This is a genomic window from Flavobacterium sp. 22659 (assembly GCF_052044235.1).
GTDB classification, from domain to species: Bacteria; Bacteroidota; Bacteroidia; order Flavobacteriales; family Flavobacteriaceae; genus Flavobacterium; species Flavobacterium johnsoniae.
In genome coordinates this window covers 1-81,959 of record NZ_JBQEMU010000028.1, presented here as the reverse complement: position 1 = coordinate 81,959, position 81,959 = coordinate 1, and the positions used below count along the sequence as shown (strand labels likewise).

At 34.0% G+C, this 81,959-nt stretch carries 71 protein-coding genes and 1 pseudogene; 33 read left to right on the top strand and 39 right to left on the bottom strand.

Translation table 11 applies throughout. The annotated features are described in order from the left end of the window. Nucleotides 1-188 (top strand): annotated as a pseudogene (locus tag ACTJIW_RS21870) (transcriptional regulator); the annotation flags it as partial. 180 nt (nt 189-368) lie between these two features. Then, on the top strand, nt 369-818 hold the full coding sequence (locus ACTJIW_RS21865) for a GNAT family N-acetyltransferase (RefSeq protein ID WP_274251054.1): 450 nt from the start codon (nt 369-371) through the stop codon (nt 816-818). Between the two features lie 153 nt (nt 819-971). Here the strand turns inward: ACTJIW_RS21865 and ACTJIW_RS21860 are convergent, their stop codons facing one another. Together ACTJIW_RS21860 and ACTJIW_RS21855 are read right to left on the bottom strand one after the other, a co-directional pair. Then, entirely contained in the window at nt 972-1,757 is a 786-nt protein-coding gene (locus ACTJIW_RS21860) for a sulfite exporter TauE/SafE family protein (protein ID WP_440715159.1), read from the bottom strand. Between the two features lie 310 nt (nt 1,758-2,067). Then, on the bottom strand, nt 2,068-2,694 hold the full coding sequence (locus tag ACTJIW_RS21855; RefSeq protein ID WP_440715158.1) for a Crp/Fnr family transcriptional regulator: 627 nt from the start codon (nt 2,692-2,694) through the stop codon (nt 2,068-2,070). Between the two features lie 401 nt (nt 2,695-3,095). On the opposite strand from ACTJIW_RS21855, the gene ACTJIW_RS21850 reads away from it, so the two are divergent. The 10 genes from ACTJIW_RS21850 to ACTJIW_RS21805 all read left to right on the top strand — a co-directional run bounded on the left by ACTJIW_RS21850 (nt 3,096) and on the right by ACTJIW_RS21805 (nt 15,295). Beyond that, nucleotides 3,096-3,407, top strand: a complete 312-nt coding sequence (locus ACTJIW_RS21850) for a rhodanese-like domain-containing protein (protein ID WP_012026835.1) — start codon at nt 3,096-3,098, stop codon at nt 3,405-3,407. A 73-nt stretch (nt 3,408-3,480) separates the two neighbouring features. Beyond that, nucleotides 3,481-5,061 carry an NADP-dependent glyceraldehyde-3-phosphate dehydrogenase gene (locus ACTJIW_RS21845; protein WP_440715157.1) on the top strand — a complete coding sequence of 527 codons (1,581 nt, stop codon included), beginning with the start codon at nt 3,481-3,483 and terminating at the stop codon, nt 5,059-5,061. A 215-nt stretch (nt 5,062-5,276) separates the two neighbouring features. Then, nucleotides 5,277-7,148 carry a M1 family metallopeptidase gene (locus ACTJIW_RS21840; RefSeq protein ID WP_440715156.1) on the top strand — a complete coding sequence of 624 codons (1,872 nt, stop codon included), beginning with the start codon at nt 5,277-5,279 and terminating at the stop codon, nt 7,146-7,148. 17 nt (nt 7,149-7,165) lie between these two features. After that, nucleotides 7,166-7,558, top strand: a complete 393-nt coding sequence (locus ACTJIW_RS21835) for an ACT domain-containing protein (protein WP_121360421.1) — start codon at nt 7,166-7,168, stop codon at nt 7,556-7,558. Nucleotides 7,559-7,715: 157 nt separating this feature from the next. Beyond that, nucleotides 7,716-8,333 (top strand): hypothetical protein, encoded by a 618-nt coding sequence (locus ACTJIW_RS21830; RefSeq protein ID WP_012026831.1) that lies wholly within the window; start codon nt 7,716-7,718, stop codon nt 8,331-8,333. Between the two features lie 118 nt (nt 8,334-8,451). After that, nucleotides 8,452-8,859 carry a GNAT family N-acetyltransferase gene (locus tag ACTJIW_RS21825; RefSeq protein WP_073408663.1) on the top strand — a complete coding sequence of 136 codons (408 nt, stop codon included), beginning with the start codon at nt 8,452-8,454 and terminating at the stop codon, nt 8,857-8,859. A 168-nt stretch (nt 8,860-9,027) separates the two neighbouring features. Further along, nucleotides 9,028-9,405 carry a hypothetical protein gene (locus ACTJIW_RS21820; protein ID WP_149206496.1) on the top strand — a complete coding sequence of 126 codons (378 nt, stop codon included), beginning with the start codon at nt 9,028-9,030 and terminating at the stop codon, nt 9,403-9,405. A 173-nt stretch (nt 9,406-9,578) separates the two neighbouring features. Continuing rightward, nucleotides 9,579-10,661, top strand: coding sequence for an efflux RND transporter periplasmic adaptor subunit (locus tag ACTJIW_RS21815; RefSeq protein ID WP_012026828.1), 1,083 nt, complete (start codon nt 9,579-9,581; stop codon nt 10,659-10,661). A gap of 34 nt (nt 10,662-10,695) precedes the next feature. Next, on the top strand, nt 10,696-13,863 hold the full coding sequence (locus tag ACTJIW_RS21810; RefSeq protein ID WP_012026827.1) for an efflux RND transporter permease subunit: 3,168 nt from the start codon (nt 10,696-10,698) through the stop codon (nt 13,861-13,863). After that, a complete protein-coding gene (locus ACTJIW_RS21805) occupies nt 13,856-15,295 on the top strand; it encodes a TolC family protein (RefSeq protein WP_012026826.1) in 1,440 nt (479 codons plus the stop codon). The genes ACTJIW_RS21810 and ACTJIW_RS21805 overlap by 8 nt, the downstream gene beginning before the upstream one ends. Nucleotides 15,296-15,368: 73 nt before the next feature. Here the strand turns inward: ACTJIW_RS21805 and ACTJIW_RS21800 are convergent, their stop codons facing one another. Then, entirely contained in the window at nt 15,369-16,118 is a 750-nt protein-coding gene (locus ACTJIW_RS21800) for a DeoR/GlpR family DNA-binding transcription regulator (protein WP_183044560.1), read from the bottom strand. A gap of 88 nt (nt 16,119-16,206) precedes the next feature. On the opposite strand from ACTJIW_RS21800, the gene ACTJIW_RS21795 reads away from it, so the two are divergent. After that, entirely contained in the window at nt 16,207-16,740 is a 534-nt protein-coding gene (locus tag ACTJIW_RS21795; RefSeq protein ID WP_012026824.1) for a 5' nucleotidase, NT5C type, read from the top strand. A 73-nt stretch (nt 16,741-16,813) separates the two neighbouring features. Here ACTJIW_RS21795 and ACTJIW_RS21790 read toward each other — a convergent pair whose 3' ends face one another. From ACTJIW_RS21790 to ACTJIW_RS21690, 21 genes are all read right to left on the bottom strand, one after another. Beyond that, complete coding sequence (locus ACTJIW_RS21790) at nt 16,814-18,577, bottom strand: tetratricopeptide repeat-containing sensor histidine kinase (protein ID WP_440715155.1); 1,764 nt, start codon at nt 18,575-18,577, stop codon at nt 16,814-16,816. Nucleotides 18,578-18,633: 56 nt separating this feature from the next. After that, nucleotides 18,634-18,804: a hypothetical protein gene (locus ACTJIW_RS21785; protein ID WP_183044561.1), complete on the bottom strand. Its 171-nt coding sequence runs from the start codon at nt 18,802-18,804 to the stop codon at nt 18,634-18,636. A 965-nt stretch (nt 18,805-19,769) separates the two neighbouring features. After that, nucleotides 19,770-20,717, bottom strand: coding sequence for a DUF2931 family protein (locus ACTJIW_RS21780; RefSeq protein ID WP_440715154.1), 948 nt, complete (start codon nt 20,715-20,717; stop codon nt 19,770-19,772). A gap of 81 nt (nt 20,718-20,798) precedes the next feature. Next, nucleotides 20,799-21,755 (bottom strand): DUF2931 family protein, encoded by a 957-nt coding sequence (locus tag ACTJIW_RS21775; protein WP_440715153.1) that lies wholly within the window; start codon nt 21,753-21,755, stop codon nt 20,799-20,801. Between the two features lie 85 nt (nt 21,756-21,840). Then, entirely contained in the window at nt 21,841-24,630 is a 2,790-nt protein-coding gene (locus ACTJIW_RS21770) for a T6SS phospholipase effector Tle1-like catalytic domain-containing protein (protein ID WP_440715152.1), read from the bottom strand. Beyond that, the gene (locus ACTJIW_RS21765; RefSeq protein WP_440715151.1) at nt 24,623-25,117 is read right to left on the bottom strand and encodes a DUF4280 domain-containing protein; all 495 of its coding nucleotides are present in this window, start codon (nt 25,115-25,117) and stop codon (nt 24,623-24,625) included. Before ACTJIW_RS21765 ends, ACTJIW_RS21770 begins: the two co-directional genes overlap by 8 nt. A 24-nt stretch (nt 25,118-25,141) precedes the next feature. Beyond that, entirely contained in the window at nt 25,142-26,266 is a 1,125-nt protein-coding gene (locus ACTJIW_RS21760; RefSeq protein ID WP_440715150.1) for a hypothetical protein, read from the bottom strand. 305 nt (nt 26,267-26,571) lie between these two features. Continuing rightward, nucleotides 26,572-27,924: a GH1 family beta-glucosidase gene (locus ACTJIW_RS21755; RefSeq protein WP_440715149.1), complete on the bottom strand. Its 1,353-nt coding sequence runs from the start codon at nt 27,922-27,924 to the stop codon at nt 26,572-26,574. A 211-nt stretch (nt 27,925-28,135) separates the two neighbouring features. Next, nucleotides 28,136-28,345, bottom strand: coding sequence for a hypothetical protein (locus tag ACTJIW_RS21750; RefSeq protein WP_012026821.1), 210 nt, complete (start codon nt 28,343-28,345; stop codon nt 28,136-28,138). A gap of 10 nt (nt 28,346-28,355) precedes the next feature. Next, nucleotides 28,356-28,766, bottom strand: coding sequence for a hypothetical protein (locus ACTJIW_RS21745; protein ID WP_440715148.1), 411 nt, complete (start codon nt 28,764-28,766; stop codon nt 28,356-28,358). 91 nt (nt 28,767-28,857) lie between these two features. Next, the gene (yidD, locus tag ACTJIW_RS21740; protein ID WP_440715147.1) at nt 28,858-29,136 is read right to left on the bottom strand and encodes a membrane protein insertion efficiency factor YidD; all 279 of its coding nucleotides are present in this window, start codon (nt 29,134-29,136) and stop codon (nt 28,858-28,860) included. Next, a complete protein-coding gene (locus ACTJIW_RS21735; protein ID WP_274251037.1) occupies nt 29,133-29,363 on the bottom strand; it encodes a hypothetical protein in 231 nt (76 codons plus the stop codon). The genes yidD and ACTJIW_RS21735 overlap by 4 nt, the downstream gene beginning before the upstream one ends. Before the next feature lie 169 nt (nt 29,364-29,532). Further along, entirely contained in the window at nt 29,533-30,432 is a 900-nt protein-coding gene (locus ACTJIW_RS21730; protein WP_440715146.1) for a hypothetical protein, read from the bottom strand. Between the two features lie 4 nt (nt 30,433-30,436). After that, complete coding sequence (locus ACTJIW_RS21725) at nt 30,437-31,705, bottom strand: ABC transporter permease (RefSeq protein ID WP_440715145.1); 1,269 nt, start codon at nt 31,703-31,705, stop codon at nt 30,437-30,439. 3 nt (nt 31,706-31,708) lie between these two features. Next, a complete protein-coding gene (locus ACTJIW_RS21720; protein ID WP_274251034.1) occupies nt 31,709-32,104 on the bottom strand; it encodes a hypothetical protein in 396 nt (131 codons plus the stop codon). A 15-nt stretch (nt 32,105-32,119) separates the two neighbouring features. Beyond that, nucleotides 32,120-32,344, bottom strand: coding sequence for an excalibur calcium-binding domain-containing protein (locus ACTJIW_RS21715; protein ID WP_440715144.1), 225 nt, complete (start codon nt 32,342-32,344; stop codon nt 32,120-32,122). Nucleotides 32,345-32,352: 8 nt separating this feature from the next. Then, nucleotides 32,353-32,577 (bottom strand): DUF4236 domain-containing protein, encoded by a 225-nt coding sequence (locus ACTJIW_RS21710; RefSeq protein WP_440715143.1) that lies wholly within the window; start codon nt 32,575-32,577, stop codon nt 32,353-32,355. 91 nt (nt 32,578-32,668) lie between these two features. Continuing rightward, on the bottom strand, nt 32,669-32,827 hold the full coding sequence (locus ACTJIW_RS21705; protein WP_187775497.1) for a hypothetical protein: 159 nt from the start codon (nt 32,825-32,827) through the stop codon (nt 32,669-32,671). A gap of 142 nt (nt 32,828-32,969) precedes the next feature. After that, a complete protein-coding gene (locus tag ACTJIW_RS21700; protein ID WP_440715142.1) occupies nt 32,970-33,638 on the bottom strand; it encodes a response regulator in 669 nt (222 codons plus the stop codon). 6 nt (nt 33,639-33,644) lie between these two features. Further along, nucleotides 33,645-35,240, bottom strand: a complete 1,596-nt coding sequence (locus ACTJIW_RS21695) for a tetratricopeptide repeat-containing sensor histidine kinase (protein WP_440715141.1) — start codon at nt 35,238-35,240, stop codon at nt 33,645-33,647. Between the two features lie 174 nt (nt 35,241-35,414). Beyond that, complete coding sequence (locus ACTJIW_RS21690; protein ID WP_044048132.1) at nt 35,415-35,612, bottom strand: hypothetical protein; 198 nt, start codon at nt 35,610-35,612, stop codon at nt 35,415-35,417. 342 nt (nt 35,613-35,954) lie between these two features. On the opposite strand from ACTJIW_RS21690, the gene ACTJIW_RS21685 reads away from it, so the two are divergent. Both ACTJIW_RS21685 and ACTJIW_RS21680 read left to right on the top strand, forming a co-directional pair. Further along, a complete protein-coding gene (locus tag ACTJIW_RS21685) occupies nt 35,955-36,833 on the top strand; it encodes a hypothetical protein (protein ID WP_121360435.1) in 879 nt (292 codons plus the stop codon). A 112-nt stretch (nt 36,834-36,945) separates the two neighbouring features. After that, nucleotides 36,946-37,362, top strand: a complete 417-nt coding sequence (locus ACTJIW_RS21680; RefSeq protein ID WP_012026808.1) for a lipocalin family protein — start codon at nt 36,946-36,948, stop codon at nt 37,360-37,362. A gap of 80 nt (nt 37,363-37,442) precedes the next feature. Here the strand turns inward: ACTJIW_RS21680 and ACTJIW_RS21675 are convergent, their stop codons facing one another. Both ACTJIW_RS21675 and ACTJIW_RS21670 read right to left on the bottom strand, forming a co-directional pair. Then, nucleotides 37,443-41,462 carry a PAS domain S-box protein gene (locus ACTJIW_RS21675; protein WP_440715140.1) on the bottom strand — a complete coding sequence of 1,340 codons (4,020 nt, stop codon included), beginning with the start codon at nt 41,460-41,462 and terminating at the stop codon, nt 37,443-37,445. A gap of 11 nt (nt 41,463-41,473) precedes the next feature. Then, on the bottom strand, nt 41,474-41,923 hold the full coding sequence (locus ACTJIW_RS21670) for a response regulator (RefSeq protein WP_012026806.1): 450 nt from the start codon (nt 41,921-41,923) through the stop codon (nt 41,474-41,476). Nucleotides 41,924-42,473: 550 nt separating this feature from the next. Between ACTJIW_RS21670 and ACTJIW_RS21665 the strand changes: the two genes are divergently transcribed. Further along, the gene (locus tag ACTJIW_RS21665) at nt 42,474-43,910 is read left to right on the top strand and encodes a glycosyltransferase (protein ID WP_073408638.1); all 1,437 of its coding nucleotides are present in this window, start codon (nt 42,474-42,476) and stop codon (nt 43,908-43,910) included. Nucleotides 43,911-43,987: 77 nt separating this feature from the next. Here ACTJIW_RS21665 and ACTJIW_RS21660 read toward each other — a convergent pair whose 3' ends face one another. Continuing rightward, complete coding sequence (locus tag ACTJIW_RS21660) at nt 43,988-44,731, bottom strand: hypothetical protein (RefSeq protein ID WP_440715139.1); 744 nt, start codon at nt 44,729-44,731, stop codon at nt 43,988-43,990. A gap of 300 nt (nt 44,732-45,031) precedes the next feature. Here ACTJIW_RS21660 and ACTJIW_RS21655 point away from each other — a divergent pair, with 300 nt between their 5' ends. The 12 genes from ACTJIW_RS21655 to ACTJIW_RS21600 all read left to right on the top strand — a co-directional run bounded on the left by ACTJIW_RS21655 (nt 45,032) and on the right by ACTJIW_RS21600 (nt 56,111). Beyond that, nucleotides 45,032-45,421, top strand: coding sequence for a hypothetical protein (locus ACTJIW_RS21655; RefSeq protein ID WP_440715138.1), 390 nt, complete (start codon nt 45,032-45,034; stop codon nt 45,419-45,421). 192 nt (nt 45,422-45,613) lie between these two features. Next, nucleotides 45,614-45,916 carry an urease subunit gamma gene (gene ureA / locus ACTJIW_RS21650; protein WP_012026802.1) on the top strand — a complete coding sequence of 101 codons (303 nt, stop codon included), beginning with the start codon at nt 45,614-45,616 and terminating at the stop codon, nt 45,914-45,916. 18 nt (nt 45,917-45,934) lie between these two features. Further along, nucleotides 45,935-46,303 (top strand): urease subunit beta, encoded by a 369-nt coding sequence (gene ureB, locus ACTJIW_RS21645; protein WP_012026801.1) that lies wholly within the window; start codon nt 45,935-45,937, stop codon nt 46,301-46,303. A 2-nt stretch (nt 46,304-46,305) separates the two neighbouring features. After that, on the top strand, nt 46,306-48,027 hold the full coding sequence (gene ureC / locus ACTJIW_RS21640) for an urease subunit alpha (RefSeq protein WP_073408634.1): 1,722 nt from the start codon (nt 46,306-46,308) through the stop codon (nt 48,025-48,027). A 149-nt stretch (nt 48,028-48,176) separates the two neighbouring features. Continuing rightward, nucleotides 48,177-48,674: an urease accessory protein UreE gene (ureE, locus tag ACTJIW_RS21635; RefSeq protein WP_149206513.1), complete on the top strand. Its 498-nt coding sequence runs from the start codon at nt 48,177-48,179 to the stop codon at nt 48,672-48,674. Between the two features lie 29 nt (nt 48,675-48,703). Continuing rightward, complete coding sequence (locus ACTJIW_RS21630) at nt 48,704-49,390, top strand: urease accessory protein UreF (protein WP_440715137.1); 687 nt, start codon at nt 48,704-48,706, stop codon at nt 49,388-49,390. A 71-nt stretch (nt 49,391-49,461) separates the two neighbouring features. Next, nucleotides 49,462-50,100, top strand: coding sequence for an urease accessory protein UreG (gene ureG / locus ACTJIW_RS21625; protein ID WP_012026797.1), 639 nt, complete (start codon nt 49,462-49,464; stop codon nt 50,098-50,100). A 33-nt stretch (nt 50,101-50,133) separates the two neighbouring features. Next, a complete protein-coding gene (locus tag ACTJIW_RS21620; protein WP_440715136.1) occupies nt 50,134-50,967 on the top strand; it encodes an urease accessory protein UreD in 834 nt (277 codons plus the stop codon). Next, nucleotides 50,967-51,668: a membrane protein gene (locus ACTJIW_RS21615; RefSeq protein ID WP_012026795.1), complete on the top strand. Its 702-nt coding sequence runs from the start codon at nt 50,967-50,969 to the stop codon at nt 51,666-51,668. The genes ACTJIW_RS21620 and ACTJIW_RS21615 overlap by 1 nt, the downstream gene beginning before the upstream one ends. 12 nt (nt 51,669-51,680) lie before the next feature. Beyond that, a complete protein-coding gene (locus tag ACTJIW_RS21610; RefSeq protein WP_440715135.1) occupies nt 51,681-52,541 on the top strand; it encodes an urea transporter in 861 nt (286 codons plus the stop codon). 34 nt (nt 52,542-52,575) lie between these two features. Continuing rightward, nucleotides 52,576-53,838 carry a hypothetical protein gene (locus tag ACTJIW_RS21605; RefSeq protein ID WP_440715134.1) on the top strand — a complete coding sequence of 421 codons (1,263 nt, stop codon included), beginning with the start codon at nt 52,576-52,578 and terminating at the stop codon, nt 53,836-53,838. A gap of 116 nt (nt 53,839-53,954) precedes the next feature. Beyond that, nucleotides 53,955-56,111 (top strand): TonB-dependent receptor, encoded by a 2,157-nt coding sequence (locus ACTJIW_RS21600; RefSeq protein WP_440718482.1) that lies wholly within the window; start codon nt 53,955-53,957, stop codon nt 56,109-56,111. 68 nt (nt 56,112-56,179) lie between these two features. On the opposite strand, the gene ACTJIW_RS21595 is transcribed toward ACTJIW_RS21600, so the two are convergent. From ACTJIW_RS21595 to ACTJIW_RS21580, 4 genes are all read right to left on the bottom strand, one after another. Beyond that, nucleotides 56,180-57,070 (bottom strand): helix-turn-helix domain-containing protein, encoded by an 891-nt coding sequence (locus ACTJIW_RS21595; protein WP_121360445.1) that lies wholly within the window; start codon nt 57,068-57,070, stop codon nt 56,180-56,182. A gap of 324 nt (nt 57,071-57,394) precedes the next feature. Then, a complete protein-coding gene (locus tag ACTJIW_RS21590; RefSeq protein ID WP_440715132.1) occupies nt 57,395-57,790 on the bottom strand; it encodes a DUF5367 family protein in 396 nt (131 codons plus the stop codon). A 5-nt stretch (nt 57,791-57,795) separates the two neighbouring features. Beyond that, nucleotides 57,796-58,626, bottom strand: a complete 831-nt coding sequence (locus ACTJIW_RS21585) for an NmrA family transcriptional regulator (protein ID WP_440715131.1) — start codon at nt 58,624-58,626, stop codon at nt 57,796-57,798. A 74-nt stretch (nt 58,627-58,700) separates the two neighbouring features. Next, nucleotides 58,701-59,579: a helix-turn-helix domain-containing protein gene (locus tag ACTJIW_RS21580; RefSeq protein WP_012026788.1), complete on the bottom strand. Its 879-nt coding sequence runs from the start codon at nt 59,577-59,579 to the stop codon at nt 58,701-58,703. Between the two features lie 203 nt (nt 59,580-59,782). Between ACTJIW_RS21580 and ACTJIW_RS21575 the strand changes: the two genes are divergently transcribed. Both ACTJIW_RS21575 and ACTJIW_RS21570 read left to right on the top strand, forming a co-directional pair. After that, nucleotides 59,783-60,364, top strand: coding sequence for a TetR/AcrR family transcriptional regulator (locus tag ACTJIW_RS21575; protein WP_274251015.1), 582 nt, complete (start codon nt 59,783-59,785; stop codon nt 60,362-60,364). Nucleotides 60,365-60,426: 62 nt separating this feature from the next. Next, on the top strand, nt 60,427-61,626 hold the full coding sequence (locus ACTJIW_RS21570; RefSeq protein ID WP_440715130.1) for an MFS transporter: 1,200 nt from the start codon (nt 60,427-60,429) through the stop codon (nt 61,624-61,626). 62 nt (nt 61,627-61,688) lie between these two features. Here ACTJIW_RS21570 and ACTJIW_RS21565 read toward each other — a convergent pair whose 3' ends face one another. After that, nucleotides 61,689-63,176: a PLP-dependent aminotransferase family protein gene (locus ACTJIW_RS21565; protein WP_440715129.1), complete on the bottom strand. Its 1,488-nt coding sequence runs from the start codon at nt 63,174-63,176 to the stop codon at nt 61,689-61,691. Between the two features lie 66 nt (nt 63,177-63,242). Here ACTJIW_RS21565 and ACTJIW_RS21560 point away from each other — a divergent pair, with 66 nt between their 5' ends. Then, nucleotides 63,243-65,108 carry a TonB-dependent receptor domain-containing protein gene (locus ACTJIW_RS21560; RefSeq protein WP_121360449.1) on the top strand — a complete coding sequence of 622 codons (1,866 nt, stop codon included), beginning with the start codon at nt 63,243-63,245 and terminating at the stop codon, nt 65,106-65,108. 107 nt (nt 65,109-65,215) lie between these two features. Here ACTJIW_RS21560 and ACTJIW_RS21555 read toward each other — a convergent pair whose 3' ends face one another. The 7 genes from ACTJIW_RS21555 to ACTJIW_RS21525 all read right to left on the bottom strand — a co-directional run bounded on the left by ACTJIW_RS21555 (nt 65,216) and on the right by ACTJIW_RS21525 (nt 78,925). Then, nucleotides 65,216-66,487, bottom strand: a complete 1,272-nt coding sequence (locus ACTJIW_RS21555; RefSeq protein WP_440715128.1) for an acyltransferase family protein — start codon at nt 66,485-66,487, stop codon at nt 65,216-65,218. Nucleotides 66,488-66,556: 69 nt separating this feature from the next. After that, entirely contained in the window at nt 66,557-69,550 is a 2,994-nt protein-coding gene (locus ACTJIW_RS21550) for a glycoside hydrolase family 3 N-terminal domain-containing protein (protein WP_440715127.1), read from the bottom strand. A gap of 78 nt (nt 69,551-69,628) precedes the next feature. Next, nucleotides 69,629-71,134, bottom strand: coding sequence for a sodium:solute symporter (locus ACTJIW_RS21545; protein ID WP_440715126.1), 1,506 nt, complete (start codon nt 71,132-71,134; stop codon nt 69,629-69,631). Between the two features lie 329 nt (nt 71,135-71,463). Further along, entirely contained in the window at nt 71,464-72,291 is an 828-nt protein-coding gene (murQ, locus tag ACTJIW_RS21540) for an N-acetylmuramic acid 6-phosphate etherase (protein ID WP_012026782.1), read from the bottom strand. Between the two features lie 131 nt (nt 72,292-72,422). Continuing rightward, a complete protein-coding gene (locus ACTJIW_RS21535) occupies nt 72,423-73,622 on the bottom strand; it encodes an exo-beta-N-acetylmuramidase NamZ family protein (RefSeq protein ID WP_440715125.1) in 1,200 nt (399 codons plus the stop codon). A gap of 257 nt (nt 73,623-73,879) precedes the next feature. Next, entirely contained in the window at nt 73,880-75,613 is a 1,734-nt protein-coding gene (locus ACTJIW_RS21530) for a RagB/SusD family nutrient uptake outer membrane protein (RefSeq protein ID WP_121360454.1), read from the bottom strand. 24 nt (nt 75,614-75,637) lie between these two features. Beyond that, the gene (locus ACTJIW_RS21525) at nt 75,638-78,925 is read right to left on the bottom strand and encodes a SusC/RagA family TonB-linked outer membrane protein (protein ID WP_440715124.1); all 3,288 of its coding nucleotides are present in this window, start codon (nt 78,923-78,925) and stop codon (nt 75,638-75,640) included. Nucleotides 78,926-79,169: 244 nt separating this feature from the next. On the opposite strand from ACTJIW_RS21525, the gene ACTJIW_RS21520 reads away from it, so the two are divergent. Together ACTJIW_RS21520 and nagB are read left to right on the top strand one after the other, a co-directional pair. Further along, complete coding sequence (locus ACTJIW_RS21520; protein ID WP_121360456.1) at nt 79,170-79,919, top strand: DeoR/GlpR family DNA-binding transcription regulator; 750 nt, start codon at nt 79,170-79,172, stop codon at nt 79,917-79,919. A 139-nt stretch (nt 79,920-80,058) separates the two neighbouring features. Next, on the top strand, nt 80,059-81,959 hold a 1,901-nt coding region (nagB, locus tag ACTJIW_RS21515; protein WP_440718481.1), incomplete at its 3' end, for a glucosamine-6-phosphate deaminase.

Genomic DNA, 81,959 nt, shown 5'->3' with positions numbered 1-81,959 from the left:
AAGAATCTGTTTTTAATTTCTTTAATAACTTTTACGATAACAGCTCAAGTCAGGGAAATAGTTTTAATCAAGGTATGTATGCTACTTTTAATCCTTTAGATAAAGTTATCGAACTTTATGAGCGATTGGTTCAGGCAGAAAAAGAAAAAGTAGATTATCTAGAAAAACTATTAAATAAAGAAAAATAAAAACTTTCAGTTTTAATTAAAAAATACAAATCCGTTTATTTTTAGAAATAAACGGATTTTTAGTTTTATTGAGGTTAAATACTTTGGCAGAATGCTGGATGACCTTGTTTTCTGTAAACTGGACTATAAGTAAGCTGGTGGTTTGCCATACTTTCGCTTTTTTAACTAAAGCATTTAACAATGGATTACAAAATCAAAAAAGCAAGTATTGAAGATCTTAATGAAACAGCAGAACTTTTTAATCTTTATCGTGTTTTTTATCGTCAGGAATCTGATGTAGAAAAAGGAAAAGCATTTCTTAAAGAACGATTATTGAATAATGAGTCGGATATTTTTTTAGTAACGATTAACGAAAAAGCGGTTGGGTTCGTGCAGCTCTACAAATTATTTCATTACACAAAACTGCAAAAACAATGGCTTTTGAGCGATCTTTTTGTACATCCGGATTATCGAGGCAAAGGATTATCTGTGGCTTTAATTGACCGCAGTAAATTATGGTGTGAAGAAACTGGAGCCTGCGGTTTAATGCTTGAAACTGAAAAAACAAATGATATTGGAAATACATTATATCCTCGATGCGGTTTTGAATATGATGGACTTCACAATTATTATCATTGGTGGAGAAACTGATAAATAATTGACTGCAATTTAAAATATTAGAAAAAACTTAATTTAAATACAAATCCGTTTATTCCCCAAAATAAACGGATTTTTTAGTTTTCATCTTTGCCAAAATTAAAAACCTTGACAAAGACTACTTTACAAGTGCAAACTAAATTCGAATTAAAATAAAACTTCTTTTGTAATAATATAAAATCCCATTACGAGAACAAACCAGCCAAAAAGAGGTTTTAATTTCGCGCCGTCGATTTTTTTAGAAAGCTGGCTTCCGATAAACATTCCCAAAAGCGCCATTCCTGAAACGCCTAATAAAAAAGTATAATCAATTGGAGTTCCGATGTATAAATCGCCCCCAAAACCTATTGAAGAATTAATGGTGATGATTAGCAGTGAAGTCCCAACAGCTTGTTTCATAGGTAATTTGGCGAAAAATAAAAGGGCGGGAATAATTAGGAATCCTCCTCCGGCGCCAAGAAATCCTGTTACGATTCCAACCAAAAAACCAATTATGCTTAGTTGAGTGTAATTGGTTTCGGTGCTTTTTATTTCGGACTGATTTTTCTTGATCATCGAAATCGCCGCGGTTATCATCAAAATAGAAAAGACAATCATAATTAGAAAATCTTTTGAAACTGAATAAGAAGCAATTGAGAAAATAGTCGAAGCAATCTGCGGGAAAATAACTTCGCGGATAATCAATATTGAAATTACAGACGGAACAGCAAAATACAATGCTGATTTTAGCTTTAGATTTCCCATTTTGTAATGGCTGTAACTTCCAAATAATGCCGTCAGCCCAACAATAAATAAAGAATAAGAAGTTGCCTGATCCGGATTTACTCTAAATAAATAGACTAAAATAGGAATAGTAAGAATAGAACCGCCTCCGCCAATTAAGCCAAGAGAAATCCCGATTATGATTGAAGCAAAATATCCTAAATATTCCATTGCATTTGTTTTTATGCAAAGTTGCTTCGGAAATTAGAAACCTACAGTAACATTTATCACATACAGATATTTTTTTGCAGGTGGATTTTTGCCCACTGATTTTACGGATGAAACGGGTTGTCGCGGAATGTTAAGATTCTATGTGTTTAAAAATTTAAGATAAAGTGTGTCAGTTCGAGCGAAGTCGAGAACCCGCAAAGCATTTCGATTTCGCTCAATGTGACAAAACAATCTGTGTAAATCTTTTAATGTGTGGCAAAAAGAAAAAACAGCGTGAACCCGTTTCATCCGTAAAATCCGTGAGCCAATATTATTTTAATAATTCAATTTGGTTTCGGTTGAGTTTTACCAAACCGCGCTGTTCCATTTTTTTTAGTAATCTCGAAATAACTTCTCTGGAGGTATTTAATTCGGTTGCGATTTCCTGATGCGAGAGATTTACTTCAGAACAGCCGCAGGCATCAGAATGTCTTTTTAGGTAAAACTCCAAACGCTCATCCATAGAACGGAAAGCAATATTATCGACAACTTCCAGAACTTCTTCAAAACGGCTTCTATAGGTTTCAATTACAAATTCGTACCACGATCTGTGTTCCATCATCCATTTATCCATCATTTGCAGCGGAATCATCATGACCGAAACATCTTCGACAACCTTTGCCATAATCTGGCTTTTTTCGCTTTTGGCGGTGCAGATCATCGAAATAGCGCAGGCTTGTCCAGGTTGCAGATAATACATTAAAAATTCGCCTCCATCTTCGCCTTCACGGTAAATTTTGATTTTTCCTTTGGTTATCAAAACCGTGTTTTTAATGTACTGTCCGGTACGCATTAAAATAGTTCCGGCTTCAAAATCCTGAAGACTTCCGTTTTCTTCAATAGTAGCAATAAGTTCGCTGGAAAAATTAGGAAAGATGGTTTTTAATGAATTTTGCATTAGAGAGATTTAAAAATGGAAACAACATTTAACCATTAAGCGATTAAGTTTCATTAAGCTTAATTTACCTTCATTTTTTAATGGTTGGAAATAAAAAACTTTAATGTTTGTGTCTTGTTTGTTTTGTCAAAAAGAGATTAAAAATTATAATTTTTTACAAAGATAATCGATTCAGGTTATATTAATTGTCAGAAAACTAGATTTAGGTTGAATTTTATGTAAATGAAAAAATCCTATTTTCTATCGATTTTGCAGACTATAATTTTAAAAATAGTAAGTAAATTTGTAAATCACTGATTATAATACTTTCTCTAAAACGTTTTCTGAGAATAATAATCGAAATCGCATTTGGTACGTTTTTTATAAATAGAAACGTCGTAATTTTACAAAAAACACATATTATGAATTTATCACAAGAAGATTGGGTTAATCAGCTTGCTGCTGACGAGAATGCAGTTATACTGGACGTAAGAACTGAAGACGAATTTAATGACGGCTATATTGAAAATGCTTTAAACATTGATATCAATAAAGGTCAGGCTTTTATTTATGAAATCGAAGAATTAGATAAAAATAAAAACTACTATGTGTATTGTCGTTCTGGAGCCAGAAGTGCTAAAGCATGTCAGATTATGAACGAGTTAGGTATAGAAAATGCCTACAATCTGCTTGGTGGTATACTGGACTGGGAAGGCGAAACCGTACAACCATAAAAAGAAGAAGAGGCACAAAAAGCCTCTTTTTTCATTAAAAAACTATTAATAACCAAACAAAAATTACCAGATTATGAGTTTAATACCCGAAGAGTTTGAGATTAAAACCCTTATAAATCAAGATACTTATCTTGTAAATGGTGAATTAAAACAATGGACAGGACAAACCACTCCTGTGTTTTCTACCATTTCTTCTACAGAAAAATACACACCTACATTATTAGGATCGATTCCTTTTATGGCCGAAGCCGAAGCAGCAGAAGTTGTTGAAGCAGCAAATGCAGCCTATGATAAAGGACAAGGTTTATGGCCAACCATGAAAGTGGCTGACCGTATTAAATGCATGGAGAATTTCGTTAAACAAATGAAAGAAACCCGCGAAGAAGTGGTTAAGCTTTTGATGTGGGAAATTGGGAAAAACCTTGGTGATTCTCAAAAAGAGTTTGACAGAACTGTTGAATATATTTATGATACCATTGCCAGCTATAAAGAATTAAACGGACGCAGTTCGCATTTTGAAAAAGTGCAAGGTGTAAACGCTATGATTCGCCGCGGACCTCTTGGAGTAGTTTTATGTCTTGGGCCGTACAATTATCCTTTAAATGAAACTTTCTCATTGTTGATTCCGGCTTTGATTATGGGGAATACTGTGATTTTTAAACCTGCTAAACATGGTGTTTTATGTATTTCGCCATTATTAGAAGCTTTTAGAAGCAGTTTTCCAAAAGGAGTTATCAATATTGTTTACGGAAGAGGCCGTGAAGTTGCTTCGCCAATTATGAAATCTGGTAAAATTGATGTTTTGGCATTAATTGGAAACAGTAAATCGGCGATTGCTTTGCAGGATCAGCATCCAAATAAAAACAGACTTCGTTTAATTTTAGGTCTTGAAGCTAAAAACCCGGCAATTATTCTTCCGGATGCCGATTTAGATTTGGCAATTCAGGAATGTATTACGGGAACTTTGTCTTTTAACGGACAGCGTTGTACGGCTTTAAAAGTTCTTTACGTTCACGAATCAATCAGAGAAGAATTCAATAAAAGATTCTCTGAAAAAGTAGATGCCCTGCAATTTGGAAATCCGTGGGAAAAAGGAGTGTCTTTAACACCGCTTCCAGAAACTGAAAAACCAAATTACATTCAGGGATTAATTGACGATGCTGTAAGCAAAGGAGCAAAAATCCTGAACGAAAAAGGAGGAAAACATTCAGATAATTATATTTTTCCAGCCGTATTATATCCGGTAAACAGTAAAATGCGTGTGTATCACGAAGAACAGTTTGGTCCAGTAGTTCCAATTATTTCTTTCAAAGATATTCAGGAACCTTTAGAAGATATGGCCGAATCTAATTACGGACAGCAGGTAAGTTTGTTCGGAAAAGATATTAAAACCCTTGCACCGCTTATCGATGCTTTGGTAAACTTAGTATGCCGTGTAAACTTAAACAGTTCTTGCCAAAGAGGTCCGGATGCTTTCCCATTTACAGGTCGTAAAGATTCTGCAGTAGGGACATTAAGTATTCCAGATGCTTTGCGCTCTTTCTCAATTCGTACGTTTGTCGCTTCAAAAGATATCGCTTATAACAATGAAATTCTGCAGGAATTGTTAAACAGCAAAGAGTCGAATTTTATTAATACCGACTATATCTTGTAAGCATCAAGGTTATATATTAATTGTAGCAGGCCGTCTTTTTCTTTATAAGAATCAGACGGTTTTTCTTTTTTTAAAGATGCGAAATACTAAGGTTCTAAACTGCTAAGTTTTTTGATTTTGTAACTTTGAAGATAAATTTTATCAATTTTGTAACTTTATTTTAAAAATACGGTCTTATATAAAAACTTAAATTTTATAAAACCAAAAACCAGCTTATGAAAAAACTATCAATTCATCTTGCATTCACTGCTTTTTTAATTCTGGCACAAACAGGATTTGCACAAGAGCTTTATATGCCAAGAAATATTAAGGCAGCTTATGCCAAAGGCACTCGTTCTGCAGACGGAAAACCGGGAAAAAATTATTGGCAGAATCATGGTAAATATACTATGGATATTACGGTTGATGCCAAAACCAAAATGGTTTCGGGAACAGAAACCATTATTTACGAAAACAACAGCAATGACAGTTTAAAAAATCTGGTTATTCGTTTTGTAAACAATCTTCATAAACCATCTGCACCAAGAAGCGGCGATGTGAGCGAGGATTTTTTAAGTAATGGCTTAACGCTTACGTCTCTTAAAGTAGCTGGAGAAACCTATAATGAAAATGCCAGAAGTTGGGGAACTGTTGGAAACGTAAAGCTAAAAAAAGCACTTGCACCGCATTCTAAAACAACTATTAATATCGACTGGAATTATCCTTTATCAAAAGAAAGCGGCAGAGAAGGGCAAATAGACGAAAGTACTTTTTTTGTGGCCTACAGTTATCCAAGAGTTTCTGTTTTTGACGATTACAATGGCTGGGACAGAATACCTCATACAGATCGTCAGGAATTTTATAACGACTTTAATGATTATGTTTATTCTGTAAAAGCACCAAAAAACTTTGTGGTTTATGCGACTGGTGATTTCTTAAATCCAGATGAGGTTTTACAGCCGGAGTTTGCTGCACGTCTAAAAAAATCATATTCAACAGATGAAATTCTGCATATTGCAAACGAACAGGAAATGAAAAGCGGTATCGTAACCAAACAAAACGAATGGAATATCTGGAAATTTGAAGCCAAAAATATTACTGATGTCTGCTTTGGTTTAAGCGATCATTATTTATGGGATGCCAGCAGTGTTTTGGTAGATAAAAAAACAAACCGCCGCGCGAGCGTTCAGGCAGCGTATGATATTAAAGGAACCGACTTTGTAAACTCTGTTAAAAACAATCAGTTTGCCTTAGACTGGTTTTCAAATAACTGGCCTGGAATTCCATATCCATATTCTAAAATGACTGCTTTTCAGGGATTTGCTGATATGGAATATCCAATGATGTGTAACGATTCGCAGATGAATGATCCAAAATTTGCTCAATTAGTTCAGGATCATGAAGTAGCACATACTTATTTTCCGTTTTATATGGGAATCAACGAAACCCGTTATGCATACATGGATGAAGGCTGGGCAACAACTTTTGAATACTTAATTGGAATTGCTGAGCATGGAAAAGAAGCGGCGGATAAATTCTACAAAGAATTTAGAGTTGAATACTACATTAACGATAAATCTACAGAAGAAGATCAGCCTATAATTTCAATGTCTACACAGGTTTCTGGTCCGGGTTATGGAAATAACTCTTACGGAAAAGCTTCTCTGTCTTATTTAGCACTAAAAGATATGCTTGGAGATGATTTGTTTAAAAAAGCGCTTCACCATTATATGGATACCTGGAACGGAAAACATCCAATTCCTTGGGATTATTTCAATTCGATGAATACAGGTTCAGGCAAAAACTTAAATTGGTTTTTCAATAACTGGTTTTTTACCAATAATTATATTGATATATCTGTTAAAAGTGTTTCCAAAAACATTGTTTCAATCCAAAACAAAGGCGGTTTTGCCATTCCGTTTGATGTGATTGTGGTTTATGCTGATAATTCAACAGAAACAATTCATGAAACACCTTCTGTTTGGGAGAAAAATCAAAAAACGGCGCAGGTAGCAGTTAATACTAAAAAACAAATTAAAAAAGTGACTGTTGACGGCGGAATATTTTTAGATGCAACGCCGGATGATAACATTTGGAACAATAAATAACAATCAAAATAAATAAAATGTCTGGAGAAAAGGATTTACAAACGTTACTAAAAAGCATGAAACCCGAACATAAGTCTGGGGATTATGTTTTTTGTAAAGTCCAAAAATTAGAGAATCTGAATTTAGATGAAATTGCAATGATCTTTAGAGAAGATGAAGCCATAACGCTGATTTTAAAAAAAGAAACTGCCGATAAATTAAATTTAGAATATTCTGTTGTAATGTCCTGGATTACACTTTCTGTACATTCTTCTTTAGAAGCAGTTGGTTTAACTGCCGCTTTTTCAAAAGCACTTTCAGATCATGAAATAAGCTGCAATGTTGTAGCCGCGTTTTATCACGATCATATTTTTGTAAATAAGAAAGATATTACACAATCGATGAAAATTTTAAATTCATTTTCAAATTAAATTTACATCAAGTAATCTCTTTTGATTGTAATAGAAGGAAAAAGCCAAATCTTAAAAAAAGATTTGGCTTTTTTTGATACTTTATTACGGGAAACCGTATTTGTAAGAAATTTTTATTCACTACGTTTGCAAAAAATAAAAAAACACCCCTAAACCAATGAAAAATTATTTAATTCTTATCATTTTGTTGTTTTCAATGAAAATTGCTGCACAAAATGATGCTAAGGCTAAATTCCAGAAAAATAAATACGAATTGGCCGTTTCTTATTACAAAAAATCAGATTTTGTAAATGCTTTAGACCAATTTTCAATCGCATCTAAAATTAGACCTGAAAATGAAATAGGTCAGGAATCAATCAAAAAAGTAGATACCTTAAAAGAAATTTTAAGAAAAGAAATTTTAGAGAAAGTAAACGGAACCTGGCTCATGACTGGCGATAAACCAAGCTGGACTGTAAATGCGAATGATAATTTTAAGAACAAATTAGTTGACGAATTAGTAGAAATTGGTAATAATAAAATTTTGTTTTATGAAGTAGATCGTAAAACAAAAGCAAAAAAACTTATAAAAACTGAAGATTTGGTGTATTACAACATGGATAAATCAGACGCTTTATTTTCAGCATTTATTTTATCAGATGGTACAATTTGGAACTGTACAGTTGATGATAAATCAAAAGTTCTTCATGTAATTAATATTGCAAAAAAAGGAGAAAACGGAGTTGAAAAAATTACAGAAAACAACGATGAGATATTTTATAAAAAAGCTATTTAAGCTTTATTGTAAATAAATAAACAAAAAAGGAATCTAATTTTAGATTCCTTTTTTGTTTTTGAATCATATAAAGTATTTTTTAGTCCATAAATTTGTAATCAGTTAATAGACTTTAAAAATGGAAATAAAAGAAATTCAAGCTTCACAAACCTGGCAGATTAGACATGAAGTAATGTGGCCGGATCAGCCTTTTGAATTTGTACAATTAGAAGAAGACAATTCAGGGTTTCATTTTGGAGTTTTTGAAGAAGATAAATTAGTTTCTATAGTTTCTTGTTTTATTGAAGGAAAAGAAATGCAGTTTAGAAAATTAGCCACTTTAGAAGAATATCAGGGAAAAGGAATTGCATCATGTCTTTTAAAATACATTTTCGAATTTGCAAAAAGCAGAGACTTAAAAAGGGTATGGTGTAACGCAAGAAGTAACAAAAAATTGTTCTATGAAAAATTTGGAATGAAAGATACTTTTAAAACCTTTGTAAAAGCAGATCAGGAATTTACGATAATGGAAATTATGCTTTTTTAAGTTTATTTGTAAATTATTGATTTTTAGACATATGTCAATAAATGTAAGATAATGAATAAGATTTTTGCTGAATATTAAATAAAAGAAAACGTTTTCGTTTTAAGTAACTGTTAAACCTTGTTAAAAATTCTTTTTTTGTTTTAATTCTTTTATTACTTTCGCACCGAAATGAGAAAGTTAATAGTATTTTTAGTATTCATGAATATGCTTCTGTTTGGCGGAGGCCAATACTTGAATGCCAATACTTTTGGTGCTCATAATCACCATCATCTGCAAAAACACCGAGTTAAATTTACCAATCAGGATCGAGGCAGTTCAATAATTGAAGATGCTGATGTTGATATTGAAGAAGATCTTCTTGGCGGTGATGATACTAATTTACTAACGAACAAGTATTTTACTGCTTCGTATAGTTTGGTAGACGCTTTATATCTGGCACTTTCAGATCAGTCTGCAGCGAATGATTCTAATCGTTTAAAAATTTCTGTCCCTTTCTTTGGGCATTCAAATCCTATCTATATTACTCAACGAGTATTACGAATTTGATTTTACAATATACATCGGTTACCTGAGTTGGATCTCTGCGTATCTTGCTGTTGTATATTTTCTACTTCTGCTTATATCAAAGTTAAGGTCTGGACTAAGGCTGACTGATGCATTTTAACATCCAAAAGGAATTTTCATTCCAAAGCTTCAATCGCTTAATTTCCAAACTAATCATGAAAAAAATCATTGTTTTCACAGGCTTAATGGCCTTGGTGTGCTTAACGAGCTGTACATCTAAAAAAGAAGAAAAAGAAGAAGTTGAAAAATTTACCGTTACTAATCCGGTTAAAATCGATACTTCGTTTACAAAAGAATATGTTTCACAAATAAAATCAGTTCGAAATATCGAATTGCGTGCCCAGGAAAAAGGGTTTTTACAAAATATATACGTTGATGAAGGACAGTTTGTAAAAAAAGGACAACTGTTGTTTAAAATTATGCCAAATATGTATGAGGCTGAACTGCTTAAAGCACAGTCTGAACAAAAATCTGCAGAAATTGAATTGCAGAACTCTAAATTACTGGCAGATAAAAATATCGTTTCTAAAAACGAATTGAGCGTTGCTCAGGCAAAACTACAATCTGCAAAAGCAGAAGTATCATTAGCAAGACTTCATTTATCATTTACAGAAATCAGAGCTCCGTTTGACGGAACAATCGACCGTATTCCTTTAAAATTAGGAAGTTTAATCGACGAAGGCGAATTGCTGACAAGTCTTTCAGACAACAGCCAGATGTTTGCTTACTTCAACGTTTCGGAGCCAGAATATCTTCAGTATGAAACCAATATTAAAGATCGTGCTGATAACAAAGTAGCTTTAGTATTAGCAAACGGAGATATTTTTAAAGATAAAGGGAATGTTGAAGTTATAGAAAGTGAATTCAATAACGAAACAGGAAATATCGCTTTCAGAGCAAGATTCCCAAATTCTGGAAAATTACTTAGAAATGGCGAAACAGGACAGGTTCAAATGAATGTTCCTCTTAAAAATGCTATTGTAATTCCACAAAAAGCAACTTACGAAATTCAGGATAAAAAATATGTTTTTGTAGTAGGCAAGGACGACAAAGTTAGTTCAAGAGAAATTACAATTACTGGTGAAATCCCTGATTTGTACGTGATTAAAAGCGGTATTTCAGAAAATGACAGAATCTTACTTGAAGGTGTTCAGAAAGTAAAAGAAAACGACAAAATTAAATATGATTACCAATCGCCTAAAGAGGTAATGAATCATTTACGTTTAAAAGCAGAATAGGTTTACTGGGTTTTAATCATTAAAAAATACAAAAATGTTTAATAAATTTATTCAAAGACCTGTTCTGTCGATAGTAATATCGTTGATTATTGTCTTCTTAGGGGTATTGTCGGTATTGAATTTACCAATTACCCAATTCCCTACAATTTCACCGCCAATGGTGAACGTTACTGCAGATTATCCTGGATCTAACGGTGAGCTGATGATTAAGGCGGTTGTTATTCCGCTGGAAAGAGCTCTAAACGGGGTTCCGGGAATGAAATATATGGCTTCTGATGCCGGAAACGATGGTGAGGCTACAATTAAAGTAGTTTTTAATTTAGGTACAGATCCAAATCAGGCAGCTATTAACGTGCAAAACCGTGTAGCTTCTGTTACAAATAAACTTCCTCCTTTGGTAATTCGTGAAGGTATTAAAATTACCAGAGAAGTACCGAGTATGTTGATGTACGTGAACCTTTACAGTACAGACAAAAATACCGACATGAAGTTCTTATACAACTATGCCGATATCAACGTACTTTCTGAATTAAAAAGGGTAAATGGTATTGGTTCTGGAGATATCTTAGGAACACGTGAATATGCAATGCGTATCTGGCTGAAACCAGACCGTATGTTAGCATATAAAATTTCTGCTGATGAAATAATGGAAGCATTATCTAGTCAGAGTTTGGAGGCTTCTCCGGGTAAAACAGGAGAGAGTTCTGGTAAACGTTCTCAGGCATTCGAATATGTATTAAAATATTCTGGACGTTTTACGACAAAAGAGCAATATGAGAATATTGTAGTAAAAGCAAATCCAAACGGAGAGCTTTTGAGATTGAAAGATGTTGCTAAAGTTGAATTTGGAAGCTCGATGTATGATATCTATTCTAATTTGAATGGAAGACCATCTGCAGCGATCGTATTAAAACAATCTTTTGGTAGTAACGCAAATCAGGTTATTGAAGAAGTTAAGGCCAAACTGGAAAAAATCAAACAAAGATTTCCAAAAGGAATGGATTATGAAATTTCGTATGACGTTTCTAAATTCCTTGATGCTTCTATCGAAAAAGTAATTCACACGCTTGTTGAAGCCTTTATTCTGGTAGGTTTAGTAGTATTCCTTTTCTTAGGAGACTGGCGTTCGACAGTAATTCCTGCGATTGCAGTACCTGTATCGCTTGTGGGAACTTTTGTGTTCATGACATTTTTTGATATTTCATTGAACTTGATTACGTTATTTGCTTTAGTATTGGCAATTGGAGTCGTCGTCGATGATGCGATTGTGGTTATCGAAGCCGTTCACGCCAAGATGGAAGAAGAACACCTGTCGCCGTTTAAGGCAACTAAAAAAGCTATGCATGAAATTGCGGGGGCAATTATTGCGATTACGTTCTTAATGGCGGCAGTATTTATTCCAGTTGCATTTATGTCTGGTCCTGTTGGGGTATTCTACAGACAGTTTTCTGTAACTATGGCAACTGCAATTATTCTTTCGGGTATTGTGGCATTGACATTGACACCGGCGCTTTGTGCGATGATGTTAAAAAACAATCACGGACAGCCTAAAAAGAAAACACCTGCAAATAGATTTATTGATGCTTTCAACGAAAAGTTCAACTTAGCACAAGGAAAATATCAAAATTTATTAGGGAAAATTGTTAACAGACGAGTGGTTACTATCGTAGCACTTCTGGTTTTCTGTGCTGGAACATGGTTAATAAGCAGCACAGTTCCTTCAGGATTTATCCCAAATGAGGATCAGGGAATGTTTTACGCTGTAATTCAGACACCGCCGGGTTCATCTTTAGAAAGAACTAACAATATTGCGGAAAGAGTTCAAAAAATTGCAGAAGATATCGACGGAGTAAAATCAGTTTCTTCATTAGCAGGTTATGAAATCCTTTCTGAAGGTACAGGAGCAAACTCAGGAACTTGTTTGGTGAACTTGAAAGACTGGAATGACAGAAAAGAATCTGTAGTTGAGATTATGCATGAAATGGAGGAAAAATGTAAAGACATTACAGGTGCTAATATCGAATTTTTCCAACCGCCTGCTGTACCTGGTTATGGTGCTGCCGGAGGTTTTGAGCTTCGTTTGTTAGATAAAACAGGTTCTGTAGATTATAAGAGAATGGAGCAAGTAAACAATGATTTTGTGGCAGAATTAAACAAACAGCCAGAATTATCAAACGTATTTAGTTTCTACAGCTCTAGTTTCCCTCAATACATGATGAAAGTCGACAATGATTTGGCACAGCAAAAAGGAGTTTCTATTGAAAACGCCATGAATACTTTGTCAACACTTGTAGGAAGTAACTACGAAATTAGTTTTATAAAATTTGGTATCAACTATAAAGTAATCGTTCAGGCTTCGCCGGAATATCGTGCACAGCCAGATGATATCTTAAAATTGTATGTAAAAAACGATCGTGATGAAATGGTTCCTTTTTCTGCTTTTATGAAATTAGAAAAAGTATACGGACTTTCAGAAATTACACGTCATAATATGTATACCTCAACACAAATTAGTGGTTCACCGGCTGCAGGTTACAGTTCTGGTACAGCGATTAAAGTTATTCAGAAAATCGCTGCTGAAAAATTACCGAGAGGATATGACATTGACTGGGCAGGTATTTCTGCCGATGAGGTAGCACAGGGTAATCAGGCTATTTGGGTATTCCTGATCTGTTTAGGATTCGTTTACTTAGTATTAGCAGCACAATATGAGAGTTTTATTCTGCCATTATCAGTAATCTTTTCATTACCTGCAGGTATTTTTGGAGCATTCCTTTTATTAAAATTAACAGGATTAGAAAACAATATTTATGCTCAGGTTGCCATGGTAATGCTTATTGGTTTATTAGGTAAAAATGCCGTACTGATCGTAGAGTTTGCGATTCAGAGACATGCTGCAGGATTATCTGTTTTACAAGCTGCAATGGAAGGAGCAAAAGCAAGGTTCCGTCCAATTTTGATGACTTCATTTGCATTTATCGCGGGATTATTGCCGCTTACGTTTGCAACTGGTCCGGGTAAAATTGGTAACAGAACCATTGGTACTGCTGCTGCCGGAGGTATGCTTATAGGAACAATCTGCGGGGTATTTGTAATTCCGGGCTTGTATTTCATTTTTGCCAAAATTGCTGAAAAACACAAACTGGTAAAACATGAAGAAGAAAATCCATTAACAGAAGAAATTGATAACAATCATGTATAAAGTTAAAACATATCAATACAGTATTGCATTGGGCTTATGTCTTGCCGTGGCAGGATGTAAAGCTCCTGCAGCTGAAACAGCAAGTACAAGTGCTCCGGTTCCTGAAGCATTTGGAAACGTTAAATCTCAGGATACAACTAATACTGCAGCCTTAAAATGGAAAGATTTCTTTAAGGATCAAAATTTAGTTGAACTAATCGATATTGCGCTGAAAAACAATCAGGAACTGAATATGACTTTGCAGGAAATTGAAATTGCAAAGAATGATATCAGAGTTCGTAAAGGCGCTTTACTGCCAACAGTTGGTGTTCGTGCCGGTGCAGGAATCGAAAAAGTGGGACGTTACACAAGTCAGGGAGCAGGTGATGCTACAACAGAAATAAAACCCGGAGTAGAAACACCAGATCCATTACCAGATTATACCATTGCTGCTTATGCAAATTGGGAAGTAGATATCTGGAAAAAACTGCGTAATTCTAAAAAGGCAGCTGTAAACCGTTATTTAGCTACAGTTGAAGGTAAAAACTTTGTAATTACAAATCTAATTGCCGAAATCGCTGATTCTTATTATGAATTATTAGCTTTAGACAGCCAATTGGAAATTGTAAAGCAGACAATTGAATTACAGAGCAATGCTTTGGAAATTGTAAAAGTTCAGAAACAAGCAGCTAGAGCTACAGAACTTGGAGTTCAGAAGTTTCAGGCTGAGGTTTTAACTTCAAAAAGTTTAGAGTTTGATATTCTTCAGAAAATTAAAGAAAACGAAAACAAAATCAACTTTTTGTTAGGACGTTATCCACAGGAAATAAAAAGAGAGAAAACCAATTTTACAGACTTGCTTCCGGCAGTTGTAAACTCTGGAATTCCATCTCAGTTACTTGCAAATCGTCCAGATGTTAAACAAGCTGAATTAGAGTTAGTAGCTGCAAAACTAGATGTAAAAGTGGCAAAAGCTGAATTTTATCCTTCATTGGATATTTCTGCTGCTTTTGGAGTTCAGGCTTTTAAACCTTCTTATTTGTTTACATTCCCTGAGTCAATTTTGTATTCATTAGCAGGAGATCTTGCTGCGCCGCTTATTAACAGAAATGCTATTAAAGCAGAATTTTCAAGCGCTAACGCAAGACAGCTTCAGGCTTTGTACAATTACGATAAAACAATTTTGAATGCATATTTAGAAGTTTCAACACAACTTTCTAAAATCGAAAATCTTCAAAAAGGTTACGATTTAAAATCACAGCAGGTTGATGCTTTAAATAGATCAATTGATGTTTCAAATGATTTGTTTAAATCTGCGAGAGTAGATTATTTTGAAGTTTTAATGACGCAGAGAGATGCATTAGAAGCTAAACTTGAATTAATCGACACTAAAAAAGAACAATTAAATGCTGCGGTTCATGTTTACAGAGACCTGGGCGGCGGATGGAAATAATTTTGCCAATTAATTTGTAGAAAAAAAAGCCTTTCGGAAGTAAAGTTCTGAAAGGCTTTTTTGTTTTATGAATTTACAGAATAGTCAAACCAGTATTTTGATACACTTTTAAAATTTCATCTTCTGGTGAAACATTCGTTACCAAAACATTAATATCTTTTATTGGGCAGACAAAATAAGATTCTGCAGTTTCTACTTTTTCGATAGAACTTAATGCGATCACAAAATTAGAATTCTGAACCATGTTTTTTTTCAGCATTGAATCATCATATAAAATTCCGGTAACACCGCGTTCATGATGAATGCTGCAGATTCCTAAAATACACACATCGGCCCTAAAACTTCTAAAAAAGTCTACTGTTTCAATACTCGAAGTTGTGAAGGAAGTTTTGCACATTTTACCGCCTGCAAAAATTAAATCAATATTGGGTAAATCTTCAACCAATGTCGCAACCGGAAAACTGTTGGTAATTACGGTTAATTTTAAATCATAAGGAAAACTGGCAACTAAAGCCAGAGAAGTAGTTCCACCGTCAATAAAAACAACTTGTCCGTCTTTTAAATAAGAAATCGCTTTCTGCGCAATAATCTTTTTGTTTTCAATATCATGCTTTTCTCTCTTTCTGTAATGTAATGGAATAGGGGAAGGAGCAACCGCGCCGCCGCGAACAGCTTTTAAAAGTCCCTGATCCGAAAGTTCTTTTAAATCACGTCTGATAGTATCTTCAGAAACACTTAGGTATTCGCTTAATTCTATGGAGGTTACACGATGTTCTTTAGATAAATATTCTAAAATTGCCTTTTGTCGTTCTTCCTTTTTCATTTTATTTGCGGTTTTATATTGCAAAAATAAGTTAAAAATTGCAATAATTTGCAATTTTTGCATAATTTTACCGCAAAATAGAATTACAATGAAAAAGAAAACAATTGCAATAGATATGGATGGTGTTCTCGCTGATGTCGAATCGCAGATAATAGACCATTACAATAAAGCCTACGGAACCAATTTAACAAAAGAAGGTATTCAGGGATTAAGTGAAGAGGAAGCTTTTAAGGAAAGAGAATTGTTATTTGAAATTCTAAACAAGGATAATTTTTTCAGAACACTGCCTGTAATGCCAGATGCTGTTGAAAGTGTGCGTGAACTGCAAAAGAATTTTGAGATTTTTATAGTTTCTGCTGCAACAGAATTCCCAATTTCATTAGCTGAAAAAGTAGCCTGGCTTGGCGAACATTTTCCTTTTATTAAATGGGAAAACATTGTTTTATGCGGCAGTAAAAGAATCATCAATACTGATTATTTAATAGACGATCATTGCAAAAACCTAGATTACTGTATGGGTAAACCTATTATGTTTACTGCATTTCACAATATAAACCAAACGCATCATTTAAGGGTAAACAACTGGAAAGAAGCGGTTGCGGTTTTAAACGAAACATTATAAACTGAAAGGTTATAATAGTTGTTTTTTGAAGATAAAAGCCTTTCGGGAATTCCTGAAAGGCTTTTTTAATTTGCTAAGAGGCAAACTTTTCTTTTACTTTAATATGAGTTTGCTGAGGCATGGATATTTTGACTTTAAATCCTTTACCAGGTTCTGTGTCAATATCAATAGTTCCATTAGCAGACAGGATGCGGTTTGTCATGTTTTGAAGACCGTTTTGCACGATCATGTTTTTATCACAGCCTTTGCCATTGTCCTTATAATTTATTGAAATTGATTTATGATCACTTTCAAATTTTATGACTACAATTTTTGCTTCACTGTGTTTTTTCATATTTACCATTAATTCCTGTAGAATTCGGCTGATGGTAATCTTTTTAATATCGTCAATGTTTTCCCAGTGTATGTTTTCTAAATTGGTTACCATGATATTTCTTTCACGAGTATTATAAGCAGAAAGCATTTCTTTTATACTGCGTGTAAAATTTATGCCGGTATCAATACTATTGTTCTCTCTGGAAATTCCTCTTACGCGGCTGTAAATGTCATCTAATTTTTGCAGCAGATTTTCTTTGGTATTTTCTGCAGTTAAGGGCTGAGATTCAGTAAAAGCAATCACCTGAAAAACATCGTTTGCCAATTCATCGTGGATTTTTTTAGCAATTCGGGTTTCTGTGTTGTACGAAGTTTTAAATTCGATAGCTTTGTTTTTATTTTTATAATAGCGTATTAAGATCACTATTAGAATGACTAAAAAAACAAAAACAATCGCAAATACAATTCTCAGATACTTGGCTCTTTGAAGTGACAATTGATTTTCTGCTTTTTCTAACCGAAGTTTTTCGTTTTCATCTTTTTCTTTTTGGGCATCGTATTTAATTTTCGCAGACTTGTTTTTAAAATTATTTCGAACTTTAATGATACTGTCATTTAATGTAAAGTACTTCTGAGTATACTTTGGAGTATTAGAAGTATTATCATTTGAAATTATTATTTGCAGTGCTTCTAGTCTTTCATCAATGCTGTTCAGTTTTGTAGCAGCTTTGTAAGCCAAAAGTGCATTTTCATCCGATTTCTTCAGGTCTTTTTTAGAATAATAATCGGCAAGGTGCAGATAACTTTCAATACTTCCATAAGTGTCCTTAGTGTCAATTCTAATTTGCAGTCCTTCATTCATTAATTGCAGTCCTTTTTCTTCGGTACCATTTTTAAAATAAGCATAGCCCAAATTATCCAGCAGTATAGATTTATCTTCTGGTTTAGCTTTTTCTTTTAAATCTTTATTTGAGAGAGATTGTAAAAGAGAATCTAAAATAGGGATTGCTTTGTCATATTTTTTTTGTAGAGTATAAACAACGGCAATATTTTGTAGAGGACCTTGTTGAAAAAGTGGATCTGTAAATTCATTTGCTGCTTTTTTATAATAAAAAATAGCATCATCATAAAGAGAAAGTTCTTTATCAGCGATACCCAGATAATTATTTATACTGGCAGGATAAGCTCCATTTTTTTTAATAAATGGCATTGCTTGCAATGCTTCGGTTAAAATCTCTTTACTGCCATAATAATCTCCATTTTTCTGATGGATTTCTGCAATTCTGATAAGTGTGTAAGAGATATTGGTACTGTCTTTTATAGCATTATAAAGTAAATTTGATTTATTAAACTGATAAAAAGCTGTGTTGAAATTTTGTTTATCATAATTTTCAATTGCTTTATTGCGCAAAGCGAGAGCCTCTTTTTGTATAGACTCAATTTTAAGAGGAATAGGCTTTTTCTCTTCGCAGGAAAAAAGGAAAAGCAAGATAATACAATAAAAAAACGGGGATCGTAACATTTAAATTTACTTTCCCCGAAAATAGTAATTAATTAGACACTAAAATTGTTTTTTTATCATGGCGCTGGTGGTGGTGGTATTCCTTTGTCACCAGGACCATTAGGATCGTAAGCCGATGGCGTACTGCCTTTTTCAATTTTCTTTGGTGTAGTCTCATACTCATCAGGAGTACAAGAAAATATCGTGAACAATAACGCAAAAGCGATAAATAGTATTAGTTTTTTCATTTTGATTTATTTTAAGAAATTAGACATAGGTATTGCTGTCCGGAATGACCCAGAGGCTTTTGTGACAATACCAAATTGATTTTGGGAAGTGCAGTGTGCAGAACAGTAAGACGTTATTTATACTTCCCGAATAAACTCGGTCTTACAGTTTTTACACTCTTAATTAGAACTAGTTTTAACGATTGTTTTAGTCTGCAGACAAAACTTGAATTAATTTCTTGGTGCAAAGTAAAGACGGTTTCAGGCCTTTACAGGCAAGGGATTCCCAGAATTCCCGCGTTTTCCCGGGATTCCCGGAAATTCCCGCAAAAAAGGATACAAAGTCTAGTTTAAATTATTAAAAGGTATTTAAGCTTAAATAAATCTCTATATTATATAGATGAAATAAGTCCGCTAAAAGTTGGGTGCGAACGATTAAAAAATGCAGAAATAATACAGAATTGAAGTAAAATTTGGAGAGGACGATAAGAAGTTAATTTTAGAAACTGTAAATATTGGCATATAGAAAAAATGTTTTGGTGAAAAATGAAAATGAAGACTCGAAAGAGATTCCTAAAAAAGGAAGTCTTTGAGGGAAATTTTAAAATCTGTTTTCTAAAAAAGCTCAGAAAATAGATTTCCGTAAAATAATTACAATTGCGGACAGAGTTTGTCCCGATGTTTTCTGCGTGATTGTATTTTACGCAGACGAAAGATTAGAAGAAATAATTTCGAAATGAAATTCGAAGGTATTTTAAAAAATAAAATGCTTGAAGAGATAAAAAGAATAATTTTTTGAAGTGAAATTTTGGCATGTATTTGTTGTTATTTACATAATAAAGATAAGAAAAAAACACCGAAAAACCTAATAAAACCGGTAGTTTTTACTGGTTTTATTAGGCTTTTTTTCTCATTTAGATTTACTTCAAAAAACAAAAAAAGAAAAAACTTATAATAGCTAAGTATAAAAACTTTTTCATTTAAAACTAATTCTTCCACATTCTAACCACTACATTGTGTAATGGAATTTCTTCTCTTTCACATTTTACGATAAAATCAACAGTTTTGTACATAAAAGCCACTTTGGCTTCTATATCAATATTTTTATCTGGATGATTTTTGCTTATTTTTTTAAAGGCTTTTACTATTTCTTCGCCGTCAAATTCTGCTTCTGCATTATATTGGCTAAACCAAAATCGGCAATAGGAAGGCAGGGCTTTAGTTTGATAGGAATTTAAATCTTCGATTTTTACTATTTCTTTTTCACCGTTTACATATTCTGATTCTCTATCGTTACTTTCTTTGTCTGTTTTGTGGAATTGTAAATCGAAACGATAGTTGTATTTTGTTCTGTATTCTTCCCATAAGGTAACAGGAACACCATTATTTTTAATATACTCTTGAGTTTCTTTAGGAACTTCGCTATTGTAAAAAACATCATAAAATTCTTGTTGGTTGCGTTCATGTGGGTTTCTATAAAATTCATTTGCACTAACAAGAGTTTCTTTTGCTTGATAATGTGCTACTTCTACAGAGTGATTTTTTCCTGTAAGCCATATAACAACTAAGCCTCCAGGAGCTAAACCTACAGTGATGTCGTTATAAGTAATATGTTTCCATTTGCCATCAAAGTCTTTATTCATATAACCTTCTTTAAATAAAGCAAGTATTTTATCATCTGGTAATACGGCTTGTATTTTATAAAACTTTTTTTCAGCATAACTAATCCAGACAAGTGATAAATTGGTAGGAATTGTTTTTCCTCCTGCATAAGCATTATTTCCAAATCCCCAATCCCCAGTACTTGTACCTGTATTGACATATGGAGTTATCATCTCTTTATCATTTGCAAGGTAACCTTTATGAATTTCTACAGGATATTTATGAGGTGCTGTAATAGTTGATCCCCAGCTGAAATTTTCTTTGTTTTCCATTTTTTGCTTATTCGTATTATTACAGGAAACAATACCAAATAAGATGAATAGAAAAATGCTGTTATATTTTTTAATCATGGTTTAATTCTTCCACATTCTAACAACTACATTTTGTAATGGAATTTCTTCTCCTTCGCATTTTACGATAAAATCAACAGTTTTGTACATAAAAGCGACTTTGGCTTCTATATCAATATTTTTATCGGGGTGGTTTTTGCTTATTTTTTTAAAGGCATTTAATATTTCTTCGCCGTCAAATTCTGCTTCCGCATTATATTGGCTAAACCAAAATCGGCAATAAGAAGGCAGGGCTTTAGTTTGATAAGAGTTTAAATCTTCTATTTTTACTATTTCCTTTTCACCGTTTACATATTCTGATTCTCTATCGTTACTTTCTTTGTCTGTTTTGTGGAATTGTAAATCAAAACGGTATTTGTATTTTGTTCTGAATTCTTCATATAAGGTTACAGGAACACCATTTTTTTTAATATATTCTTGTGTTTCTTTAGAAATAGTTGCATCATAGTAATAATCATAAAATTCTTGCTGTGTGTATTCATGAGGATTTCTATAGAATTCATTTGCACTTACAAAAGTTTCTGCAGCTTGATACTTTGCAATTTCTGTCCTTTTATTTTGGCCTGTTAACCAGAGAACCACAGTTCCTGCAGGTGCCAATCCAATTGTTATTTTTTTGTAAGTTATACGAGACCATATTCCATTTAAGTCTTTATTCATGTAACCTTCTTTAAATAATTGTTGTATTTTTTCCTGAGTAGTTTTATTTATAGCGGTGTCAATTTTCCAAAACTTTTTCTCAGCATAACTTATCCATATTAAAGATAATTGTGTTGGCATTTCGTTACTCCCAGAGAGTGCATCTCCATCATAACACCATCCATCTTCTGTTAGCCCAGTATTTATAAATGGTGCGATCATTTTTTTATCACTGCCTAAATAACCTTTATGTATTTCTATAGGATAATTAAATGGAGCTGTCACGGTGACTGACCAATTAAATTTCTCTTCTGTTTTCATGTTTTTTTTATTTGAATTATTGCAGGATAGGAACATTATTGTTCCTAAAGCAAATAATAATTGATGTATTATTTTCATATTACTGTTATCCGTTTACAACTCTTTTTCGTTTATTATTTTCAAAGTTGGGCTTATTAGGCTGTACTAAAGTATTGGTTATGCCTTCTCCATAGACGGCATTCCAGTGCAGGTAGTCATGGCGTAGTTTTTTTAATACAGCATTTCGCTCGTCTTCTTCTTTAGCCCTTCTTTCTTCTTCTTTAGTAACAGCTGTATGATCATCAGCATTGTATACAATTGTTCGCATTGGCACAATTTCGTATACAAAAGGCTGACCATCATGAAAAGCATACTCTTTTAAACGCGTTTTTACTTTTTTTAGAAAATCTACATTTGAGAATTTGGTATTTTTGAAATCATATGCATCCATTATTCCACTCGAAAATATTGGTAATCCTTTATCCAAACAAAATTGAGCCATTATATGAAGTGGAATATAACTGTACTGGTTACTTATCGCTTTTCTATTTGAAGACAATACACGTGCCATACCGTTTAAGATTGTTCTTTGTGCGTTGTCCCAGTGAATTGTTAGTTCGCCGTCATGAAACCAGCCTTCGGTTATGAGTCGTTCCTGCTCTTTTTCTAGCATATCACTAAACATAGATTTGTTTACTAATAATCGCCCGTTTACTTCGCCTCTGCCTTCTACATAACTGCCTCCTACATCGCAGTGTACCCCTGGTAAATAAAGTTCTATGCCTCTGTCTGTTTTTCCGCCTCCCTTTTGTCCGGTAATACACGAAATATCTACCAAGTTAAAATTAGCACGATGTTCGTCTGCAGCGACCATGTGTACTGTATATTTGGCTTTGCTTACAGAATTAAGACCTAAATCTTTTACATCATTCCATTGTACGAAACCATGATGCGGCACAGTATCGTATAATCCGGCAAATCGAATAATTAATTTATCAAAAGTAATTTGTTCTTCTGTTAGAATATATCCTAATCTGCCATTACTAGGAAGTCTTTCTCGACTGTATTTTTCATTTACTTCATAACCATTGGCGTCTTTACAGTAGACATTTCCGTCGTCGTCATATGTGGTCTTTGCCATATAAGACTGTCTGGTTATTTCATGTACAAAACAACGGGCAGAGGCAGCGCCGCGGCTAAAACCAAAAACATCAACTGTAATAGTGCCTATTTCTTTTTGATTAGCCTCTTTTATTTTATCTGACATTAATTCTATTGCTCTTTTTACCCGGTCTAGTATTCCTGCATTTCCCTGCCCAAATCCGGTTCCTTGTGCTATATCATCAGTAACATAATTTTCAAGAGGTAAAATTCCAGTTTCTGCATTTTCATCATTATAATTTTTATTATCATCCTTACTATTATTTAGGGTATTGGTTCCCATTCCTTCTGTATAAATTTTAAACACAGGATGTAATTTATTTTTATTATTTTTTAAATAATTTTTAAACAAAATAGCGGGATTACTCAAATCGTTTTCAAAGCTGCTTTCGTCTGAATATTTATAACGGCTTTCTTTTGCTTTTCCTATTTGTTTCTGGTTCGATGCGGCTACTTTTAAACGTTCTTCTGGATCTTCAATATAATCTCGCTGCTGCTGATATGAAACGTCTGAATGTTTTTTCTTAATCTGGTCATCTTCCCAGGTTCTTCTGGCGATAGTATTGTACATATTATTTAATGTCCCGTCTATAAAAACACCAAACGTAAAATCGATTTTCTTTTGTTCTTCGGGAATTCCTCCTTTTTCGGCTTCACCAATTACTAAAGGGTTATTGCCAGAGAGTTCGCCCGGCATCCAAATTCCATCTTTAGATACTTTTAGAACACAATCATCCAAATCAATCTTTCCTTTCTTTATTTTGTCATGATACACAATAGGATTAATAGAAAGTTTACTGCCGTCATCCCAAAATCCTGCTCCCTGAACCTGCCATGCCTGTTCTATAAACACTGGAAAAACACATTTTTGTACATTAGGGCTGGAAGTTTGTTTTTTGCCTTTTTCGGCAGTAATCATTGCATCTGTAATAGATCCGGCAGGTGGTCTAGTCATTTTTGTATACGGATGTACTTTTACAGGGCGTACAAATTTAGTTAAAGCATTTTTTGGATCTAATTTTTGTATCGGATCTCCGTCGGCATCACTTGGAGTTGGAGTTAAATCTCCATTAACTAATTTTGTATCTCTCAGCTGTATTTGAATGTTTTGTCCGTATAGGGCTTCTGTATAAATATGAAGGTAAACCGTAGAGCCAAACGCAATTTCTTCTTTTATTAAAGCTTCTGTATAATCGCGCCACTCTGCCGCAATTACTTTTGGCGTGCCAACAGCGCGTATAAATATACCATGAGGAGGCACACCCATTGGAGGATTTTTTTTATTGAAAATCTCAAGCCAGGTCATACCGCCGCCTTCGAGTAATTTTGGAAATGTGATCTGCTTAGAGTTTGTACTGGCAATTCCTAAAGTAATTGTATTATTGTGTGTAATTTTATCCGGATCAACTCCTTTTCCCGCAATCTGCCAGCACCATTCTAAACTTGCACGTTCCTGGTCTGTATTTTTTTCGTAGCTATCCTGAGACTCGTTGTATTTTTCGAATTTACGTTTGTATTCATTTTGACTTTCACGGCTCATTTTATCGTAAACTTCTTTTTTTACGGGCGTAAAAGATTTTGGTTTAGGATAAATAGAATTTATGTATCGGTCAAAATCAGCAATAATTATTTTAAATACTCCGGCTTTAGAAAGCGTGAGGCAGCTTTTTGCTTTGTCCCATTTTTGGCCCGGCTCCAAAGGTTCTACAGGCTTAATATGCAGGTCTCTACTCATTTTCTGTGTTATTAATTATTAAGGCAGAATCGTCTAAATCGCTTAAGTTTAATCCGGGAAGTAATTCGGCTATTACTTCTGGAGAACTGTTTTTTGTATTTTTTTCAGTGAGTTCTGCAGTTTGTCCGTGGTCTTTAATCGTTATGCAGTCTTTGCTTCCTTTTGGGCAGGTTGCTTTACTGTCTTCCAGTAAAGGATTACCATTGTTAGAAAATGTTATTTTTTCATAAGGATTACTCCATTCTGTAATTGTGGTCTGGCAAGGTAGGAAACTGCTTCCGGAAGGTTGTTTTTTACAATTTCCAAAAGTGTTTTTTTTCATTGTCTGACCAATTTCTTTATTGGTGGCAATTAACTTTTCTTTCCCCTCAGCATCATTTGCATAATGCTTAGAGTGCGTTTTAACCACTAATTCATCTGTCTGCGGGGTTTCGCTAAACTGACATTGACAGACTGCTCCTTGTACTACAAAATGTTTTTCAGCCATTACTGCATATATTAAGTTTATAACTTATTTCTTTTTTCTGAAAAGGGATTTTAATCTTTCTGTAAAGCCGCTTTTCTTAATTTCAACAGGTTCTTCATGAATATAGAAGTAACTTTTTTCTTTTGGAGATCCCAATACCCTTTCTGTTTTTGGAGTTTCGGATTGTATTTTTTTTATTCTTTCGGCGATATTAATAATATCCTCGTCTTCTTTGTTTTGATAAGATTGAAATATTCTTGAACTTTCTTTAAAAGCGGCATCGCTCCAGGGTCTAAATGAGCTGGTTTTTGCAAGGTGATAGATTTCGATCTGAATTTTTTTGTTTAGATTTTCATTGATTTTGGTTTCAAAAGTTCCGCTTATCGAAAAAATACTGCGATCTTCCTGATAAAGTTTATATTCAACATTCATTTTTGAATCTACAGGTTCTTCGGGTTCTTCTGAATAGTGGCTTTTAGGAAAACTGTAGCCTTCCATTATTTCATCGACAGTTCTGTCGTCTATGGCATTTCCATCAGCATTAATCGTTATTTTATCATTTTCATCGTATTGATCTTTAACGGTTTGAATAACGCCGTATTCAATAAACTGATTTCCAAATACAGGAGATTCCCAAATAGATTTAAACCGCAGTCTTGAAGTATATTCGATATAAATGGGTTTAAAATACAAATGGAAAAACCAGTTTTGACTAATTGATTTTTTTAATGTATTGTCATTTAAAAAAATGCCATCAATTTTATGAATAATTTTAGCGGTTACACCGCCTTTGTAATACTGTTTTATTTCATTTTTGGTCTGCAGCCATTTTCTTTTTATGGCTTCTCCATTAAGGATTTCCTGAATTTCGCCCGTCTTTTTTATTTTTATATGAAGCGGAAAAAAAGCCTGAGAAGCTTTTTCAGTAATCTGTTCTATTTTTAGCTGAGGCAGTTTGTTGTTTAGGTAAAATTGTTTACGGTCAATTTCAAAAATACAAGTATCAGCATATTGGTCACTCATAATATTGACTTCAACTTCATAATGAATTTGATTTTTTAAAGTATCATTTTCATAATTTTCATAACAAAAACCGTAAGTTCTTTTTTGATCAGATGAACCAAAATTTAAACCAAAATTTGAATCAAAAACAACATTTTTTGAATCCATAATCATTCATTTTAATTTTTATAATATTTTAGGATATTTCTTAATATATATTTAGAATTACTAAAACTTATAAGAATGTATGTATTTGTAGCATCTTCAAATATAGAAAAAAATCTTACAAAATTATGGTTGATTGAAAATAATGTTATGGTGTTGAAGGTCAGTTTTTTAAAGCCTTAAAAGAGGTTAATTATTGACGAATTGTTAAAAATATGCAGAAGGATATTTTCTTAAATCAAAAAATCCCGCCTATTAACAGCGGGATTTTTGATTTTCGATAAAATGAAATATTTTATTGACAGAGTTTAAGATAAAAAATCTTTAAACCATAATCCTGAGTTTTTAATGGTTCTTTTCTGAGTTTCGAAATCGACATGAATTAGTCCGAAGCGGGCGTTGTAGCCTTCAGCCCATTCGAAGTTATCTGTTAAACTCCACACAAAATAGCCTTCTACATTTAAACCATTTTTTTTGGCCTTTAAGATTTGTTCTAAATGGTCCTGAATGTAATGTGTTCGTTTAATGTCGAATACTTTTCCGTTTGTAACCGTATCAGGAAAAGCTGCGCCATTTTCGGTAATAATGATTTTTTTGATTTTGTCGTATTTGTTGAATTTCTCCAGAACATGGTACAATGCCGGAGGATAAACTTCCCAGCCCATTTCGGTAGAAATTACATTTCTTTTTTCGGCGCTTACTAATTCGGCACCAATGTAGGGAGTCAGGATAGAAGATTTTACAACTTCGCGGGTATAACACTGTAATCCGATAAAATCAAAGTCGAAATCGAGATTGTTTAAATCGTCTTCTAAAATATAATTGTTGAGTTTTTTAAGTACCGGAAGATCTTTTTGCGGATATCCTAATCCTAAAATAGGTTCGATAAATGTTCTATTGAGTAAAGTATCGACACGTTTTGCGGCTTCAACATCTTTTGCGTTTTCTGTTGCCGGTTCAATATGCGTACATGAAAACGTCGTTCCTATGTTTGCTTCTGGAACCTTGTTTCGTAATATCCTGGCGCCGGCAGCTGTCGCTAAAGTAACGTGATGCATCGCCTTTAGATAGTTTGTGATTCCTTTTTTTCCAGGAGCGTGAATTCCTAAGAAATAACCTGCTCCGGTAAAAACAGATGGTTCATTAATTACCATCCAGTTTTTGACACGATCGCCAAAATACTGCGCACAAACTTCTACATATTCTGAAAACCAGTTAACCGATTCACGGTTAGTCCAGCCTCCTTTTACCTCTAGAGCGTGCGGTAAATCCCAGTGGTAAAGCGTTATCCAGGGTTCGATTCCAGATGCCAGCAGAGAGTCTATAATTTTATTGTAATAATCAATTCCTGCCTGATTTACCGGATGAACCCCAGTTGGCATAATTCGGGGCCAGCTGATAGAGAACCTAAAATTTGGAATATTCAATTCCCGAATCAAGTCTATATCATTTTGGTACGAGTTATAGAAATCGCAGGCAGTCAGGGCATGATGTCCGTTTTTTATTTTTCCTTTTTGAGAAGTAAAAACGTCCCAAATAGAAGAACCTTTTCCATCAGAATCATGTGCTCCTTCAATTTGGAAAGCGGCGGTAGAAACACCCCACAAGAAATCTTCCCCAAATTGGTTTTTGCTCAAAAATGAGTTTTCAATTTTATTCATTCAATAGTACTTTCCTTTATTTTTAATGGCTTATTAGTGTAGGAAAGAAGATTGCATAGCTCTTAAAAAAAGCCATTCTTTGAATGATACCAGGAATTTTAGATTAAAGAATTTCATAACGATTAGTTTTATATCAAATTAATAAAACCAATGTGAATTTATTGTAAAGTCATTATTATCAAATAATTAAATATAAAAAATGGGAAGATAATTAATCTTCCCACCCGCATAATGTTAAACCAAGCCCCTGAGCTTGTTTAAGCGATGTTTTTACTATTTCGCTGCGACAGCTCGATAAACCCCGGCAGTTTTCTTTTAGATGATATTTTTTTGCACCGGTCGATCCGCAGATAAATACGCTGGCTGGCGGCGGTGTAAAAGATACTGTAAAAACAAAAAGTAAGAGTAAAGTGTATTTCATGAGATCGTTTTTATTTTACGATTAAATTGTATTCGTTTCCCTTTTTATCGAGCGCTTTTAATTTTCCGTATGAAATCCATTCGGTATTAATTTCAATCTCGGCAACGGTGTCGCCAATTAAAATTCCGGCACCGTATTTTCCCTGAACATTTATATTGCCAAAAACCGAATCGCCATTGATGTTTATTCCTTTTACATCATAATTGTATTTATAATTTCCGGGATTTCCGGTTCGGTATTCGTACTTGTAAGTGTTATTTACATGATACGTTTTGGCTTCTTCCGGCGTAATCGTTTTACGGTCATCTGCTGTAATTGCTGATTGGTAAAAAGTATTTACCTGGGCTGGAGGAGGAGCAGATGCTTTTTCGCAGGAATAAAATATAAAAAGCAGCAGTAAGATGAAGTAGTTTTTTTTCATAGGCGCTTGTGGTATTTGGTTAGCTGCGATAAATCTAATTAGAATTAAGTTCTTTAAAATGAGTACTTATACGGGATTTCTATACCTTTTATTAAATTAATCTTTCAGCAATTTCTTCCCTATCAATAATTACTTGAGAGGGAAGAATCATTTGAATATTATTATCAATTGGGTTTTTAAAGACTTGAAAACCAGTTCTGCAATTTTGGTATCGGAACCAGAATGCTTTAAATCCACATATGAAACCTTCTTTCTCAGCTGTTTCAAAAACGTAATTAGAGCAAGATTTTCTAAAAATGCATTTTCTTCTTTTTGAAGGAGGAATAGTTTTCCAATACATTTTTATTAATAATAATATTAAATATTTCATTTTCTTTGAAAAACAACCATTTGTCTAACTGTAGTATAACCAGGCTTGTTTCCTCCAAAACATCCGGTTTGAGGATAAACATAAGTGGATACTCCTTCTAAACGAACATATTCCCATCCTTGATTTGTGTAATTTTTTATTAAACTTTCAAGCTGTTCTGCTACATGATCTGATGTTCCCTTCTTGGGATCGATTGAAGCCACAAATGGCACTACTTTGTATTCCATGATTTTTTATTTAGTTAAATTATTTTTTCAAATGTAAAACCAATAAAAACCAGTGTATTATGGAAAACCGTAATGTGTGAAAGTTTTGAAGTAAGTTTTTTTAGGAATGTATTAAACGGAAAAAAGAGGACAACGAAGTTCCTCTTTAAAACCAATAGGTTTTGTTTTTTTATTCTTTTTCTAAGATGAAATCATTTATTATTTTATCCATATTAGAAGGCAGATCGGCATTTTTAATTTCAAAATGTTTAATATTCATTTCAGAAAGCCATTTGGTCCAATATGCTTTTATAATTTTTTCTTCAAACGGATTATTTTTACTTGGATTTATTCCTAAAACTAAAACTTCAAGATTCGATAAATCTGCATTGATTTTTGTGAAACCAAAATTTTCTTTATCAAATTTTTTCTGCCATTCGTTCGTATTTAAGCCATTCTGCTTAATTAATTGCGGAGTCAAATAGTTGGATAAATTTCCTTCTTTGATTTGGTTTCCATCATAAAATATATATCCATCGGTCAAAATTACGAGAATATTTCTGTAATCTTTATCTATGCATTGATCTTGAACTTTGCTGTCAAAAAAGTTCCAGATATCTGAACCAATATATTTATCATCTTTAATTGCTGATTCATAAATTGATGCCGTTTTTGAAGAATAGGTATCGTTTATAGAATTCAATAATTTTTTAGAAGCATTTTCTTTATCAACTGAAATTCTTAATTCTTTTGAAATAGAATTAATTTGAGAGTTTTCTGGTTCAGGATTAAAGAATAACTGCATTTTGTCGTCAATCTGCCTCATTCTTTTTGATTTTAAATGCTTTGTAAAAGCTTCTGAAACCGATTTGATATATCCTAAATCTCTCTGATAGATTTCCATAGTTGAATTTGGATTTTTTTTGAGACTTATTCGATCCGATAAATCGATTAGAATGCTGATATTATAGTTTTCTGAAACGGAGCTTTTAACGGTTGTTTCTTTTTCTTCGTTCTTAGGATCTTCTTTGCACGAAAAAAATAAAATCAATAATAAAGACATTGAGATTCTTAGTATAATTTTTTTCATAGCACTAGTTTTTAGAATATACTAAATGTTGGAAATCCGGATCAACTAAGTTTAGTTTACTTAAATGTTCTTCTGAGTAAAGTTCACAGCTTTGTAAAAGTTCTTCTTTCTCTTTGTATGGTAAAGCTAATTCGGTGCCAATTGCCTGAAACCAACCTTCTTTATACTGATGATGATAGTGTAAATACTCTTTTACAGGAAAAACAAAACCATCAATTTTAGATTGAAGCTCAGAGATTTTTCCGTTTATAGTAACAATCTGCTGTTTAAAATCATTGATTTTATTGGCGTATTCTGTTTTCAGTTTTTCCAGATTTAGTAAATTTTCTTTTTTGCCTCTGATGAATGCTCGTATTTTATCGATATTTTCGAATTCTTTCATTACAAAATCAAATACAAGTCCCCAGATTATATACACGACAAAACCGGCAAATATGATCATCCAGAATTCTGGTTCGCCAAGAGCGATGTTTAAATTATACGGTGAAGATTCGGTTGTTTTATTAAACTCATATATTTTTTTCTCGATGATGTAAGCCAAAAGAGAATCGAATAAGAATGTAATAGCAAAAAGTGAAATGAGTCTAAAAATGTTTTTAAGTCCTTTTCCTTTTTGAACCATATGAATAACATAGCCTAACCCCATAAAAACAAACGGAATAGTGGTAACCAAAACTCCCTCCAGCCAGCTAGCTTTAAAAGCATTTGTAAAAGCATCGGCATCAAAAATGGCTGCGGTTAAACTGTCATTTGAAAATTCTTTGAAAAAAGCAGAGTAAGAAGCCGAAATATAAAACACCAAAACATAAAGTGTAATGGGCAGCAAAAGAATCAAACCAATATAAAACTGTGCTTTTAGACCTTTTCCTTCTTCGATTCCATATTTGTCTGGATTTCGTTTTACTTCGATAATTTCGTTTTTTATCTGATCGATGTTATCATTGATATCCTGCTCTTTTTTCTCATAAATGCCAATGGCAGCTTCAGATTTTTTAAGCTCGGTTCTGTTTTTTTCCTGTTCTTCGCGATAAGGCTGTTTCAATTTGTCCTGTTCCATTTTTTGTTTTCGGCATTGGTCTTCAAAACTCATATATAAATTTTGCAGGCATGCTTTTAAAACAATTGGTTTTCCGGTTGCTTTGACAGATGCGGCGAAACCGCTTTGATAATACGTAATTCTGATTTGTTCTCTGTCTTCTTCATTTTCTTCTAAAACTTTAATAGAAGAATCTTCAGATTTTTTTAAACTAAATAATTGGGCAAGTGGTTTCATAAATTAAGTGTTTAGTTGACTAATAATTTCTTCTTTACCAATGTTTTTCTGAACACAATCAATAAGATAATCAGATAAATCATTGATGTTTTCTTCGACAAAATCAAATTTTCGGCAATACTTTCTCAGCATATTTAATTCGTCGTCTGTTATTTTTCCATCAGCCCAAATAATTCTGGTAAGATCATACAGATATTCGATTTTTGTATGTAAAGCTTCGGGAACGATGAATTCTGTATTTATTGGATTCTGAAAAAGTTTATCAAGTTCCTCTTTAGGAATTCCTCTTTCGTCTGCAAAGTGATACAGCATTTGAAGTTCTAATACATCAAATTGATCATCAGATAATGCCATTTGATATAATCTTAAAAAATGACTTTTTAATTCTAGTGTTATCATGTTTTTTTGGTTTGTTTATTTTAAAGATTCGCAGGCTTTTCCATCTCCATTTGCATCCAGATTTTTGTAGCACTCTTTGTTACTATTATAGGTGGCTTGTGCATCAGCTTGGGTTTTAAAATCGCCACATGTTTTTGTTGGACAATCTGATTTTGTGTCTGCTGAATCTGAGCAAGAAATAGCAAGTGCAATAATGACAATAAGTGAAAATAGAAGTGTTGTAATTTTTTTATGTTTCATGGTTGATATTATTTTAGATGATAAATTAAAAATGTTATAAGTCCTAAAAAGACAAAAAATACAAGGCATCCGCTGTTTTGATATCGAACGCCAGGAATACCTGTTTTTGTTGAATAGCCATTTTTGCTAAATGTGCCCATTTTGGTTCTATAACTTGGAGAAATTCCAGATTTGCTGATATTTAAACCAAGTCCTCCTCCAAGTTTTATTCTTTTTTGAAATCGAAAGCCCATGATCTTTAGGTTTAGTTAATTAAAGTTTTTTATTACTCAGAAACTTCTTTTGACCTTTCCCTTTGTTTCATGTCAATTGAAGTCAGAAAGATTATTTTCTTTTTTTATAGTGGTTTTTGGTAGTTGAATTTTTATATTTTCCTCCTTTATGAGAACTACCTTTTCCTCCTTTGTAATGACCACTTTGGGCTTCAATACTTCCTCCAAGAACAAGGAAGAATAAACTACATAAAACGATTAATTTTTTCATAATTTTAATTTTAAATGATTAATAATTCAAAAGTAAAACCAATCAAAACCAGTATATTACGGAAAACCATAATCTGAAAATTTTAAATTTCAGGAATAAAAAAAGCTCCCGAAGGAGCTTTGAAAATGAAGTAATTGGGAGTTTAAATAATTCCCATATCTTTTGTAATCGAAACCAAATGAACGGTATTATTGGCTTTAAAAAAGTCTTTGAGTTTTGCTAATCTTTTTTCCATGGCACTTTTACTGTTTGGTTTTACATCGCTGTTTTTAAAAATTTCGATAATTTCATCCTGCGACGTTCCGGCTGATAAATATTTTAGAATTTTAATATCGACATCGTCAATTTCGAAATTGTTTTTTTCCAGTAATGCCGAAGCAACTTCCGGAGAAATAAATTTTTGATCGGAAGTCGAAATAATACTAATCGCTTTTTTTAACTCTTCGATACTATTTAAACCTTTTAATACAAAAGCATCTATTTCGGCATCTTCAAAAAGTGATTTAATGCGGTAACTTTTATCTTCTACCGAGTAAGCAATGATTTTAATATCCGGCTGCAGTTCTCGAACTTTTTGAACCAGTTCGTCTCCACTGGTAATGTCAGTTTTGCGATGATCTGTTTTAAAAGAAAGATCACTGATTAATAAATCATAAGGTTCATTTTGCTGAATTGCAGCGCGTATTTTTAGAAATGCATCATCACAAAATCTGGAATGTTGAAAATTGACAATATTTAAATCTTTCAAAACTTGTTGAATTCCTAAATTCATTGCGTCGATATCTTCAGCAATTATTACTTTTTTAAACATAGGCTTTTATTTAGGCATTGTTATTTTTACTTTAAAACCTTTATCTGGTTCAGTTTCAAAAGTAATAGTTCCCTTTATGGCCAGAATACGGATTTCCATATTTTGCAGACCATTTTTGATAATTTTTGATTTTTCGCAGCCTTTTCCATTATCCGAGTAATTTATAAATAAGGTATTTGAACTGCTTTCAAATTTTATAACAACGATAGAAGCTTCGCTGTGTTTTTTCATATTAACCATTAATTCATGTAATACACGCTGAATGGCAATCTTTTTTAAATCTTCAACCGAATCCCAATTTATTTTTTCGATACTATTAATAATAACGTTTGTTTGAGGACTATTATAGGTAGAAAGCATTTCCTTTAAATAATTGGGGTAATTGGATCCGGTATTGATATCATTATTTTCACGAGAAATTCCGCGTACTCGTGAATAAATATCATCGAGTTTTTGTAACAGGTTTTCTTTGTTATTGTCGTTGGTTAAAGGCTGAGTTTGTGTATATGTTATCGCATGAAAAACATCATTTGCTAATCCGTCATGAATGTCTTTGGCAATTCGGGTTTCGGTGTTGTATGCTGTTTTTATCGCTACAAGTCGAGTTTTGTGTTTGTAACGTTTTCTTAGATAAAGACCTAAAGACACAAGAGAAATTAAAGTGGCAATTATGGTGGCAAATAAGATTACTTTATCCTTTTCGGCTTCTTTCAGCGCTACTAAATTTTCAGCTTTTTCTAGTCGAAGTTTTTGGTTTTCATCTTTTTCCTTTTTCGAATCATATTTAATTTTTGCGAATTTGTTTTTAAAGTTGTTGCGGATATTTGTTATGCTGTCGTTTATTGCAATATATTTTTTTGAATATATTGTACCTGATCCATTAGAAATTAAAATTGCGAGCGACTTTAGACGTTCATCTACGCTGTTTAATTTGCTGGCTGTTTCATAGGCCTTTTCAGCATATTTATTTGATTTTTGGAGATCGGTTTCTGAGTAAAATTCTGCCATATGAAGATAACTTCCAATACTTCCATAAGAATCATCGGCTTGTATTCTTAATTTTAATGCTTCATTTAGAAATTGAAGACTTTTATCCTTAATTCCTTTTTTAAAATAAGCAAATCCAAGATTGTCCATAACTCTCGATTTACTTTTTACAAATTCATCAAGTGCTTTTGTGTCTAAAATGGATTCTAAAATTTTAATCGCCTTATCGTATTTTTTCTGCTTAATGTAAATAACGGCAATATTGTTTAACGGAGATTGTCTTGATGCCTCATCTTTAGCATCTTTTAAAGCTTCATTGTAATAAAATACGGCATCATCATAAAGTGAAAGTTCTTTGTCTGCAATACCAAAAAGATTATCAACCGGAGCTTTATAATCATCGTTTTTTTTAAAGAAAGGTAATGCTTCGGTTAAAGTCTCTTTACTGCCATAATAATCACCATTTATTTGTTGAATGGTGGCCATTTGAAGTAAGTTGAAAACTATATTTGAGCTGTCTTTTGCGGCTTCAAATATTACTTTTGATTTATTAAAATAATAAAATGAGCTGTTGTAATTACTTTTTTCAAGTTCATTCAGTGCTTTTTCCTGCATAAGTTTAGCCGTTTTTTTGGAGATATTGGGCTTAATCAATGCAGGTGTTTTCTCTTTGCAAGAAATAAAAGAGAGTATAATAACTACATAAAAAAACGGGGAACGCAGCATAAAAGTTACTTTCCCCGAATTTAACAATATTTAGTAATTAATTTAATATTGCGGCTTTATTTATTATTTTTTTGGTGGTTTAACATTAATTGGATCATCATCTGGTCCTGGAGGAGGTGGATCGCTGGCTTGACCGCCATTAGGAATTACCTCTTTTTTTACCTCAGTCTTTTTTGTTTCATTTTCGAATTCGTCAGCAGTACAAGAAAATAATGTAGTTGACAACAGCGCGCACGCTCCCAATAGATATAATGTTCTCATTTTTTTTAATTATTAAAGGATTAAACATTGGGTATTGCCTGCCGGAACTTTTCCGGATTTTGTGTTAGGAGCAATACCAAATTTTGTTTGGGAAGTGAAGTGCGTAGAACTATAAAACATTATTTATACTTCCCGGATAAACTCCGTTTTACGGTTTTCCGCACTTGTTGATTGAACTAGTTTTGTACATTTGTTTTTATATCTGCAGATCAATTGTTTAACTAATTCTGAAGCAAAGGAACAACGCTTATACGCCAGTATTCATAAGGAATTCCCGGAATTCCCACAATGTTTAACCCTTCCTGAAAATGTTCAGGAATTCCTAAAAATTACCAAAGGCTTATGTACAACTATACTATTGAAGATTATAAAAAAGCGATAAAAGCTAAGTATGAAATTGAAAGACAAAAAGTAAATTTTGCTTATTTGGAAAGTCCGTCTCAAGGAAAACTTCGGGACTTATGCTGGGAAAAATTTATTGGAGAAGTTCATCAGGATGATCTAAAAGTTTTTAGTGATTTTTTTGGATTTCAATTTGATCCAGCGAAAAAGAATTTCTTTAAAGACCAAAAAGATAAGTTTAGACCAATAGTATCTTTTTTTAAAGGAAGAACAGATCTTGCCAATATTGAAGCTGTTGATCTTGCCGCTGTTCTGGTAGATTTTCATAACAGACCTTTTAATAAGTATAGAACAAAAGGCAGAAGCGAAGAAATGGTTTTAGGAGATTTGAAAGAGGTTATGCCGGATAACTATATAAGAGATACAGAAAAACCTAAGAATTTAAATGAGTTACCAGATCATGATATAAAACCATTTACTGGTACTATCGTTAAAAAAACTAAATTTTCGTCATTAAAATATGTAGGAGCAGCGACTGTTGTCTGCCTTATAAGTTTAATAATTTATTTAGCTCTTCCTGAAAAACAATGTATGCAATGGTCAAACGATCATTATGAAATTGTAGACTGCGATTTAAAAATAGAAGGAATTGGAATGGCTAATAAGATCGAACTTCTGGATAAAAGCCTTGTCAATCTTAAAAAAGTAAAAGTCTGTGATACTACAACTTGTTTTGACAAAAACGGACAAGCTATTATTTGGTATGGAAAAACTGCCAATGGAATTGATTTCTTTGACGGGCATGGAAGACATCCCGAAAGTAACAGTCCGCTAAGACCAGTTACCCGATATATTTTGAATAAATACGTAAAAAAATAAATTTTGGTTAAAATGCGATTTATGTAATAAATTCTTTAAATCATGAAATTTTTTGTAAGTATATCCTTTTAATTTAGCATTATTAAATTAAATCAATAAAAAACAAATCAACATGAAAAGTAGAAGTATATTATTCGTATTAGCCTTAAGCGTGGGAATGTTCGCAACATCTTGTAGTAACGATGACAATGAAGGAGAAACAATAGTTCCAATTCAAGGGAAATATAACTTGCGCCAAACAGGGACAATTATTAATGGACAGGAAGTTTTGGTAGATGCACCGCAAAATCAAAGTGGATGTCCTGGAGATTATTTAGATCTAAGATTAAGTAATACTGCTGTGATGGGAGATTATAATGGGTCTGATTGTGCTTTAACAGAAACTACAGGTACTTATGTAAGATCTCATAACGATTTAACGATTACTGTTGGTAATGTAAGTTCAACAAGCGATATCATGAATTTAACTAATAAAGAGTTAAAAATTAAAGACAAAACTACTGGTGTAATTACAGTTTACAGCAGATAATTAGATTGAATTAGTGGAAATAAAAAACGGAAATAACAATAAAGTTATTTCCGTTTTTTTTATGAGTTATATTTTTAAGATTATGATACCGGAATATAAATATCAAAAGATGCTCCTTGGTTTTGTTCGCCTTTGGCAGTTATAATTCCGTTGTGGTTTTCAACAATTTTTTTTACGATTGCTAAACCAATTCCAGTTCCGTTATATTGGTCTCGTCCGTGTAAACGCTGAAAAACATCAAAGATTTTTTTGCTGTACTGCGGTTCAAAACCAATTCCGTTGTCAGAAATTTTAATATGGCAATATTGAGTTTCACTTTCTAACGATTTTTCTTCAAACTCAGAACCTTTTGCGATTTTGCTTTCAATTTTTATTAAAGCAGGTACATCTGGTTTTGAAAATTTAAGCGAATTACTGACCAGATTATAAAGCAGCTGCCTAAACTGAAACGGAATAATGCTTACATCTGCAATTTCGTTACTTTCAATTACGGCATTTTTTTGTTCCAGTTCTTCACGAAGATCTTCCTTTACTTCCTCAATAATTTTAGAAAGACTGGTTTTCTCAAAAGTTCTATCCTGAATATTTGTTCTTGAATACGATAACAAATCATGAATTAAAGTCTGCATGCGTTTGGCAGCATTTTGCATTCTTTGAAATTTATCTTTTCCAGAATCAGATAAATTTTCAAATTCTTTTTCAATAATCTGCGAAGCAAAAGTCTGAATTTTTCGAAGCGGTTCCTGTAAGTCATGACTGGAAATATAAGCAAAGGACTGAAGTTCTTTGTTCATGTGTTCCAGTTCTGCATTTTTTTGTTCCAGTTCGAGAGCATTCAGTTTTATTTTATCATCGGCTCTTTTTTTCTCGGTTAAATCATGCGTTACTTTTGAGAATCCAATAACCTCATTATCTTTATTATGAATGGCTGTAATTACTACACTGGCCCAAAATAAACTGCCATTTTTACGCACGCGCCAGCCTTGCTGAACTGCTCTTCCTTTTTCTCTGGCAAGTTCTAGTAAAGTACTTGGAATATTGTTTTTTTGATCTTCGGGTGTGTAAAATATGCCAAAATATTTTCCTGTAATTTCCTGTGCTTTATAGCCTTTAATTTTTTCAGCACCAATATTCCAGTTTTCTACTATTCCGTCGCGGCTTAAATATAAAATGGCGTAATCCTGTACTTCTTCGACCATTAAATGGTAACGTTCTTCGCTTTTTTTAAGCGATTCGTACATTTGGCTTAATTCCCGCGTTCTTGCTGTAACTTGTTGTTCAAGCTCGTTTGTAAATGCTTTTTCGGTATGAATATCAGTAAAGGCGCCAACCCATTTTACAATTTTATTATCGGCATCTAAAACTGGTTCGCCCAATACGGTATGCCATCTGTAACTGCCGTCTTTTCTAAGTACTCTGACATCAGATCTAAAAACTTGTCCAGTATGTAAACTATGGTTCCAGATTTTTATGTTTTCTTTAAAATCTTCAGGATGAATCATAGATTTCCATTCAGCATCGCCAGTTGGTTTTATTCCGGTATATTCAGCCCATTTTCCAGAGGCAAATAGACCATTTCCTTTTTCATCGGTTTCCCAAATTAACTGCGGAATACTTTCGGTTAAAGAACGGAAACGCTTTTCGCTTTCGGCGATTTTATTTCGTGCCTGGACTTTTTCTGTTACATCTACAATTGTGGCTCTAATTCCGGATATACTATTATCGGTATCGTACATTGGAGCATATTCAAAATCAATATAAAACAAATGCTCGCCATCGTCGCCATTGATAAGAATAGGAGATTCTATTTCAGAATGTACTTCTCCTGAAAGATATACTTCATTTAATATTCTGCCGTATTTTTGAGAAGAGAGTTCCGGGAAAATTTCTAAGAGTTTTTTACCCTGAACGTCGCTTTCTTTTTTCTTCCAAATGTTTTTAAGTAAAGCTAAGTTGGCTATTTCAACCACCATATCGCTTCCTTTTAAAATGGCTTTTGGAATAGGGGACTGCATTACCAGATTTCTAAATCTTTTTTCGCTTTGTTCTAATTCCTGCTGATGATTTTTTTCGCTTGTAATATCGCGTACTGTTCCAATTAACTTGTCAGGATTATCATTTTTATCATAAAAAACTTTTCCTTTTCCTTCTACCCAGTGAATAGAATTGTCCGGCCAGATAATTCGGGCTTCGTAATGAAGATTTCCGGATAAAATGGCTTCTTTAAAAGCAGCATTTCGAATTTGCATATCATCAGGATGCAGGTGTTTTAATATTTCTTCGTGAGATAAAATAATAGGAACCTTGTAATTGCCCAGAATTTCCAGATATCTTTGAGAATAGTGAAGTTCGCCGGTTTTTACGTTTAAATCCCAGGTTCCTAATTCGCTGGCTTCAACTATAATATTTAAGCGGTCTTCGTTTTGCTCGATTTTTTTTCGGGCATCGACTTTTTCGCTTACTTCTGTTACCGTTACAATAATTCCGGTTATTTCGCCGTCTTCTTCTCTAAGCGGGTAATACAGAAAATCAAAATACCAGATTCCTTGTTTTCCATATCGGTTTAAAGGAACAGGAACTTCATTTCCATGATACGGAATACCGGTTGTTAAAACATTTTTTAATAAAGAATCTACGGTTTCTTTTACTTCTGGAAGAGAATCAAACAAAGGTTTTCCAACAAAACTGTTTTCTTCTTTGTCAACTAATTTTAGATACGCTTCGTTTGCTGATTCTACAATATATTTTGGTCCGCGGAGAATTGTAATTCCCAGAGGTGCTTGTTTTACAGTATCACGGAAACGTTTATCGGCAATTTCAATTTTTTTAGATGCCAGATGCAAATCAGTAACATCAGCTGCGGTGTTCATTACAGCATATACTTTTCCGTTTGTGTCAAACAAAGGCGTAAAACTGTAATTGAAATAAAAAGTTTCTAGTTTATTGTTAATCATTATATCAATCCGGGCATTTTTGTTGTGAAAAGATTTCCCGGTATTTAAAACACTTTCAACCTGTTCAAAAACCGATTGATTATTAAGTTCTGGCAGAATTTCTCTGTATGATTTTCCAATAACATCCGGACCTTTTCCCCAGACTTTTATGATAGAATCGTTGGCAAGTTCGATACGCATTTCTCTGCCAACATAAACTCCAATAGGAAAAGGAGCATTTTCTACAAGCTGTCTGATTTTTTGTTCACTTTGCTGTAATTTCGATCGGGCTTCAACCTGATCTGTAACTTCTATTGCAATGGCGACAACACCCGAAATACTTCCGTTACATTCAGTTAAGGCTTCATAAATAAAATTAACATAAGTATGTTCTGTTTTTCCATCTCGCGAAAGTTCAACCAAACGTTCATTGGCAATAAACTTTTTTCCGGTTGTGTAAACGTTTTGAATAAGCTCTTCTAATCCCTGATCTTTAATTTCGGGCAGAACTTCAAAAATCGATTTGTTGAGTACTTTTTCTGAAGTGGTTCCCCAGAGCTGTATCATTTTTTCGTTGGCAATTTCTACAATATGATTTTTTCCTCTAAAAATACACATTGCCAATGGCGCCTGCATGATGTTGTTTGTAAAACGCTCATTTTTTTCTTTTAAAAGATCAGCAGCTTTTTTCTTTGCAGTAGTTTCAATTACGATTACTAAAATACCGCCTACTTTGCCATTTTCTATTCGTATTGGTGAATAAGAAAAATCAAAATAACAGGTTTCAACAATGCCATTTCTGTTTAGCGGAACTACAAAATCTGGAAAACTGATTGATTTTCCGCTCATTATTTCCTCAAACATAGGACTTGTAATATGCCAGATTTCAGAAAATGTTTTTTCCGGAGAACTTCCTAAAGCATCAGGATGTTTATCTGAACCAATAATTTTACGAAAAGCATCATTGTATAACTGCGTAAATTCATTTCCCCACGCAATATACATTCCAAACGGGTTATTGAGCATTACCGAAGTTATGGTACGCAGACTTTGAGGCCAGTTTTCAGGATCACCTATGGGAGTTTTATTCCAGTCTTTGGAGCGTATTAATTCGCCCATTTCTCCGCCATCGGCTAAAAAATAATGTTCCTTATTGGCGTGGCTCATTACAAAAGGATTTAGGGTTGAATTATAAAATGTGCTCGTGCAGGTTTTTTGAAATTATTTTCGGAGGCAGTAATAAGGGCATTTTCTATAACCGATTTTAATTTTGAAAAATCGCCGGGTTTGCGAATGTAATATGTAGCATCTTTATCGTACATAACGTCTACAATTTCGCTGTCGAGAGAAGTCGAAAAAATTACTATCGGAAAATCTTTTAGTTTTTCAATCTGTCTAATTTCTGTAAGACATTCTGAACCGTTTTTTCTAGGCATATTCAAATCTAAAAAAAGAATATCAGGTAAATCATTTCCAGATTTATCTGCCAGAAAGTCCATTAATTGAACTCCGTCATTTACAGTTACAAGAGTTGTGGCAAGCGATAATTCATCTAAAGCTTCTTCAAAAAAAGAGCAGTCGTCCTCGTCGTCATCAGCTAGTAAAATGTTGTAAATCTGTTTGTTCATTCAGTATAAAATATTTTGGGTATTATGCTTAGATTTAAAAGAATAAAGCGAAAATGAGTTGTTTTCTTGCTAAGATAAAATTAATTTCCGCAGTATAATTAAATAAATACCTATAAAATTAACGTATTTAATCGATAATTTAAAAACATTAAGTCGAATAGTTTTATTTATGGATTTTTTGTAAGTAAAGTTTTTACTTTTTCTAAAAATAAAAAAACAAGATCATTTCTTTGAAATAGAGATACAATTTTCGATTCAATTTTGCGTTTTTATACTTTAAGGCATCACTTCGCCGCAGCAAAAATCCCTTATTTTACTACTGTTTACACACTAAAAACTGTATAAACATTCTACAAAGTGTAAAATTTTTACACACATTAAATCTGTGTTTAAAACGTAAAACGCTTAAAGTCAGTTTAAAACCTAAATGGCACGTCGCTTGCAAATTGGGAAAGTGTCACTCTTTAACTTTTAATTGTTTACTAAACAAAATACAAAAGAAAGAGAGCATTTGATAAAAGCCATTTTAGAGAATTAAAACAAACAGGACATGGAAAGCGAAACAATTATCTCGAAACAATTTTACACTGGCAGCAACAGCGCCGATGTACAAATAAGCCCTTCTATTTTTAAAATAAACAACAACTCAACCAAAAAACATATTGAAAGACCAAAAAGCGTTTTCGGATTTATGATCCTTGCTGGTACATTTTTGTTACTGCTGGCCGGAGCTTTTTTCGTTTTTCAATTTCAGCCGGATTTTGATCAGCTTCATTTAGAAAGATTAAATTCTACAGGCGGAATTATTTTTCTTGCCGTAACGGTAGCATTATTCCTTTTTAAAGGCGGTATGTTTCTTTACAATTTATACCTTTATTTTAAATACAAACCAATTGAATCAGTTTCTGATGAATTACTGCCAACTTGTACCGTGATTGTTCCGGCTTACAACGAAGGAAAATTGGTTTACGAAACTTTAATGAGTTTGGCAGAAAGTGATTTTCCAGCACACAAATTAGAGCTTTTAGCTATTGATGATGGAAGTAAAGATGATACATGGTACTGGATTCAGCAGGCTAAAATTAAATTGGGAGATCGTGTTTCAATTTTTCAACAGCCTCAAAATAAAGGAAAACGTCACGCATTATACCGTGGATTTAACTTAGGTAAAGGAGAAATTTTTGTAACGGTTGATAGTGATTCAATTGTGAAAAAAGATACTTTAAGAAACTTAGTAAGCCCGTTTGTTGTTGACGAAAAATGCGGCGCTGTTGCAGGAAATGTTCAGGTTTTGAACAACGAAAAAGCAATTCTGCCAAAAATGTTAAACGTAAGTTTTGTAATGAGTTTTGAGTTCATGCGTTCTGCAGAAAGTTCATTAGGTTCTGTACTTTGTACTCCGGGAGCTTTGGCAGCTTACAGAAGAAATGCTGTTTTTGCCTGCCTGCCGGAATGGATCGACCAGACTTTTATGGGACAGCCGTCTGATATTGGTGAAGACCGTGCGATGACAAATATGATCTTAAAACAAGGACATCATGTACTGTTTCAGCGTAATGCTTATGTTTTAACAAACGTTCCTGAAAACTACAAAGGTCTTTACAAAATGTTCATTAGATGGGGAAGAAGTAATGTTCGTGAAAACATTATGATGGCAAAATACGTTTGGAAAGATTTTAGAAAAGAATCTAAAGTTGGAGCAAGATTATTGTTTACAGAACAATCTATCAGAATCATCATGACATATCCGTTCTTTATTTTTATGTTCTATTTTATTGCAACGCATCCATTATTATTTATCAGTTCAGCGTTATTAGGAATATTAATTGTATCAAGCTTTACAGTATTGTTTTATGCAAAAAGATATTCTTTTACAGAAGCATTCTGGGCATATTCATATAGTGTTTTCTACACATTCGGATTGTTTTGGATCGCTCCGTATTCAATCATTACAGCTCATAAAAGAGGCTGGCTGACTAGAGGTTAAGAAATTTCCACAACTACTATTTTATATTTAATCCTGAAAAACTCCTGTTCCACTAAGCAGGAGTTTTTTTTATGCTTTTATTGCAGTGAGGCTATTACGTTTTCTCTAACTCCGGTTTTTAAATCAATTACTTCAAATCTTTTGGTAGATGAAAATGATCCTACATCGCTGTCGCTGTTGATTAAAATAGCACCAACCAAAATAATATATTTACAATTGTATCTTGTAGAAGCAATAAGTTCCTGAATTCGTTTGTCGATAGCTTCATAAATTACCTCTGTTGCTTCATATAAAGGAATTTCAGAATTTAAAATCTTATCTTTTTGATTATAAAGAATTTGTTCAATTATATTCATTTGATAATCAAGTTCAGTAATATTATTTGACTGAATAGCATTATGCGTCAGTTTGTTCAATGCTCCTTTAGCGGCTCCGCAGCAAAGCGAATTATTGTTTTGTCCAAAACGATTAATTTCTCCCACTATACCTTCTTTTGAAATACCAATATGAGGCCCGTAATAAATAAATACGGCGCCATCATCGGGTACATGGCTGGCAAAAGCGGCCATACCTGTTAAACCAGTAAAAGGAAATCCGTCTAATCCTCCCATTTTAAACGGACCTAAAAATTCCAGAGCTCTTGCAGGATATTGAATACTATTAACATCATCACTGCAAATACTGTCTGCCAATATTATCTGTGATGGTTCTAAATCTAATTTGTCTTCAACATAATCAATTATCTTATTTATGTAATCAATCGTAGTTAAGGCATTTGGATAATATTGACGGATGATGTCAAGTTTCTCTCTTTTTTTCATGTATCAAAAATTTATGCAAAGTTTTTATAATTATCTGTTGATAATGAGTGTTTTATGGGGTAGAATTCTTAAAAATGAATAGTATTAAAATCTATTTTAGAAGTTGTAAGCGGGCAAAAGTAGGTTTTTTTTTACGACAAAGTCATTTTTTTCGTACAATAAAAGAGGATTTTTTTTCAAAATAAAAAAACATATTAAAATTACAGAAAAAGGATACAAAAGTCGTGATTTGTGAAAGCAAAACAGTTGAGCTCTTTCATAATTTTGTTTCTGGTTTTTAAAAGGAAACTATTTAAAAGAATGAAACGATTACTGTATATAACTTGTTTTTTATTATTGGTGTTTTTTGCTGCTGCAAAAAATGTCCAAAAAGGTTATATACACAACAATCAGCATTTATCCGGCAGTCATATTTTGGGTAATGATCAGTCTGTATCTCAAAATGATTCAGCTGTTTTTGCTGATATTAACGATGATTCTTATTCTGAAGATATTGAAGATATTGATTTGGGCGATTATGGTTTTGATCATTTCGCCTTTCTAGATTCTAATGCAGTATTTAGTTTTATCTTCAGCCAGCAGTCTTATAAGTCAGCTTTGTATGCAAATGGTTCTCACCAAATAGTGCATGCAGTAACAATTCCCCTTTACATTTTATTTCATTCCATGATTATTCCTTCGGCGAATTAAATCTGGTTTTACTATTACTTCTTTTTTTTAGGAAATCATTTCAATTAGACAGATTATGATCTCATAATCATATTCTTCTGTTGTATTTCTTTCAAAATCGTATAGTCTATTTTTTCTCAGCATTGACAATTTTAGTGCTGTTAATGGGACTCTATTTTTAAAAATTGTTAAACATTTTAAATTTTAAACACTATGCATCTTACACCAAGAGAGAGTGAAAAACTGCTATTGCATCTAGCCGGAGAGTTAGCGGCAAAAAGAAAGGCAAGAGGTCTTAAATTAAATTACCCAGAAACGATTGCTTATATCAGCAGTCATTTACTGGAAGCAGCAAGAGATGGAAAATCAGTAGCAGAACTGATGAATTATGGAGCTACCCTGCTGACCAGAGATGATGTTATGGAAGGTATTGCTGAGATGATACATGATGTTCAAATCGAGGCAACATTTCCTGACGGAACTAAATTAGTTACAGTTCACAGTCCTATTCGTTAAACTCAAAAAATTAAAATTATGATTCCGGGAGAATATTTTATCAGTAAGGGAGACATTGAGTGTAATGTTGACCGAAAAACAACTAAAATAAAAGTAATCAACACAGGTGACCGTCCAATACAAGTAGGATCTCACTGCCATTTTTTTGAAATCAATCGTATGATGAGTTTCGACCGCAGTGAAGCTTTTGGAATGCGTCTTAACATTGCCGCTGGAACAGCAGTTCGTTTTGAACCCGGCGAAGAAAAAGAAGTAGAATTAGTTGCATTTAGTGGAGCAAGACGTGCATTTGGTATCAACAATATCGTGAACGGAGATACTACACTAGAAATAAACAAACAACATAGTTTGGCAAAACTGAAAACTGAAAACTTTAAAAATAAATAATTATGAGCCTGAAAATAAATAAGCTGAAATATGCCAGCATGTATGGTCCTACAAAAGGAGATAAAATTAGACTGGCCGACACAGATATCATTGTTGAGATAGAAAAAGATTTTACCGTTTATGGTGATGAAAATAAATTTGGCGGGGGAAAAACAATCAGAGACGGTATGGCTCAGTCTAGTACTGCTACGCGCGATCAGGGAGTTTTGGATCTTGTAATTACCAATGCTACTATTATCGACCACTGGGGTATTGTAAAAGCAGATATTGGTATTAAAGATGGTAAAATAGCAGGAATTGGTAAAGCCGGTAATCCAGATACAATGGATGGTGTTGAACCTCATATGATTATAGGTGCGAGTACAGAAGCTCACGGCGGTGAAAATTTAATTGTTACCGCTGGTGGAATTGATACCCATATTCACTTTATCAGCCCTCAGCAAATTGAAACTGCTTTATATAGTGGTGTAACCACAATGATTGGCGGTGGTACTGGACCTGCTGATGGTACAAATGCTACTACTATTACACCTGGTAAATGGTATATTGAAAAAATGCTGCAAGCTGCAGAAGCATTCCCTATGAATCTTGGATTTTTTGGAAAAGGAAACTGTTCAACCGAAGCACCATTGGATGAGCAGATTGAGGCTGGTGCTTTAGGTTTAAAAATCCATGAGGATTGGGGTGCTTCGCCTGCAGTAATTGATGCTTCATTAAAAGTTGCTGATAAATATGATGTTCAGGTGGCAATCCATACTGATACTCTTAACGAAGCAGGTTTCCTCGAAGATACAATGAATGCAATTAACGGACGTGTGATTCATACTTTTCATACAGAAGGTGCTGGAGGAGGTCACGCTCCGGATATTATTAAAGCTGCAATGTATCCTAATGTATTGCCGGCTTCAACAAATCCAACTCGTCCTTATACTGTAAATACAATCGACGAACACTTAGATATGTTGATGGTATGCCATCACTTAAGCAAAAATATTCCTGAAGACGTTTCATTTGCAGATTCTCGTATTCGTCCGGAAACCATTGCAGCTGAAGATATCCTGCATGATATGGGAGTGTTTAGTATCATGAGTTCTGACTCACAAGCTATGGGACGTGTAGGAGAGGTGGTTACCCGTACTTGGCAGACTGCTGATAAAATGAGAAAACAACGTGGTGACCTTGCAGAAGATAAAGGAAACAAAAATGACAATTTCCGTGCAAAACGTTACGTGGCTAAATATACAATTAACCCTGCTATTGCACATGGTATTTCACAGTATGTAGGATCTATTGAGGTAGGAAAAATGGCAGACCTTGTATTATGGAAACCAATGCTGTTTGGTACAAAACCTGAAATTATTATTAAAGGAGGGATGATTATTGCAGCTCGTATGGGAGATCCAAATGCTTCTATACCTACGCCGCAGCCAGTTCTTTATCGTAATATGTTTGGAGCTTTTGGAAAAGCACTGTCTAAAACATGTGCCACTTTTGTTTCTCAGGCTTCTATTAAAAACAATATTGCAGAAGAGTATGGATTAGAAAAAATGATTTTACCAGTAACAGGCTGTAGAAACATTTCAAAAAAACATCTGATCCATAATGATAAAACACCTGAAATTACTGTGAATCCGGAAAATTATGAAGTACGTGTTGATGGTGAGAAAATCATCTGCGAACCAGCAACAGATCTTCCAATGGCACAGCGCTATTTCTTATTTTAATTATTAGAGTTTAAAATAGCGGTTCAGCCTAAAAAAGAAAGAAACGCTGCTGGTTAATCCGGCAGCAGTTTCTATCTAATTGAACCTTTAGAATGATATGAAAAAGAAACAAGGCATACTTGAAAAATGTATGATTTAAAATAGAAGATATGATTATAAATGAAATTGAAGGAAGCCTTAGGGAATTTGATATCACAAACCGTGTTGTAGATTATCTGGAAATAGAATGGTTTGAATCTACTAAACGAATTCAGCGGAAAAAATCTAAAAACGGACAAGAAGTTGCCATTAAATTTTTGAAAGAAGGACAGCGGTTAAAGCATGAGGATGTAATATATGCAGATGATCAAAAAATAATAGTAGTTGATATTATTCCCTGTGATGCAATTGTGGTAAAACCAAAATCATTGCTTGAAATGGGCAGCGTATGCTACGAGATTGGAAACAAGCATCTTCCAATGTTTATACAAAATGATGAGGTATTGATTCCTTTTGAAGAGCCTATTTTTAAATGGCTTTCGGCGAGTGGTTATCATACAGAAAAAGTCTTTACAAGATTGACGAACATAGTAAACTCTACAGTGCAGCCGCATGGACATTCAGAAAGTAGTTCGCTGTTTTTTAAAATTATGAATATTGCTAAGTAACAAGGGATTTATTTTTAATAAAATATATAATGAAAAATTTTATAGGCAGCTTATTACACTTAAGTGATCCAACATTGCCAATTGGAGGTTACACACATTCAAACGGACTGGAAACTTATGTACAGCAGGGATTAGTAAAAGATAGTGAATCTGCCATGTTATTTGTTCGCAATATGCTTACAAACAATTTATTATACAATGATGCGGCATTTGTAAAACTCGCTTATGAAGCGGCACAGTCTAAAAATAGCAGTGCATTGTTTTTACTTGATGATGAATGCGCGGCATTAAAAACTGCCCGTGAAATTAGACAGGCAAGCCAAAAACTAGGAGTAAGACTTATCAAAATCTTTAAACGCCAGGTTGCAGATGAGATAATTAACGAATACGAAAAAGCAATTTTTGATAAAAAATCCGAAGGACATTATTCTATCGTTTTTGGAATTTATGCAAGCTTATTAAATATTCCGTTGTATGAAGCTCTTTTTGCATTCTTATATAATGCAGCTGTTGGAATGGTAACCAATGCCGTAAAGCTTGTTCCGTTAGGACAGCTGGATGGACAAGATATACTGCATGATATGCAGGAAGTAATTGAGACTGTTGCCGGAAAGACGATTGAGCTTGATCGAAATCATGTGGGGTTATGCAATATTGGTCTGGATGTAAGATGTATGCAGCACGAGCAATTGTATTCAAGATTATATATGTCTTAAAAAAACAATAAACAATAAAATAGTAACCAAGAGTAAAAAAACTCAGTGTTACAATTAAAAAATTAGAAAAAATGAAAGAAAGAAATTATATCAAAATTGGAATAGCCGGACCAGTTGGTTCAGGAAAAACGGCTTTAATTGAACGTTTATCTCGCAAATTGATGAACGAATACAGCATTGGAGTAATCACAAACGATATTTATACAAAAGAAGATGCTGAATTCCTTACTAAAAACAGTATGCTTCCTAAAGAACGTATCATTGGTGTAGAAACAGGAGGATGCCCGCACACTGCCATTCGTGAAGATGCAAGTATGAATCTGGAAGCAGTAGAAGAAATGGCTTCACGCTTTCCTGAAATTGAAATTATATTAATTGAAAGCGGCGGTGATAACCTGTCGGCTACTTTTAGTCCTGACCTGGCAGATATAAGCATATTTGTAATTGATGTTGCCGAAGGAGATAAAATTCCACGTAAAGGGGGACCTGGAATTACAAGATCAGATTTACTTGTAATTAATAAAATTGACCTTGCTCCTTATGTAAATGCAGATCTTGGAGTTATGGAACGTGACGCCAGAAAAATGCGAAACGGACAGCCTTTTGTTTTTACAAATCTTATGAGTCTTCAAGGACTTGATGTTGTTATAGGCTGGATTAAAAAATATGCCTTACTGGAAAATATAGAAGAACCGCAGCTGGTTCGATAATTCTATTTAGTGTACAACATTCAACTATTTTAAATGATCAATAAACTAAATATTGTTAGTGGATTTAAAGAAGGACGTTCTTATCTAAAAGATGCCTTCTTTACCCGCCCTTTTCGCATAGCAGATATAAAAGAAGACAAAACAGATCCTTTTCTTTATCTAATGCTGATGAGCTCTTCTCCCGGAATACTCGATAATGATCATTATGATATAAACATTCAAATCGAATCTGAAAGCCGTTTAATGCTAGAGTCTCAATCGTATCAAAGATTGTTTAATATGCAGAACGGTGCTGTACAGCAAATGAATGTTTCATTAGCAGACAAAAGTACTTTTAGTTATGTGCAGCATCCCATTGTACCTCACGAGCAGTCTATTTTTAAAGCACACAATGTCTTTAATCTTACAGGCAATTGCAGTCTGACTGTGGGAGAGATCATTACTTGCGGCCGAAAACATTCTGGAGAAGTATTTCTTTTTTCAAAATTCCAAAATCTAACCGAAGTATTCCATAATGGAAAATTAGTAGTAAAAGACAATGTGCTTTTGCAGCCACTTTTGGCAGATGTTGAAACTGTAGGACAGATGGAAGGTTTTACACATCAGGCAACTCTAATGTATATCAATACTGGAATTGAGGATGTTGAATCGTGTATTGAATTGGCTTATGCCGAACTGCAGTCTGAAGAAAATATTGCTTTTGGAGTTTCCAAACCTTTTGCAAATGGCATGATAGTACGTGTTTTGGGCAATGGCGGAGAACAGCTTTATAATGCATTTCGTAAAATACAGCGTAAACTTTGGATTGCAGAAGAGAAAATGAATATTAAAAGTCAGGTGACTGATCTTGCTGAAAATTATATCTAATGGATACTACATTAACTACGCTGGTATTATCAGCTATTACAATAAGCTGTCTGCACACAGCATCAGGGCCGGATCATTATCTGCCATTCATTGTATTATCAAGATCCAGAAAATGGTCCATAACAAAAACGGTCTGGCTTACTATTGTCTGCGGTCTTGGACACATATTAAGTTCTGTTGTACTGGGACTTATTGGGGTTGTGGTAGGCTGGCAGTTATCAAAACTGTCTATGTTTCAGGATGTGAGAGGAAATGTTTCGGGCTGGTGTTTACTGCTGTTTGGTCTTGTTTATTTTATCTGGGGATTAAGAAGTGCTTATCTAAACAAACCCCACAAACATTTTGAGGTATATAATGATGAGGATATATATGTATATGAACATCGCCATGGCGAAGTAGTTGCTCCTCAAAGCCGAATCAAAATTACACCCTGGATTTTGTTTGTTATTTTCGTTATGGGACCCAGTGAACCTCTTGTACCGTTATTATTTTATTCGGGAGTGCGCCGATCTTCAATAGAAGTAATCATTTTAATTGTTGTTTTTGCAGTCTTTACAGTTCTTACCATGCTTATTATGGTGCTGATAGGGTGTTATGGTTACTCTTTTTTCAAAACAGACAAACTAGAGCGTTATGTGCATGCAATTGGCGGCGGAGTCGTGACAATATGCGGTATTGGAATGGTATTTCTAGGATGGTAAAATTTTAAAATTATGAAATCAAAAATTAGTCTTTATAGTAAAACAATTTTGACCAGTATAGGTCAAATCATGCTGCAGGAAAATCCGTGGACAGGATTACTTTTTCTAGCCGGTATATTTTATGGATCTGTGGTAATGGGAATTGCGGCAATTTTATCTGCAGTAACAGCATTAATTACAGCTTTGTTATTAAAATTTGATAAAAATGAGACAGAGCAGGGGCTTTATGGTTTTAGTGCCACCCTTGTAGGAGTTGCGTTAACCTTCTTTTTTAAACCAGAACTTGTAATATGGATTGCTATTATTGCAGGATCTTCATTAGCGGCTATTTTACAGCATGTTTTTATAAAAAGAAAAATACCAGTATTTACATTGCCATTCATAATTATTACCTGGATTGGGTTGTATATTTTTCACAATGTGTTTATTATTGGGGGACCTGTATCAGGATCAGAACTTTTAAATGATCAAAACGAACTGGCTACAGTGGCCCATGGCTTTGGAGAAGTAATTTTTCAAGGCAGTATTCTTGCCGGAGTTATCTTTATTTTGGCAGTATTTATTAATAATCCTGTAGCGGCTTTGTATGCTATAGCATCAGGAGTATTGAGTGCTTACATATCGCTTCAGTTTTCAGAACCGCAAACTGATATACACATGGGATTGTTTAGTTTCAATGCGGTGCTTTGTGCCATAACTTTCTCAGGAACCCGCGTTAGAGACGGAATTTATGTACTGTTTTCAATTTTGGTTTCAACCTTATTCGATATTTATATGGTAAAAATGGGATGGGCTCCTCTTACTTTTCCTTTCGTAGCCTCCAGCTGGATTACCCTTTTACTTAAAAAAAGTGTTCCTGTAAAATATAGATAATTGAAAAATCTTCAAATTAAATAATCAAATTAAAATGAAAAAATATGCCTTATTAAGCACATTGTTTTTTGCAGTGTGCTATTCAGCCTGCGCTCAGGTTTCGTTTGAATCTAAAGCAACGGCAGGAGATAAACCACTTTATGAAATGGAATTTTCGCCTCGTTTAAAATTAAACGGTTATGTGAATTTAGGCGGAAATGATGCCAGCGCCTCACAATCATTAAACTTAAATTCAGCAGATCCGTACAATTCACTGAAAGACAAAAATGCTGACGCCAATATGTACCAAACACAGCTGGCTTGGAAAACTACTTATAACGGTTTTGAAAAAGGACCATTAGAAACCTATATTGAAGGGCAATGGTGGGGAGGACCTGGATCTGGAGGAAATCTGCAATTGAGAGTAGCCTATGTAGATTATAACCATTGGCATGTTGGTCAGGATTGGAGTTTCTTTGGAGGAGGAGTTCCTACATGGTACAATACCTTAGATTGGGAAGGGCCTAATTCAGGAACTTGGGCAAGACACCTTCAGGTTAAATACTACAATAATTTTGGGAAAGATAAATTATGGAGATTTGAAGGAGGAATGGAAACATCGGCACAATACCTAAAAGTAGCCGGCGGCAATGTTCCCGGACAATTTTCTGTAGACCCAATTGCAGCATTTACTAAATATACTCAGGATGGAAGTTTTATTCGTCTGGCATTAATGGGACGAAGCATTCGTTACACCAAAGAAAATGCAGAAAATGCACTTCAAATGGGATGGGGTATTAATGCTAACTTAAAAAACAAAATCAGTGATAAAAGCTATTTTATGGCTCAGGGACTTGTAGGTTCTGGTATTGCAGGATCGTATACTTTATCCGGAGCATTATTTAGTAATAGCGGCGCTGCGGTTATGTATGATGGTATTTACGATCAAAATGGCAGTTTTAAAACAGTTCCAGTCTATGGAGGTTCTGCGGGAATTGAATATTTCTTTGGAACAAAAAAGAATCTGCATTCTAATCTAGTACTTGGATATACTAATATGGCGTATCATGCATCACCTCTTTCATTAGTTCAGAATAAAGTAATTAATGATAATGCTGCTGGTGATTTTTTAAACAAGAATAACGAATCTACAACACATACGGCTTTGACTTACGGCTCTATAAACTTAATGTATGATATTACAAAAATATTTACAATGGGTATTGAGTATGATGGCGGAGCCAAACAAATTAGCAATTCAACTTCTCAAAGTTCTATGGTCAATCGTATAGCAGCGGGAATAAAAGTTGGTTTTTAAAAATAAAACACAGTTGTTTCATCAAAATGAAAAAAAGTAAAAGAGATTACATGAAGAAGAATTTCATTTTTATATTTCTATTTTTAATTACATCATTGCCGCTTTTTGCGCAAAAAATGGTTAGCGGTATTGTTACTGATGAAGATGGATTACCAGTTAATGCAATAATTAGCAGCAAAGACAATTCCAGTCAGACCAATACAAAGAAAAACGGCAGTTTTACAATAAGTTTAAAAAAACTGCCGGATACGCTGACAATTACCTCTACGGGATTTAAACCACAGTTTTATGCTGTTACAAACGAGAAATATTTAAACATAGTTTTAATATCACATATAGGCACACTGGATGAGGTAGTTATAAAATCGAAAAAAATCGATAAACAACTTATAAAAATAGACTTAGAAAAAACGCCCGTAAATACAGCCCAGGACCTGCTTCGTAAAGTGCCCGGTCTGTTTATTGCACAACATGCCGGAGGAGGAAAAGCCGAACAGATATTTCTGCGCGGGTTTGATAATGACCATGGAACGGATATTGCGATTAGTGCTGATGATATGCCTGTAAATATGCCTTCCCATGCACATGGACAGGGGTATTCTGACTTACACTTTTTAATTCCGGAGACCATTCAAAACATCGATTTTGGAAAAGGATCCTACTATGCAGATAAAGGCGATTTTAATACCTCAGGTTATGTAAACTTTCACACCTACGACTCTATAAGTCAGAGTTACGTGAAAGCCGAAGCAGGAAATTTTAATACCATGAGAATAATGGGAATGGCGGATTTGCTTAAAGGTAATTCTTTACAGCAGAACGCTTTTATTGCCGGAGAATACAATTATACTGATGGACCATTTGATGTAAAACAAGATTTTAAAAGATTTAATTTATTTGGAAAATACAATCAAAAAATTGGTTCACAAGGAGAATTGAGACTAGAAGCTTCTTGCTTTAATTCCAGCTGGAATGCTTCTGGTCAAATTCCTGAAAGAGCTGTTGCAGAAGGTCTTGTGGGCAGATTTGGTTCTATCGATCCTACAGAAGGAGGAAACACGCACAGAACAAATCTTTTGGCTTCATACACGTACAAAGCCAGCGAAAATCAGACATTTAAAACTACTTTTTATTACATCAATTATTTATTCAATTTATATTCAAATTTCACTTTTTACCTCGTACATCCAGATGCAGGAGACGAAATAAATCAATATGATAACAGAGCGGTATACGGAATGAATACTATTTATACCAATTATTTTACATTTGATCGTTTTCATCTCAACCTGAATGCAGGATTTGGAGGAAGATTTGATGATATAAAAGACTTAGAACTAAGTTATGTTACGGCAAGATATACACTTAATGAACGTCTTGCCTGGGGAGCTGCAAAAGAAGCCAATGCTAATTCTTTTATTTCTGCCGATTTGAGTACTGGAAAATGGAGATTAAACGCAGGTTTACGTGCTGATTGGTTTTATTTTAATTATTACGATAAATTACAGCCGGATTACGCCGCTTCTTCCTATAACAAAGCTCGAATCAGTCCTAAACTTAGTCTTTTTTATAATGCGTCAGATCAGCTTACATTGTATGTTAAATCTGGTTTAGGATTTCATTCAAATGATGTACGCGATGTAGTATTACAGCAAGGAACCAATATACTTCCTTATTCATTTGGAGTAGATGTTGGATGTATTTTAAAACCAGCCAAAGGTTTAGTTTTACAGCCCATTTTATGGAATAGTTATTTAAATCATGAATTTGTCTGGAATGGCGATAGTTACGGAACCAGCGATGCAGGAGCAACCAGAAGATATGGGGTAGATATTTCTACGCGTTATCAAATTCTTCCTTTTCTCTATCTCGATAATGATATTAATTGGGCTGTGCCTCGTGTTGTAGGCGCGCCTAAAGGAGATAATTATGTTGAACTCGCACCTACATTAACCAGTACAGGCGGACTTGGTTTTCAGTTTCAAAATGGTTTTTATGCTAATTTACGTTATCGTTACATGCACGATCGTCCTGCTGTACAAGATGCCAGCATTGTCGCACAAGGATATTTTGTTAACGATTTAATCTCAGGATATCAGGCAAAAAAATGGGGAATAAATCTACAGATACAAAATCTGTTTAATACAAAATGGAACGAAGCAATGTTCGCTCAGGAGACAAGATTAAAAGGAGAATCGGCTAGTGTAGAAGAATTGACATTTACGCCAGGAATGCCATTTATGGTTAAAATAGGACTCACTTACAAGATCTAAATTTTTAGAAAAAAAGATAAAGGGAATTCTACCAATCGAGCCGAATTCCCTTTTTTTATCTATGTTAACTAGTATTGATTTAATACCTGCAAACGAAATTCTGATGGAGAGAGATGAGTTACTTTTTTAAAAACTCTTGAAAAATGAGATAGAGAATGAAAATTAAGTTCATAAGCTACATCTGCAATTTCGCGTCCTAAATCACGAAGCAGAATTTGACTGTGCTGCACGCATATTTCATTAATCCATTGTTTAGGAGGTTTTCCGGTTGCTTTCTTGATACACTTGTTTAGATAAGTTTCGGAAATATTCAGCTGCTGGGCATAAAAAATAACATTTTTATGTTCCTTATGCTCCTGTTGCAGTTTCTCTCTAAATTTATAAGTGATATAAAGTTCTCTGGCCATAGATAATAATGGTTTATGAGAAGTCTGTCTGCTGATTTTAAGCATAATTGCCTTAAAAAAAGTCAGACATATTTCCTCCTGTACATAATCTGTATGAAGTTCAGCATCCAGAAGTTCAAAAGTCTTGACCATGCAGTTGTAAGCACTCTCCTGAAGCAGAATAACAGGATCTGAAGTAAGAAAAATTTGGTCCTGCCTGCTTAAAGAAATAGAAGATAAAATATCATTTTCATAAATCAGATAAAAACCTTTTACATCGGGAGACAATTCATGAGTTCTCGTAATACTGCCTTGTTTAATGTTTAATATTTGTCCAGGACCTATTAAGTGATTTTCTGATTCTAACTGCTGTTTTACATAACCTTCAGAAACAAATAATAAAAAATTAAAAGAGGTTCTGTAAGGAGCAACCGGTATTACAATTTGTTTAAGATACTCTTCTATTTTATACAATTGAAGCTGCGATTTATCTTGTAAAGTAACACTGTTTATACATGGCAAAAACTGTAACTTGTACTCATAAGCACTAAGAATTTGAATAGGTTTTTCCATTTTATGACTATACTGTATTAATTGTATTTTTAGTGAAAAATTTCAATGTAAAACTAATACAAAAATGAAGTCATTAAACAGCTGTCCTTATATTTTACAAGTATTTTCTCTCTTTTAAGACCTGTAGCGAATAATTTGAACTTAATTTGACATAAATAAATCTTCTAGGGGCTGTTTTTAGTCTCTTTCAGCTTCAATTTTTAACTAAATGTTAGGAAATTTAAGACTTTAAGAGGTGTTTTTGGGTAAATTCAAACCAAAAGAAAAAGGAAAAACGTCGGATAGTCTTTCCTTTTTCTGATAAGTTTTGATAAAAAACAGTTTTTATAAGCTGACTGATTTTTTGACTTTGCTCCCTTTTTCCCAGAAAAAGACTGAAAATGCATTTACAAGAGCCAGAATCCATAAAACGGGACTGGTAAAAAAACTTTCGTAACTTCTTCCGTTTGGAATTTCTACAAAAGGAACTGTAATAATTACATCCAGAAATAAAGCAGTAAGTGACATTATAATGCCAAGCTGCAAACCGCTCATATTGTAATTTTTCGAATAATAAAACTTCGCAGAACCAATGGCGAAAAATACAATCCAAATTGTGACCATAAACGACTGCCAGAAAAAAGAATCTTTTACAAATAGAATTTGTTCTAAAACATAAAAAGACAAACTAACCGCAATCCAAACCAAAATACCTGAAAAAATGGCTCTGATGTATTTCATCTTTTTTAATTTTCAGGATTCCAGATTCCGGTTTTGGCTGTTTCTTTCGCGTAAGCGCTAAAATCTTTTGCCTTTCTTCCCAAAACTTTTTCAATGTCTGAAGTAACGCTCGAATTTCTTCCGTCCAAAACCTGTTCAAAAAGATAATTTACCAGCCAGATATGATCGTCAGGAATTTGATATTCTTTCAGCATCTGTGTGTATTCTTCTAAACTTAAACCCTGAAAACTAATATTTCTGCCGCTGGCATTCGCAATTTCATTTACTGCCTCTTTAAAAGTTAACAATCTTGGCCCAGTCAATTCATACGTTTTTCCGTTATGATTTTCGTCTAAAAGAGCTTCTGTAACAACATCGGCAATATCATCCGCATCTGTAAAAGGTTCAAGTGCTTCGGCTCTTGGCAAAGCAACGATTCCGTAAAGAATTGGATCTAAGAAAAAGCTTTCGCTGAAATTCTGATTAAACCAGCTCGCACGGACAATCGTCCAGTTTTTGGCATTTTTCTTTACGATTTCCTCGCAAACCTGAGCTTCTTTTTCGCCTCTGCCCGAAAGTAAAACGATTTTTTCTACTCTTGATTTTACTGCAATTTTTGTGAAATTTTCTATAGCTTCTGCAGCAAAAGGAACGGCAAGATCGGGCTGAAAAGTTATATAAACCGTATCAATATCTTTTACAATATTTTCCCAAGTTTCAGGATTTTCCCAGTCAAACGGAATTTTTTCGTTTCGTGAACCCAAACGAATTTCAACTTCTGGATTATTTTCTAATCTGGTTACAACTCTGCGTCCTGTTTTTCCATTAGAACCCAGAACTAAAATTTTCTTTTTCATATCAGTAGTTTTTTAATGATGATTACTGATACAAAGTTGTTGAGATTAAAATACAATCATTTGTCGCAAAGGAATTATGATTTGTTTGAAAAGAACTGCTGTTTTACATCGTTGGGACGCATGCCGAATTTTTTATGAAAAGCATTCGAAAAGGAGCTCAAACTTTCGTAACCCACTTCCCAAGCCGATTCCTGAACTGTTTTTTCGCTTTCACGGAGTAGTTCATACGCCTTGTTTAACCGTTCTTCCTGAACAAATTTAAAAACCGGAATCCCAAAAAGTTCCTTGAAATTCTTCTTTAATTTATTGCTGTTGAGTCCAACCATTTGTGATAACTGCGTTATAGACGGAGGGGTCGAATAATTGATAGTAACAATTTCTTTGGCCTGAAAAAGTTTGTTTTTATCAGTTTCAGACAAATCCAGTTTTTTCTCAGAAGCTAAAAGTGCATAGAAATGTGCCAGAAGTTCATTGACCTGACTTTTTAAAAACAACAAACGTGTATTTCCGGTGTAGGTTGTATTGAATATTTTTTGAACCGCCAGCTGCATTTCGAGTGTCATGTAAAACGACGGGCCTTTTACAAAATGTTCTTTTGGATTTAATAATTGCGGTAAATGATTTTCGAAGATCTCTTTTTCGGCTTGCGGTAAAGAATTGAGATTTTTTAGTTTAGTAAAAATACTGATAGACTGCAAAGGTCTGTCGGGTTCAATTTTATGTGAGAATTCGACTTTTTGATTTCCAAAAAAACAAATTGCCAGCCCTGTTGTATTTACCAGATATTTAGTCTGTTTATTGTGTTTAATTTCTAACTCAACATTTCCCGAACCATAAAAAGCAAAACCCAGCGCATCGCCGTCGATTTCACATTTTTGAACAATTGTTTTTGTGGTATTCGAATGCTCGATTAAAACAATACAATCATGTAATTCTAGAATATCTGTCGTCATAATTGAAGTTGAGGTTAGAATAAAACGTTTGAAAAGGTACTATTTATTTTCAAAATTACCTTTTTAATATAAATAAATCGAAATTTATAAGACTTGATACGCTTTGTTATCTATTGATTTTTAAGGATTTATTGAAATAAATTGAAAAAAACTTGCAAATTTAGACCGATCAGTCTAAATTTGCACTTTCAAACTGAATGATCATGAGCAAAGCAGAACGTACGAAACAGTTTATAATTGAAAAAACGGCTCCTATTATTAATAAAAAAGGAATGGCCGGAACTTCTCTTTCTGATATTATGGAAGCTACAAAACTGGCTAAAGGAGGAATTTACGGAAATTTTGAAAACAAAGAAGAAATCTGCAAAGAATCGTTTTTGTATTTAAGATCTCAATTAGCCGGAAAACTAGACCATGCGGTTTCGCAGGGAAAAACAGCAAAAGAAAAACTATTTAATCTTCTGTCAGTTTATGAGGATAAAAATAATATGACCGACGGCTGCCCGATTTTAAATTTTGGAGTAGAAGCAGACGATACAAACCCGTTTATAAAAGAGCAGGTAAAAAAAGCCATTCTTTCTGCACAAAAAAGATTTTCTGATATAGCTGTATCAGGAATCGAAAACAAAGAATTGTCTGCAGAGATCAACCCGGAAAAATTTGGCACAAATGCTTTTACAAGGATTGAAGGCGCTATTTTATGCAGAAAAGTTTTTGATAATAACGATCAGATGAAAATAGTTTTAGAAAGCATTAAAAATGATTTTGAAAGATATGTTATCTAACATATTTTTTTTGAAATATTTTAGACCGATTGGTCTATTTTGTAATAATTAATTTAATAAGAATGAGAAATTTAAAAGAGGATCATAAAGGATTCAGCACCATATTGGCTTTGGCCTTAATTCCGTTATCCGGTTTTGCAACCGATGTTTATCTGCCGTCGCTTCCGGCAATGGCAAAAGATTTAAATGTTTCGGCATCTGCTGTTCAGCTTACATTAGTATTTTTTATGTTCAGCCTCGGCGTAAGCCAGATTTTTATTGGCAGTATATTAGACAGTTTTGGTCGGTTTAAAATCAATATTGCTTCGCTTGCCGTATTTTCAATTGCCAGTTTTGTAATTGCACTTGTTCCGGATATTTATATAATATATGCCATGCGAATTATTCAGGGAATTGCCATTGCATTTATTGTAATTGCAAAACGAGCTTATTTTGTAGATTTATTTAAAGGCGAAAAATTAAAAAGTTACATTAGCCTGTTTTCTATAATCTGGGCTAGTGCGCCTATTATAGCCCCATTTTTAGGCGGTTATTTAGAGCATAGTTTTGGCTGGAAATCCAATTTTTATTTCCTTGGGTTATTATCATTTCTTATTCTGCTTTTAGAACTTCGCTACAGCGGAGAAACTATTAAAGAATTCCATCCGTTTAAATTAAAATCTATTTCAAAAACTTATTCTAATATGCTGCAATCTGCCGATTTTACGCTGGGATTTGTAATTCTGGGAATCACTTTTGCTATAGTAATAATGTTTAATTTATCGAGTCCGTTTATAATAGAACGTATTTTTGGTTTTTCGGCCATAACAACGGGTTATAGTGCTTTATTATCTGGATTATCGGTTATGATTGGCGGTATTACAGCTAAAAATATGCTTCAGAAACCTTTGGCAAAAAAAGTAGGAACCGCCATTACAATACAGCTTATTTTGGTTTTGCTGATGATTTTTACATCTTCTTTAGAAAGTAATATTTATACTCTAGTAATCTTTACTATGGGACTAAATATCTGCGGCGGTTTTATATATAATATTGTTCTTAGTTACTGTTTAAGCCGATTTTCAAAAAATGCCGGAATTGCCAGCGGATTAACTGGCGGAGGAGCCTATATGGTAAGTGCACTCTTCAGCTATAGTTTTGTGAATTTATATACAGTAAAAAGCCAGTTTTTATTAGGATTGGCAAATATTTCCTTAATCGTAATTGTTGGAATTGTTTTTATCGTTTTTAATAAACACAGGATTAAAAATGCTGTTTCGTAATATAAAATTGTAAACGCATAAACCCGACAGGTTTTTAAAACGTGTCTGGTTTATTGCATAATTTATTTTGAAATCGCTTCTACCGATTCACATAAAATAGAAACCGCTTTTTCCATTTCTTGTTTTTCCAAATGCCCAAATCCCAACCTTGTAGCCGTAAGATCTTTGGTTTGGTACAAAATGGTTTTAGGCAGAAACAATCCGTTTGCCGCACATTCTTTTTGAAGCGTTATTAAATTAAATTTATCAAGCCATTCAATCCAAACGGCTAATCCTCTAAGCGGTACTTTAAATTTAATTTTAGAACTTAATTTTTCATTTAATAAGGAAACAAAATAATCCCGACGTTCCTTATAGATTTTTTTGTTCTTTTTCGAAAGTCTGTGCACTTCGCCTTCATTAATCCATTCAGATAAAACCTGCTCTTTAAGAACATCAATTCCGGGTTCGAGAATATTTTGATGTTTTTCCAGTTCCAATATAAATTCAGAAGGCGCGGCCACAAATCCATAACTAAATCCCGATGGAAGCGATCTCCCAAAAGAGCCTATGTAAACTACTTTTTGGTTAGAATCAAATGCCGCTAAAGGCAGAATTGGATTATTATCGTAATGAAAATCAAAATCGTAATCATCTTCTAAAATCACAAATCCGTATTGATTCGCCAATTCCAAAACTTCCATTCGTCTTTTGGCACTTAAAGAAATAGTTGTTGGATAATTATAGTTTGAAGTAAGATATAATACCCTGATTTCTGTTTCTTTACAAATCTCTTTCAATCGGTTTGTATCAATTCCGTCCTGATCAACCGGAATCGTGATAATCTGCGCTCCTGTATTAGTCAAAGTCATATTTGAAATATAATAACCCGGCGATGCCACCACAACTTTATCACCCGGAGAAATAAGCGCTTTCGTAACCAGATACAAACTAATTTCATGACTGCTAGCCGTAAGCAGATTTGAAGTAGAAATACGTAAACCCCTCGTAAGATTTAAGTAATTCGAAAAATGAGTTTTAAAATTTAAGTGCGACTGAATCTGAATCTGTTCATAGGTTTTAGACGTTTTCTGCCTTTTTAATTTTGAAACATACAATCTGGCCAAAATCTCATTTTGAACCAATCTTAAATCAGGCATTCCATCATTAAACTGATACGGAAGAGTACTGGTTTCTGTTGGGTTTTCAAGTATTGTTGATTTTTTAAAAGTAAATCCAATATTATTTTCTGAAGTTTTTGGATTAGAAGGAGCAATAAAATCGTCTTTGCTTTTTTGCTTATGCTGAGACAATATAAATGTCCCTTTGTTTGGCAGAGTTTCAATCCAGCCCTGTGATTCCAGATCCTGAAAAGCTTTAATTAATGTATTTCGGTTTACAGAAAGCTGTCTGCATAATATACGCGTGCCCGGAAGTTTTGTTCCTTCGGGAAGAAATCCGGTTTGTATCGCTTTTATAAATTCAAAAACAATTTGCAGATAGATTGCCGTATTTTCTTTGGGCTTAAGCTCAATGAAGCTTTTAAAAGGAATTTCAACCGGACCACTCATAATTACAAAACTGGTATACTTTATTAGTACGGCAAGATACTACTTTTGCAAAAATTTTAAACCAAAATGAAAAAAATCTATTTTGCAGTCTTTACATTAGTTTGCACAAATTTTTATGCCCAAACCAAAAGGGATTCTATAATAGAAATTGATGAGGTGATTATTAACGAAAACCGTTTAAGCACACCAATTTCTAAACAAAACAGAAACGTATACGTTATCAACAGCGAAACAATAAAAAAATTACCGGGCCGTACTTTACAGGAAGTATTGCAATACGCTAATGGAGTTGATATTAGACAAAGAGGCCCTTTTGGCGGTCAGGCAGATGTAAGTGTCGACGGCGGAAGCTTTGAACAAACTGTAGTTTTATTAAACGGAGCCAAAATTATTGATTCGCAAACGGCTCATAATATGTTAAATCTGCCTCTTCCGGTAGAAGTTATTGAAAGAATTGAAGTTTTGCGTGGTCCGGCTGCCAGAATTTTTGGAATTAACAGTTTAACCGGAGCCATTAATATTATTACTAAAAAACCAACCGATTCAGGTTTTATGGTAAGTACTTATGCAGGTTCTAATTTTGAAAAAGATACAGAAAACACAGGCGATACTTTTTACGGAACCGGTATTCAGGCAGGAGCTGTTTTAGGAAAAGAAAAACAGCAGCATTCGATTTTTGCATCGCACGATAAAAGCAACGGATACCGTTACAATACAGGTTTTGAAAACAATAAATTATTGTATCAGGGAAATGTTCAGATCAATGATTCTAACGAAATTTTAGGCTCGTTTGGTTATGTTAAAAACGGATTTGGTGCCAACGGATTTTACGCTGCACCGGGTGACAGAAATTCTACTGAAATAGTCCAGACTACTTTTGCCAACATTCAGTCGAAACATACTATTACTGACAGATGGAAAATTATGCCGAGAGTTACCTACAGATATAATTACGACGATTACAGGTATTTAGGAAACGGAAATTTAAATGCAGGAAGAAGCCAGCATTATACGAATTCTATTGCAGCAGAATTAAACTCGTCTATTAAAACAGAAAACGGCGAAATTGGTTTTGGTGCCGAATTTAGAAATGAAGATATTCATTCGTCTAATATTGGTGATCACGATCGCGAAAATGTTGGAATTTATGCGGAATACAGAACCTATTTATTTGAAAAATTAAATGTGAATGTAGGGACGTATTTAAACTACAATTCAGATTACAAATGGCAGATTTATCCGGGAATTGATGCAAGCTATGAATTAACGGAGGAATTTAAAATTATTGGAAACATCGGCACAAGCCAAAGAATTCCATCTTTTACAGATTTATATCTAAACCAGCGTCCGGGAAATATTGGAAATCCTGATCTTGATTCTGAAAATGCTTTTCAAAGTGAAGTTGGGTTTAAATTCAACAGAAAGAATTTGAATTTAAATGTGAATTATTTCTACAGAGAAATCAGCAATTATATCGATTGGACCCGTATGACTACAGCGGTGCCATGGCAGAGTCAAAACTACGGCGATTTGATTACAAACGGAATCAATATGCGCGGCAGTTACAGAATTGATTTTTCTGCAGATTCTAAATTAAATTTCACTTTAGGTTATTCGTATTTGGATTCGAAATTTAAAGACACTCGTTCTGAACCATTTTCTAAGTATTTGATTTCTTCTTTAAAACATCAAATTACAAACACAATTGATTTCCAGCATAAAAATTTTTCAGTTTTGTTTGCAACTCGTTTTAATGAAAGAGTAACGGGAGCTTCTTATTGGATTAATGATTTTAGAGTAAGTCAGTCAGTTAAAAAGTTTACATTTTTTGTAGATGCTCAAAACATTTTTAATACCACTTATTTTGAAGTTGGAGCATTTCCGCTGCCGTCAAGATGGTTTAGTGCAGGTGTAAAATTTGTGAGTTTTTAAATTATAAAGGTTAGTTATATAAAAAGGGAAGACGTTTAATGTCTTCCCTTTTTTGTTTACCATAATTTTATTGTGAGAAAAAACGAAATATTCTCGGCTTGAAAACCTTAAACCTTAAATATCAATTTCTTTTTATAGAAAATCCAAAGTATTACCGACCAGAAAACAGCGTATAAAAGCGCATAAGCTAATGATGCATTTAATGGATTTTCAAAACAAGGCGCAATTCCATGTTTGTAAATTAAAGTTAATACACTGATTTCTTCTCCGCCTGTTTCCGGATTTTGAACTTGAATAGAACCAAGAACCCTCGGTATTATTCCCGAAAAGAAAAACACAATCATAGGATTTACTCCCCAGATTAAAAATAGTTTAGCCCATTTTTTATAACCCTGAATGTCGATTATATAGTACAATAAACTTAAACACAAAGTTGCGATTCCGGCAGTGTACAATACATAAGAACTAGTCCAAAGTGATTTATTGATTGGAAAAATGATATTCCAAAGCAAACCTCCAATTAATAAAATAACTCCTGTAACTGCTGTCTTTTTTAGAATTTCAGTTCTGTTTGTTTGTAAGTTCAATAACTGGCCAATATACATTCCAAGAATTCCGGTGCCAATAGCAGGCAGTGTACTTAAAATTCCTTCCGGATCCCAGGTTTTAGAAACGCTCCATAAATGTCCGTTTAGAACCAAGTTATCCAGCCACGCTGCAAGATTAGTTCCTTTATCAAAATTTGCAGGACCAAATCCCGGAACGGGAACAAAAGCCATTAAAAGATAATAAATAACTAAAATTGACGCCACAACCCCAAGCTGTGTTTTTAAATTTGTTTTAAGATATAGAATAGAAGCAAAGAAATAGACGATTGCAATTCGTTGTAAAACGCCCGGTATTCTGGTATCTTCAAAATGTTCCAAACCACTAAACGCTAAAGAAAGCAGTATAATAAAAATTCCAACCGCAAGAATGGTTTTGACTTTCATTGAAAAGTTTCCTAAAAGGGCATAAGCCACTGCAAATGCAATAACCATTCTTACTCCTAATAACGGAATTCCTTCGAGACCAAATAAATGAATTCTGCTGAAAACGCTCAGGAACAATCCTAAACAGAAAATTCGCAGCGAACGAACCAAAATTTTATTAAAAACCGCTCCGTCAAAATATTTTACCGGCATTGCAAATGGTATTGCAGTTCCCATTATAAAAACAAAAAAAGGAAATACTAAATCAGTTGGTGTACAGCCGTGCCATTCGGCGTGCTCTAATGGCGGATATATCGAAGACCAGCTTCCGGGATTATTTACTATCGTCATCAATAAAATAGTAAATCCTCTAAATACATCCAGCGAGGTTAAACGTTCTTTTGTCATTGGGTTAATATTTTAGATGTTAGATTTTTTGAAGAAGAAAGAATAAAGAGGCAAGACTTTTGGCTTGAATTATTTTATTATTGCTTCCTGTATTATTTTTTGAATTTCTTCTCTGATTTTTCCTTTGGCTAATTTATTTTCATCATTAACTACTTCTGGATAGGTTCTGTTGGATAGAAATACATACACAATTTCAGTTTCGGGGTCAACCCAGGCCATGTTTCCGGTAAATCCGGTGTGACCAAAACTAGATTCTGAAACACAGCCGCAGGTTGGTCCGTCTTTACCAATTCTTTTATCAAAACCCAAACCTCTTAAAACGCCTTTGTCTTTGTAATAGCAGGTATTAAAAGCATCGAAAGTCTTCGGTGAAAAATACTGAATACCGCCGTAATTCCCTTTTTGTAAAAACAACTGCATCATTTTAGCAACGTCCATCGCATTAGAAAAAATTCCGGCGTGGCCTGCAACACCGCCTTCCATTGCTGCTGCCATATCATGAACATAACCCTGAATAGTCTGATGTCTAAAATAATTATCGATTTCAGTAGGAGCAATGTTGTTTTTTTCGAATTTATCCAGCGGATTGTAAAGCGTATAATTCATTCCCAGCGTGCTGTAGAAATTCTCTTTGCTTAAATCTTCCAGTTTTTTATGTGTTTTTCTTTCTAAATATTCTTTTAGAATGATGAAGGTAAAATCACTGTATTTGTATTCAATTTTAGGAGATACAGGACTATCGGAAATAATTTTCATAATCGTGTCGTGATAGTCATTTCGAATATAAAGATTGTCAGCTGCTTTTGTGGTAAAGCCATTTTCGGCTGTTTTTCGATAGTATTTTTCAGAAGGATTAGTATTGCTGTCTAATGTTGCTTTGTAAAACGGAATCCATGCCTGAAGTCCTGCGTAATGGTTTAACAGGTCTTTAAAAATGATGTTTTCTTTGTTTGTTTTAGCAAAAAAAGGAACCATATCTTTCAACTTGGTATCGAGCGTCACTTTGTTTTTATCATACAGCTGCATCACATTTGGCAGTGTCGAAATCATTTTTGAGATTGAAGCCACATCATACAAATCAGTATTGGTCACTTTTCTTCCGTTATCGTAGGTTTGAGATCCGTATGATTTCTGGAAAATTACATTTCCTTTTCTGGCAACCAAAACCTGCATTCCCGGTGCCATTTTTCCGTCGATTGCTTTTTGCGCGACAGCATCAATTTTTGAAAGAATGGCAGGATTCATATTGACATTTTCAGGAGCGGTAAAAGCCAGACGATTTAGTTTTTCAGTCGTCAATCCGTCATTTACTTTGAAAGAATTATTAATCGAAACCGGCAGTTTTCCTTTGGCATCTATTGCTCCAAAAAGTAATTCGGCAGAAACAACCTGACTTATATCTGAATTTTGGTAAGAAACCACTAAACCTTCAATATCATCAAAATCAGTGATAGACAATAAAGAATACGGTTTTGCAAAAACATCCAGAATTACTTTGTTGTGTTTGGCGATTTCTTTCAGCCAAAGCATTTCAGTTAATGTAAATTCTTGTTTTTCCCAAGGTTTGTTTACTTTATGGAAACTGATAATAACCTTGTCAAACTTTTTCAATTCCTTATTCAGACTGTCAAGATTGGTATCTTTAACCTCTGTGATTTCGGTATATTTTTTTAAGGTAGAAATAAAAGCGCTGTTTGTGTCGTCGCCTAATTTTATATAGGCAATTTTCTGATCCAGTTCTTTTATAGGAAGTATTTCCTTTTCATTCTTTAAAACGGTAACGGCATTTTCATACAATTGATAATGCAGCGCATCATTTTGCGGCGGATTAAGATCATTGTAAATGTTTGCCATATCAATAGGCTTGTAATGATTTAGTCCGGCTTTGTATTTATAATGCAGAATTTTTTTAACAGAATGTGCTAAACGTTCTTCGGTTATAATATTATTGTTATAAGCTTCTTCTAATTTTTGAACCGCAACCGGAACATTTTCAGGACACAATAAAATGTCATTTCCAGCCAAAAGCACCGCAATTTCTAAATCACCGGGACCTTTAAAATTTGCTGCTCCTTTCATGGCTAAACCATCGGTAAAAATTAAACCATCAAAGCCTAATTCTTTTTGAAGCAGATTGGTGACGACATTATAAGAAGCCGAAGACGGCAGATTTGGAATTGGTTCTAAACTCGGAATATTAAGGTGTGCTACCATTACAGAAACCAAACCTTCATCAAACATTCGTCTGTATGGATATAATTCGACTAAATCAAGGCGTTCTTTAGAGAAATTAACGGTTGGTAAAGCATGATGCGAATCTGTTGCTGTATCGCCGTGTCCTGGAAAATGTTTTCCGGTACAGAAAACGCCGTTCCCTTGTATTCCATTCATTAACGCAATGGCTTTTTCGCTTACATTTACTTTGTCTTCGCCAAAAGAACGGTTTCCAATAATAGGGTTTTTAGGATTGGTATTGATGTCTAAAACAGGAGCAAAATTGAAGTGAACGCCAATTCGCTTGTTTTCATTGGCCATATTTCGGCCCACTTTTTCAATTAATTTTAAATCCTGAATTGCACCCAAAGTCATATTCCAAGGATAGCGGTATGTAGAATCTAAACGCATGGCTAATCCCCATTCGGCATCGATTCCTACGAACAAAGGTACTTTTGCTTTTGACTGATATAAATTGGTCAATTTTGCCTGACGAACCGGACCGCCCTGAAAAAAGATAACGCTTCCTACTTTGTATTCTTCAATTAGCTTTGAAACTTGATTGACATGAACGGAATCTTTGTTTGAATAAGCCGAAACCATAAATAATTGGCCTACTTTTTCGCGAAGTGGCATTTTACTGTAAATGCTGTCAACCCAGGCTGTTTCTTTATCTGAATCTTTGAAAAAAGTTTTTTTCTCTGATTTATCTTCTTTGTAAACAATGGTATCTTTTAACGGAATGTCTTTTTTTGAATCTGTAACTGTGTTGTTTTTTTTGACAGCACAATTGGTGATTAAAAATAAAAATGAAGCACAAAGGCTGATCTTTATGATGTAATCTTTCATACTATTTTTTTTTGAATCAATTGAAGTTTTGTTTTAAACGTCAATTGGCTGGGTAAATTATTTGCGTTTTTAAACCGATTAAAAACTTATTTTTTCGTGGCTTCGAGAACTTGTAATATATAATCCTAAATAGGTGATTAATCCGTTCAGTACAATTAACTCATTGTCAAAAACATATCCTGAAAATAATAGTTTCGAGTTTTCATTTATTAAATAGGTTAGGAAAGGAGCCAAGAGACAAATAAACGGTACTAACTTATCGTTTACATATCTTGATTTTTGGAACAATCCAAAAGCATATAATCCTAATAATGGTCCGTAAGTATAAGAAGCTACTTTGAAAATCATCCCCACAACAGAACTGTCATTAATGGTATTGAAAATAATAATGACAAAGAAAATTAATACTGAAAAGCTGATGTGTACTAAATGTCTGGTTCTAACGGTATTTTTTTTGGTATTTTCACTTTTATCCATTCCTAAAAAGTCAACACAAAAAGAAGTTGTTAAAGCTGTTAATGCCGAATCTGTTGTAGCAAAAGTCGCCGCGATAATTCCCAGTAAAAATACAATGGCAGGAACTACAGCTAAATGATTTAAGGCAATTTCAGGAAAAAGTAAATCGGTTCTGGGTTTTCCTGTAACCAAATCAGTTGGAATAGCGATTCCGTTTTTATTAGCGTAAATATATAATAGAGCACCAACACTTAAAAAGAAAATATTAATAACTACAAAGATTCCTGTAAAAGTGAACATGTTTTTTTGTGCTTCGCCAATGTTTTTACAGCTCAGGTTTTTTTGCATTAAATCCTGATCCAGACCTGTCATGGCGATGGTTACGAACATTCCGCCTAAAATTTGTTTTACAAAATGGAATTTGCTTCCGAAGAAATCATCAAAGAAAAATATTTTAGAATAGTTGCTGTTTTTTACTTCTTCGAATGCACTGACAGCACTTAAATCCATACGGTCGCAGATGAAATAAATAGTAAGGAAAACCGATGTTACAAGAAAAAACGTTTGTAAAGTATCAGTAATAATAATCGTTTTTAATCCGCCTCTGTACGTATAAGAAAAAATAAGAAGTAAAGAGATTAATACCGTCAGGGCAAATGGAATATGAAAATAATCGAATACAAAACGCTGTAATACAATTACAACAAGATAAAGCCTGAATGCTGAACTTATGGTTCTGCTGATTAAGAAAATAGAAGCAGCAGTTTTGTAACTGTAAAGCCCCATTCTTTGTTCAATATAACCATAAATTGAAGTCAGGTTCATTCGGTAATACAACGGCAGCAATAGTTTTGTAATTACAATAAAACCAAGAGCATTTCCTAAAACGAACTGAAAATATTTAAATTGTTCACCGCTTGGTGCGCCAACTTCTCCGGGAACGGATATAAAGGTTACTCCGGAAAGAGCAGTTCCAATCATTCCAAAAGCAACTAAATACCATTTGGAGTTTTTATTGGCTGTAAAAAAAGCATCATTTCCGCTGTCTTTTCTGCTCACCCTGTGTGAGATATAGAATAAGGTTCCGAAATAAACGATGATAAGGAGAAGAATGGTAGTTGGTGTCATTTTATAGTTTTGGTGGTTTTGGTTTTTTATAATTTATTCAAATAACGGATTTTAATTTGACCTGACAGATTGTTAATCCGTCAGGTCGCCGTTAAAAACTCAAAAAATGAAAATTCAGTTTTTGATTTGTATAAATCTATAAAAACGTATTGGATTAATTCATAAAAAAAATATTTAACACATAGGAACATAGGTTTTATATGTGTAAAGAATTTAAAAAGAAACATGTTTCTAACTCATAGCTGTCTCTGTGTGTTTAAATAAGTGAAAACGCCTTTTTTATAGTGTTAGATCTATGTTTCTATGTGTTTAATTAAATACTGCAGTTTTTAGATTTCCTGATTTTTGTTTTGAGCTAATAAAACAGCTCTTACGCTTTTGTGTTTGTGCAGTAATTCTTCGGCTAAGTCATACTCAATGTTTAGTTCTTCCATAATCATTTTAATGCCTCGCTTTACCAGTTTTTCGTTAGACAGCTGCATATCGACCATTTTGTTGCCTTTTACTTTTCCCAGTTTTATCATTACCGAAGTAGAAATCATGTTTAAAGTCAGTTTTTGAGCCGTTCCAGCTTTCATTCTTGTACTTCCGGTTAAGAATTCAGGTCCTACAATTAATTCAATTGGATAATCAGCTTCCTGAGCAATAAGTCCGTTGCTGATGCAGGAAATACTCCCTGTTTTAATATTGTGTTCTTTCGCTTTTTTTAAAGCTCCCAAAACATATGGTGTGTTTCCAGAAGCGGCAATTCCGATAATCATATCCAGACTTGAAATTTCAAACTTGGCTAAATCCTTCCATGCCTGTTCTGTATCATCTTCGGCATTTTCAACTGCTTTGCGAATGGCAGTATCACCTCCGGCAATAATTCCGATTATCATATCATGCGGTACGCCAAAAGTAGGCGGACATTCTGATGCATCTAAAATTCCAATACGTCCCGAAGTTCCGGCTCCAATATAAAATAATCGGCCTCCAAGCTGCATTTTTTTTACGATTGCTTTAACTAGTTTTTCGATTTTTGGAATTTGTTCTTCAATAATATGGGGTACTTTTTTGTCTTCTGTGTTGATGTTAGTAAGAAGTTCTTTCACGCTCATTTGATCCAAGTCTTTGTACAAAGATTCTTGTTCAGTTTCAGGATTTTTATTTTTCATTTTTCTTTTCTTTTTTGATTTTGAAACAGCAGATTTTGATATTTATGATTTCGATATTTTGTATGAGGTTCCTCTACTTTTGTGTAAAGTAGTCGGTTTGTAATGATTTGGGGAGATTTTAAAAGCTGTGCTTAATAGAGCAGATAAGGTTTTCTCATGATTAGAAAAGCTTCCAGGTCTTTTTTCCAGCTTGAACGAATGTCTTTTTCTGAAACTCCCGATTCAATTTGCTGCTGCAGTTTTTTGGTTCCGGCAAGTTTGGTAAAAAAAGCATTAAAAAATTTCGTTTTATCGCTGGTATTTTGATAGGCTTTGATGAGCCATTTTAATTCTAATTGGGTTAGTTTAGGATAAGAAGTTAAATCTTCGCCAAAACATTCTTTTCCGTTATAAAGCGGATCTTTAGCACCAAAATTTGGTTTTGGCGTAAAACTGAAATTGGTTTTTGTTAAGTAAGGCGAACCGTAAATTTGAAATTGTTTTTCAGTGCCGCGTCCCATGCTCACGTTTGTTCCTTCAAAAAGACATAAACTTGCATACAAGTTAATAGATTGATCGTTTGGAAGGTTTGGAGATGGTTTTACCAATAAACTATAAGGCATTGTTCGTTTGTAATTTACACATGGAATTACTGTCAGTTTGCATTGCGCGTCATTTTTCAGCCATTTTTGTCCGTTTACCATCTGCGCATATTCACCAATCGTCATTCCGTGAAGTAGCGGAATAGGGTGCATGCCTACAAAACTGGTAAATTCTTTTTCTAAAAGCGGACCGTCAACAATACTTCCGTTTGGATTTGGGCGGTCCAGAATTATAAGCGGTACATTGTTTTCTGCGCAGGCTTCCATTACATAATGCAAAGAAGAAATATAAGTGTAAAAACGGGCGCCGACATCCTGTAAATCGAAAATCATAATATCGATTCCGGCTAACTGTTCAGGTTTTGGTTTTTTATTATCTCCATAAAGAGAAATGATAGATAATCCGGTTTTAGGATCTTTTCCGTCAACAATATGTTCACCTGCATCGGCAGTTCCTCTAAATCCGTGTTCAGGAGCAAAAATGGTTTGTACTGCAATTTTTTTCTCTAATAAAAAATCGACCAAATGGGTTTTGTCAGACAAAATTCCGGTTTGATTGGTTACAATTCCTATTTTTTTATTCTTTAAAAGCGGTAAATATTTCTCGTAATTATCAGCTCCGGTTTTTATTGCGGGCGGATTTTTTTCTGATGTGTTATTTTTTGCAACTGCTGAAAACGAATTAGAATAAGAAGATGTAAATATGAAAGAAGTTACAATAAGAACACTTTTTGCTATGAATTTTATCATTTTTATTACAGTTATAGTTAAGACAAAAATTGACTAAATAAAATTAGATTATTATTTGATTGCTTTTGATGTTTTTTGATTGTTGTCGTGTGGTTTGTAGAAAATAAATATCTGATTTTGGTCAGTTTGTAATTTTATTAATTGGTTTTGTCTCAACTGGTGTTGAAAAAAAATTTTTAAATACTGCCTCCGGTAAGTTTAATTTCCGGAGGCAGTTTTAATATTGGGAGGGGCAAAATGTTATTATGAATTTCGAATTACCAGCCTGGGTTTTGTTTTAACTCTACACCCTGAGCTTTGTATAAGTCGATATCGTTCGTAGGGATATTCATTAAATAATGCTTTGGTTCAAAAGTTCTGGTGCTGACAGGATAAATTTTTACGTATCCGTTTGCATCTACCACAGTTTGTGATCCAACTGGAGTTCCAATTCTTGCTCCTAAGTTTACATCAGGGTTTTTGTTCGTATCTAAATAATCACCTTTTTTCCAACGGTAAATATCAGCTTGTCTTAAAGTTGTCCAGCTCATGAATTCGATTTGACGCTCACGACGAACTTCCCAGATTAATGGATTTACTACTCCGGTTAACTGCTCTAAAGAAGAAGTTCTTCTTGGGTCGTTAATTTGTACGCCTCCTGCAGAAGCATTTACTCCGTCTGTAGTTAAAGGAGCAATTCCGGCACGAGTACGTACTTTGTTGATAGATAAATCAAGATCTGAATTTGTAGCAGTTCCTAATTCGGCACAAGCCTCAGCATAATTTAAATATACTTCGCTTAAAGTAAATAATGGCGCATCAGTATAGTTACGTCCTCCTGTTGTAACATCAGGACCAGTTGTTGCCGGATTGTTGTACAATTCGAATACATAACCAGACATTGAAACTAAAGCTGTTGTGCCAAAAGGTTTTCCTTTGTAGCCATAATTTGCAGGATTTACAGTTTTACCAAAACGCGGATCTCTGTTAGCAAATGTTTTTGCAGCAGTATCATCTCCTGTAAACTGGCTGTTTCCAGTCTGCTGAATTGGTAGTCCGTTTGTTGTTACATAGCTGTCTGCAGCCCATTTTGTTAAACCATACTGAATAGTTGAGGTATTAGTATAGTTTTGAAGAGAGTGCATTAATACGTTTGTTAAATAACGCTTAGCTAATATTACTTCTGTATTTCCAAGTAATTCAACTGAGTTATAAAGTCCTTTCCAGTCAGCATTTAATTTATATGAAGGATTGTTCATAATCGCTAACGAAGCCGTTTTCGCTTTGTTAAGATAAACACTTCCATCTTGTCCTAAATGATACTTTCTATATGTTCCTTCATACAGGCAGGCGTTGCTTAAAGCAGCATAAGCAGTGTATTTGTTAACAGTAACGTTTTTATCATCTGCCGCAAGCATTAAGTCTGCTGCTTCTTGTAATTCAGCAATTACTTTATCCATAATTTCAGCTCTTGGTTTTGCGGGAGCATATACTTCTGCATCTGCCTGAGCTAAAAATTTATCTGTGTAAGGAACATCACCAAATTTTTGCACTAAACGGAAATAGGTGTAAGCTCTAAAGAATTTAGCAACTCCAATATAGTGGTTCTTTTTTTCCTGAGCCATTGGCACCGTAGGGATTTTATCCAGCATCAAGTTACAACGGCGGATAAGCGTGTAATACTCGTTCCATGAATAAACATTGGTAGTGGCAGCTGTAACCGGCATTTGATAGAATGTAAAGGCAGACAAGTTATCATCTACTCTGTAATCACTTCCATGATAATAGAAAAAAGAAAGCCCGATTGTTGTTCCGTTTCCATAACCGTAAAAAGTATCGTAGTTTACCCATGAAAAGGTTTTTACGTTGTCTTCTGACTGCCAAAAGTTATCGTTTGTAAATTTATCTGCAGGATCATCTGTAAGATAATCTGAGCAGCTAACTGCGGTCATTGATGTTGCAGCAACAGCAAATAGAAGCAGAAATCTTGATTTTATATTTGATTTTTTCATTTTAAAAGTTTTGTATTGTTAGGATTAGAAAGAAAGCTCAACACCAAAAGATACTGTTTTGGTATAAGGATAAGCTCTTCCCCAGAAAACTTCTGTTTCATCAATTTCAGGGTCAACAGGAAGACGTTTGTCTGCCCAAGTCACTAAATTTTCACCCGAAGCATAAATTCTTACTTTCTCTAAACGGGCTCTTTGTACAAGTTCTTTTGGAAGTGAATATCCAAGAGTAACATTTTTTAGACGCAAATATGACATGTCTAATAAATATCTTGTTGAAGTAACAAAGTTGTTTGACCCCGAAGTACCTGAACCAAGTGTATTGGCTTCGTTTCCATAATATGGATTTGGCCAGTAAGCTCCAGTGTTTTCTGGTGTCCAGTAATCAGCCTGGTTTGCGTACATCTGCTGTGGTGCACGGAAGAAAGGCAGTACAGCATCTGAAGCCGCCCAGTAATCACGTTTTCCAACTCCCTGGAAGAAACCAGAAACATCAAATCCGCGGTATTTTCCACCTAATGTAATACCGTATTTGTAACGCGGCGTTGTATTACCAATTTTTTTCAAATCTCCGTGATCGTCTGCAGTTCCTGCACCACGGCTTATAACTCCGTCGCCGTCAAGATCTACATAATGAACATCTCCTGCTCCGTATTTAAAGTTACCCACCATTGTTTTAGAGTAATCAACACCATTTACCGTTTTACCATTATTCGTGATTACGTCATCAGCCTGAAGAAGTCTGTCGCTGGTTAAACCCCAGATTTGTCCAATTTCGTAACCATCATAATAAGGATATGTAGTTGGTGTAACTAAACCTAATAGTTTAGAAGTATTGTTCCATTTAGTAATTACAGATTTGTAATCAGATAAAGCTACATCAACAAATACCGAAGCCGTTTCGCTTAATTGTTTGTTGAAGTTTAGAGACAATTCCCAGCCTCTGGTTCTCATGTTTCCAGAGTTAGTTTGAGCAGCACTTTGGCCAAATGAACCCGGAAGTGTTATACCAGGAGCAAGCATTCCTTTTGTATCACGCTGGTACCAGTCGAAAGAAGCGCCTAACATGTCAAATATTTTAATATCGATACCTAAATCTTTAGTATATACTTTTTCCCAAGTTAAAGCAGGGTCAACGTTTGTTGGTAATCCTGTAGATGGAGGAAGTGTAGAACCGCTGTTTACCCATGAAGGATTAGTTGAATTTAATATCGATAAGAACGCATTGTTTCCTACGTTTTGGTTTCCAATTGATCCAATAGAAGCGCGAAGTTTAAGGTCGTTTAACCAGCTGCGTGTACCTTCCATGAATTTTTCATTCACAATTTTGTATCCTACAGAAGCAGAAGGGAAGAATCCCCATTGTTCGTTAGTAGGGAATTTTGAAGAACCATCGTAGCGGGCATTTAATTCTAATAAATAAATTCCGTTATAATCATAATTTAAACGAGCAAAGAAACCTGCAATTGAATACGTTGTTTCTGTTGGGTTTAGATCTTTATTAGCAGAACCAGAAACAAATTGTTCTCCTACTGCAAGATTAAATTCTGGTTTTGTTTTATCTAAAAGTGTATTTCTTCTTGCATAATTACGAGAGAAATCCTGCCACTCTGAGTTAAAACCTCCTAAAACTTTAAAGTTGTGACCGCCTAATTGTTTTTTATAGTTACCATAAATGTTTACCACATTTGTAGTTGACTCAGATTTTGACTGTGCTACATAATCATTTCCTGCTTCAAGAGTTGCAGGCGTAGCAGTCTGGATTGTAGTTGCATCATAAGGCATAGCAGACCAGCTGTCCCAAGCCAGGAATTTACCGCCATTTTGTTTTCTGTTATAAAATTCAGTTACATTACTTACCTCGGCTATAACATTAAAATCTTTAGTAATATCTGCTGTAAATTTAGCACTCAGCCTGTTATTACGTTTGATGTTTTCGTTTCTTGATGCATTAGAAATATATCCTCCCGCAGTACGGAAATTATATCCTCTATACGTTCCGAAGTTTGGAAAATACTGCCCCCAGCGAAGTGCATAACCAAAATAACCTCCATAACTGGTATCATCTGTACCAGAACCGCCATAGTAGTTAAACGGCTGATCGTAAGTGCTGTTAATTGTCATTACTTTGAAGTCTCCCGTTAACCAGTCGGCTAATTTTGTAGTAAAGCCTAAGTTAATATTGGTTCTTTGTCTTTGTTCCTGATTTACTCTTAACATACCCTCTTGGTTAGTAAGGGCAATAGAAGCGAAGAAAGAACTTTTTTCTCCTAAATTACCTTGTGCAGATAAGTTATGTGTTGTTTGCAGAGCATTACTCGCATATAGTTCTTTATTAGCATCCCAAACTCTGTAGAAATAAGGCGTACCATTTTTAATCTCCCAGTCTTCACCATAAACCATTTCATTGCTGGTACGATTATTTGCATATTTTTCTTTCCAGTTTTTAATTCCGGCCAATAAAGTATTGTAGTTTGCACCAAAAATTTCCGGTACAGCACCATCAGTACGAGTACCTGCAGCAATTAACCCCGGAATTTCTTCTGTTGGATCTAAGAATTTTAAAGTAGAAATTGGATTAGTAAAAGCAGTATTAGCAGAATAAGAAAATCTCACTTTTCCTTCGCCTGTTTTACCTCCTTTAGTAGTAATAAGAACTACACCAAAAGCAGCACGAGCTCCATAAATAGAAGCCGAAGCAGCATCTTTAAGTACAGACATTGTGGCAATGTCGTTTGGATTAATAAGCGATAAATCTGTCGGCACTCCGTCAACCAATATTAAAGGAGCATCAGAACCATTAATTGTTCCGGCTCCACGTATGTTAATAGTAGCCGTACGATTCATATTTCCAGAGTTAAAACTAACATTTACACCCGGTGTTGTTCCTTGCAGAGCTTTGCTTACATCTGTAAGCGGTCTGCTTCCAATTGTTTTAGCTACATCAATTGAAGCAACAGCTCCGGTTAAATTTGTTTTCTTTTGAGAAGCAAATCCCACGACTACAACTTCGTCTAGTTTTGAAGTACTTTCAGAAAGCGCAACATTAATTTTTTGTTGTCCTTCTACTTTAACTACAGAGGTTTCAAAACCCATATAGCTAAAAACAAGGCTTCGTCCTGGCGCGACGCTGATACTGTAGTTTCCATCAAAATCGGTGGTTGTGCCATTTGATGTTCCCTGAATCAGTACAGTAACTCCGGGAATTGGAATTCCGTCTGCTTTGCCTTTTACATTTCCAGTAATTGTTTTTGTCTGCCCAAATGTTGTTTGAATGAACAAAACCAACAATGAAATAAGAAATAATTTTTTCATGATTATTTGGTTTTTTTAATGGTTGTTGAGCAAATATATTTATTTATTGCATACAAATGCAGTTTTTTACAAAATATTTCAAAAATTAACTTAAATAACGCAAAATAACGCAGATTTTATATGTTAACTTTTTCTGCTTTTACTTTTAAACTTAAAAAACGCAAACTATTGCAGTTTCTGGTTAATCCTACGCTTTCAATAGAATTATTTGATATATTTGTCCTGAATTTTAACTTTTTAAAAAATGCTGAAAGCCGAAAGACATAAATATATAATGACTAAGCTTGTTGAAGAACAGAAAGTTGTCACAACTGATTTAGCTTTGGCTCTGGATTTGTCTGAAGATACCATTAGAAGGGATTTAAACGAACTTGACAGTAAGAAACTACTGGAAAAGGTCTATGGCGGAGCAGTGCAGGTTAAAGAAAAATCTGCAGATGTTTTTGATATTCATATTTCTGGTGAAGAAGAAAAAAAGCAGATCGTCACAAAAGCATTGTCGTTACTTCATGACGACCAGGTTATTATAATGAGCGGAGGAAGTACAAATTTGGTATTTGCAAAACTTATTCCATCAGATTTAAAAGCTACAATATATACGTATAGTCTTCCAATCGCTATGCAGCTGTCTCAGCATCCTAATATAGATTTAATATTTATTGGTGGGAAAATGCAGAAAAACGCAATGGTTACAATTGGTATGGATGTAATTCAGGTTGTGTCAAAAATAAAGGCCGATATTTGTTTTATAGGAGCGAGCAGTATTAATATAAAACAAGGACTTACAGAAGTTGGTTATGAAGTTTCAATGGTTAAAAAAGCAATGATAGAAGCTTCTGATAAGGTTGTGTCGATGTTTTCTTCCAATAAATTAAATACCAAAATGCCGCATGTTGTCTGCGATTTAAATCAATTAGATACTATAGTTACCAATCTGGAACCAGAAGATATAAGACTGGAAGAATATAGGAAATCTGGCGTATTTATACTATAGTTTAAAAACTAAGTCAAACTTTTCTGCGTTTTTTTGCGTTATTTGAATTTAATTTTGTTAAATAACGCAAAATAATGTATTTGTTATCTTTTTTGTATATATATTTGTTAAAACTAATTTTAACTACAACAGATATATTATGAAAACCACTACTTCTTTGGCTTACGATATTCCGGGAAAATTTGAAGAAACACGATTTGAAAAAAATCATAATGTGATCTTTGAAAACTCTGCCGAAGCTTCAAAAAATGTCGCTCAAGAAATAGCTGAATTAATACGTTTAAAACAAACTAACAACGAATCATGTGTACTTGGCCTTGCTACAGGCTCATCTCCAATTAAAGTATACGAAGAACTGGTTCGAATGCATAAAGAAGAAGGTCTTAGCTTTAGTAACGTAATTACTTTTAATTTGGATGAATATTATCCAATGAATAAAGAAAACCGTCAAAGCTATCATTATTTCATGCATCAGCATCTTTTTAATCATATTGATATTAAACCTGAAAATGTAAATATTCCTGATGGAACAATTGCTTTAGAACAATTAAATCAATACTGTATTGATTATGAATTGAAAATCAAACAAGCAGGCGGACTTGATTTTCAATTGCTTGGAATTGGCCGTACAGGACACGTTGGTTTCAACGAGCCTGGATCGCACATTAATTCAGGAACCAGAATTATTACTCTGGATCATATTACAAGAGTAGACGCTTCATCTGACTTTAACGGAATCGACAACGTCCCGAAAAGAGCCATCACGATGGGAGTTTCTACCATTATGAGATCAAAAAGAATTGTATTAATGGCTTGGGGACAAAACAAAGCAGATATCATCAAAAGAACCATTCAGGGAGATATCAGCTCAGAAGTTCCGGCTACATTTCTGCAGAATCATCCAAACGCTACTTTCGTTCTGGATCAGTCAGCAGCATCAGAATTAACACGCTTTAAAACACCTTGGCTGGTTGGCGAATGCATCTGGACACAGGAATTGAAAAGCAAAGCAATTGTATGGTTATGCCAGAAAACCAAACAATCTATTTTAAAACTGACAGACCGTGATTACAACAATAACGGAATGTCTGATTTACTGGCACAGGAAGGTTCTGCTTATGATATGAACATCAATATGTTCAATATTTTGCAGCATACCATTACAGGCTGGCCGGGAGGAAAACCAAACACAGATGATTCACACCGTCCAGAAAGAGCCAATCCTGCTAAAAAACGAGTTATCCTGTTTAGTCCGCATCCAGATGATGACGTGATTTCGATGGGAGGAACTTTTTCAAAATTGATAAAACAAGGCCATGATGTACATGTTGTATATCAAACCTCAGGAAATATTGCCGTAACTGATGATGAGGCGTTGAAATTTGCAGAAGTATGCAACGATTTTGTTGGTGCTGATCTTCCAAAAGACATCAACTTCAAATCCGTAATTGAATTTTTGAATAATAAATCAGAAAATCAGATTGATTCTCTTGAAGTTCGAAAACTAAAAGGATTAATCAGAAGAAGAGAATCTTACGCGGCCACAAGATACATTGGACTAAAAGATGAAAATACACACTTTTTAGATCTTCCGTTTTATGAAACTGGACAGGTTAAAAAGAATCCGCTGGGTCAGGAAGATATCGAAATTGTAAAAGAAATCATTGCCAGAATAAAACCGCATCAGGTTTTTGCAGCAGGAGATTTGGCAGATCCGCACGGAACACATGAAGTATGTCTGAATGCGATTTTTGCTGCCATGAAAGAATTGAAACCAGAAAAGTACATGGACGACTGCTGGCTATGGTTATACAGAGGTGCGTGGCACGAATGGGATATCCACGAAATTGATATGGCAGTACCGCTTTCGCCATCGGAAGTATTGCTAAAACGCCATGCAATCTTATACCACCAATCTCAAAAAGACAGAGTAATGTTTCAGGGAAATGATTCAAGAGAATTTTGGGTTAGAGCCGAAGACCGAAATAAAAATACTGCGATTCTGTATGATGAATTAGGATTGGCAGAATATGAAGCTAT

Coding starts and splice junctions, on each gene's coding strand:
- ureA (WP_012026802.1), top strand. CDS start 45,614: ATGCATCTTACACCAAGAGAGAGTGAAAAACTGCTATTGCATCTAGCC.
- ACTJIW_RS21585 (WP_440715131.1), bottom strand. CDS start 58,626: ATGAAAAAGAAAATTTTAGTTCTGGGTTCTAATGGAAAAACAGGACGC.
- ACTJIW_RS21520 (WP_121360456.1), top strand. CDS start 79,170: ATGCTGAAAGCCGAAAGACATAAATATATAATGACTAAGCTTGTTGAA.
- ACTJIW_RS21830 (WP_012026831.1), top strand. CDS start 7,716: ATGAAAAATTATTTAATTCTTATCATTTTGTTGTTTTCAATGAAAATT.
- ACTJIW_RS21620 (WP_440715136.1), top strand. CDS start 50,134: ATGATCAATAAACTAAATATTGTTAGTGGATTTAAAGAAGGACGTTCT.
- ureG (WP_012026797.1), top strand. CDS start 49,462: ATGAAAGAAAGAAATTATATCAAAATTGGAATAGCCGGACCAGTTGGT.
- ACTJIW_RS21820 (WP_149206496.1), top strand. CDS start 9,028: ATGAGAAAGTTAATAGTATTTTTAGTATTCATGAATATGCTTCTGTTT.
- ACTJIW_RS21710 (WP_440715143.1), bottom strand. CDS start 32,577: ATGGGCTTTCGATTTCAAAAAAGAATAAAACTTGGAGGAGGACTTGGT.
- ACTJIW_RS21840 (WP_440715156.1), top strand. CDS start 5,277: ATGAAAAAACTATCAATTCATCTTGCATTCACTGCTTTTTTAATTCTG.
- ACTJIW_RS21735 (WP_274251037.1), bottom strand. CDS start 29,363: ATGGAATACAAAGTAGTGCCATTTGTGGCTTCAATCGATCCCAAGAAG.
- ACTJIW_RS21835 (WP_121360421.1), top strand. CDS start 7,166: ATGTCTGGAGAAAAGGATTTACAAACGTTACTAAAAAGCATGAAACCC.
- ACTJIW_RS21610 (WP_440715135.1), top strand. CDS start 51,681: ATGAAATCAAAAATTAGTCTTTATAGTAAAACAATTTTGACCAGTATA.
- ACTJIW_RS21725 (WP_440715145.1), bottom strand. CDS start 31,705: ATGAAACCACTTGCCCAATTATTTAGTTTAAAAAAATCTGAAGATTCT.
- ACTJIW_RS21570 (WP_440715130.1), top strand. CDS start 60,427: ATGAGAAATTTAAAAGAGGATCATAAAGGATTCAGCACCATATTGGCT.
- ACTJIW_RS21760 (WP_440715150.1), bottom strand. CDS start 26,266: ATGGATTCAAAAAATGTTGTTTTTGATTCAAATTTTGGTTTAAATTTT.
- ACTJIW_RS21560 (WP_121360449.1), top strand. CDS start 63,243: ATGAAAAAAATCTATTTTGCAGTCTTTACATTAGTTTGCACAAATTTT.
- ACTJIW_RS21545 (WP_440715126.1), bottom strand. CDS start 71,134: ATGACACCAACTACCATTCTTCTCCTTATCATCGTTTATTTCGGAACC.
- ACTJIW_RS21860 (WP_440715159.1), bottom strand. CDS start 1,757: ATGGAATATTTAGGATATTTTGCTTCAATCATAATCGGGATTTCTCTT.
- ACTJIW_RS21705 (WP_187775497.1), bottom strand. CDS start 32,827: ATGAAAAAATTAATCGTTTTATGTAGTTTATTCTTCCTTGTTCTTGGA.
- ureC (WP_073408634.1), top strand. CDS start 46,306: ATGAGCCTGAAAATAAATAAGCTGAAATATGCCAGCATGTATGGTCCT.
- ACTJIW_RS21770 (WP_440715152.1), bottom strand. CDS start 24,630: ATGAGTAGAGACCTGCATATTAAGCCTGTAGAACCTTTGGAGCCGGGC.
- ureE (WP_149206513.1), top strand. CDS start 48,177: ATGATTATAAATGAAATTGAAGGAAGCCTTAGGGAATTTGATATCACA.
- ACTJIW_RS21700 (WP_440715142.1), bottom strand. CDS start 33,638: ATGTTTAAAAAAGTAATAATTGCTGAAGATATCGACGCAATGAATTTA.
- ACTJIW_RS21600 (WP_440718482.1), top strand. CDS start 53,955: ATGGTTAGCGGTATTGTTACTGATGAAGATGGATTACCAGTTAATGCA.
- ACTJIW_RS21720 (WP_274251034.1), bottom strand. CDS start 32,104: ATGATAACACTAGAATTAAAAAGTCATTTTTTAAGATTATATCAAATG.
- ACTJIW_RS21590 (WP_440715132.1), bottom strand. CDS start 57,790: ATGAAATACATCAGAGCCATTTTTTCAGGTATTTTGGTTTGGATTGCG.
- ACTJIW_RS21660 (WP_440715139.1), bottom strand. CDS start 44,731: ATGAAAAAAAGAGAGAAACTTGACATCATCCGTCAATATTATCCAAAT.
- ACTJIW_RS21630 (WP_440715137.1), top strand. CDS start 48,704: ATGAAAAATTTTATAGGCAGCTTATTACACTTAAGTGATCCAACATTG.
- ACTJIW_RS21850 (WP_012026835.1), top strand. CDS start 3,096: ATGAATTTATCACAAGAAGATTGGGTTAATCAGCTTGCTGCTGACGAG.
- ureB (WP_012026801.1), top strand. CDS start 45,935: ATGATTCCGGGAGAATATTTTATCAGTAAGGGAGACATTGAGTGTAAT.
- ACTJIW_RS21575 (WP_274251015.1), top strand. CDS start 59,783: ATGAGCAAAGCAGAACGTACGAAACAGTTTATAATTGAAAAAACGGCT.
- ACTJIW_RS21750 (WP_012026821.1), bottom strand. CDS start 28,345: ATGAAATACACTTTACTCTTACTTTTTGTTTTTACAGTATCTTTTACA.
- ACTJIW_RS21855 (WP_440715158.1), bottom strand. CDS start 2,694: ATGCAAAATTCATTAAAAACCATCTTTCCTAATTTTTCCAGCGAACTT.
- ACTJIW_RS21670 (WP_012026806.1), bottom strand. CDS start 41,923: ATGAACAAACAGATTTACAACATTTTACTAGCTGATGACGACGAGGAC.
- ACTJIW_RS21605 (WP_440715134.1), top strand. CDS start 52,576: ATGAAAAAATATGCCTTATTAAGCACATTGTTTTTTGCAGTGTGCTAT.
- ACTJIW_RS21675 (WP_440715140.1), bottom strand. CDS start 41,462: ATGAGCCACGCCAATAAGGAACATTATTTTTTAGCCGATGGCGGAGAA.
- yidD (WP_440715147.1), bottom strand. CDS start 29,136: ATGAAATATTTAATATTATTATTAATAAAAATGTATTGGAAAACTATT.
- ACTJIW_RS21745 (WP_440715148.1), bottom strand. CDS start 28,766: ATGAAAAAAAACTACTTCATCTTACTGCTGCTTTTTATATTTTATTCC.
- ACTJIW_RS21680 (WP_012026808.1), top strand. CDS start 36,946: ATGAAAAGTAGAAGTATATTATTCGTATTAGCCTTAAGCGTGGGAATG.
- ACTJIW_RS21730 (WP_440715146.1), bottom strand. CDS start 30,432: ATGAAAAAAATTATACTAAGAATCTCAATGTCTTTATTATTGATTTTA.
- ACTJIW_RS21800 (WP_183044560.1), bottom strand. CDS start 16,118: ATGAAAAAGGAAGAACGACAAAAGGCAATTTTAGAATATTTATCTAAA.
- ACTJIW_RS21755 (WP_440715149.1), bottom strand. CDS start 27,924: ATGAATAAAATTGAAAACTCATTTTTGAGCAAAAACCAATTTGGGGAA.
- ACTJIW_RS21555 (WP_440715128.1), bottom strand. CDS start 66,487: ATGACAAAAGAACGTTTAACCTCGCTGGATGTATTTAGAGGATTTACT.
- ACTJIW_RS21695 (WP_440715141.1), bottom strand. CDS start 35,240: ATGCAGGAAAAAGCACTGAATGAACTTGAAAAAAGTAATTACAACAGC.
- ACTJIW_RS21815 (WP_012026828.1), top strand. CDS start 9,579: ATGAAAAAAATCATTGTTTTCACAGGCTTAATGGCCTTGGTGTGCTTA.
- ACTJIW_RS21795 (WP_012026824.1), top strand. CDS start 16,207: ATGAAAAAGAAAACAATTGCAATAGATATGGATGGTGTTCTCGCTGAT.
- ACTJIW_RS21685 (WP_121360435.1), top strand. CDS start 35,955: ATGTACAACTATACTATTGAAGATTATAAAAAAGCGATAAAAGCTAAG.
- ACTJIW_RS21615 (WP_012026795.1), top strand. CDS start 50,967: ATGGATACTACATTAACTACGCTGGTATTATCAGCTATTACAATAAGC.
- ACTJIW_RS21595 (WP_121360445.1), bottom strand. CDS start 57,070: ATGGAAAAACCTATTCAAATTCTTAGTGCTTATGAGTACAAGTTACAG.
- ACTJIW_RS21550 (WP_440715127.1), bottom strand. CDS start 69,550: ATGAAAGATTACATCATAAAGATCAGCCTTTGTGCTTCATTTTTATTT.
- ACTJIW_RS21715 (WP_440715144.1), bottom strand. CDS start 32,344: ATGAAACATAAAAAAATTACAACACTTCTATTTTCACTTATTGTCATT.
- ACTJIW_RS21785 (WP_183044561.1), bottom strand. CDS start 18,804: ATGAAAAAACTAATACTATTTATCGCTTTTGCGTTATTGTTCACGATA.
- ACTJIW_RS21690 (WP_044048132.1), bottom strand. CDS start 35,612: ATGAGAACATTATATCTATTGGGAGCGTGCGCGCTGTTGTCAACTACA.
- ACTJIW_RS21865 (WP_274251054.1), top strand. CDS start 369: ATGGATTACAAAATCAAAAAAGCAAGTATTGAAGATCTTAATGAAACA.
- ACTJIW_RS21565 (WP_440715129.1), bottom strand. CDS start 63,176: ATGAGTGGTCCGGTTGAAATTCCTTTTAAAAGCTTCATTGAGCTTAAG.
- ACTJIW_RS21530 (WP_121360454.1), bottom strand. CDS start 75,613: ATGAAAAAATCAAATATAAAATCAAGATTTCTGCTTCTATTTGCTGTT.
- ACTJIW_RS21775 (WP_440715153.1), bottom strand. CDS start 21,755: ATGAAAACAGAAGAGAAATTTAATTGGTCAGTCACCGTGACAGCTCCA.
- ACTJIW_RS21810 (WP_012026827.1), top strand. CDS start 10,696: ATGTTTAATAAATTTATTCAAAGACCTGTTCTGTCGATAGTAATATCG.
- ACTJIW_RS21780 (WP_440715154.1), bottom strand. CDS start 20,717: ATGGAAAACAAAGAAAATTTCAGCTGGGGATCAACTATTACAGCACCT.
- ACTJIW_RS21765 (WP_440715151.1), bottom strand. CDS start 25,117: ATGGCTGAAAAACATTTTGTAGTACAAGGAGCAGTCTGTCAATGTCAG.
- ACTJIW_RS21580 (WP_012026788.1), bottom strand. CDS start 59,579: ATGACGACAGATATTCTAGAATTACATGATTGTATTGTTTTAATCGAG.
- ACTJIW_RS21535 (WP_440715125.1), bottom strand. CDS start 73,622: ATGATAAAATTCATAGCAAAAAGTGTTCTTATTGTAACTTCTTTCATA.
- ACTJIW_RS21805 (WP_012026826.1), top strand. CDS start 13,856: ATGTATAAAGTTAAAACATATCAATACAGTATTGCATTGGGCTTATGT.
- ACTJIW_RS21825 (WP_073408663.1), top strand. CDS start 8,452: ATGGAAATAAAAGAAATTCAAGCTTCACAAACCTGGCAGATTAGACAT.
- ACTJIW_RS21525 (WP_440715124.1), bottom strand. CDS start 78,925: ATGAAAAAATTATTTCTTATTTCATTGTTGGTTTTGTTCATTCAAACA.
- ACTJIW_RS21845 (WP_440715157.1), top strand. CDS start 3,481: ATGAGTTTAATACCCGAAGAGTTTGAGATTAAAACCCTTATAAATCAA.
- ACTJIW_RS21655 (WP_440715138.1), top strand. CDS start 45,032: ATGAAACGATTACTGTATATAACTTGTTTTTTATTATTGGTGTTTTTT.
- murQ (WP_012026782.1), bottom strand. CDS start 72,291: ATGAAAAATAAAAATCCTGAAACTGAACAAGAATCTTTGTACAAAGAC.
- ACTJIW_RS21665 (WP_073408638.1), top strand. CDS start 42,474: ATGGAAAGCGAAACAATTATCTCGAAACAATTTTACACTGGCAGCAAC.
- ACTJIW_RS21790 (WP_440715155.1), bottom strand. CDS start 18,577: ATGTTACGATCCCCGTTTTTTTATTGTATTATCTTGCTTTTCCTTTTT.